Genomic DNA, 115,343 nt, shown 5'->3' on the forward strand with positions numbered 1-115,343 from the left:
GGACGTATTAACTTGCGATAAGCCTAGTCAAGCTAGTAAAAAGCGCTTGAGACTAGGATTTCCGAATGGGGAAACCCACCTGCTTGCAGGTATCTTGCACTGAATACATAGGTGTAAGAGGCGAACGCGGAGAACTGAAACATCTAAGTACCCGTAGGAACAGAAATCAACCGAGATTCCGGAAGTAGCGGCGAGCGAAACCGGACCAGCCCTTAAGCTTATTTTGTGTTAGTGAAACATTCTGGAAAGTTTGACGATACAGGGTGATAGTCCCGTACACGAAAATGCAATCTAAGTGAAATCGAGTAGGTCGGAGCACGTGAAACTTTGACTGAATATAGGTGGACCATCATCTAAGGCTAAATACTCCCAACTGACCGATAGTGAACCAGTACCGTGAGGGAAAGGCGAAAAGAACCCCTGTGAGGGGAGTGAAATAGAACCTGAAACCGTGTACGTACAAGCAGTAGGAGCATACTTGTTATGTGACTGCGTACCTTTTGTATAATGGGTCAGCGACTTATATTTTGTAGCGAGGTTAACCGATTAGGGTAGCCGTAGTGAAAGCGAGCGTTAACTGCGCGTTGAGTTGCAAGGTATAGACCCGAAACCCGGTGATCTAGCCATGGGCAGGTTGAAGGTTGAGTAACATCAACTGGAGGACCGAACCCACTAACGTTGAAAAGTTAGGGGATGACCTGTGGCTAGGAGTGAAAGGCTAATCAAACCGGGAGATAGCTGGTTCTCCCCGAAATCTATTTAGGTAGAGCCTCGGACGAATACTTACGGGGGTAGAGCACTGTTAAGGCTAGGGGGTCATCCCGACTTACCAACCCTTTGCAAACTCCGAATACCGTAAAGTACTATCCGGGAGACACACGGCGGGTGCTAACGTCCGTCGTGAAGAGGGAAACAACCCAGACCGCCAGCTAAGGTCCCAAAGTCATAGTTAAGTGGGAAACGATGTGGAAAGGCCCAGACAGCCAGGAGGTTGGCTTAGAAGCAGCCATCCTTTAAAGAAAGCGTAATAGCTCACTGGTCGAGTCGGTCTGCGCGGAAGATGTAACGGGGCTAAACTATGCACCGAAGCTGCGGATTCAAACTTTGTTTGAGTGGTAGGGGAGCGTTCTGTAAGCCGTTGAAGGTGTACCGGGAGGTATGCTGGAGGTATCAGAAGTGCGAATGCTGACATGAGTAACGATAATGCGGGTGAAAAACCCGCACGCCGGAAGACCAAGGGTTCCTATCCCATGTTAATCAGGGTAGGGTAAGTCGACCCCTAAGGCGAGGCCGAAAGGCGTAGTCGATGGGAAACGGGTTAATATTCCCGTACTTGGTATAATTGCGATGGGGGGACGGAGCAGGCTAAACAAGCATGGCGTTGGTTGTCCATGTGAAAGTGAGTAGGTTGAGAGTTTAGGAAAATCCGGACTCTTAAGACTGAGACACGAGACGAGCACCCAAGGGTGTGAAGTTGTTGATGCCATACTTCCAGGAAAAGCCTCTAAGCTTCAGATTATACCGAATCGTACCCCAAACCGACACAGGTGGTCAGGTAGAGAATACTAAGGCGCTTGAGAGAACTCGGGTGAAGGAACTAGGCAAAATCGTACCGTAACTTCGGGAGAAGGTACGCTCCTATCTGTGATGAGACTTGCTCTCTAAGCGGACGGGAGCCGCAGTGACCAGGTGGCTGGGACTGTTTATTAAAAACACAGCACTGTGCAAAATCGCAAGATGACGTATACGGTGTGACACCTGCCCGGTGCCGGAAGGTTAATTGATGGGGTTAGTTTTCGGACGAAGCTCTTGATCGAAGCCCCGGTAAACGGCGGCCGTAACTATAACGGTCCTAAGGTAGCGAAATTCCTTGTCGGGTAAGTTCCGACCTGCACGAATGGTGTAACCATGGCCACGCTGTCTCCACCCGAGACTCAGTGAAATTGAAATCGCAGTGAAGATGCTGTGTACCCGCGGCTAGACGGAAAGACCCCGTGAACCTTTACTACAGCTTGGCACTGAACATTGAACCTACATGTGTAGGATAGGTGGGAGGCTTTGAAGCAGAGACGCTAGTCTTTGTGGAGCCGTCCTTGAAATACCACCCTTGTAGTTTTGATGTTCTAACGTTGGTCCCTGATCGGGATTACGGACAGTGCCTGGTGGGTAGTTTGACTGGGGCGGTCTCCTCCCAAAGAGTAACGGAGGAGCACGAAGGTTGGCTAAGTACGGTCGGACATCGTACGGTTAGTGTAATGGTAGAAGCCAGCTTAACTGCGAGACAGACACGTCGAGCAGGTACGAAAGTAGGTCATAGTGATCCGGTGGTTCTGAATGGAAGGGCCATCGCTCAACGGATAAAAGGTACTCCGGGGATAACAGGCTGATACCGCCCAAGAGTTCATATCGACGGCGGTGTTTGGCACCTCGATGTCGGCTCATCACATCCTGGGGCTGAAGTCGGTCCCAAGGGTATGGCTGTTCGCCATTTAAAGTGGTACGCGAGCTGGGTTTAGAACGTCGTGAGACAGTTCGGTCCCTATCTGCCGTGGGCGTTTGAGAATTGAGAGGGGTTGCTCCTAGTACGAGAGGACCGGAGTGAACGAACCGCTGGTGTTCGGGTTGTCATGCCAATGGCACTGCCCGGTAGCTACGTTCGGAACTGATAAGCGCTGAAAGCATCTAAGCGCGAAGCAGGCCTCGAGATGAGTTCTCACTAGACTTTTAAAGTCTCTGAAGGGCCGTTGAAGACTACAACGTTGATAGGCAGGGTGTGGAAGTGGTGTGAGCCATTAAGCTAACCTGTACTAATTACCCGTGAGGCTTAACCATACAACGCCAAACGCGTTTTGTGGCAGCGTAACAGACAGAAGTTAGTATACTAAAGTAGATTTACGATTATCAGATTTCCGAATTTTAGTTAATTGCTAAGGCGATTAACAAACAGAATACGCTTGGTGACAATAGCGTTTTGGACCCACCTGACCCCATGCCGAACTCAGTAGTGAAACGAAACAGCGCCGATGATAGTGTGGCATTTGCCATGTGAAAGTAGGACATCGCCAGGCTCCTAATTAGAGAAACCCGATTCGAAAGAGTCGGGTTTTTTGTTGCCTGTAGAAAATAAAACACCCAACCAAGACCCTACTACTTCTATCCTTGTAGGCATAGTGTGGCATTCGCCATGTGAAAGTAGGACATCCTACTGCGTAGCGCACCATGGCTCCTAATTAGAGAAACCCGATTCGAAAGAGTCGGGTTTTTTGTTGCCTGTAGAAAATAAAACACCCAACCAAGACCCTACTACTTCTATCCTTGTAGGCATAGTGTGGCATTCGCCATGTGAAAGTAGGACATCCTACTGCGTAGCGCACCATGGCTCCTAATTAGAGAAACCCGATTCGAAAGAGTCGGGTTTTTTGTTGCCTGTAGAAAAATAAAACACCCAACCAAGACCCTACTACTTCTATCCTTGTAGGCATAGTGTGGCACTCGCCATGTGAAAGTAGGACATCCTACTGCGTAGCGCACCATGGCTCCAATTAGAGAAACCCGTTACAGCAATGCAACGGGTTTTTTCGTATGTGGCGAGATTTTATATCGCGTGATAGACTTTTGGCCGCAGGCTATCAGCCGAAACACAGAGACATTAAGTGTCAGCTGACCTGTGTGGGTGTTAGGTGCTGAGTCTCTCAGCACTTGCCCTGCTCATTCTTCACACCTCCACTTGCTTCAGTTACGTTGTTATGCGATAAAGCGTTTATATTTGTAATACAATTTAGGTTTGCTGTGTCTCGTAAGAAAACTACTAAGTCAAAAGGCTCCTCAGGTTTAAACCGTAAAAATAGTGAAGCATTCATCGTTAAGTTCTCATCTCATCCAGATACGCATCAGTGCCCATCGGGTTTAATGTATAAAGTGATTGATGATGTTGAGGGGGATCGCATAACGGAGTTTGATACTGTGGTGATTAATCAGCGCATTATGCTTGCTGATGGCAGTGTGATTGCCGATAGTTACAAAGCGGGTATGCCAGAGGTGTTCGCTTTATCTGAAGCAATTGAAGGATTAAAAGAAGGCTTGTTGCTAATGAATATTGGTTCTCGCTATGAATTTGTGGTCCCCCCAGAGCTTGCTTGGGGTAAAAAAGGTAACGGTGGCAAGATTGGCGCAAACGCAGTGCTGCATTTTGATGTTCGATTAATGCGTTTAGCTTAACTCTCTTCGCATGAGTTCCTTAGCATAAGTCGACAGTGTATTTAAAACGCGTTAACGTTGACTATTGGTTACTGAGGAATATTATGGACGCATTTACTTCACGAGTTTACTTTCTTCGCCATGGCGAGATAGCTACGCTAGGCATTCTTGCTGGGCAAATCGATATTGTTTTATCTGAGCAAGGCCTTGAACAAATGCGCCAAGCCTCTGCTGAGCTTATAAATTTAAATGCCATATATAGCTCACCGCTAAAACGTTGCTCAGTCCATGCAGATTATTTAGCCAACCAACATAACTTGAATGTACAGTACAATAACGCGCTGAAAGAGTTTAATTTCGGTGATTGGGACGGCCAAGACTATCAGCAACTTTGGCAGCAAACTAGTAAACCTCATATCGGTGATTTTTGGCAGCATCCTTGGCAAGTAAAAGTACCTAATGGTGAGTCTATGGCAGACTTTTATGCACGAGTAGAGGCATGGTGGCAAACGTTTTTACAATCATTGTGCGAATCTAAGCATGAACAGTCATTGGTAATTAGTCACGCAGGTGTGATTAAACAAATCCTTGCTATTGTTTGCCTGATGCCAAAACAATCAGCTACGCATTTAAATGTTTTCCATCTCCCTTATGCAGGGCTAATTACACTCGATGTATATATAGATGAACAAGGGCAAGCTTGGCCAAAAATTGTTTTTTAGCCATCTAGAGCGATATTCATTGAATTATTTACTTAGCCCGCCATAATACTCATATGCTATGGAATGGAGTGAAATTCTCCAGCTGTTCCCGCAACTGTAATCCATATAAATATATGGTCAGCCAGATACTTAGTACTAACAATTAATCATCGAGCGGGTCAACTCACGTCATTTTCTGGTACTTAGCAGTACTTTCTTGTGCGTTGTGCTTACTCGCCAAGAGAGAAAAAGCTTGCAACAAAATAGCCTTAGCGCTGCGCCATTGATATCAGTGTCTGATTTAAGTTGGGGTACTGCGAATAAAACCATACTTGAATCAATTAACCTTGAGTTAAAGGCAGGGCAGTTTATAGGTTTACTCGGCCCTAATGGGGCTGGTAAATCAAGCCTGCTGCGTTGTCTTTATCGTTACTTGAAACCTCAGCAAGGAGCTGTGCTGCTAAGCGGTCAAGATATCTGGCAAATCAGTGCTGATGAGTATGCAAAGCAGGTTGCTGTGGTTTTACAAGAATCACCATCGCAGTTTAATTTGTCTTTATTCGATGTGGTGAGTTTAGGCTTAACACCTCATAAGCGACTTTTTAGCGGTACGTCTGCCAATGATAAGCAACGAATATATCAAGCGATAGAGCAGGTTGGTTTATCTCATCATAGTGAACAAGCATTTGATTCGCTTTCAGGCGGCGAAAAGCAAAGAGCGCTCATTGCACGCTCTATTGTACAGCAGCCTAAGTTGCTCATCATGGATGAGCCAACCAGCCATCTTGATGTTAAATACCAAATTCAAATAATGGAATTAGCGAAGTCACTCGATGTAACTGTGCTTGCCTCTTTCCATGATCTAAATCTCGCAGCGAGTTTATGTGATGAGCTACTGGTGATTGATGAAGGTCGCTTGGTTTGTCAGGGGCAACCAAAAGCGGTGCTAACAGAGCAGCTGTTGAGCGATGTATTTGGCGTCTGTGCAGCGGTATCTGCTCATCCGCAATCAAGCACTGATAAGTTTATTCCGCATATAACTTATTTCTATGGTTATCAGACACAGGAGCATCAACATGACTGATGCAATGCGTTTAAGTATATGTGTTGTCGTTGGACTTATTAGTTGTTTTTTAGCACTGAGCTTTGGTGCTGCAAATACACCGCTGAGTGAGGTTTTCAATGGCTTGTTTAGCCAAGGTAGTGATGAATTTGTGCAGCGCATTATTTGGCAGTTGCGTATGCCAAGAACAGTGCTGGCATTTTTAGCGGGATCTGGACTTGCTCTCGCGGGATTAATTTTGCAGACCGTAACCCGAAACCCACTTGCTGATCCTTACTTGTTTGGTATTTCTTCCGGGGCTTCATTTGGTGTGGTGTGCTTTATAGCCCTAACAGGTGTGAGTTTTGGCTTTAGTATGTCAGTTGCAGCATTTGCCGGAAGCTTACTTTCTATGCTGTTGCTTATTGTTATTGCAGGGCGTCGCCATGTTGGCCAAGTTGAAGCCATGTTACTTGCTGGTGTTGCTCTATCTTTTTTATTTAGTGCTCTGACTAGTCTGCTGCTTTATTTTAGCGATCCTCAAGCCATAACCGCTATTTTGTTTTGGACGATGGGCAGTTTTTCTCGTGCCCAGTGGGACACTCTTTGGTTGCCATTTGCCGTTATTATTGCCTGCATGACGCTGATGATTGCATTTCGTCGTCAGCTCAATGCAATGCTGCTTGGTGATGAAAGTGCTGCGACCTTGGGGATTCATGTACAGCGCTTTCGAATCATGATGCTGCTGCTAAGCTCATTAATTACAGCAGTGCTTGTTGCCATGTGTGGGGGCGTTGGTTTTGTCGGCCTGATGATCCCACATATTGTGCGCTACTTTTCACCGCAAGGCAGCAGCCATAACTTAGTTATGACATCCTTGGTCGGTGGTATTTTTATGGTGTGGGTAGATGTGTTATGCCGAACCCTATTGAATAACCAAGAACTACCCGTTGGTGTGATCACAGCCGCTATCGGTAGCGTGTTCTTTTTATTTTTACTTTACTTTCGTAAACAGAGCAGGTAGCTGATGTTTAATATCATGCCAATTAACCAGCAATTTTCAGCTGTTATTCAACAAAAAATAGACCTTAAAACAAAGCCGCTTGGTGCCTTAGGTCAGCTTGAGAATTGTGCTAAACAATTAACGCTTATTTTTTCAAAGCAGCTTGATAGTGAGCAGGCACTAGTTGCCTTTAAACCGGTTATTTCAAACCCCTCTTTGGTTGTATTTGCAGGCGACCATGGTGTGGCAAGCCAAGGGGTGTCAATTGCTCCTAGCAGTGTTACATCACAAATGGTGGCAAACTTTGCAGCAGGAGGTGCAGCGATCAATGTTTTTTGTCGCCAGCTTGGCTGGCAGCTAGAAGTTGTTGATGCTGGAACACTCACTACGGCACACGATAAAAGTGTGCATAACCAGCGTTTAGGTGAAATCACTGCACCACTGCATACTGAAATGGCTATGTCACTTAATCAGGTTGAAAAAGGGTTTGAATTAGCCAAGCAGCGAGTTCATTCACTCTATGAGCAAGGCTGCAATACCATCGCCTTTGGTGAGATGGGCATTGGCAATACCACAAGTGCTGCAGCACTAATGGCTGCTTTGTTGTCTTTACCTGCCAGCCAATGTGTTGGTAAAGGCACTGGTGTGAGTGACGAGGTTATTGCTAAAAAAATCAAGGTTGTTGAGCAAGCCCTTCAATTACATCAAGCCCATTTTGACGACCCTTTAATGACGCTAGCGGCATTAGGTGGGTTTGAAATTGTACAGATCACCGGTGCCATTTTAGCTGCTGCTGAGCTTGGTATGGCTGTGATCGTTGATGGCTTTATTTGTACCGCAGCGGCGCTTGTTGCAACTCGTATTAATGCAAACGCTCGTGATTACATGTTATTTGCCCATGTCTCTGATGAGCAAGGACACAAAATAATGCTCAATGCCTTGCATGCATCACCTTTATTACAGCTCGATTTACGTTTAGGAGAGGGCACTGGGGCTGCGCTTGCCTTACCTTTACTGCAAGCATCTTTGGCGTTTTACAATGACATGGCAAGTTTTGCCGATGCTAATGTTGAGCAAGTAGTTTGATATGAGCGTTGAACATCACACTTCAAACACGACCCCAAGCCAGCTTCAGTTATTTTTGCTGGCGCTTAGTTTTCTAACGCGTATCCCCGTTAAATTAAACTTTGAGGTATCGAGCACGGCACTCAATCAGGCCAGCCGTTATTTTGCATTAGTTGGAGTGTTATTAGGTGTACTTTTAGCGCTGAGCTTTTTACTGCTAAGTTGGTTATTCCCTGTAGCCATTGCAGTCGCGTTAGTTATGGCGTTTAGCTTGGTAATCACAGGGGCCTTTCATGAAGATGGTCTAGCTGATGTGTGGGATGGCTTTGGTGGCGGTTGGCACGTTGTAGATAAGCTGAGCATTATGAAAGATAGTCGCTTAGGTACCTATGGTGCTGCGGCGTTAATGATGGCCTTATTAATTAAGTACCAAACACTCGTCGCACTTAGTGAAGTAACCAGTACTCTGATTATTGCACTTGTTTTAGGGCAAAGCTTAAGCCGTGTTGTCGCAACAAGTTTAATTGCAGACATGGACTATGTAAGTCAGGACGCCACATCTAAAGTAAAACCAATAGCGATACATTTAAGCACGCAAAGTTATCAAATACTGCTAGCAACGGGCGGTGCGGTGTTAGCAATTGCATGGTTGTTTTTTGGCTACACTCTAGGGCAAATATTAATACTCGTCAGTGTGCTTTTTGTTACTCGTTTACTATTAAAGCGCTGGTTTGAAAAACAGTTATCTGGCTATACCGGTGATTGCTTAGGAGCAGCTCAGCAAGTGTCAGAGCTTGCTACCTACCTTTGCTTGGTGAGTTTATTATGAGCCAACAACATACTTTAATTTTAGGTGGTGCGCGCAGCGGTAAAAGCCGTTTTGCTGAGCAGCAGGCAATAAATTCAAACAAGCCGCTTATCTACATTGCCACAGCAAATGCAGGTGATGAAGAAATGACAGCCCGAATTAATAGGCATCAAGCAGAGCGTGCTAAGCATTGGCAACTTGTTGAAGAGCCTTTGTATTTAGCCAAAGCATTACAACAGTATAGCCAAGCTGAAAACTGTATTTTAGTGGACTGTTTAACCCTGTGGTTGAGTAATTGCTTATGCCAGCATGGTGAAACATTTTGGCTTGAGCAAAAAGCGGCCTTACTTGATGTGCAAGCAAAATTGCTTGGTGAAGTGATTTTTGTTAGTAACGAAGTAGGTCATGGTATTGTGCCGCTCGGTGAATTAAGTCGTCAGTTTGTTGATCATTCTGGCTGGTTGCATCAAGCCTTAGCACAGCAAGTTACACGTGTTGAGTTTGTGATTGCAGGCCTTGCACAAACCTTAAAAAGTGAAAAATCATGAAAACAATAATGGTGCAAGGCACGACCTCAGATGCAGGTAAAAGTACTCTTGTCGCAGCACTTTGCCGAATCTTTGCTGAGCGAGGCGTTAAGGTTGCGCCCCTTAAGCCACAAAATATGGCATTAAATAGCGCTGTAACCGCCGATGGTGGCGAGATAGGTCGAGCACAAGCTCTACAAGCTATAGCAGCAAAAGTGCCCGCAGAAGTCGATTTTAACCCTATCTTATTAAAACCTAACAGCGATACCGGGGCGCAGGTCATTGTTCATGGTAAAGCGCTGTCGAATATGGAAGCGGGCAGTTATCATGACTACAAAAAAGTGGCGATGGATGCGGTTCTTACTTCGCAGCAGCGCTTAAGTGAGCGTTTTGAATTACTTATTGTTGAAGGAGCAGGGAGCCCTGCAGAAATTAATCTGCGTGAAAATGATATTGCCAATATGGGCTACGCCGAGGCGGTAGATTGCCCAGTGATCATTATTGCCGATATCGACAAAGGTGGTGTGTTTGCCCATTTAGTCGGTACATTAGCGTTATTATCAGAATCAGAGCAAGCGCGAGTAAAAGGCTTTGTGATTAATCGTTTTCGGGGTGATATTGCGTTATTGCAAGGTGGCCTTGATTGGTTAGAGCAATACACCAATAAGCCAGTGCTTGGGGTGTTACCTTATTTACATGACTTAGCACTAGATGCTGAAGATGCCGTTGCTATAACTAATCAGGTCGATAAACCGCAATTACGCATAGCAGTGCCGTTACTCCCTCATATTAGTAATCACACAGATTTTGATGCTTTGCGATTACAACCCGAAATCGATTTACAGTATGTACGTCATACTCAGGCTATTCCAAGTGTTGATCTGATTATTATTCCGGGTAGTAAAAATGTACTTAGCGACTTAGCGTTTTTAAAAAATGAAGGTTGGCATAAACAAATAACACGTCATCTACGCTATGGTGGCAAAGTGCTCGGAGTATGTGGTGGGCTGCAGATGTTAGGTAACTACCTTGCTGATCCACATGCTGTTGAATCTAATTTAGGTAGCGCAGAAGGACTAAGGCTTGCTGACTTTGAAACCCAATTAGGGCAACAAAAAGTACTAAGCCAAGTCTCTGGCACTCTTCATTTAAACAATAGCAATAAAGCAATTTCAGGTTATGAAATTCACGCAGGGATAAGCCAAGGGCCGGCATTTGAAAAGCCATTTTTGAGTTTTAATAATCACCCAAGTGGATTCAAAGTAGATGGCTTTATTAGTAATGATAACCAAATAGCAGGTACTTACTTACATGGCTTGTTCGATACCCCTGAGGGCGTATCTGAGCTAATAACTTGGCTTGCACCAAATAGCCAAATAAATCCCATTGATATTAATTTAAACCGTGAACAGCAGTTAAGCCGTTTAGCAAACGTGGTAGCAGAGAATCTCGATATTGAACAAATCATCAATATTTATGAGAATTTCAATTTAGAGGCATAAGGAACAATAATGAGCGAACAGAATCAAGATAAGCACCAACAACGCCAGCAAAAAGTTAAAGAAAAAGTCGACGAACGGATTGCTGCTGCACAAAAAGAACAGGGTATTTTTCAGGTTATAACTGGCAATGGCAAGGGTAAATCGACTTCTGGGTTTGGTACTGTTGCACGTGCGGTTGGTCACGGAATGAAAGCGGCTGTGTGTCAGTTTATTAAAGGGACTTGGGAGTGCGGTGAGCGTAACCTATTGGAAAAAGCAGGGGTTGAATTTGTTATTATGAACACCGGTTTTACTTGGGAAACACAAAACAAAGAGTCAGATACCGCTGCTGCGCAGGTGACATGGCAAGAAGCAAAAAGAATGCTGAAGGATGACTCGATTAACCTCGTTATGCTAGACGAAATAACCTACATGATCACCTACGGCTATATTGATTTAGATGAAGTGCTAGAGGCAATTGGCTCTCGCCCTGCTATGCAATCGGTGATTATTACTGGGCGTGGAGCGCACCGAAAATTGACCGACTTAGCTGATACAGTCAGTGAAGTCAAAAATGTAAAACACGCTTTTGATGCAGGAATAAAAGCGCAAAAAGGGTTCGATTATTAACATGAAGGCCATCAAGTTTGCACTCTTAGGTGTTTTATTTTATTTACCAGCATTGGCTCAGGCTCATGAAATAAAACAGCCTCAGCGTATTGTTGCTTTAGCACCGCATATCGTTGAAAACCTATTTGCGATTGGTGCAGGAGAGCGCATTGTTGGTACCGTTGATTATGCAGACTTCCCTCAGCAAGCGAATGATATCGAACGGGTAGGCGGTTATTACGGCATCAACATGGAAAAACTGTTGTCGTTAAAACCAGACCTTGTTTTGGCTTGGAAAACGGGCAACAAAGCCGACGATCTTGCTTACATTGAAAAATTAGGCATTCCGGTAGCGTACAGCAACCCAAATCAGGTTGATAATGTTGCTGATGAACTACGTAAACTAGGCACGCTTACGCATTTGCAAACAAAGGCAAATAAAGTGGCTAAAGAGTTTGAAGCTAAGCTGAGTGCTATTCGTGCAGCCCAAGAGGGTAAAACGACCGTTTCGGTGTTTTATCAATTATGGCCAGAGCCGATGATGACAGTTGGCGGAAATACTTGGATCAATCAGCTATTAACCATTTGTCATGCGGATAATGTGTTTGCTAATAGCGATACAGACTACCCGCGCATTAGTATTGAAAATGTATTGGTAGCAGAGCCAGAAGTCATCATTATCCCAGATGAAAAATCGAAAAAGCCTCAGCCTAAAATTGATTGGCGACAATGGCCAGAAATGCCAGCGGTGCAGCATAACCAGTTTATTAGTGTGAATGCAGATTTATTGCACCGCTTTACAACCCGCATGCTTGATGGTTTGACTGATATGTGTGGTAAAATAGACGTTTCTCGTCAGCAAATACAGGCTTCAAAATGAACGATTGGCAAACACTTCTAGATACCGAGCTTGCTAAACCCTACATGCAAGAAACCTTGCAATATGTGGCAGATAGACGTGCAGCAGGCGTTAGCGTTTATCCAAAAGATGAACAGGTATTTTCAGCTTTTGATGCCACACCATTAAGTGAAATCAAAGTGGTTATTTTAGGGCAAGATCCTTACCACGGAGAAGGCCAAGCCCATGGTTTGTGCTTTTCTGTATTGCCTGAAGTTAAAAAGTTACCTCCCTCTTTGAAAAATATGTATAAAGAGTTGGCAACCGATATTGATGGTTTTGAAGTACCTCACCATGGCTATTTGCAAAGTTGGGCCGAGCAAGGTGTGTTTTTACTTAACACCGTACTGACGGTCGAGCAAGGGCAGGCTCATTCTCATAAGCACCTTGGCTGGGAGCAATTTACCGATGCAGTGATTGCGTTTATCAATCAGCATTGTGAGGGGGTGGTGTTTATATTATGGGGCGCACATGCTCAGAAAAAAGGTAAACATATTGATACCTCGCGTCATCATGTGATTCAAGGTCCGCATCCATCACCGCTTTCTGCTCACCGTGGCTTTTTTGGTTGTCAGCACTTTTCAAAAGCAAACCAGCTACTTAGCGATCAAAATAAAACGCCAGTAAATTGGTCTTTACCACAAATTCTATAACAGAAATGCAAAAGGCCCAATTGGGCCTTTGAATTTACAAAAAGTCTAGCTCATCAATAGCAATACTGTCTGTAAAGTAGTCTAACTCCTGTAGTTCTTTGCGTAATCTATGCTTATCTTTTAACGCTTCGATTTCACGCCATTTTCTCTTTTTATTTTTTGTAGAGGTCTTTCTTGTTTTATTAGGACCTTCTAATATTTCTAAAATATCGTCTAGGCTATCCATGAACTTCTCCTATTGATTTTTTGAACCTCGGAAATACCTATACCACAGGCTGCTTAAAAATAGAATAAAAAAGTGACAATACTGTTACAGAACTGTGATTGATAGATGAATAGATCAATGATTTAGTTATTTTAGAAACAAAAACGCCACCGAGCGGTGGCGTTTCAAAAAAATGCTGTTGTGCAAATTACATCGCTTTAAAGCGAGCTTCTAATTCAATTTGAGCTTGAGCGAACGAGCGGATACCTTCAGCTAGTTTCTCTGTTGCCATAGCATCTTGGTTGTATAACCAACGGAACTGGCTTTCAGTTAGCGGTGCTGGTTTTTCTTCAACAGTAAAGTCGCTCTCTAGTAAGTACTCTTGTGCATCAGTTAATTGGCCTAACTCTTCTAAAAGAGCAGGGCTAATCGTTAACTTATCACAGCCTGTAAGCGCGATGATCTCGCCTGTGTTACGGAAGCTTGCGCCCATAACAACCGTTTTGTAACCGTGGCGTTTGTAGAATTCGTAAATACTACGTACTGATTGCACACCAGGATCGTTTAGCGGATCAGTTGGTTTTTCCATGCCATTAGCAACGTGCCAATCTAGAATACGGCCAACGAATGGTGAAATTAAAAATACATTTGCATCGGCACATGCGCGGGCTTGTGCTTCAGAGAATAACAGCGTTAAGTTACACTTAGTGCCTTCTTTTTCAAGCTGTTCTGCGGCTTTGATACCTTCCCACGTTGATGCAACTTTGATTAGAATTTTATCTTTGCTCACGCCTTCTTTTTCGTAAAGGCTCAGTAAAGTGTGAGCTTTGTCGATAGTCGCTTGGGTATCAAATGATAAACGAGCGTCTACTTCTGTTGAGATATAGCCCGGTACGATTTCGCTAATTTCTTTACCGATTAATACAGCGAAGTAATCACATGCTAACTCAAGTTGTTTAGCTGCATCTTGCTCGGTCTCTTTAGCGTATTGCCACGCTTTATCTAAATAAGGCTTATACGCTTCAATTTCACTGGCTTTTAAAAGTAAAGATGGGTTTGTTGTTGCATCTTCTGGTTGGTGCTTTTTGATAGCTTCGATATCACCTGTATCTGCAACAATAGATGAATGCTGTTTAAGCCTTTGTAGTGCTGAAGTCATTTGCTTTCCTCATTCCAAGCAAGTTAAAAGAAAATCCATTATAGCGGCCTTAATACTGCAACACTATGACAGTGTTTAATAGGTTATATGTCCTTAATTTAGAAAACCAAGGCATTAGGTGTAAAAATGCAGTGTATCAAGGCAGGATGAAACAAAACGTGCATTTTGATTCAATTAATGTTGAAATTGACATCAAACAAATTACAAGTCAATAGCTAACTATGATCACTGTTATTTCACCAGCAAAAAATTTAGATTACGAAACACCAGCCACGACCGATAAATTCACTCAACCTGAATTACTCGAGCACAGCGAAGAGTTAATGTCAGTTTGCCGTGATTTAACACCTGCGCAAATTGGTAGCTTGATGAAAATCAGCGATAAACTAGCTGGTTTAAACGCAGCACGATTCGCAGAGTGGTCACAGCCCTTTACTACCGATAACGCAAAACAAGCGGTGCTGGCTTTTAATGGTGATGTGTATGGTGGTTTAGATGCAGCAACATTGACGAGTTCAGAGCTAGATTATGCACAATCTCACTTACGTATTTTGTCTGGTCTTTACGGTGTGCTGAAGCCACTTGATTTAATGCAAGCTTATCGCCTTGAGATGGGCACCAAGCTTGAAAATCCACGTGGTAAAAACCTCTATGAATTTTGGGGCAGCGTGATTGCCGAAAAGCTTAATACTGTGCTTGCTGAGCAAGATAGCAAGTATTTAGTTAATCTTGCTTCTAATGAGTATTTTAAAGCGGTTGATAAAAAAGCCTTAAATGCACAAATTATCACGCCACACTTTAAGGACTGTAAAAACGGCCAATATAAAGTGATCAGCTTTTATGCGAAAAAGGCCCGCGGCATGATGGCGCGTTACATCATTGAAAATAAAGTTACCCAATTGAGTGATTTAAAAGATTTCACCGTTGCAGGTTATTACTTCAGCAGCGATGCAACAGCAAAAGAATTAGAGCCCGTTTTCTTACGCGAAGAGCAGAACTAATTTTTAGTAAAATGAATTAGAAGAGCCGTGCTAAGCACGGCTTTTTTATGGTTTTAATATACTAAATTAGAAATGGCGTTCATTTTGCTAAATACTTTGTTGAGCAATTAATTCAACAAGGTATAAAAATGTTAAAAATTCCGTCAGTAAGTGAAGCTGAAAAGCTGATAGAAGAAAAACTCGGTGGCTGGGTTGATATCATCATAAGCCATATTCCAAACTTTATTGTCGCAGTAATAATCACTATCGTGTTTTCATTGCTGGCGCGTATTGTTGGTTCAATGCTCAGAAAGCTATTACGCCGCTCGCTAGAGTCTTCGCAAATAGCCGATTTAATGTCGTCGATAGTAAAAGTCATCGTGTTATGTGTAGGCTTATTTGTAGCCCTTGATTTCTTGGGGCTTAGAGGTACTGTCACCTCATTACTCGCGGGTGCGGGTATAGTTGGCCTTGCCATTGGTTTTGCCTTTCAGGATATGACAGAGAACCTTATAGCAGGTATTGCTATGGGTATTCGCAAACCATTTAAAACAGGTGATGTAATTCGCACCGAAAGTGTGTTTGGTACCGTCAAGGCGATTAACCTTAGAAACACTCTTATCGAAAACTTTTATGGGCAACTTATCTTGGTGCCTAATAAGATTCTGTTTAGAAATATACTCAGCAATTACAGTACATTAGGTGTGCGTCGTATTGAAGTGCCTGTGGGTATTTCGTATGCTGACGACCCAGAGCAAGCCGCTGAGGTAATTGTTAAAAAAATCAATGAGTTTGATTTTGTCATTAAACAAGAAGAAACCGCTGTGTACGCCGAAAGCTTTGGTGATAGCAGCGTTAACTTATTGGTTTGGTTTTGGATTAAATACCCAGGCGAAGCAGATTTCATGACCGTTCGTCACAAGGCAGTTGTGGCAGTCAGAAGCGCGCTGAGCGAAGCTGACATGACCATCCCATTCCCAATCCGCACGTTAGATTTTGGTATCAAAGGCGGCGAGAAGTTAAACGCCATGATAAGCGAAAAACACCAAGATAAAGATGCAGAATCTCAAGCGACTGATGAGTAAAATTTACTGACTCATCGGCGTGATTTACACAGGGAAGTGTGGTTGTGGGGGAGTTTATTCGCAAAGAAAGTGATTAGTAATAAAGTAAAATTATTTGTTAATTCTCATATAATACTCAAACTCCTCTCTACTTATATTAGTTATTGAAAAGTTTGGTATAACTTGCTTTGTTGCAGGAATAGCTCTCGTTTCCAGAGGGAAGTGCCAAATATTAAAGTCATTGTTCGGCATTGTATCGTATGCTAGAGAATCCCAACCTAGAAGACTTGCCATTTTACTTATAGCTATTTTCTTAGCTAGCTGCATTTGTGCCGAAGGATTAAAAAACAATTGATAACTGCTGTTAACTGCACCAGTTAATATATCTACTGTTTGTAAGCCCCAGTGATATTTAGAATCTTCCATTGCAACATGATGTACTTTTGAACATGTTGGCAGCTTCGCTAACATATGATTTGTTACTATCTGCATTACTTCATTTTGTTTTGAATAAGAGCTAGATTTTTGATCTGCAAAGACAGTTATTTTTGCATTTTTCGAACGGCTACTCTCACGTATGAGGAAATCATAAGTTGTGTAAAAAGCTGTCTCCTCATTGCTATGCCACTTTCTATAAGGTTGTTTATGTACTGCTATAGCATGAAATGAAACAGGACTAGTTAATATGAATCTCAATATATCTATACATAAATTTATCTGACCAGCACTTTTCCTAACTTTTTCCCATTTTATTTCACCTTGTAGACCACTATTATCGTAAATGTCAGAAATCTTTTGATTGAATGCAGCGAAGTAGTGCTTGGGAATAGCAATTATACCTATCGTGTAGCAGGGACATCCTTTTGAGGTGCCACTTTCATCGGCAAATGCAAATATTTCATCCATGACTCAAATTCCTTTTGACTCTCAATAATTTGGTTGTTTATAAATTGCACAAATAAATAATAAAAACATTTTTAACAAATTAACTAAGGAAATACTACCGGAAAGTTATCTTCAGTAGCTGATGTTCACGCGAAATAAATTTCACGCCTACGGTGAGGTATTTTTGACTTAGCGATCAAGCTTGATGCTGGTGGCTTTCGCTTTGCTTAGAGCAACCTACAAAGTTACAACAAAAAAGCGCAAGCAGTTTAACTGGTTGCGCTTTTTAATCTCGATATGCGAATGATTAGTGGAGGATACGTGCTCTGATTGTACCTTCAACGGCACTTAGTTCTTTAAGGGCTACTTCAGAGTGATCGGTATCTACATCGATGACCACGTAACCAATCGCTTCGTCAGTTTGTAAGTACTGGGCAGCGATATTAATACCGTGCTGTGCAAACGCTTGGTTAATTTGCGTTAGAACACCTGGGCGGTTGTGGTGTACGTGTAATAGGCGGCTACGGTTTGCAAGCTCAGGCAGTGATACTTCAGGGAAGTTAACCGCAGTAATGGTTGAACCATTATCAGAGTATTTAGCGAGTTTACCTGCTACTTCAATACCGATATTTTCTTGCGCTTCTTGTGTTGAACCACCAATATGTGGAGTCAAAATTACGTTATCGAACTCGCGCAGTGGTGATACAAATTCTTCATCATTTGATTTTGGTTCGACAGGGAACACGTCGATTGCTGCGCCGCTTAGCTTTTTATCACGTAGTGATTCTGCTAGTGCATCGATATCAACAACCGTACCGCGAGACGCATTGATCAAGATGGCGCCTTGCTTCATTACTTCAAGCTCAGCCATACCAATTAGGTTCTTCGTTTGCGGTGTTTCTGGTACGTGTAAGCTAATAACGTCAGCACGTTGTAGTAACTGAGTAAGGTTATGAACTTGTGTTGCATTACCCAGTGTTAGCTTGTCTTCAATATCGTAAAACTCAACGTTCATACCGATATTTTCAGCCATGATCCCTAGCTGTGTACCGATGTGGCCGTAACCAATAATACCTAACGTTTTACCACGCGCTTCAAATGAACCGTTGGCAGATTTTAACCAACCGCCACGGTGCGCGAGAGCATTACGCGCTGGAATACCACGAAGTAATAATAAGATTTCACCAAGTACTAATTCTGCTACAGAGCGGGTGTTCGAGAATGGTGCGTTAAATACCGCAATACCACGTTCACGAGCACCTTGCAGGTCGACTTGGTTAGTACCGATACAGAAGCAGCCGATTGCGACTAGCTTTTCAGCTGCTTCTAATACCGCTTCATTAATATGAGTGCGAGAACGAAGGCCTACAAAGTGCACATCTTTAATGCGCTCAATGAGCTCGTCTTCAGGTAAGGATGTTTTTACGTAATCAATATTACTGTAGCCATTACGCTTAAGCGTTTCTACAGCACTTTGGTGCACGCCTTCCAGCAAGAGAATTTTAATTTTGTCTTTTGCTAACGATACCTTACTCATATCCTCATTCCTATTTACTTGATTTGCGGCCCATTTTTGGTGCCGATAATGACTTTATCTGCACCGCGATGGGCAAATAAGCCGTTTGTTACTACACCCACAATCTGGTTGATTGTTAGTTCTAATTCTTTGGCATTGCTGATATCTAAATTGTGTACGTCTAAAATAACGTTACCGTTATCTGTTACAACACCTTCACGGTAAACGGGGTCACCACCTAGTTTTACGAGTTCACGAGCTACATAGCTGCGTGCCATCGGGATCACTTCAACCGGCAGTGGAAAAGCCCCTAATGTTGCAACTTCTTTAGATTCGTCAACAATACAAACAAATTGTTTTGCGACTGCTGAAACGATTTTTTCACGTGTCAGCGCTGCACCACCGCCTTTGATCATTTCGTTGTGTGGGTTGATTTCGTCTGCACCATCAACATACACATCAAGACTTGATACCTCGTTAAGCTCGAATACTTCAATACCCAGTGCTTTTAGCTTTTCAGTTGAAGCCTCAGAGCTTGAAACCGCACCAACAAGGGTGTCTTTTACGGTACCCAGTGCATCAATAAAATGATTGACTGTTGAGCCTGTACCTACACCCACTATGGTGTTTTCATTTACAAACTCGAGTGCTGCCCAGGCAGCGGCTTTTTTTAATTCATCTTGCGTCATAATTATGTGCTCAGTTAGCTGTCAGAGAGGGCCCATAGTATACAAATAGTTTGCTTACCATTGGTAGATTTTCTCTGGGGTTATAATATGTTTTAACGGTACATCCCACGATTCAATCGGCAATGCTGAAACATGCTGACATTGATGGGCAAGGCCTATCAAAATCGGTTTTTGCCAGTTTTCTTGGTAATACCGTGCCAACGTTTTGTCATAAAACCCACCGCCCATTCCTAAACGGTTACCTTGATCATCAAATGCCACTAATGGCATAAGTAAAATATCAAGCTTGTCTAAAGGACATATTTGACTGCAATTCAACTTGGGCTCCAAGATACCATAGCGGTTTGCTGTCATGGGTGAATTTTCTTCATACCTCTGAAAGTACAAAGTTGTACCATTGAAGGGGTGAATTATAGGCAGGTATAAATGCTGTTCTTGCATCCATAATTCTTTAATTAACAATGAGGTGTCTAATTCGCCATCATTACTGAAATAAATACCGATGTGGGCGTTTTTAGTGGTTTTTAGTGATTTTAAGTGTTGAGTAAAATTCACTTTCAGCGCAATTGCTGCATTTTTTTGTTGCTCAACAGTCAGTGAATTGCGCTTTTTTCGAATGGATTGTCTAATTTCTGCTCGCGTGTTGCTCATGTCAATATAGGTGTTAACTTTCTAAAAAAGAGAAAAACTCAGGAAAAAGCTCTACAACGCCAAGAATAGCTAGTAACAAAATCACCATGGCGATGAGTGAATAAAGTAATGTATTAGAGCGTTTTTTAACGGGCTCTGTTAACTCTTCTTCCAGCAGTAAGTCATCTTCTTGCCAGCTATCTTCGTTATCTTGTGGATTGGTACTCTCACTTTCAGGCAAACGCTGTTCTAGATCATCAAGCTTTTCTTCAAGGCGAATGAGGCTACTTGTAATGTAATCTAAGGCATCAAAAATGCGTTCATCACGTTGTTTAGCCTCAAGACTTGCATTCGTTTGTTGATTAACTTGGTTTTGATTTACTGGCTGGAGCTTAGCTTTAATCCCCACGCTTGCCAACAGCTTTGCTTGCTTTAATGCTTTTTCTTGTTCGCTAGGTGCAAAGAGTGGTTTATGTTCAAAAAGAGTGGCTACTTTATCTGTATTTGTTTTTAATTTTGCTGCAAGTTGCTCAGTAGCGTGTGCTTGATCAACACCGGCTTCTAGCCCTGCAAACATCACACGAAATTTTTCAGCCATGTTGTGATTATCCAATTCCTTAAATCAATGACTTGAGTATATACCCAAATAGATTAGTGGATAAACAAAAGCCCGTATAAAACGGGCTTTTTCTTTATAAATGAGTCATCGTCTAGTTAGTACTTAGCTGCTTTGCCTTCAGCTGGTAGTGATTTAAGGATAAACTCACGTAAATCATTATTTGATGATTCAAGATCAGCATGACGTAAATACATCATGTGGCCACTGCGGTAGCCTTTAAAGCTTAGGCGGTCTTTCATTTTGCCGCTTGGGTCTAATTGCCACATTGTGTATTTAGCATCAAAGTAATTGGTTGCACCATCGTAGTAACCTGATTGGATCATCACGTTTAAGTATGGGTTTTGCGCCATCGCTAAACGTAAATTTTCACCTGTGTTATTACCAGTACGATCCCAAGGGTGAACATTACCAAATAGGTTGTATTTGATATCTGTTTTGTAGTTAAGCTCTTCACGTAGGTAATAGTTAATTGCTGGCGTGAATGAATGTAACCATGAGGTAAGCTCTGCCCAGTAATCAGGTGACTCACCTGCATCACGTTTATCAATACCTAAATAACGAGAATCCAAGCGACCCACTGTTTGACCGCGCTCGCGTAATAGTTCTTTCCAGAAGAAATTAGTAGGAATATCAAGGTTGTTTTGTTCAACAAACTTTTCAGATAAGCCTGCGTATTTTGCTGCTTGCTTGATGATTGCGCGTTTTTCATCGGCAGCTAAGAAGCCACCTTTAGCTATCGCTGGTAAGAACTTATTAACGGTAAACTCTTCAACTTCAGGCAGTAACTCATCTAAGTCTTTTGCTTGTAAGTCTGCACTGAGGGCTTTGTGGTACCAAGCCGTTGCGGCAAAGTAAGGTAGGCGATTTGCTGCTTCTACCGGGCCTTCGCGTTTAATACCAATTTCAGTTGGTGATACTAAAATAACACCGTTGATATACATCCACTGGCGGTTTTGTAATTCGTGAGCAAGGCCTGAAACGCGAGTTGTACCATAGCTTTCACCAATTAAGAACTTAGGTGAGCGCCAACGCTCGTTGCGCGACACAAAGGTATTTAACCACTCAGCCAAATATTTGATGTCGGCGTTTACACCAAAAAACATTTTTTGTTGGTCAGCTTTACTTGGTAACTCTCCTTTATCGTTTTCAAGAACGCGAGAGTAACCCGTGTTTACTGGATTGATGTAAACAATATCAGCCACGTCTAAAATTGAATATGGATTATCTTTTACGCCATAGGGCTGAATTGGGTAGCCTTCGTCATCAATTTTTAATACACGTGGTCCAGTATAAGCAAGGTGCATCCACACTGACGCAGAGCCAGGGCCGCCATTAAACGAAAAAACCAGTGGACGTTTTGTTCTATCGTCTACTTTATCGCGGGTATAATAAGTATATTGCAGCGTTGCAACCGCATTACCTTGCTCATCCCAAACTGGTTGGGTACCTGTTGTTGCAGTATAAGAGAAGCGCTCACCGTTAATACGTGCTTTATGTTCTGTAACAACACTGCTGTCAACGTCTATGCGTCGTTCATTATCAGCAAAGCTGGGGGTGCTGAAGGTCAGTGTTAGGGCTGTTACTGACAAGCCAATAAAACTAACTAGTTTCATGTTGATTCCTTATTATTCGAGTTGCTGCTATTAAAGAGAAAAGCTCGCTTGAAGACAAACTATTGAGACTAGTGACCAATAATAGCTGTTAAATAGGAAGATTCTCTAAACTGCGTGGTTAATTACTAAAAAGTACTTTTTAATAAAGATATTTTGCTTAATCATTTAGCTAGATTAAAAAATAACGTATATTTGGCATGTTGGTAATTTGTGTACATCTGCATAGAAAAGAGAAGTTGCAATGCAAAGAGTGTTAGTTGTTGAAGACAGTAAAGTAGTACAGCAAGTGTTACGCCACTTATCTGCCCACTATTTAGATGTGGATGTCGACTTTGCTTGGTCTTTGCAAGAGGGCATAGATTTAATCGCTGAGCATGACTACACCCTCGCTTTAGTCGACTTAACACTGCCCGATGCGATGAACGGTGAAGTGGCTAAATACACCTTATCAAAGAATATTCCTACCGTTGTGTTAACGTCTAAAATTGATGAATACATTCGTCAACAAATGCTAGAACTTGGTGTGGTTGATTATGTTGTTAAAGATAATCGTGACTCATACCACTATGCTATTAAGCTTGTTGCACAACTACTTAGAAACCATGGTTCAAAGGCACTTGTTGCCGATGATTCGGTATTAAGTCGCACCTTGATGAAGCAAATGTTAGAAAAGCAGCTTTTTAATGTAAGTGATGCCCACGATGGTGAGCAAGCATTGCAAATGCTCAAAGATGACCCTGAAATTAAGCTTCTACTCACTGACTATGCAATGCCAACGATGGATGGCTTTGAGCTTGTTAAAGCGGTGCGTAATTTTCGAGGCCGTGATGACTTAGCTATTATAGGTTTATCAGGTGCAGGTAAGCACGGTTTGTCGGCACGTTTTATCAAGTACGGCGCAAATGACTTTTTGACTAAGCCATTTATGAATGAAGAGTTTCATTGCCGTGTAATGCAGACGATGGAACAGCTTGCCCTAATCGCAGACATTAAAGAAAGCGCATACCGGGATCACTTAACTGGGCTTCATAATCGCCGTTATTTTTATCAATACGCTGAGAAAATCCTAAAGAAAACTGAACAAAAGAATGTACTGGCATTACTCGATATTGATTTTTTCAAAACGATTAATGATCAGTTTGGTCACGAAGCGGGTGATCATGCATTAAAGCAAGTAACCACCTTTTTAAAAACCAAGTTCGACGACTTCACAATTGCTCGCATTGGTGGGGAAGAATTTGCAGTTGTGTTAGACAACATGGACCTTGAAAAAGCAGAAGCAAGGTTAAATAGTTTCAGGGAACAACTTGCGGAGCACCAGTTTTCAATTAATGGCGAACCTTATTCACTCACCATGAGTATTGGCATGACCGCATTTCAACATGTCTCACTCACAGCCGCAATGCGCTTAGCTGATAAAGCTTTATATCAAGCTAAACAGCAACAACGTAACTGCGTGGTCCGTTTATAGTATCAATACGCAATAATACTTAATTATTTAAGGGATTAAAGCTGTTGCTAGCCGATTGAAAAATAATTGCTTTACTACTTCATGGATGCAAAGCAATTACCAAGTATAACTAAGTAACGAGATTTTTGCTTTGCTATAATCAAGGTTTAATTGCTTGAATTGCACCAGTGCTGGTTAATTGTTAAAAAAATGCACCCTTGTGGTGCATTTTTTTTGTTTGTAAGTGACTAATTGTATTTAACCAGTTGAAAATAAATAATAAAAAATAGTGGCACAAAGGTTGGATTGTTAAAGCCAACAGGATAACAATAAGCGTCCGAAGGGGGCCACTATGAAAATGATTAGTGCAATAATAAAGCCATTCAAACTTGATGATGTGCGTGAAGCACTGGCTGATTTAGGCATTGAGGGGATGACAGTTGTCGACGTTAAAGGCTTTGGCCGCCAACGTGGTCATACTGAGCTATACCGTGGAGCTGAATACCAAGTCGATTTTATTCCAAAAATCAAACTTGAAATTGCAACTCGTAGCGAAAATTGTCAACGCGTTGTTGAAACCATCACGAAAATTGCTTCAACAGGCAAAATTGGTGACGGCAAAATTTTTGTTTACGACCTAGACCAAATCGTCCGTATTCGTACCGGCGAACTTGATGAAGAAGCAATTTAAGGGGGATTTATGGAAAACACGATTGTAGAGTTGAAGTTCTCACTCGACACTTTTTACTTTTTGATGTCGGGTGTTTTAGTCATGTGGATGGCTGCCGGTTTTGCGATGCTTGAGGCGGGTTTAGTTCGTGCAAAAAATACAACAGAAATACTCACTAAAAACGTAGCACTTTTCTCGATCGCCTGCACCATGTTCTTACTTGTGGGTTATAACATCATGTATGTTGATAACACAGAAGGCGGTTTTGTTCCTTCTTTTGGTGCGTTAATTGGTACGCAAGCAGCTGATGCAAATCACTCATTAGAGTCTGATTTCTTCTTCCAAGTTGTATTTGTAGCTACGGCTATGTCTATTGTATCTGGTGCTGTTGCTGAGCGTATGAAGTTATGGGCATTTTTGATCTTTACTGTTGTTATGACAGGTTTTATTTACCCGATTGAAGGCTATTGGACTTGGGGCGCAGGCTTTTTATCTGAAATGGGCTTTGTTGACTTTGCAGGTTCTGCAATTGTTCACGGGGCAGGTGCTGCGGCAGCGCTAGCAGGTGTACTTTTCCTTGGTGCTCGTAAAGGTAAATACGGTAAAAACGGTGAAATTTATCCAATTCCTGGTTCTAACTTACCACTTGCCACACTAGGCACATTAATCCTTTGGATGGGGTGGTTTGGCTTTAACGGTGGTTCACAGCTGCTTGTTTCTGACGCTGAAAATGCAACAGCAGTGGGTAAAATCTTCTTAAACACTAACGCAGCAGCGGCATGTGGTGCTATTGCAGCACTGTTCGTATGTAAAGTGCTTTGGGGGAAAGCTGATTTAACTATGGTACTAAACGGTGCGTTAGCAGGCCTTGTCACTATTACGGCTGAGCCAGCATCACCCACACCATTACTTGCTTGTCTTTTAGGTCTACTCGGCGGTTCACTGGTTGTATTTAGTATTGTTGCACTTGATAAAGCAAAAATCGATGACCCTGTCGGTGCGATTTCTGTACACGGTGTATGTGGTGCATTAGGCATTATGCTAGTACCACTTTCAAACTCAGATGCAACCTTCGTTAATCAATTAATTGGCTTAGTGTGTATCTTAGGATTTGTGTTTATCGCGTCATCAATTGTATGGGCAATTCTGAAAAATACCATGGGTATCCGTGTTACCGAAGAAGAAGAATTAAACGGTATGGATCAACATGACTGTGGTATTGATGCTTACCCTGAGTTTGTATCAGTTCGCAGTAACTAATTTTAGTGCGTGCTTCAGCACGCACATACAATAATCATTGTGTGTTCAAATCAAAGCTCTACTCAGGTAGGGCTTTTTTGCATTCAAAATAAGTGTTTTCTTATAGGCGATTTCAACAATATTGACTATGCTCAAATAACTTAATCAACAAGAGAATACTATGGATAACAAACTGTTATTAATTATTTTGTCATTGTTTTTACCACCTGTGGCTGTGTTTTTAAAAGCCGGTGTTGGTAAAGATTTAGTTATTAATATTATTTTATGCTTTATATTTTTTATACCTGCGATTATTCACTCGCTTTGGTTATGTACCCGCTAATCGAGTTTAAGTGACTGTTAATTTTACAGGTGATAGAATTGCGACTGATTACACCTGTAAAATTAACTGACCAATAGCGAACTCAATGGCTGATAAAAAAACTCCTGCTAAAAAAACGCCAGCAAAGAAAACGGCGTCCACGAAACGAACCACTAAAAAACGCAAAACCTCTTCGAATACGACAGTAAAGTCGCGTATTTTTCGTAAAACGTGGTCAATTTTTTGGAAGTTATCCTTAGCTGTTGTGATTGCAATGGTGCTGTATCTTATTTATTTAGATGCAAAAATAACGCGTCAATTTGAAGGCAATAAGTGGCAGTTACCTGCGCAGGTATACGCGCGAGCAATGAGCTTTTACCCTGGGCAGTTTTTATCACAGCAAGAAGTTCTTTGGGAGCTTAACAGATTAAACTACTCTTCAGTGAATAAGCTTAGTCGTACAGGGCAGTATGTTAAGTCATCTAACAGTATTAAAGTGTATCGCCGCGAATTTGAATTTTACGATGGGCTCGAAGATGCTCGTGTTATTGAGCTTCGTTTTTCAGGGAAAAAATTAGCAACTATTAAGGATAAATTCGGTCGACGCTTAAATTCTGCGCGTTTGGAGCCTGTGCAAATTGCGCGAATTGGTAATGATTCGAATCAAGATCGTGAGTTTGTGCCGCTTGATAAGTTTCCTGCAATGCTGAAAGACACCTTGCTGGTGGTTGAAGACAGAGATTTTTATCAGCACCACGGTGTGTCGGTATGGTCTATTATGCGTGCCCTATACAGCAATATTAAAGCGGGAAGAACAGTGCAGGGTGGAAGTACCTTAACACAACAGCTCGCTAAAAATATTTATTTAACACGTGAACGCTCTCTTGTACGTAAGTTTAATGAAGCACTTATCGCATTGATATTAGACTACCGCTATAGCAAAGATGAAATTTTAGAAGCCTACTTAAATGAAGTATACCTAGGGCAATCATACAATCAGGGTGTTCACGGTATGGGACTTGCCGCTGAATTCTACTTTTCTAAACCTGTGGACGAGCTAGAGTATGACCAAATTGCGTTACTGGTTGCTATGGTTAAAGGCCCATCGTACTACAACCCACGCCGTTACAGTGAACGTGCGATGGAGCGTCGCGATTTAGTACTGCGCTTAATGGTCGAAAATAACTTAATAAATACACGTGAGTATCGCGCATCGTTAAAGCGTCCAATTGATATTTCACCTATGAAAGATAGCCTACAGAAGTCGTATCCTGGTTATTTAGAGTTAGTTAATCGCGAATTAAAGCGTTTGTTACCTGACCAGCAAGTATTGGATGCTGGTGTGCGTGTCTTTACTTATTTCGACTTACAAAAACAAACTGCAATGGAAAAATCGGTTGAGGCAAGCTTACCTTACCTTGAAAGACGTCCTAAAACCGAAGAATTAGAAGCCGCTATGATCTCGGTTAACGTTGAAAAAGGTGGCGTCTCAGCCTTAGTTGCCGGTCGTGATGTTCGCTATTTTGGTTTTAATCGAGTATTAGATACCAAGCGTAATATAGGCTCATTAGTAAAACCTGCTGTTTATTTGAGTGCCTTTGAAAGCGGCAAGTTTAACCTTGCATCTTTGGTTGATGACTCTCCTCTAAGAGTAACGAATGAGCAAGGAAAAATATGGCAGCCAGAGAATTTTGATAGGCAATTTAGAGGCATGATGCCGCTTTATAAAGCATTTAGTAATAGTATCAATATACCTGCGGTAAATACTGGGTTAGATGTAGGGGTCGACACTGTCGCAACGACCTTGAAGCGATTAGGAGTTGAAGGAAGCATCGATGAATACCCATCACTGCTACTTGGTGCATTGGAGTTGTCTAGCTTTGAGGTCGCTCAACTTTATACAACACTTGCTGCTGACGGACAGTATCGTGAACTAACATCAATTTCTGCACTGACTGATTCAGTAGGTAAAGTACTTTATAAGCATAATGTTGAGTCACAAAAGCGATTCGATGAAGCATCAGTTTATATGACTAAATATGCGATGAAGCGAGTAACTAAAGATGGCACAGCAAAACGTTTAAATGCCCACTTTCCATCGATTCAGTTAGCGGGTAAAACGGGCACAAGTAATGACTTACGAGATAGCTGGTTTGCAGGTTTTGACCAAAATACAGTTACCGTTGCTTGGATTGGTCGAGACGATAATAAAAATACCGGCCTAACGGGGAGTGTTGGTGCGTTAGAAACCTATATTCGTTATCTAAAACCACTTAACCCTGAAGCCATTGCAGATACTCGCCCAGCTTCTATTCGCTGGGCGTTCATAAATGAAGAAACAGGTCTGCAAGCACCACCTGGCTGCGGCAAAGTGGTGCAACTGCCTATTCGAGCTAGTGAGTTTGAGCCTCGTCCGAGTTGTCGACGCTAAATGCTTTCATTGCATCGTTAAGTTGCTCAGCAAGCGCGGTTAAATCGTGTGCGCTTGCTGAGGCATTTTTTGATGATTTAAGCGTCTCTTCGGCTAAACAGCTTACCCGCTTGGCATCATTTAAAGCATCTTGTGTTGCACTCGTTTGCTCAGCAACTAACTGCGCGATTTGTTCACCATGTTGACTGATTTCATCCATCGTATTTACGGCTTCAACTAAACTTGCTTTTGTTTGGTTAGCGGATGCTGCCCCTTGCTCCATTTTTTCGACACTTTGCTGCATTTTCTGCTGTGTTAACTGCAATGCATTTTGTAATGAAGCGATAATATCGTGTATTTCCTTTGTTTGTAGCTGAGTTCGCCCTGCCAATGTTCTAACCTCATCAGCGACAACAGCAAACCCTCGTCCTTGCTCGCCGGCTCTTGCAGCTTCGATTGCAGCATTTAAGGCTAAAAGATTTGTTTGTTCAGCTATGTCGCTAATTCCTTTGCTTACTTGGCTAATATTTGAGGTGTCTTGCGCTAATGAATCCAGCGCTTTTAACCCTTGGTTAAACTCTTGTTGTAGCTGTGCGATATGTTGCGCTAACTCCTCACTATTTTTTGCGCTGTTTTGGACCTGTTTGGCGGCACTATTAGCGAGAAAAACAGCATGCGAGGCTGTTTTTTCAACATGCTCTGCCGATTGGCTCATGTTATCTAGCGAGTCATTAATAGCGCTAATGCTTTGTTGCTGCTCAGTAACATCATTGGTTGTTTTATTGCGGCTTTCAAATACGTGCTGAGTGGTACTTCTTACTGAGTGAGTGGTTTTTTGAGCATTTTTGATAAGCGCCGTAAACGATTTTAGTAAATCATTGAATAGTAAGCTTATTGAGTTGAGCTCGTCTTTGCCTTTTAAATCTAATCGCACGCCTAAATTACCTGTTGCAGCCTCTGTTGCTGCGTTAGAAAACTGCTTTAAAGTATCAACTAATGAGCGGTAAAACCCCATCATCAAATAACTTGCTATAAATAGGCTGATTAAAGCGGCAATGATAACCACAACACGGGTCATACGTTGCTGTTTTAATTGCGTTAAGATCATCAATGATAAAGCTGGCTCACTGTTGCTAATAAAGTGATTAATCTTACTGTTAATATTTACTTTTAAATTTGCAAGCTGCTGCTGTGTAAGCGCAATTTCATCTGGCTCGAGTAGATCTTGGTTTAATGCTAGAAAAAGCGCATTAATACTGCTTGAAAGTTGCGTTGCGGGTTCTGTTAGGGTGTTTTTAAGTTTCTCGTTTGCAGTTAAAGATGTATTCAAACTCATTAAAAACTGTGACTCTAACTGCGGCAGAGCTTTAACTTGGTTTGATAAAGTAATAAATGTACTCGGTGAAAACTGCCCGCTAGATAAAACGGTTTCTGCACTTTGTATGGTTTTATTTAAATGTGTGATAAGAGGCGGTAGAGCGGTCACTAATGTACGATTTAAGTAACTACTACTGAGCTCGTTTACAATAGCAAGCTGTGACTCAATCGAGACTATCTCTAAAATGTTGTCGTCATCAGTGGCTGTATTCGCAAAACCCGCTTGTTGGGCAATACTGATATTATCAGCTTGATTTGCAGTGAGTAAATTAGCGAGTAATTGAGGATATATTTGGACCCCTTGATTTTGTTTTTGTGATATTTCAATTCCTTTACTTAGAACGCTTAGTAAAAAAAATAAACTTAAACAAAGAGGAAAAATTAAAATGCCAAACATTAGCGACATTTTTGCTTTGTAACTTAATTGTCTCATTAAGAAAACAGCAGGTTTAATTAGATTATTCACAGATACACCCAGTTAGAAATTATATTAGGAGTAGACCTGTGGTTACGTTGTTTTTATTCATAAAAAAAGCCCTTACGGGCTTTTTTTTCTAATTATATTTTATAGCTTCGCAAAGGCGCGTTCTGCCGCTGCTATGGTGTCGCTAATTTCTTGCTCTGAATGCTCTGCACATACAAAGCCTGCTTCGAATGCTGAAGGAGCAAGGTAAACACCTTCTTCAAGCATTAAGTGGAAGAACTTTTTGAAGCGCTCTAAATCACACTCAGTGGCTTGTTGGTAGCTAGTTACTTTTTCTTTGTCAGTAAAGAAGAAGCCGTACATACCACCTGCGTAGTTTGTTGTAAGTGCAATGCCAGCTTTTTTCGCAGCGGCTTCAAAGCCTTCACAAATTGCTTTGCTCTTTGCTTCTAATTGATCGTGTAAGCCTTCAGCACTTAAAAGCTCTAAAGATTTTAAGCCTGCAGCCATGGCAATAGGGTTACCTGATAATGTGCCCGCTTGGTAAACCGGCCCGACTGGTGCGATGTAATCCATGATTTCTTTTTTACCACCAAACGCACCCACAGGCATACCGCCACCGATTACTTTACCCAAACACGTTAGGTCTGGTTTGATGTTGTAGTACGCTTGCGCGCCGCCTAAAGCAACACGGAAACCTGTCATTACTTCATCAAAAATAAGCACTGATTTGTATTCATCACACACCTCACGCAAACCTTCTAAGAAGCCAGGTACAGGAGGAATACAGTTCATGTTGCCAGCAACTGGCTCAACGATGATACAAGCGATTTCGTCAGCGTATTTGGCAAAAATGGCTTTTACTTCATCAAGGTTGTTAAATGACACAGTTAATGTGTGTTTAGCAAAATCTTCAGGAATACCTGGTGAGTTCGGTACGCCCATAGTCAGCGCACCTGAGCCTGCTTTAACTAGGAGTGAATCTGCATGGCCGTGGTAACAGCCTTCAAATTTTAAGATTTTGTCACGGCCAGTGAAGCCACGCGCTAAGCGAATTGCACTCATTGTCGCTTCAGTACCTGAGCTTACCATACGTACTTTTTCGATTGATGGTACCAGTTCTTTTACTTTTTCGGCCATGAGGATTTCAGTTTCAGTTGGCGCACCATAGCTTAGGCCATTTTCAACGGCTTCTAAGACTGCTTGTTTAATAGCAGGGTGGTTATGCCCCATGATCATGGGTCCCCATGAACCAACGTAATCAATGTAGCGGTTGCCATCAGCATCAAAGGTAAAAGGACCTTCTGCTTTAGTGATGAATAAAGGAGTACCGCCAACGCCATTGAAGGCACGAACTGGTGAGTTAACACCGCCTGGGATTGATTCTTGCGCGCGATTAAAAAGGTCTTGGCTAATTGTCATGAATAGTCCTATTGGGTTGTCACGTTAAATGAGTTGGTTTGCAAGGGCTCAAAGAGCCCAAAATGAAGCGTATTAGCTATTACGCTTACGGCTAAACCAAGGCACGTCGACTTCATATTGCTCAACTTTGTCGGCAACATCTAAGGTTAGAGCAAACAACGCCATGCGAATTAACACACCGTTTTGTACTTGGCGGAAAATGGCTAGGTTGTCGTTGCTATTTAAATCGTTATCTAGCTCGTTTGCTTCTAAACGGCTGTCACGAGGCAGTGGGTGCATCAGTACTGAGTTTGGCTTACAGTGTGCATTGTAAATTGCTTGGCTGATACGAAAACCACCGCGATATTTGTTAGCTTCTTCTTGTGAAGGGAAGCGCTCTTCCTGGATACGGGTTTGATAAACAATATCTGCCGCTAAGTTGCCTTCCATTTTATTCACTACTTGAATTTTATGACCTGCGTTATCAACAGCATCTAAAATGTAGTCCGGCATCTGTAAACCATCTGGTGCCACCATAGAGAACTTAACGTCTTTATAATGACACAGTAATTTAGATAAAGAGTGCACAGTACGGCCATATTTTAAATCGCCCACTAGGGCAATATGCATACCGTCGATACCTTGGTTGAAGCGAGAAAGTTCACGTTCAATGGTTAGTAAGTCAAGTAAGGCTTGGGTTGGGTGTTCATTTGCGCCGTCACCACCATTGATGACAGGTACATCACAACCGGTTGCAAACTCTGCAACTGATCCTGAATCAGGATGACGCATTGCAACGGCATCAGCATACGCTGAGATAACGCGTGCGGTGTCATAAAGAGATTCGCCTTTGGCTAAAGCTGAGCTTTGCATGCCTGTTGTTTCGCGAACTAAACCACCCAGTAAGTTAAATGCTGTACCAAAGCTTACGCGAGTACGTGTACTTGGTTCAAAGAATAAGTTTGCTAAAATTGCGCCTTCTAATACATTGGTGCGCTTTTGCTTTTTAGCATAAGGCTCCATTTTTTTAGCAACTGCAAAAATACGTTCAATACAATCGCGGTCAAGTTGATTAACCGACAGAATATTTTCACCTTGGAAACTTAACATGGGGTTGTTCCTAATTACATTTATTAAGGCGCCGGCTCTCTGTATAGGAGGCCGCATAAATTTGCGCCGTACTATAGCAAATTTTTAGCGTACACCGCAGCAAATTATAAGCTAGGTTTGATAATAGCGAGTGCAACTATTGCTAATAGAATAAGTACTGGGACTTCATTAAAAATACGATAAAAACGATCACTGCGAGTATTACGATCATGTTTAAAGTCAGCCAGTAATTTGAAACAGTAGCCATGATAGATATAAAGAATAATCACTAACACGAGTTTGTAGTGCAGCCACATGCTGTATCTAAACCAATCTCGACCATATTCAAAAATGGTCAGTACGCCAAACACGAGTGTTAAAACGGCAAACGGTGTCACAAAAAACAGTAAACGGCGTTCCATTACTTTTAGCATCGAGTTGCAGGCTTTTTCTTCACTCATTGCGTGGTATACAAACAAGCGAGGAAGATAAAAAATCCCCGCAAACCAAGCAATCATAAAAAATACATGAAAGGTTTTGTAAACTAATAGCGCGCTCATTGTTGTGTCCATTTTTAGTTGTTATAGCAAGCTGTTACGTATGGTAAGAATATGCCTGATTTGATCCCAACGCAAAAGCCCCATAATTTGCTGGTTATCCAGTAGGTTATAAATATATACAGCACCACTTCGTTTATCTTTTAATAGATCAAATGCATCGGCAAGTGTTGCTTGGCTACTTAAACCATTCAAACTGACATACTTTATATTACTACTTTGGTCAGACATTAGGCTTAAGTCATACTCTGCAAGGCGATAGCCATTTTCATCATCATGAACAATCAATGGCGTTTGACTATCTAAAGCGTCTAATGACTCTTTTATTTGTTCTTTATCGTCGCTGTATAGCAGTTTAAATTGTTCATCCATTTCTTCCATCACTCCAACCTTCTGTAATGCTTCGGTTGCAGGGGATATTTGATATTCAAGCCCTTGAAAGTCTAGTTGCTGCATAAAGATAGAACGATTGCCAAAAAATTGCAGAGCAGTAACATACGCAGAAGAAATAACTAACATGGCAGGAACAATAATTTCAGGACTGGATGTTAGCTCCATTACCGTTGTTAGTGCTGCAAGAGGGGCGTGCAGGGTGGCCGCTAATAAGCCTGCCATGCCAAGCATGCTATAGGTGCCCGCAATATCTGTTCCTGGGCTAATAAATTGAGCAAAAAATGCCATTAAGGTACCCATTAATACGCCCAAACCAATCACGGGGCCAATAATACCGCCGGGGATCCCTAGACCAATAGCAAAGAGTGTGGCAAGTAATTTAGCGATTAAAATCGTTGTTAAAAATTGCACATCATCAGGGGATTCAATGGCAATGGTGATGGCACTCATACCAGAGCCCATTGCATGAGGCACCATATAGGCAATTAGCCCTGCAATTAAGCCTGCGAGTAATAAGCGAGGAAACATACTTAGCGGTTTAAAGGTACGAATAATCAACATTAAATTTTGATTAAATGCATAAGCGACTGCGCCTAGCGCCATGCCAAAAATAATTAAAAAAGGATAGTGCCAGCCACTTAGAGGGTTCATAGTGATAAGTGCAAGTTCAGATGCGTCACCAAAGACAAATTGAGTGGCTAAGGCGCCTGTAACCGCTGCGAGCATAATAGGCACAAAAATATGTACTTTGTATTCTCTCAGTACTACTTCCATTACAAAAATAACGGCAGCAAGCGGGGTATTAAACGAGGCGGCAATGCCTGCAGCCACACCACAACCGCTGAGTGTGCGCATGGCATTATGGGGTAAATGTAGTTTATCTGCTAACAAGCTTGCACCGGTTGCGCCCATATGCACAGAAGGACCTTCTCGGCCAACAGAAAAACCACTGATTAAAGCGAGCGCACCACCAACAAATTGATTGACCGTGTTATACAGTGGCATATGACCATAATGCTTTTTTATCCGATGGATAACGAAAGGAATACCTAAACGGTAATGCTTAAAACCTGTTAGTGCTGCAAATAAAGCGATGACTAAGGCAGCACCAATCGGGAGAAGTACACGCTCTAGCGTGTCTAAGGTAGAGAAGTCATCGGGCTTTTCCAAAAAAAGACTTTGAAAAAACATAATTGTGAGGCGGAATAATATAATCAGTACTGCCGCAATTAATCCTGCGCAAACTCCTAGTAAGCACAATTGCACAGATGTTTTAGGCTTTGCTAGACGACGCCTCAGCGTTTCAAGCCACATGCATTTTTCCTCACAGCACTTTAGAGACGCAAGTTTAGCAAATCAAATTCACTAAGTCCTTGTGATTTTGCAAAATTATCTGCTTTAAACAAGTGCACAGAGTCACTGGGTTTTTATTCTTGTTGTTTTAAGCGAGCAATCTCGTTTTTGCTTATACATTTGCTCGTCGGCTTTTTTAAGAAGTTCGTCGAGAGACTTAGCATTATCAGGATAGACTGCATAACCCACACTTGCACTTATGTTTAACATACCCACTTCACTGATTATCGGCGCTTCTATCGCATTAATTAACCGCGTTAGAGCACGCTTTATATGTTCTTTATTTTCAACATCCGTTATCACAACAACAAATTCATCACCACCGATACGCGCCGTACAATCTGTTTTTCGTGCGGTTTCTTGCAATCGTTTTGCGATTTCTACAAGCACAAAGTCACCCATCAAATGGCCATAGGTATCGTTAATGGGTTTAAATTTATCAAGGTCAAAGTATAAGCAAGCTACTTTTGTTCCTGTTCGCTTTACACGAGCAAACTCATGCTTAAGGAATTTACTTAGTGCACTGCGGTTAGCTAAACCTGTGAGGTGATCTGTTTGGGCAAGCTGTCTGATCTTTTGCTCTGCTAAAACCCGTTTGGTGATATCAAAATTAACACCAATCATCCTATTTCCGTAGATTCTACCATCGGCATTTATGAAGCGTACTTGCCCGCTGGGGAGAACAATTTGAAATTCGGCATGAAAATCCTCGTTATTGAGAACTGCTAGTTTGAGTTTGTTTGTCACGGCTTCGTATTCATCAGGATGAAGCGTATTAGCCCATGCGGCATAATTACCATTAAACTGAGATTTGGGGATCTCAAATAAGGTATGCATCCAATCATCCCAAATAAGTTCGTTGCTTTCAAAGTTCCACTCCCAAATTCCTATTTGGGCTGCATCGGCGGCCATTGACATTCTTTGATGTAAATTATCAAGCTCTGTTTTGGCTTGCTTAAGCTCTGTTATATCCTCTGAAACATCGAGCAGGTACTGTGCTTTACCATGGCTATCTTTAATAGGGAGTTTACGGGTACGAAGGTAGTGAGTTCGGCCGTCAATTGTAATAGGCTTTTCATCCAGTGTCAGAATATCGTTACTTGCAAGCACATCACGGTCTGTTTGCGCATAACCAAGCGCATCTTCATCATTAAAAATGTCAAAGTCGTTAAGGCCGATCAGTTGTTCTTTAGTTTTCCCTAATAGTTGCTCGCCGGCCTTATTTACGTGGCTAAATGTTAAGTGCTCAGCTTCTTTTACAAACAACATAATAGGTAGGTTATCGAATATGGTTTGAGTAAATGCTTCTTGATTGTGGATATCACTCAAATCTTTAATCGTGGCAACGTAGGGGCCTATCTCCTTGTTACCTATAGAGCTGATTGTCATGGTAATTGGAAATGAGTTTTGGTTCGCTCTATGAGCATTTAATAACCTGCTCTTACAAAAGCAACTTGATTGCTGGGATGTCGTTGATGAGGTATTTAAGATTAGCTCAAGTTCGGTTGATTTATCAGGGATGAGCGTATAAATATGCTTACCGATTAATTCATTAGGCTTATAGCCAAAAACAGGCAAAACAGCAGGGTTAGCAAACTCGATGATACCCGTGTTATCAAAGCTAATAACGACATCTTGCACAGTATTCAGTACGGCTTTTAGTTTAGCGGAAAGTAAGCTTCTTGCTCTAAGCTCTACTACACTCAGTACTAAAAGACTTAACGCCAGTAGTACAGAAATGACAAGCTGAGCCAGCGTTGAGCTATCGTGACTCGTAGTATAAACGGTTTGCTCGGTTGCATAGACCGACATAGCAATCATACCGATGTAATGCATACCTGAAATAGCACTACCCATCACAATAGCCACTAACATATTCATGCGTACTTGATGTATTTTTTGGGCTTGTCGGAGGTCATTTATTTTTAGGGCAATGCCAGAAAGAATGATTGCCACAAAAATTGATAATGAAAACAGCTTTGGCTCATAAGCCATATGAGTGGGCATCATCATTGCCATCATACCGACAAAGTGCATACTGCCAATTCCTGCTCCCATTAGAACGCTTCGAAAAATAAGCCCTTTTATATGGCTGAGTGAAGTTGAAAGTACAATATAACTGGCAAACACACTTGGCAGTACAGATACTAAGGTTATTGTGGTGTTGTACTCTACATTTATCGGTAATGTATAAGCAAGCATACCGATAAAGTGCATACCCCAAATACCGATACCCAAAAAGCAGGCTGCCATTACAGTCCATACCAAGCTTTCATTTTTAAGGTGAGAACTTTTGATTCGTGCCGATAGTAAAAAAGAAATATAAGAGGCGAATACGGCGGTAAGTACTGAGGCTATGACAAGCAAAGTATCATATTGTGCGGGGATTATTTGCGCACTATTTAAGTCAGAGCTAATAAAATGAAGCCTCAAATGGTCAAACACTGTGATACTCTCTCACCGCTTACTTTAATTAATTAAAAAGTTGTATAAATTAAACTTAGTTCAATGCAAATGACTTGGCTAATACGTACTTGCAAATACTTATGAGTCTATGTCGATACTTGATTAAAATACTCGGGTATTAGATAATTACAGCATTATAGATTTTGAGGGGTTTGGTATGTCTGAAGAGTTGCCAATTAAGTTCAGTGATGCAGCTGCTGTTCGCGTTAAACAGTTAATTGAAGAAGAAGAGAATCCAGATCTAAAACTACGTGTTTATGTGACAGGTGGTGGATGTTCGGGTTTTCAATATGGTTTTACCTTTGATGAAAAGGCCAACCCTGGCGATTTAGAAATTGTAAAAAATGGCGTTACCTTAGTGATTGACCCTATGAGTATTCAATACCTCGTTGATGGAACGGTCGATTACACCGAAGGACTCGAAGGGGCACGCTTTTTTGTAAACAACCCCAACGCTACCACAACCTGTGGTTGCGGAGCTAGCTTCAGCGTTTAACGGATTTTATGAAAAGCCATGTGATATGGCTTTTTTATTGCTTTAATTTCTACATCATCCTGCCTTTATTCTTAGTGCTGATCTTAGCAATGGCTTTTCGTTTAGAAAAAATTTTGAAAATGAAAACAGCGTTAATAGAAACGCTTGCCTTTCGTATATGATTATACCGCGAAGCTGAGCTTCGTTAATAAGTACCATTCACCAAGTAGTTATTATAAATGTTAGCGCTACTAGCTTTGGGTAACCTGAATCATTAACAGGAAAAACCCTAATACCAGTGCTGAGGCGATTAAAATATAGATAAATCCTCGTTTGCCTTGCTTAATAGGTATACGATTTTGCTTTAGAAATAGGTACCAGATGACACACAGTACAATTGGCAACAAAAATAATATTCGAAACATTTTCTAGCCTTTTTCAGTATTTACGTACACTTTAAGCATAAGTATGCAATTTTAAAAGCTATATTTATAGTTAACACGGTTCCAATTGATCGATTTTTTGGTACAGTTAAGCAACTAATAATAGAGCATCTGCTTTAATTTTAGCTTTAAAACTAGACTTGCTAAGCAAAGCAGTCTATACCTGAAACGTGGACATTTGTATAATTATTAATTCACAGAAAAAATTATTAGTATATAATGTATCCAAGAGTGAGACGGGCAAAATTTCACTCTTAATTAATTAACTTAAATCATCTAGTAGGAGATGTATTTTTATGATGGGTAAAACAGTTTCTTCTGAAGAAAACTCAAAACTAACGAAATGGCTTAAAACAAAACGCCATGAGAAAGGCCATACAATGCGCAGCCTTGCTCAAGTTTTAGGAACGCCACATTCATTCATTGGTAAAATTGAAAACCAAGAACGTCGTTTAGACGTTATTGAATTTATGCGTTACTGTGATGCTTTGGAAGTAGACCCATACGAAGGTCTTAATCTATTAAAAGACGCTTAATTTGCTGTTACTAATACATTTTTAGTAATACAATTAGTGCATGGATGCACTAAACAGTCATCCTCACTTTTCTGTCTATTTCAATTACACCTTTATATTTTTTGTTAATTATCTCGGTGATAATTGTTCTCTAACGCATAAAGTTTGTGGCGGATTAAGAATAAAAATACCAGCGAAGGGATAACCATGAGTGCTGTTAGTACAAAAAACAGTGCCCAGTTACCTAAAAGCCAATCATCTATCACAACACCACTGTAACTGGACAAGAGTGTTCTGCCTAAGTTTCCAAGTGACGCTAAAAGTGCATAATGAGTTGCGCTAAAGGCGCGATCACATAGCATAGAAATAAAGGCGACCATTGCCACCAGTGACCAAGCCTGTGTAAAGCCGTCAATGATAATTGCAAAAGCATAGAGGCTTAATTTAGGGCCTGCAATCGCAATCCAAGCAAATGCAAGGTTAGATGCTGCCATAGCAATGCCGCTAATGAATAAGCCTTTTACGATACCGTAGCGTTGATTGAATAGGCTCCCGACGAAAGTAAAAGCGATGGTAAGAATCGCAGTGCCTACTTTTGAGAAGGTGGCAATATCACTGTTGCTAAAGCCCACTTCTTTATAAAACACAATCGACATTCGCCCAAGAAAGGCTTCGCCAATTTTAAATAGGAAGATAAACGCTAAAAGTGCGAGCGCTGTTTTTACACCATTGCGTGCAAAAAAGGTTCTAAATGGATCAAACACGGTGACCGCTAACCAAGCAATTACTTTTGCAAATCGCGTTTGTTCTACACCGACAAGTTTTTGCTGATAGGTAGACTCAAGTTCAGCCTGAATAACTTCACGATTAGATTCGGGCTCTTTTGCCCAAAGTACACTACCCATTAATAGTAACATGATAACGGATAAGAAAAAGTAAACTTGAGGCCAATCAATAGAGGGGATATCAGCCATGTAGAAGGGGAGTGCCCCTAGCAAAGCATAACCACTCCACCAACCTGATGTTGCCATGGCTGCAGCCGCCGTGGCTTTATGGCTTTCATTTTCACTTAAAGTATCGATACGAAACGCATCAATGGCGATGTCTTGAGTCGCAGAGGCAACCGCAATGACTAAGCACAGCGCGGCGGCAAACCAAAGGTTCGCTTTGATATCGAGCCCTGCAAGTGAAAAGGTGCCTATAAAAATTACTGATTGGCATAGTAAAATCCAGCTGCGGCGCTGACCAAGCCAGTTAAATAAAATTGGCAGTTTTACGCGGTCAACCAAAGGTGACCATAAAAAGTTAATACTGTACGCCCCAAATACAATGCCAAATAGGCCGATCATACTTCGGCTGAGGCCTTCATCTTTTAGCCACGCAGACATGACAGAGCCAATGAGTACCCACGGAAAGCCACTGCTGATCCCAAACAGAAAAATATTGATTAAGCGTTTGTCTTTAAAGTACGAAAAATACTCTGAAACAGAAAGCGTCTTTGTCATAGTACTGCCATATGAGTGGGGCGATGAGCTCGCTTGTTATTTTTATAGTGCAGTGGGTTCAATCATTTTTACATTTAAGATAACCACAGGCGTTTTGGGTACGAAGCTGTAACCTATTTTTTCGTTATAAGCCGTTTCCACACGCATAATTTTATCCAGTGTTTCATAGCCATCCATAACCATGCCAAATACAGCAAATCCCCAGTCACGACCGGGGTTTAAATGATCATTGTCATCCATATTAAAAAAGAATTGGCGTGTCCCTGAGTGTGGTTGTCTGTCTTGATAAGCCATGGCGATACTATACATATCATTTTTTAAACCATTCCCGCTCTCATTAAAAATAGGATCGTACTCGTGTAGGCCATCGTAATCTTTATCGTAGCCACCGCCTTGAATAACGAAATCTCGTTCGTTGTCTTCATCACGTTCTACACGATGAAATACACTCCCTTTGTAGCTACCATCAGCGACATAAGTTAAGAAGTTGTTGACTGTGATAGGGGCGCGAGAGCGGTCCATTTCTACTATGATGCTACCGAGTGTGGTGACAATTTCGACACGAGGAAACATGTTGTCTTTTTGGATGAACTTACCCTCAGTTGCACTGAAGGTGTTCTGGCTGAACAGTAAGATAAAACTAAGTATAAAAATGCGCTTCATAGTTAACCTTCCAAATAAGCGATTAATTCTGGGTCAGATACAATGCGGGTAATTAGTTGTTCAGTCAACTTATTAAGCTGACTCTCAATTTTTGCTCTATCGTGTCTTAATGGCCCTTCAAGGTTTGCACTACCACGGTAAACTTTACTAAAGTTACTGTTACTTCTTATTACGCGAATACCCAGCTCAATATTGGCATGACTCGTGTGTGTCATCATTTTTTCGGTGACGATCGCTTGTAATGCATGAATATCTAATTCAAATCGTGTTGTCGCAAGGTTAGAGATACTGGCACCATTTCGGCTAAGGGCGCTATCAAGTGTGCTTTTTACCGATTCAGTCAGGCCTGGACTTGCCAATGTTTTTACTTTATCTGATTCAATAATTTTTAGGGTTACATTATCACCACGCAAATCAATGACGCTAGTACTGATATTTGCATTGATGGATGCAACCTTACCGCCTTTATAAACAGGGTTTAAGATCAGTTGGTTAGGTTGGTTACTACACGCTGTTAGCGCAACTAACATGCTTAAAAGAAGTATTTTTTTCATTTATATTGCTCCATTAAGTTGTCTTTTTTGCACTTAAAACAACAAACTTTTTATTTGAACCCAATAGTTTACAGTTGCCGAACATGCGTTTTAGTTTTTCATGATAATCGAGGTGACGATTACCTATTATTCTTAATTCACCACCTTGTTTAAGTGCCTGCTTAGCTTGTTTAAACATCTGCCAAGCAATGTGATCGGTCACAGCTTGCGCTTGGTGAAAAGGGGGGTTGCACAAAACAAGATCTGCACTTTGCGGCTCAAAATCTGTTAAACAATCATTTTGAATAAATTCACAGTTAGCTAATTGCTCAGGTAAATTACTTTGTATATTTAGGCGTGCAGATTCAACTGCCATGTATGATTCATCAACAAAGGTGACATGTGCTTTGGGGCAGCGTTTGAGTGTCATCAGTCCAATCACGCCATTGCCACAGCCCAAATCAATGATGTGGCGTGCTTTACTGGTTTGTGGCAAGTAGTTAAAGAAAAAGCGAGCGCCAATATCTAAAGAATCACGAGAGAAAACATTGGCGTGATTTTGAATCTCAAACTCACTGCCTTCAAGTGGCCAGCTTACAGGAAATGCAGCTTGTTTATTGAGTTGGCTCGTTTTACTGATGATTAAGCGAGATTTCTTAACGGCTAAACTTGTTGATGTTTCGCCAATGAATTGGCTAAACGCTTTAATTGTCGAGTTATGAATGTCTTTGGTTTTGCCTGCTGCAATTATGTCAACATCTTTAGGTAGCGCGGCACTGATTGCAGCAAGTTGATGTTGTAAATAGCCTAAATTTCGTGGCACTTTTAAGATCACTAAATCAACCTTGTTTGGTAATGCCTCTAAAGAGTTTAATTGCGTCAATGAGCTTGTTTCTAAGCCATTTGCTTGTAAATTGTAATATGTTGCTTGATGACTAATATACGAATCATTAACTGAATAAGTGGTTAATTGATTAAACGCACAAGCCAATGCACCAAAGCTGTCATTTAAAATCAGGATTGAATTTGCCTGCGCATGATGCTCCCGTACATAAGTGACAAGGTACTCATCGGCAGAGTCCCAAGCTTGTAGGCTGCGATTTTTTTGATCTAATGGAAAACGTTCTAGGGTATAGGTATTATCGCCGAGTTGTACTTGGGTGGTCATCATGGTTTTAGGGTAAGTATTTAAGTATGGGTAAATTCTAACATGCAACAGCCAAACGCCAAGCCTAATCATTTACCTGAAGGGTTTTATTATCAACAGAAAGCGTTGAGTGCTCAAAAAAGTCTCGATTTGTTTTATTTTTTACAGCAACATTTAAATTGGCAACAGCCCAATATCACTGTTTTTGGTAAAACCCATCCTATTCCTCGTTTGCAGTGCTTTATCGCTGATGAGCAGATTAACTATGCTTATTCAGGCACACAGCTTGTGGTTGAACCTTGGCCTGAGGTGCTTGATGCAATGCGAAAGCGCTTATCCCAACAATTACGCATTCCATTTAATGCGTTGTTGGTAAATTTATATCGTGACGGTCAAGATTGTATGGGATGGCATAGTGATGATGAAAAAGAGCTTGGTGAGCAGCCGACTATTGCGTCTATTTCACTGGGGGCTGAGCGGGTATTTAAAATTAAGCACAAACACAGTAATGAAAAACAGAGTATCGTGCTGCAAAGTGGTAGCTGCTTAATAATGAATGGCTTTAGTCAACGTGACTATCAACACAGCTTGCCAAAGCAGCAAAAGCTAATGCATCCCCGTATTAATTTAACCTTTCGCTCGATAATATAAAATTATTGGTAAAATGAGTCATCCCCTTGATATAGTGACGACCAATTATTTTGCTATTAAAGGTCTATGACACATGTCAATGCAACAACAAATTGAGGAAAAGCTCGCAGCGGGTATTGAATGTAAGCACCTAAATGTTGTTAATGAAAGCCATATGCATAGTCGTGGCACAGAATCACACTTTAAGGTAATTGTGGTGAGCGAAGAGTTCGCTGGTAAGCGTTTACTTGCACGCCACCGTCAAATTAATGAATTATTACAAGATGAATTAGCTAATCATATACATGCATTGGCGATTCATACTTTTACGCCCGATGAGTTTTCTGCACAGCAAGGGCAGGCTCCTGAATCACCAACATGTTTGGGTGGTTCAAAGTTCGATTAATCGTATGGTTTGATTAGTAATTTATACTTATATTACTGATCAGACCTGTATTTTAACTATTAGCCTTTAAACTAGCGCTAATTTTTATTGTGATAGATATAGGATGATCAATGGTCATTAAGCCTAAAATTCGTGGATTTATCTGCACTAACGCGCATCCAGTAGGGTGTGCTGAGCATGTACAAGAACAAATTAATTATGTGAAAGCACAGGGGCCACTGAGCAATGCGCCTAAAAATGTATTAGTGATTGGTGCCTCTACTGGTTATGGTTTGGCATCGCGTATTACAGCTGCATTCGGTGGTGGCGCTAAGACTTTAGGCATCTTCTTTGAAAAAGAAGGTAGCGAGCGTAAAACAGGCTCAGCAGGTTGGTATAATACTGCGGCATTCCAAGCAGCTGCTGAAGAAGCGGGTTTATGGTCTAAAAATATCAATGGCGATGCGTTTTCTAATGAAATCAAGCAAAAAGCAATTGATACGATTAAAGCTGACTTAGGTAAAATTGATTTAGTTATCTACAGCTTAGCGTCTCCTCGTCGTACTGACCCAAATACAGGTGAGACATACTCATCAACGCTTAAGCCAATTGGCTCAGATATCACAACGAAAAACTTAAATACGTCTAAGCGTGTGATTGATGAAGTAACCGTTGAAGCGGCAAGCCAAGAAGACATCGACAATACAATTAAAGTAATGGGCGGTGAAGATTGGGAAATGTGGATTGATGCATTAAAAGCAGCCGATGTCCTTGCTGATAACTTCAAAACGACGGCTTATACCTACATTGGTAAAGAGTTAACATGGCCAATTTACGGTCACGCAACGATTGGTAAAGCAAAAGAAGACCTTGATCGCGCAACACAAGCAATCAAAGAATCTACAAAAGGCTTAAATGGTGAAGCGTATGTTTCTTCATTAAATGCAGTTGTGACACAGGCAAGTTCAGCAATTCCTATCATGCCTTTATATATCTCTGCGTTATTCAAAGTAATGAAAGCAGACGGTACATATGAAGGTACGATTGAACAAATCCATGCGCTATTCACTGAAAACCTTTACGGCGAAACGCCACGTTTCGATGACGGCGGTCATTTATTCCAAAACTACAAAGAGTTAGAAGACGATGTCCAAGCTCGTGTTCAAAAAGTGTGGGATACGGTAGACACAGACACCATTGACGAATTAACGGATTATGTGGGTTACCACAATGAGTTTTTACGTTTATTCGGTTTTGGTATTGATAGCGTAGATTACGAGCAAGATGTGAATCCTGATGTGGCGATTTCACAGCTGATTGACTAGTGATTAAATAACGCTGGTTTTGGAAAAGTCGCTTTTTTAAGCGGCTTTTTTGTTTTTAAGAGAAAATAAAACGGCATCAATAGCACTTTGGTCTATATTGAAATTAATTCAAATGGTTTTTTGTAGTCTAAATAACCACATCAGTCGTATAAATTTCATATTTGCTCTCGCATAGTCACCCTGATTGATGTTAAAATTCGGGCAATATATGTGAGGAGTTTACTGCGTTGCTTGTTTGGGTGTGAAACAAGCTGTTTTTAGACACTAAGAACTTAACTTGAGCATATCAAGAAGCGACGTGGTTGGTACGATTTTTCAGTTTCTTTCCGTTAATGTAATGCAAGTGCGTATGATCAACATAAAAAAAGGTCTGGATTTACCCATAGAGGGCGCACCTCAGCAAGTTATTCATGATGGTTCTGCCGTCAAACGTGTAGCTGTGCTAGGTGAAGAATTTATTGGTATGCGTCCAACCATGCATGTTCGTGTGGATGACCAAGTCAAAAAAGGCCAGGTACTTTTTGAAGACAAAAAGAACCCAGGCGTCTTATTTACTGCACCAGCTTCTGGGGTAGTTAAAGAAATTAATCGTGGTGCTAAACGTGTGCTGCAATCTGTTGTTATTGAAGTTAATGGCAGTGAGCAAATCACCTTTGACTCTTTCAAGGCCGACGAGCTTTCAAGCTTAGACCGTGAAAAAGTGAAAGAAGTACTAGTTCAGTCAGGTCAATGGACAGCACTACGTGCTCGCCCATTCAGCAGAGTAGCTGCTTTGGATGCAAATCCTAGCTCTATCTTTGTAACGGCTATCGACACTAACCCGCTAGCTGCAGATCCTGCAGTCATCATTGCTGAAAACACTCCAGCATTTGAAGCCGGTTTAGCTGTGGTATCTCGTTTAACTGACGGCAAAGTATTTGTTTGTAAACAAGCTGGTAGTCAAGTGCCTAGTTCATCAATCCCTCAAGTAGAAGTACATGAGTTTGGTGGCAAACACCCGGCTGGCCTTGTTGGTACACACATTCATCATTTAGACCCCGTTTCTGCTAGCAAACAGGTTTGGCACTTAGGCTACCAAGACGTTATTGCGTTTGGTAACTTATTCCTGACAGGTGAAATCTTCACAGACCGTGTTATTTCGCTTGCTGGTCCGCGTGTTAAAAACCCACGCTTAGTGAAAACTCAATTAGGTGCATCATTAGATGATTTAGTTGCTGGCGAATTAGAAGACGGTGATAACCGTGTAATTTCTGGTTCTGTGCTGTCAGGCGCTACTTCACAAGGTCCACATGCTTTCTTAGGTCGTTACCATGTTCAAGTATCTGTATTACTTGAAGGTCGCGAAAAAGAATTCTTTGGTTGGATTGCGCCTGGTGCTAATAAGTTCTCTGTAACACGTACCTTCTTATCTCACCTGACTCCGAGCCGTCTATTTAACATGACGACTTCTACAGGTGGTTCGAACCGTGCCATGGTACCAATTGGTAGCTATGAGCGTGTTATGCCTTTAGACATCTTACCTACACTATTATTACGTGATTTAATCGCACGTGATCTTGATGGTGCAATTTCGTTAGGTGCGCTAGAGCTTGATGAAGAAGATTTAGCGTTATGTACTTTCGTTTGTCCAGGTAAATACGAGTACGGTTCAATCCTGCGCGATTGCTTGACTACGATCGAGAAGGAAGGCTAGAGAGATGGGTTTAAAAAAATTTCTAGAAGATATTGAGCCGCATTTTGAACCGGGTGGTAAACATGAAAAGTGGTATGCGCTTTACGAAGCTGCTGCGACTATTTTCTACACGCCTGGTTATGTAAATAAAGGCAAAACACACGTTCGCGATAACATCGACCTAAAACGTATGATGATTTTAGTGTGGATGGCGACGTTCCCTGCAATGTTCTTTGGTATGTTCAACATCGGTCATCAGGCCGCGGGTGCATTAGCACAAGGTTTTGAATTAGCAAACACATGGCAAGTTGGTCTGTTCCAATTATTTGGCGGTGAATTAACTGCTGACTCTGGTTGGGGCGCGAAAATGTTTTACGGGGCCTGCTTCTTCCTACCAATATACGCAGTAACGTTTGCTGTGGGTGGTTTCTGGGAAGTACTATTCGCTTCTGTGCGTAAGCACGAAGTAAATGAAGGTTTCTTCGTAACATCTGTACTATTCGCACTCATTCTGCCGGCAACAATTCCTTTATGGCAAGTTGCATTAGGTATTACGTTTGGTGTTGTAATCGCTAAAGAAATCTTTGGTGGTACAGGTCGTAACTTCCTTAACCCTGCGCTTGCTGGTCGTGCGTTCTTATTCTTCGCATACCCTGCGCAAATTTCAGGTGACACAGTATGGACTGCGGTAGATTCATTCTCTGGCGCAACTATGCTAGGCCAAGCATTCGTTGGTTCACTTGATTACAGCAACATGGAACTATGGTGGAATGCGTTCTACGGTTTCATTCAAGGTTCTGTAGGTGAAACGTCAACATTAGCATTATTAATCGGTGGTTTATTCCTGATTTATGTGCGTATTGCTTCATGGCGTATCGTGCTAGGTGTATTCCTAGGTATGGTTGCAACGGCATTCTTACTAAATACAGTTGGTTCTGAAACTAACGCAGTATTTGCGATGCCTTGGCACTGGCACTTAGTGCTTGGTGGTTTTGCATTTGGTATGTTCTTTATGGCAACAGACCCAGTATCTGCATCATTCACTGACAAAGGTAAGTTCGCTTACGGTGCGTTAATCGGCTTTATGGTTGTAATGATCCGTGTTGTTAACCCGGCATTCCCAGAAGGTATGATGCTAGCAATCTTATTTGCTAACTTATTTGCACCATTATTCGATCACTTTGTAGTGCAAGCTAATATCAAGCGGAGGTTGGCACGTAATGTCTAGTAATAACGAATCAATCGGCAAAACGCTAACCGTTGTTGTTGCACTATGTTTAGTGTGTGCAGTCATCGTATCGTTTGCTTCAGTTCAGCTTCGTCCTTTACAGCAAGCTAACAAAACTCAAGATATTCAACGTAATATCCTAGCGGCAGCTGACATTGACGTTGAAGGCTCTGTATCAGAGACTTTCAATGGCAAAATTGAAGCGCGCGTTGTAGATATGGATACTGGTGAATTTGTTGAAGGCGCAGATCCTAACTCATTTGATTTCGAGAAAACTAAATTCGACCAAGCGCGTAGCTTTGCGTTGAAAGAAGAGGGAATTAAAGACATCGCGGGTATTCAACGCATGACTAAGAATTCACCTGTTTATATCTCGAAAAAAGCAGATGGTTCTACTGATGCAATCATTCTACCTATCCAAGGTTATGGCCTTTGGGGTGTAATGTATGGCTTCTTAGCGCTTGAGAGTGATGGTGAAACTGTTAAGAACATCAATTTCTTCAAGCACAACGAAACGCCAGGTCTAGGTGGTGAAATTCAAAATCCACAGTGGACTGCTAAATGGCAAGGTAAAGAGTTACCAATCAACATCGTGAAAAGTGGTGCAAGCAATGAACATCAAATCGATGGTCTTTCTGGCGCAACATTAACTTCAAATGGTGTTGATCATACAGTTGACTTCTGGACTGGCGAAAACGGCTTTGGTCCTTTCCTTGCGAAAGTACGTGAAGGAGCGTTGAAATAATGGCTGATACTAAAGAAATGAAGTCGGTCCTATTTGGTCCGGTATTCGCAAATAACCCAATCGCACTACAAGTACTTGGTATTTGTTCTGCGCTAGCGGTAACATCAAGCTTAAAAAATGCACTTATCATGTCAATCGCATTGACACTTGTAACAGCATTCTCAAGCTTGTTTATTTCGTCAATTCGTAACCACATCCCATCATCTGTGCGTATTATCGTGCAAATGACGATTATTGCATCATTAGTAATCGTGGTTGACCAAGTATTGCAAGCATTCTCTTATGCAACGGCAAAAGAGCTTTCAGTATTCGTTGGTCTAATCATTACTAACTGTATCGTAATGGGTCGTGCTGAAGCATACGCAATGAAGTCACCACCGTTAATGTCTTTCTTAGACGGTATCGGTAACGGTTTAGGCTACTCAGTAGTACTACTAACTGTTGGTTTCATCCGTGAGTTATTCGGTAAAGGTTCACTATTCGGTGTTGATATTATCCCACTTGTACAAAACGGTGGCTGGTATCAACCAATGGGTCTATTGATTTTACCACCGAGTGCATTCTTCATTATTGGTTTGTTCATCTGGGTACTTCGTACCTTCAAGAAAGACCAAGTAGAAGCAAAAGCGTAAGGGGCGAGCAGTGGAACATTATATTAGTTTATTTGTAAAAGCAGTTTTCATTGAAAACTTAGCTTTAGCCTTCTTCCTAGGTATGTGTACTTTCCTTGCGGTATCAAAGAAAGTAACAACATCAATCGGCCTAGGTGTGGCAGTTATCGTGGTACTAGGTATCTCTGTACCTGTAAATAACTTGGTTTATCACGCTGTTCTTGCACCAGGTGCATTAGAGTGGCTTGGCTACCCAGAAGCAGACCTTAGCTTCTTACGCTTCTTGACATTCATCGGTGTTATTGCAGCACTGGTACAAATTCTTGAAATGGCATTAGATAAGTTCTTCCCTGCACTATACAACGCGTTAGGTATCTTCTTACCACTGATCACAGTTAACTGTGCAATCTTCGGTGCGGTATCTTTCATGGTTGAGCGTAACTATAACTTCGGCGAGTCTGTTGTTTATGGTATCGGTTCAGGTGTGGGCTGGGCGCTAGCAATTACTTTACTTGCTGGTATCCGTGAGAAAATGAAGTATTCAGACGTTCCTGATGGCTTACGTGGTTTAGGTATTACTTTCATCACTGTTGGTCTTATGGGTCTTGGCTTTATGTCATTCTCTGGTATTTCACTTTAATAGGTAGCGAGGATAAATCATGAATGAGATTTTCTTAGGCGTTGGTGTTTTCATCGCTATCGTTGTTATTTTAGTTTTAGTTATCATTGGTGCTAAATCTAAATTAGTAGCAAGCGGCGATATCATCATCGGAATTAATGGCGACCCAGATAAAGCTATTAAAACATCAGCAGGTAGCAAGCTATTAGGTGCCCTAGCTGATTCAGGTATCTTCGTTTCATCTGCATGTGGTGGCGGTGGCTCTTGTGGTCAGTGTCGTGTACACATCAAAGAAGGTGGCGGCGATATCTTACCAACAGAACTTGATCACATCTCTAAAGGTGAAGCGCGTGAAGGCTGCCGTTTAGCGTGTCAGGTAAATGTTAAAAACGACATGGAAATTGAACTTGAAGAGTCAATTTTCGGTGTTAAGAAGTGGGACTGTACAGTTATCTCTAACGATAACAAGGCAACTTTCATCAAGGAACTTAAATTACAAATTCCTGATGGCGAGTCAGTACCGTTCCGTGCCGGTGGTTATATTCAAATTGAAGCACCAGCTCACCACGTTAAATACGCTGATTTCGATATTCCAGAAGAGTATCGTGGCGACTGGAACCACTTCGGTTTCTTCGATCTGGAGTCTAAAGTGGATGACGAAACAATTCGTGCATACTCAATGGCTAACTACCCAGAAGAAGAAGGCATTATCATGCTTAACGTGCGTATCGCTACGCCGCCGCCAAGAGACCTAAGCCTTCCATGTGGTAAAATGTCTTCGTACATTTGGTCACTAAAAGAAGGTGATAAAGTGACTATTTCTGGCCCATTCGGTGAGTTCTTCGCGAAAGACACTGATGCAGAAATGGTATTCGTAGGTGGTGGTGCAGGTATGGCACCAATGCGTTCACATATCTTTGACCAACTTAAGCGTTTAAATTCTAAGCGTAAGATGAGCTTCTGGTATGGTGCGCGTTCTAAGCGTGAAATGTTCTACGTAGAAGATTTCGACGGCTTAGCAGCAGAAAACGATAACTTCGTATGGCATACAGCACTGTCTGATCCACAACCAGAAGATAACTGGGAAGGTTACACAGGCTTCATCCACAACGTACTTTATGAAAACTACTTGAAAGATCATGAAGCGCCTGAAGATTGTGAGTTCTACATGTGTGGTCCTCCAATGATGAACGCGGCTGTTATCAATATGCTTAAAGACTTAGGTGTAGAAGACGAAAACATCTTATTAGATGACTTCGGTGGCTAACACCATACACAAAACAATAAGTTTTGGTTAGAATACAAGCCTCGTAGCACAATGTGTTACGAGGCTTTTTTTATTTTTATACCAACGTCACGGTATCCTAAAGGTGAGTGCTATGAATAGAGTGTTTTATCGCCAAGGCTTGATGGCCTTTTTTTTACTAACTATTACTTTACTCATGGCAGGTTGTAGCCAAGCAGATAAAGCTGAGGAGCATTATTTCGAAGGCAAAACCATGGGAACGACTTATCACATCAAGGTATTTGCTGAACCTTCTAAACTAGAAGGGGCTGATTTACATTCTGAAATTAAGCAAGCACTCAAAGATGTAAACCAATCTATGTCAACTTACATTGCTGATTCAGAAATTAACCAGTTCAACCAGTTACCAGCAGGGCAGGTTATGCCGATTAGTGATGATTTCCGTAAGGTTGTGGCTGAGTCAATTCGCCTTGGTGAATCAACAAAAACCCTTGATGTGACAATGGGGCCACTTATTGACTTATGGGGCTTTGGTCCAGATAAAAAGCCGACTAAACGCCCGACTGATGAAGCCTTAGCGGCGATGATTGAAAAGATTGGTGTTGATAAGCTTGAATTAACAGATTCAGGCCTTATGAAAACGATAGACGGTTTAGAACTGTCGTTTTCGGCTACGGCAAAAGGCTACGGCATAGATAAAGTTGCAGAGGTTATTGAAAGCCACGGCTTAACAAATTATATGGTTGAGATAGGTGGTGAGCTACGTGTATCGGGTATTAAGCCAGACAACATCACGTGGAAAATTGCAATTGAGCAGCCAGATGCAGAGCCTGGCGTGCGCAAAGTACATAAAGTGATTGAACCAGGTACCAATGGTATTGCCACATCAGGTGACTACAGAATTTTTTATGAAATGGATGGTGTGACATATAGTCACTTAATTGATCCTGTAACAGGCATGCCAAGTCGTCATGACTTAGTGTCGGTCACAGTATTGCATCCTTCAGCAATGACGGCTGATGGCTTAGCAACAGCGTTGACAGTTATGGGAATGAAGCGTGCGCAAAAATATGCTGAAGAACATAATCTGCCGGTATATTTAATTGGTAAGTCAGACAATGGCTTAGTCACTTATTCAAGCCCTGCTTTTAAACCTTATTTGTAGCAGGGCAAGAAGCAGTTTATAATGCATACAGCCCAACAGGTTGGGCTCAATTTTATTGCTGAACAATAGGGGCAAAGCAATGTCACTTTTTCTTCTTACATTTGGTCTACTTATTTTAATTGTGGCAGCGATGGCTGTTGGTATGATTGTGCAAAAGAAATCTATGGCCAGTAGTTGTGGCGGCCTAGGTGCTGTTGGTATCGACAAAGCCTGCGACTGCGACGACCCGTGTGACAAGCGCAAAAAGCGCATGGCAAAAGAACAAGTCTGGAAAGAGAATCAAATTCTTTAACCACAAAAAAAGCGCCTTTAGGCGCTTTTTTAATGTTTATTAATTGAGTTTTATGAGTTCTGAACCTAGTACTGCGTATTTTACGGTTTGTTCTTGGTAAAGTAAGAATGCCGCTGAGGCGTGCAATTTAGGTTGCGAATCAAATGCGCCTTGGCACCGGTAAACTGGCCAGTGTGAACGGTTATCGAGTTTCGCGAAATCCCCTGAAAAGCAGCTATAACCTTGCTTTAATAGCTCTTTATAATGCCTCTTATTAAGCTTAATTGGTTCTGTTAAAGAAAAACCTTTACCTGGGTTATAAACGAGCTTGTTGGCATCTATTTGAGTGTAGCCACGGCGAATGCTACTTATATCTCCCAGCTCTTTGATACGTGGTGCATTACCTTTGTTATTAATGGCTATATCTATTTTGTAATCACCGTAATGGCTCTGTACATTCACATCATCAATAAGTAGATCGACCCAGTTATTACTAGCATTAAAAGGAATTGCATTGTATTGGTTAATGCTGGCTGCTTTCCACGTGCCATTTTGTAGTGTATCGATTATCTCTTTATAAAGTACACGATTTACTTTTCGCGCAACTTGGCGATGAGGGTCGTTCGGGTAAGCACCTGATTCAATTAATATAGTGCGAATACCCATTTCGGAAAATGTATCACCAAAGCTTCGATACGAGTAACTGTCGTTATACTTTGCTAGGTGCCCTGGGATCATTGTCTCAATTGTTTTAGCTAAGTGAGCGATAAGCTGCATGGCTTCGCCACGGCTAGTATTAATCTCTCTTGCATCATTATAGGCAGGGGCGAGTACAGAAATAGTAGCTTGATTCCCTTTTTTTCCTGCACCGTAATACGCGTTCTGATCATGCAAGTTAAAGCCAAAATCAGGTTTAAACTCCTTAGCGGCACGCATGAGTGTTTGCCCCTCTGGGGTCCTCAATGCTTTTGCATCACGGTTTAGATCAATACCTTGTGCATTGTGACGCGTTTGAGCGTTGGCACCGTCAGGATTAATCATGGGAATAATCCTGAGCGTTAGTTTGTCTTGCCAGCTTTGTAGCCAGTGAGCGTTTTCGGGCAAAGTTATAAAATCAAGAAAATCCATAAGTGCAGCGGTTGCCGTGTTTTCATCACCATGCATTTGACTCCACATCATCACTTTTGTGGTGCCAGAGCCTATATCAAGAGCGTATATGGGTTGACTGTGGTACGACCTACCGAGTTGCTGTAGTGTAATTGCAGGATGCTTGGCTATGCGGTTTAAAACAGGTTTTATATCTGTGAGATTAATCGCTGCTTTATCAAAACCATCAACCTCGTTATTTTCAATTTCAGTGGCAATTATTGGTGTACTGATTAGCAAAGTCATGGCAAGTATACAGCCCCGCATAAGATATCCTTTATTCCTTTTTGTTTTAATGCTAAGAATATTATATTTGCATTCGTTTGGCTAACTTTTGTTCAACCTTATCTTCTTGTTTTTATTCTTTTTAACTTTGGGGTACTTAGCGGCGCGCGTCTTTAGTTGATTTTTTATAGAAGCACACAGAATAGAGGCGCTATTATTGAATCTTGCTCTTGGAATATTTCCCAAGAGCAAGTAAAGGTTGGAGTTGCTAAGTTTATACAGTGAAAGAAAACTTCGATTTACGCAGCAGTCCCACAATGGCAAGTAATGAAAGAATATAGAAGGGCATACTGCCCCCGCTTTTTTCTTTTGTTTCTTCGCCATTATCGTCTGTATCATCGGCTTTAGTGGTTATAGTAACTGTACTTGGCTCAGAGTAGCTCATACCATCAAAAACGCGGTACTGAAAGCTAGTTTCGTAGCTTGTATTAGTTTGCGGCGTATATGATACGATTCCACTGATGTTGTCTAATGTTACTGAACCTATGCTTGGCTCAGATACAAGCTCATAAGTAAGTGGATCTGAATCTGCATCTTGGGCTAATAGTTCGAATTGAGCTGCTTCAGATTGATTGATGATTAATTCCAGAGCCTGTGTCTGTGGGGATGTATTGGTATGATTTATTGTAATCATTTTATCAATATTTAAACCAATCTCGTTGCTTATATTAACGACAAAATTAGCTGGCTCTAACGTTGAGATTAATGGTGTATAGGTAAACTCACCCGTTGCATTATTACTAAACACAAACTCGCCTGATGCTGGCTGTACCTTTACGTTAAGTTGAAGATTACTGTTTTCACCTGCACCTGATAAGGAGAGAGTTTCGCTCAGTGGCGTGCGCCAATGAGCAGAAATTGGATTAGGCTCAATGACAAGAGGTGTTCCATCAATATTGACTGAAACCGACACACTTTCAGTGGCCCTTCCGCCTATAGACATAGAAAGCTCAAATTGGTCTAGGCCAACTTCGCCAGTTGTGGGAGTGTAACTAAAGTGGCCAAGAGCCCTATCGGTAAATGTAATATTGCCTTTGCTAGGTGCCTTTGAAATATAAAAGCGATAGTTGAAGGAATCTTTTTCACTCAATGCTTTAAACTCAACAGGCGTGAACTTATTGGTGTTAAATTCAGTTACACTAAGTTGATAAGGTTGCTCTGTTTTTTCGCCGATTTTAAATAGTTCTCTGCCATTTGAGTGTGTTATTAGCCAATAGGTCTTTTCGTTAACTATTTCAATATCTGAATGTGTAGCGGCCACATCAAGAGTAACCAGCTTATTATATTGTGCATTTGCCAAATTAAAGACACCTAGTTCATTTTCGCAGGCGATATGAAGTTGGCCACTAAGGTGTTGCTCAACAGCAATTAATTTTGATGATGCACAGAAGTTAGCCACTTCTTGTTTGTTTCCTTGGGCGGAAATAGATACTAAAGCCCCGTCCTGAGTTGTTGTATACAATTGCTCGTTATTATTATACGTAAAAGTATCAAGTGATTGGATATCACCTAAATCAAGTAATGAGTGGGTGTCTTTAACAAAGTTATAGACGGCTGTCTGCTTGTTAGTTCCTAGATGCTCGAACACAAGTTCTTTAATACCATCACCGTCAAAGTCAATTGTCGTTAGTAATTCTGATATATCAAGTTGAGGCTCACCGATAAGTGAAATCGTATATTTTATGTTGTCACTGTATAACTCTCTGACTTCAAATGGTTTTGACTGATCAGCATAATACCAGTCTGAATATTGGTAGAGGTATTCTTGGTTTCCGTCACCGTCAATATCACCCAATAGCTTGAAATAGCCAATAAAAGGTTGTTCGATATGATTAGACCCATCCATGTTCAATATATAGTGTTTACTAATACCGGGATTCCACTGCTCACCTAGAGTCGAGTACACAATTTTATTATCGGTGTTTCTACCAAAAGGTATTATGGAAACTTTATCTACTTCAGAAGCATAAAGCTCTTTAGTTACACTTTTTGACCATGATTCAGTTTGTGTGACAGGAGAAATACTATTTAATATTGTATAACTTGTTAAATAGGCAGGATCCCACTTCGAACCTGTGGTAATAATAAGCTGTCTATACTCTTCAATAATCTTTATCTCTTCATTTTGCATGGCTAAATAAGCATTGCCGTTAAAGCCGAGTTCAGTTACCTCTCCGAATCTCACTTCTTTAACATTGAGTCTCTGTATTTGCTCAATTGTTTCTTTTTGCTCATCGCCATACAAGTCTAAATATTCATAGATATAATGAAGAATATTAGGTTGATAATCGCCTCCATCCTGTGTTGTGACGCTCCTGCCAATGACTTCTTCTTCTCTTGTTAAATAGTTATAGAAATAGTTAAAGTGAGTCCTACGATTCGAATCACTGTACATCTCGGCATTGTTATCAATGGCTGTATAATCTTGATAAAGGTCGTTGTTGTAGTAAGGCGATCTACTAGTGTATTTTAAAAAATCATTATCTTGATTACAATCTTCTAGCGTACTCTCCAAAGGCCAAATAACGCTGTTTTCATTTACATCGATAGTACACTTTTCACCTACAGCTTCATCCATGCCATCATTATTTAAATCTTTGGCAAATAAGTATCTGCTTGTTACGGGTAGCTCGCCAACTTTTTTTACATCACTGCCTTGAATTTGGTAGATTTCGCCGTCCCATGTCAGCATTTCATTGAGCAGATGATTGGTAAACTTTCCGACAGTAAACTCATAATGTGGCAGGGTGTAGTGCGCTTTTGTTTCGAGGCTATGCATATCTAGCGTATACATAGTGCTTTCATTTATTAGCATAACCTCAATATTGCCATCGTTATCTATGTCTTTAAATTTAACGTTATCAGCAGTTATATTTGGGATCTTTTTTACATATTTTCTAGCAGTTAAATTTACAAGGTGTGCGTTGCGTTGATCGCTAATAATAATAGCAAAGTGATTATCTGAACTTTTATCGTAATAAATTTCAAACGAAGCAATTGATTCTCCTTCGCTCTCAAACTCTATTGCATTGGTTACTGGCGTGTTGACAGTTTCATCATTGCCGATGATACTAATAATATGCAACCTTTGGCTGTCATCATTAATCATTGCAATGATATCTTTATTCAAATCATTATCAATATCGATCACTCTAACATTACTTAAATCATCAAAGCTTGAAAAATGCTTCATTTTTTCTACGTCGGCGTATGATGATTGAGTGGTTAACATCAAGCTGAGAAGTGTCGATGTAATAGCAAACTTCATATTATTCCCTTAAAAATAGTTTCGCGTTTTTGTTTTGGACCCTTGTATATCAACAACAAGAGGTAATAGTAAATTAACATACTTTATTATGCTGCGTAACTGAATTAGGGAATGAAAAATAAAAAAGTGATATTATTTAGAATGCTTCTGGGTTTGAGTACTGATACACAGTTGTCTCAAGCTGCATTACCTTGCAGTATTAAGAAGTTTTTATACAATTTCTTTCCTATCTATTTCACTTTGTAATATAAAATCCTCTAATTTTTTAGGTGGTTATCTAAGTTAGTATTGGTTATTTACATTTTTTTATAGCTTAATTAAATGCTGGTTAACTGACCGCTGTTAATTTTTTCTTGTATGATAAGTTGACTTTGTTATACTCCACATCGAAATTTCAGTAATTACTGAAACTTTATTGATGAAGATCATGTTACCGCATTAAAAAATAGGGTAGAGCAACTACCTTAAATGTGGTGAAAGTTTTAAAAGGCGTGAGTTTTGCGAGCAATTAATCAGTCACAAGGTGTCAAACAGTCTAGTTTAGCTAGATTGCAATTGGCTGCGCGTGCGTTTTTTGCTGGTAAAGAACTAATGTCTGTTTTAGCTTTGCTGCTGATTAATTCAGCCATGCTAATCAACGGTACATTAGAAGATGCTCACGGGCTAAGAAGTTTATTAAGTGAAGGGGCTCTGTACGAAGCACCATTACTTAATGTGTTGAGCTTTTTAGCTTACCCAGTGGTGTCTTGCCAGTTACTTATTGGTTTATGCTGGTTGGTCTTCCATTTCTTCCCTGCGCGTCGTGCAGGTGTCATTTTACGTAAAGCGGCCTTCGCAGCGCGTGAAACGATAAAGTCTTTAGTAGTACACAGCGCTCATGGCTGTCGTGCTCCTCCTCGTGTAAATGGTTGTCTGTAAATAAGCTTTGTTGCTTAAGTTCAGCCATTTTAGTCGTTTACTAAGTTGTCTTTACTAAGCACCTAGTGGGCCTTCTGCGTCCAAATTTCAGTCAGCTAACCTAATTATTCCCACATTTTAGCGTGCCGATTTTCTGTGCTCGTTACTTGGCTGGGGATGTCTGTGGCCGTTTTTTGCTACAGAGAAGCGTCGTGTACTTATCGACAAGTGTTAACTTTTAGGTTGTAGGATATTCCTTTGTCAATTCGTAACCTTTGTAATATTGCTCTAGCGTCTTTAGTGCTGGCTTTGTCTGGCTGTAAAGGCGGGGTACTTGATCCAAAAGGTCAAATTGGGGCTGACGAAAAGTATTTAATTATCGTAGCGACGGTATTAATGCTGATTGTTGTAATCCCAGTTATTGCCATGACAATTTATTTTGCATGGAAATACCGTGATGGACGAGACCAAGAAATTTATGCCCCTAAGTGGGCTCACTCAAACAAGATTGAAGCGGTTGTATGGACCATTCCGATTATTATCGTGGTTATTTTAGGTGTGATCACTTGGCAATCAACGCAAGAGCTTGACCCTTATAAACCACTTGAAGGGAAGGGGGAGCACCTTACTGTAGAAGTGGTGTCTTTAAATTGGAAATGGTTATTTATTTACCCAGAGCAAGGCATTGCAACAGTGAATGAGTTGGTTTTTCCGGCTAACGTGCCTGTTCAATACAAGATCACCTCAGAAAGCACCATGAATTCGTTTTTCATACCTCAGCTTGGTAGCCAAATTTACTCAATGGCAGGCATGGAAACCAAACTTCACTTGATAGCTGATGAACCAGGAACTTTTAAAGGTTTCTCTGCAAATTACAGTGGTGCTGGTTTCACGGGTATGAAGTTTAATGCCATTGCTACCCCAACCCAAGCTGATTTCGATGCATGGGTAAATAAGGTTAAAAATACAGGCTCTGCGCTTACTAAACAGACCTATGTTGAACTTGCTAAGCCAAGTGAGTACGACCCAGTTAAATACTACGCCAGTGTTGATAAAGATATGTTCCATTCAATCGTAATGAAATATATGCAAGCGCATGGCTCACACGGTGCAATGCAACACGCAATGCCAGAGCACTCAGCTCATAAAGGGCATAGCGAGGACGAGGAATAATCATGTCGTTGTTAGGTAAATTAACATTAGACGCAATCCCGTTTCATGAACCAATTATCATGGTTACCATGACGGTGGTCGCTGTCTTAGGCTTGCTAGTGGCAGGCTTAGTAACAAAATATAAAAAATGGGGCGTGCTTTGGCACGACTGGATCACGTCAATTGATCATAAGCGCCTAGGTGTGATGTACATCATTCTTGCGCTTATCATGCTTTTCCGTGGTTTCGCGGATGCCATTATGATGCGTCTACAATTAGCAATGGCTACCGGCGGTGCAAGTGGTTACTTACCACCTGAACATTACGACCAAATTTTTACGGCGCACGGGGTGATTATGATCATCTTTATGGCGATGCCGTTCATGATTGGTTTAATGAACATCATTTTACCGCTGCAAATTGGTGCCCGTGATGTTGCATTCCCATTCTTGAATAATCTAAGTTTTTGGTTAACTGCTGGTGGTGCGATACTCATTAATATTTCACTGTTTTTCGGTGAATTTGCTAAAACGGGTTGGGTTGCTTATCCGCCATTATCTGAGCTGTCGTTTAGTCCGGGTGTGGGGGTCGATTATTATATCTGGGCCTTGCAAATATCCGGTTTGGGTACTTTGTTAACGTCAGTTAACTTCTTAGCGACTGTATTCAAAATGCGTGCACCAGGCATGACATTAATGAAAATGCCTATTTTTACGTGGGCTTGTACGTGGGCAAATATCTTAATTGCAGCATCGTTCCCAATTTTAACGGCTGTACTGGCAATGCTAACGCTTGATCGTTATCTCGATTTCCACTTCTTCACGAATGAATTAGGTGGTAATGCGATGATGTACATCAACTTATTCTGGGCATGGGGTCACCCTGAAGTTTACATTCTGATCTTACCTGCGTTTGGTATTTTCTCAGAAGTTATCTCAACGTTTGCTTGTAAACGCCTGTTTGGTTATAAGTCGATGGTTTACGCAAGCGGTGCGATTTCTATTTTAGGGTTCATCGTTTGGCTTCACCACTTCTTTACTATGGGCTCAAGCGCTAATGTGAATGCCTTCTTTGGTGTGATGACCATGGTCATTGCAGTACCGACGGGTGTGAAACTCTTCAACTGGTTATTCACTATGTATCGTGGTCGTTTACGTATTACGGTGCCTGTCCTTTGGACTTTAGGTTTCATGGTGACTTTCACTATCGGCGGTATGACCGGTGTGTTACTTGCCATTCCAGGTGCTGACTACGTATTACACAATAGCTTATTCTTAATCGCTCACTTCCATAACACCATTATTGGTGGCGCAGTGTTTGGTTATTTAGCTGGTTTTGCATTTTGGTTCCCTAAAGCAATGGGCTTTAAACTTGATGAAAGCTGGGGCAGAAGATCTTTCTGGTGTTGGTTAATTGGTTTCTTCGTGGCATTCATGCCGTTATACGTACTTGGTTTCTTAGGTATGACACGTCGCTTAAACCACACTAACAACCCTGATTGGAACATCTGGTTATACATTGCAGCTGGCGGTGCGGTGATCATTATGTTCGGTATCTTGTTCCAAGTAGTACAACTTGTGGTGAGCTTCAAAAACCGCGAGCAACTTGATGATACAACGGGCGATCCGTGGAATGGTCATACGCTTGAGTGGGCATCTGCATCACCTCCGCAGTACTACAACTTTGCAAAAATCCCTCATGTTGATGACATTGATGCATGGACTGACATGAAAGAAAAAGGCCTAGCTTACAAGCAAGAAGCCTCTTATAGCCCAATTCACATGCCAAAAAATACATCGGCAGGTGTATTAATGAGCGCAGCTTTAACAACTTTCTGTTTTGCCATGATTTGGCATATTTGGTGGCTTGCAGCCTTTGGTTTACTGGGCGCTATCGCGGTATTTATCAAACGTTGTTATACGGCGGATGTTGATTATTACGTGCAACCAGATGAAATTGTTGAACTTGAAACGGCGCACAATACCGCCGCGACTAAAGGGGTGAATGCATGAGTTCTATCACTGCTGATTTAAACACCTTAGATAATACTCAAGGTCATGTTGATGCACATGACCATGAGCATCACGATACGGGTGGCAACACGGTTTTCGGTTTTTGGTTGTACTTAATGACCGACTGCTTATTGTTTGCTTCTTTCTTTGCAACCTATGCCGTGCTGTTTATGAACACAGCCGGTGGCGTGTCTGGCAAAGATATTTTTGAACTTGATTTTGTTGCGGTTGAAACCGCGGCACTCTTACTTAGTAGTATTACCTTTGGTTTTGCGATGATCTCTGCGCATTCGCAGAAGAAGACCGCTACGTTAACTTGGTTGCTGGTTACCTTTGCCTTTGGTGCCGTATTTATTGGTATGGAAGTATATGAATTTCATCACCTAATTGCGCACGGTAATGGCCCACAACAAAGCGCCTTTTTAACCTCGTTTTTCTCTTTAGTAGGCTTACACGGTCTGCATGTGACGGCAGGTTTAATTTGGATGACAATCATGATGATCGAAGTTTTACGTCGTGGTTTAAACCCGCAAACAGTGACGCGCCTAAGTTGTTTAAGCCTGTTTTGGCATTTCTTAGATGTGGTGTGGATCTGTGTATTTACCGTTGTTTATTTAATGGGAGCAATGTAATGAGTCACAGTGAATCACATGTCATTAATAATCTAGAAGTACACGCACATAACGCGCAATCACATGGCAGTATCAAAGACTATTTAGTTGGCTTTCTACTGTCAGTGGTTTTAACGGCTATTCCATTTTGGGCTGTAATTAGTGGGTCGTTTTCAAAACCAGCCACCGTATGGTGCATTGTAACGATGGCTGTTGTGCAAATTTGGGTGCATTTAAAGTACTTCTTGCATTTAAGTTTTAAAACTGAAGACGGCAAGGCCAGCTCATTGTCATTTATCTTCAGCGCTATCATTATCGTAATGGTGGTTGGTTTGTCGGTGTGGATCATCTACGAATCGAACGCCATGATGATGTACTAATAACAATTACTTTGTAATTGATTAAAGAGTTTACGAAAGGAGCTGGTTAGTTTGAGGTTGTGTCTCCAGTTCTTACAGTCTGTTACTAGCTAGTTTCTTTCGTAATTTTGCGTTTGTGCGAAATATTAGAGGAGTCGAGGAAGTGTTTCGACGTTATTTAAATGTCACTAAACCTGGCATTATCATGGGCAACTTAATCTCCGTCGCGGGAGGATTCTTGCTAGCCTCTCGTGGTGATGTTGACCCATGGTTAATGATCGCGACCTTGCTAGGGTTATCTTTAGTCGTAGCATCTGGATGCGCAATCAATAATGTCATTGATCGTGATATTGATGTTGCTATGGCGCGCACTCGCAAACGCGTCACAGTCACTGGCGAAATGTCAGCAAAGGCGGCTATGACACATGGCATCGTGCTTGGTGTTTTTGGTTTCACATTATTAGCAGTGTATACCAACGTAGTGGCACTCTTATTTGCTACATTTGGTTACGTCATTTATGTTGGTGTATACAGCTTATATATGAAACGTCGTTCTGTGTACGGCACCTTTGTAGGGAGTTTATCGGGCGCAGTTCCACCTGTGGTGGGCTATTGTGCGGTAACTGGGCAGTTTGATGCTGGTGCTGTGATTTTATTGGTAATGTTCAGTTTATGGCAAATGCCTCATTCATATGCAATTGCAATCTTTCGTTATAACGACTACCAAGCGGCCAGAATTCCTGTGCTACCTGTAGCGCAAGGGATTGAGAAGGCAAAGCATCACATTGTTTTATATATCGCCGTGTATGCGTTGGTTGTGATGTTATTAACCATTAGTGGTTATACAGGTTTAGCTTTTATGGCTGTGGCTTGTACAACGAGTTTTTGGTGGTTGCTAATGGCGCTCCGTGGCTATCGTCGCAATATTGATGTAAGCGGCTGGGCGCGCCAAGTGTTTGCTTTTTCAATTGTAAACATCACGGTTTTGAGTATAGCGATGGCTTTAGATTACCATTCGGTAGCTCCACAGCTACTTGTTTTAACTTAGAAAAAAGTTGCTAACATATCCCAATGTTACAGTAGCAAAGGCCCGGTTCTTTTCTCCACCGGGCCTTTTTTCGTTATTGTTTAAAAGCGTGCAGCTTGCTCTACCACTATGCCATGGCGAGCGGCAAGACGACGGTGATCTTTATCGTAACCACCACCAATTACCGTTGCGACAGGTACATTGCGCTCTAGGCAACGCTTAAGGACTAAATGATCGCGTTGCTCTATCCCTTGCCAGCTTATATCAAGTTTTCCTAAGCCATCCTCTTGCCATACATCAACACCTGCATCATAAAGCACTAAATCTGGGTTAAGGGTGTTTAATAAATAACTCAGAGTATCGTCAACAACGCCTAAGTATTCACTATCCGCCGCATTGGGTGCTAATCCTATGTCTAAATCGCTGGCTGACTTGCGAAACGGAAAATTCTTTTCGCAGTGGATAGAGCAGGTATAGGCATAGGGCTGATGCGCGAGCATTGCTGCGGTACCATCACCTTGGTGAACGTCTAAATCAAAAATAAGTATATTGGTGACTTCACCACTTTTTATTAGGGTTTCGCTGGTAAACGCTAAGTCGTTTACCATGCAGTAGCCGGATCCAAAGTCAGTATGAGCATGGTGGGTGCCTCCTGCTAGATGGCAAGTTATACCATGCTTCAAGGCAAGACGCGCCGTTTGCAAGGTGCCAAGTGGGGCGGTAAAAGTACGCGCCATGAGTTGCTCAGACCACGGCAGGCCGATACGGCGCATTGCTTTTTCGTCAAGGCGGTTATGCCAAAGGTCATAAATATAATTATCGCAATGTACTAGTTCGAGAGGTTCTGGCGTGCCTAACTTTGGTTGGACTAAATTACTATTAATAAGACCAAGGCTTTTTACATGTTCATATAAGTATGCAAATTTGCTCATTACAAAGCGATGCTTCGGATCGAAGTTAAATGAGTAATTAGGATGATAGACGATAGGTAAATGTGGATTTAAATTCATTGAATACAGCACAGCCAGTTTTTAACTATGGTAATAAAGTTACCTTTAATAGTCTATTCGGGTGTATGTATTAGCATAGTTAGCTCTCGGTGTAATAGGTCATCGTCTCCTAGGTTTAGCTCTACTAACCGCTTTAAGTGAGTGATGCTATCAATATCGATATGGACACAGTGTAAGCCTAAATGAAACGGCTCAATATGCCTGATTTCAACAGACATATTAATAGTGATTTGGCTTTCTGGCAGCGAGAAAGTAAGTTCTGCCAGCGCATTTTTATCAGCCAAGAGCTTATCAGGAAGGCTTATCAGTGCCCCATTTAAAGATATATCGAGTAATTCACAATTGTATGTGTGTTCATTCATAACCAATGTTGCTGGTGTAGAAAACAAGATACGCGAATACTTACGACGATTTTTCATAATAACCCTTAGCGATGCTTAAGCTTAGAGTATAGTCAATCACTCACGAGTTTGGCGGCATTGTCATGAAGTTTTTTATCGTCAGGGTCTGATGTGGTGGTTAGCCAAATAACTTGGCCTTGTTTATTGATAAAAAGCGTTGTGGGTGTTCCTTTTACGCCAAGTTGTTGCGCAATCAGATCTGCCTTTATTGCTGTTTTAAAATGATGCCCTCTGTTTATTAAAGATTGTTGAGGTGTTGCATCATCGTCTTCACGAAAGCTAACACCTATCACGCGAAGGCCGTGACGTTTATATTGTTGATGAATTTTCTCAAGTCCAGGTTGAAGCTTTTTACAGTATGGGCACCACGTTGCCCAAAAGTGAAGAATATAAGGCGTGCCAAGTAATTCAGCCGTTTTAAGCTGGCTCCCATCAGCCATTTCAAGCGTGAGAGGAGGAAGTTGTATGGGGTTTTCAAGTTCAGATGCAAAGGTGCTATTTATAAAGCATGAGAAGAGTAGAATAAGTGCTAGCAGGTGTTTCATGAGATTAGTTCTTTTTTAAAGTTGGTACTTTAATAAGAACTAAATGCAAACATTTTTCTTTCAAAATAAAAAAGCCCTGCGTGTGCAGGGCTCTGATAATGATAGCTTAAGTATCAATTAACCTATTTTTTTGTATTTAATACGCTTAGGTTGCGCCGCTTCTGCGCCTAAGGTTTTCTTCAACCACTCTTCATATTCTGTGTAGTTACCATCGAAGAAGTTAATTTGGCCTTCGTCACGGTAATCAAGAATATGTGTAGCAATACGGTCAAGGAACCAACGGTCATGCGAGATACACATCACACAGCCAGGGAACTCTAAAATAGCGTTCTCAAGTGCACGTAGTGTTTCAACGTCTAGGTCATTGGTTGGCTCATCCAGTAGTAATACGTTACCACCTGCTTTTAATAGCTTAGCTAGGTGTAAGCGGTTGCGCTCACCACCTGATAAGTCTTTAACGAATTTTTGTTGGTCGTTACCTTTAAAGTTAAAGCGGCCAACATAGGCACGGCTTGGGAATTCAAAGTTACCAATTTTTAATACGTCTTGACCGTTAGAGATTTCTTGGAAAACCGTGTTGCTTTCGTCCATGTCACCACGGAACTGATCAACGGTTGCAAGCTCAACAGTATCACCCACAAGGATCTCACCGCTATCTGGCGTTTCTTCACCACTTAGCATTTTGAATAGGGTTGATTTACCCGCACCATTGGCACCGATAATACCTACGATAGCGCCTTTTGGCATTGCAAAGTTTAAGTCATCGATTAATACGCGATCGCCAAAGCTCTTCTTCAGACCTTTCACTTCGATAACTTGGTCACCTAAGCGCGGACCAGGTGGAATGAATAGCTCATTCGTTTCGTTACGCTTTTGGTAATCGTTTTGCTGTAGCTCAGAGAACTGTGCCATACGTGCTTTAGACTTAGCTTGACGGCCTTTCGGGTTTGAACGCACCCATTCAAGTTCTTGCGCGATTGATTTTTGACGTGCTTTTTCAGATTTCTGCTCTTGTTGTAAACGTAAATCTTTTTGTTCAAGCCACGATGAGTAATTACCTTCCCAAGGAATACCTTCACCACGGTCAAGCTCTAAAATCCAACCTGCTACGTTATCTAAGAAGTAACGGTCGTGGGTTACAGCTACCACGGTACCTTCGTAGTCGTGTAAGAAGCGCTCTAACCAAGCAACTGACTCAGCATCTAAGTGGTTGGTTGGTTCATCAAGAATTAGCATATCTGGTTTTTCAAGTAGTAAACGACAGATCGCAACACGGCGTCGCTCACCACCCGAAAGGTGTTCAATTTTTGCATCCCAAGGTGGTAAACGTAATGCATCAGCTGCACGTTCTAACACGTTGTCGATATTGTGACCATCGTGTGCTTGGATGATAGCTTCAAGTTCACCTTGCTCTTTCGCAAGTGCATCGAAGTCAGCACCATCCATTGCATACTCGTTGTATACTTCATCTAAGCGATTCAGTGCATTTTTAACTTCGCTTACTGCTTCTTCTACTGTTTCGCGAACTGTTTTGTTCTCGTCTAGCTGCGGTTCTTGCGGTAAGTAACCGATTTTAGTGCCTGGTTGAGGGCGAGCTTCACCTTCAAAGTCTTGGTCAACACCGGCCATAATGCGAAGTAACGTTGATTTACCTGCACCGTTTAGACCTAGCACACCAATTTTTGCGCCTGGGAAAAAGTGTAAAGAAATATCTTTTAAGATAGTGCGCTTAGGTGGCACAACCTTAGATACTCGACTCATCGAGAATATAAACTTGTCTGGTAACACCATGAAAGAAGCCTTCAATTTATAATAAAAATTAACAGCAAGTATTGTATACCCAAACTACCTCAAAATACAGAATTCAGCGTTTATGATAGGCTTAATATCAAGGTGTTATTTACTCAAAGAGTCATACATTTTAATTAATGGCCACTCAGAAATATCACTTCATTTGGACATCTAAACATCTAGAGGTTGAAATTTCTAACTATCCGTTCATAATTAGCAGTCAGATAAGTATGCTCGGAGCCAGCTATGCCCATTACAGTAAAAGATGAATTGCCTGCTATTGCAAAGTTACGTCAAGAAAACGTGTTTGTAATGCCAAAAAGTCGCGCGAAAACGCAAGAAATACGCCCAATGCGTTTGGCCATCTTAAACTTAATGCCAAACAAAGTTGAAACCGAAGTGCAGTTTATTCGTTTGCTCGCTAACTCACCGCTGCAAGTTAATGTTGAGCTGTTGCGCTTAGATACTCACCGCACCAGTAGTAACTCTGAGCAGCACATGGATACGTTTTATCGTTATTTTTCAGAAGTGAAAGATAATAACTACGATGCCATGATCATAACAGGCGCGCCGCTTGCTCATTTAGAGTATGACGAAGTTGCTTACTGGGATGAACTAAAAGTTATTTTAGATTGGGCAGAGCAGCATGTTACGTCGACGTTGTTTTCGTGTTGGGCGGCCCATGCGGGGCTTTATCATCACTATGGCCTTAAGCGTGAACTTAAACCAAATAAACTGAGCGGGGTATTTACCCATAAAAGTTACTTTGACCATGCAGCACTTACCCGTGGTTTTGATGATACCTTTTTAGTGCCACACTCTCGCTATGGTCATATTGATATCGACAAGATCACTGCCTGCGACGAGCTCGTAGTGTTAGCTGGTTCTGAGCGAGTAGGTGCCTACTTAATTAAAAATAAATCAGGCAGCCAAGTGTATATTACTGGTCATCCAGAGTACGATGCGCATACCTTAAAAGGGGAGTATTTGCGTGACCAAGAAAAATCAGCGGATGCGCCTAAGCCAGAAAACTACTTCCCTGACGATAACCCAGACAACGAACCGTCGAAAACGTGGCAAAGTCATGCCTTTTTATTGTTTTCGAATTGGTTAAACTATTATGTGTACCAAACTACACCGTATGATATTAACTTAGTTAGCCAAGACGTAAGGACTAACAACTATGCCGAGTAATGCAGTGAATAAACGCGAACAATTAACCGAGGCGCTAAAACAGCGAATCTTAATCCTCGATGGCGCGATGGGCACCATGATCCAAGAACATAAATTAGAAGAACAGGATTATCGCGGTGAGCGCTTTAAAGATTGGCATGTACTTATTAAAGGCAATAACGATTTATTAAGTCTAACTCAGCCAAAAATCATTGCTGATATTCACCGTGCTTACTTAGAAGCCGGTGCCGATATCATCGAAACGAATACCTTTAATGCCACGACTATTTCGATGGAAGATTACGATATGGCGAGTCTTAGCCGCGAAATCAACCTCGAGTCAGCGAAACTTGCACGCGGTGTGTGTGATGAGTTTGAAGCAAAAAATCCAAGCAAACCGCGTTATGTAGCCGGTGTACTTGGGCCAACGTCAAAAACCTGTTCGATTTCACCAGATGTAAACGACCCAGGTTATCGTAATATCAACTTTGATAAGCTGGTGGCTGCGTATGTTGAGTCAACACTTGCACTTATGGAAGGCGGTGCAGACCTTATTTTGATTGAAACTATCTTTGATACGCTAAATGCAAAAGCGGCTTCGTTTGCCGTAGAGGAAGCATTCGAGCAAGCAGGTCGTAGTTTACCTGTGATGATCTCAGGCACCATTACCGATGCCTCTGGTCGTACTTTATCAGGACAAACCACCGAAGCATTTTATAACTCAATTCGCCATATTAAACCGCTCTCAATCGGCCTTAACTGCGCCCTTGGCCCTGACTTACTGCGTCAATATGTTGAAGAGCTATCGCGCGTTTGTGAAACCTTTACCTCGGTGCATCCAAATGCGGGTTTACCGAATGAGTTTGGTGAATATGATTTAGAAGCCCCTGAGATGGCCAAAGAAATTATCGATTGGGGCAAGTCTGGCTTTATCAACATTGTAGGTGGTTGTTGTGGCACCACACCGGCTCATATTAAGGCGTTTGCGAAAGGCCTTGAAGGTGTTAAACCGCGCCAATTACCTGAGCTTGAAGTGCGTATGCGCTTATCGGGCCTTGAAGCGTGTAACTTAAACTAGGAAACCGACATGACTGACCAAATTGCTGTATTTACTAACGTCGGTGAGCGTACCAATGTAACAGGCTCGGCTAAGTTTAAGCGCTTGATCATGGAAGAAGATTACGAGACCGCTCTCGATGTTGCCCGTGAACAAGTTGAAAATGGCGCGCAAGTGATTGATATCAACATGGATGAAGCCATGTTGGACTCAAAAGCTGCGATGGTAAAGTTTTTAAACTTAATTGCCTCAGAGCCTGATATCTCAAAAGTACCTATCATGGTTGACTCATCTAAATGGGACGTGATTGAAGCGGGCTTAAAATGTATTCAAGGCAAAGCCATTGTTAACTCAATTTCACTTAAAGAAGGTGAAGAGCCATTTATTCGCCAAGCTAAGCTAATTAAGCGCTTTGGTGCTGCTGCGGTGGTTATGGCGTTTGATGAAACCGGGCAAGCTGAAACCGCTGATCGTAAGTTCGAGATTTGTCAGCGTAGCTACAAAATTCTTGTTGAAGATATTGGCTTTCCGCCAGAAGACATTATTTTTGACCCGAACATTTTTGCTGTTGCAACGGGCATTGAAGAGCACGATAACTACGCGGTTGAGTTTATCGAAGGTACGCGTCGAATTAAGCAAGGCTTACCGCACTGTAAAGTGTCGGGCGGTGTATCGAATGTGTCGTTCTCGTTCCGTGGTAATAACCCAGTACGTGAAGCGATTCACTCAGTGTTTTTATATCACGCGATTAAAGCGGGTATGGATATGGGCATTGTAAATGCTGGCCAATTAGCGGTTTACGACGATATCCCCGAAGAGCTGCGCAAAGCAGTGGAAGATGTGATCCTCAATACCGACCCAGGTGCTGGTGAGCGACTTGTTGAACTTGCACCAAAATACTCAGGTATGGCGCAAGCAGAAAAAGTTGAAGATTTAGAGTGGCGTACTTGGCCTGTTGAAAAGCGCCTTGAACATGCGTTAGTAAAAGGCATTACCGAGTATATTGACGAAGATACTGAAGAGTGCCGTAAGAGCAAAGCTAAGCCTATCGAAGTGATCGAAGGCCCGCTTATGGACGGCATGAACGTAGTAGGCGACTTATTCGGCGCGGGTAAAATGTTCTTACCGCAGGTTGTTAAATCTGCTCGTGTAATGAAGCGCGCCGTTGCCTATCTTGACCCTTTCATTGAAGCCGAAAAAGAAGAGGGCGCAACCAACGGTAAAGTGGTTATGGCAACCGTTAAGGGCGACGTACACGACATTGGTAAGAATATCGTAGGCGTTGTACTGCAGTGTAATAACTACGAGGTTATCGACCTTGGTGTTATGGTGCCGGCAGAGAAAATCTTGCAAACCGCCATTGACGAAAAAGCCGACATTATTGGTTTATCAGGGCTGATTACCCCATCGCTTGATGAAATGGTGCATGTGGCGAAAGAAATGACCCGTCGTGGTTTTGAATTACCGCTACTGATTGGCGGTGCAACAACCTCGAAAGCGCATACCGCGGTTAAAATTGAGCCTCAGTATGATAAAGGTGTGGTTTACGTCAATAACGCCAGCCGCGCAGTGGGTGTGGTTTCTAATTTATTGTCGAAAGAGTTAAAACCGGCATTTTTAGAGAAAACCAAGGCTGAGTATGAAAAAGTACGTGAACAACAAGCACGTAAAAAGCCTCGCTCAAAACCCGTTACTTTACAGCGTGCTCGCGACAACGCAGTCAAACTTGATTGGGACAACTACACGCCACCTGTGCCGAAAAAGCTGGGTGTGACTGAGTTTAAAGATGTTTCGATTGCGACGTTAAGACAGTACATCGACTGGACACCTTATTTCATGACTTGGTCAATCGCTGGTAAGTACCCACGTATTCTTGAAGATGAAATTGTTGGTGAACAGGCTAAAAGCTTATTCGCTGATGCTAATGCAATGCTTGATGAGCTTGAGCAATCAGGTGCGTTACAACCACTTGGTGTCATTGGTTTATTCCCAGCAAATAGAGTAGGGGATGACATTGAGATTTACACCGATGAGTCGCGTACAACGCTTTTAACTACATCGTGTCATTTACGTCAGCAAACTGAAAAAACCGACTTTGCTAACTACTGTTTAGCTGATTATATAGCGCCTAAAGGCACCCCTGATTACTTTGGTGCGTTTGCGGTTACCGGTGGTCTTGAAGAAGATGACCTTGCTGATGCCTTCGATGCTAAGCAAGATGATTACAATAAGATTATGGTTAAAGCCGTTGCTGACCGTTTAGCAGAAGCGTTTGCTGAATATTTGCATGAGCAAGTGCGTAAAGAGTATTGGGGCTATGCGGTAGATGAAAACCTATCGAACGATGAACTTATTCGTGAAAACTACCAAGGTATTCGCCCAGCGCCAGGTTATCCTGCTTGCCCTGAACATACTGAGAAAAAGAAAATCTGGCAGTTACTTGATACCGAGCAGCGTATCGGCATGAAGCTAACCAGTTCATACGCAATGTGGCCTGGGGCGGCGGTATCAGGTTGGTATTTCTCTCATCCTGAAGCTAAGTACTATGCGGTGGCGCAAATTCAACAAGATCAGGTTGAAGATTACGCAAAGCGCACCAACATGACACTTGCCGAAGCTGAGCGTTGGTTATCACCGAACTTAGGCTACGAGCCAGAATAGTAAACAGCCGAGTATGTAAATACTCGGCTTTTTTATTGTGCTTAGATTTGCATGATAAAGTCTTAATTTGAGGGAGTGGTGCTAGAAGCCACTTACTATATAAAAACTGCACTACACCATAGCGCGATTACAATAGGTCGCTTTCTCAAAATCACTGATGTTCATTGCAATGTTGGGAACATCTGGAAACAAATTAACAAGCTTACTAACAATTAACTTTGATAAGTTTGCCTTTTGCTCTGTTGTTCTTCCTTGCATTATATGCGCAAATACGTGAATAAAATCCTCTCGCTTATTTCCGACCGAATGAACGTTAAATGGATTCACTCTCACTTTTATATCACTTTCATCGAATAAGCCTGTAGAGTTAGCTTGATGATGGATCTGTTCGATAAGATATTCTTCGTTGTTGGTTTTTAGAACCATCGCTGAACAATCTATTATAAAGTGTGGTATATGCATCTCCTTATGATGATCTGTATTACTGACGTTTGTTGAATTCCAGCTTAGCCATAATATGCAAATTTTTTATATTTATCGTAATAACGGCCAAAAGTAATTAGATCTCACTCTACCACGAAAACCTTTAGGAGCTTTTAATTAACTTTTCTGGCTCTTTAGCAAACCACATTATAAAACTGCACTTTTTACATGATAACAAGGAAGCTGTGCTGTTAGCCCAATCTAAATTTAGAAAAGTCATGCCAGCTGTGTTTAATTGAGCGTCACCTAACTCAAACCGATTATGGCTGCAATGAATACATGTCACTTTTACACCGTTCACTTGATACTCATCAGAATTGACTGCGTTAATTGCTCCCTTGAGGCCTTTACCTAATTTAGAAATGAATGACATTTTAAATCTCCATATAAGTATAGTGAGTCTTAAAGCTACTCGTTTAGTTGTGTATTTAATAATACTAGCAAGATAAATTAATCACTGATTTAATTCAATTTATACTAAATAACAATATAAATAAGAGTGGTATTGTTGCTAAAACAAGTAGAAGCCAACCCTTTCTTACTATCAAATCCCGTAGGGAGACAATTGATAGTTATATTCTAGTGCGTTGCTTCTAATCGCTTGATTATCCCAACTTAACTATACGTAAAATAGAAAGCACCACACCAATGAACTGATGTGATGCTAGGGGAGGCATAAAAATTAAAAAGGTGATTCAGGGTAAGCGGTTTTGCTTTGTGTGCCTGTTAGTCTGTGCAGTAACTGTTTTTGTCGGGCTAATAATAAACCTGAACGTTCGTTAAGTGCCTGACAATGCTTTGATTTAATGACTAACTGCTGCATTAATGTTTGTGTTGTTTGTTTAATTTCTTTTGGCAACTTTTCAACTAACGTCATTAAGCCTTCTTTACCTTGTGCAAGCCCTAAACTTTGTAAATAGCTATCACGGCTTAGATGGTTTTTATCTAAAGACTGTAAAACAGCAGACATCTTGGCGTTGTGCTGTTGTAATGTTGTATCTCGTTCGCTTAGAAGCACATACTGTTGTTCAAGTGCACTAATGAGTGAATCAAGTTTGCGTACATCGTGTTGTAGGCTTTCAATAAACTGCTTAATGCTGTTTATGGTCATTTTTTATGAAACTCTAGTAGGGCATTAATTAATGTATCTTGGTCAAGCGACAGCTCACCATTAGCAATAGCGGCTTTTACTTTTGCTACTTTTTCAAGGTCAACATCAGGCTTTGACGCTAAGTCTTCAAAGGTATTATCGATTGTTTTACTAAGCGAACTAATTTGTTCTGCGCTTGCTTGCTTGTTCGCCGCTGTGTGAGATTTTTTACTGATATCTTGACTGCCCGCATCAATAAAGTTGTTCACTTTTGCAGCTTGCTCAACATGACTACTGCTACCTTTGTTGTTTATGTTCATTATCAATCCCCAATTAATTTTCTACTAATTTTGTAAAGCGACCCAATTTATCGATTTCTTAAATTTATTTTTAAATTTATAAAAGTGTTGCTTTCACAACCCCTTTATCAATCACTTGGCCTTCAACAATTTTACCAGAACTGAGGTTTTTTACTTTGATCATTTGGCCTTTAATCCCTTCCTCAAGTGCAATTGCTTTTACGCTTGCAGTAAAGGAGCTTGTGCTGATGAGAAGTTTTATATGCTGCTCTTTATTGACTAGGTAGTTATTTTCGAGCTGTCTGCGAGTGACTAAATCGCCTTGCTTGATGTTTCTTTTAACTGTCATTCCAATCAATTCATTTGTGCTCGTTTCCATACCGTAAACGTGTTTTGCAATATTAATCGAATCATAGTTTAGTAACTCATTGCTTAACACTTCGCCGCGTTGTAAGTCACGTTTAGCAACGACTAAATTGAGCCACAGATCAACTTTTGCGGTGGCTCTAAATTGCCAAATAGGATCTGCACAGCTGAGGGTCAGACGAATTCTACCTGCGGGAATGGAATTGGGTTTTACCCTGTTTATTGATAACTGATCACAGCTAAGCTCTTTTGCTGCAGCTGGTATGTATAACGCAATTTTTTTTTGCTGACTTTGCTTGTTTATGCTGCCCAAGTAATGAGTTATTTCGCTATTTATATACCGTTTAATCTCTTTTTGAAAATTGCTTGCTAAGACATTAGCTGAAAATAATAAGGAAATAATTCCAAAAAAGAGGAAAAAAGCACCATTCCGTATCGGAAGTATTGCTTCCGCTTTAGCGCGCCTTAGATTAAATTTATTACAGTAACTCATTGAAAAATATGTCTTATAAAATTTGGCATAAAGGTTGTTAATAGCCTTATACCGAATTCAAAATGTGCAAACGAGCATACAAGACGTAGTCAGTTGAGGCAACAATGGCATTATTTGATAAAGCGTTAGGCGTACACCCATTTGCTATGCAGTTGAGAATAGACAGAGCTGAGGTGATCGCAAGTAACCTAGCAAATGTTGATACCCCAAATTTTAAAGCCAGAGATGTGGATTACCAGCAAATTTTGGGCGATGTCGCAGCGAGTATGGAGCATAACAATGATGTAGGCTTTGCGGGAATCACTGCCAATGAGCTGATGTATCGTGTGCCGTATCAAGCATCCAGTGATGGTAATACCGTAGAGCTCAATGTCGAGCAGGCAAAATTCTCTAACAACAGTATGGATTTTCAGACCAGTATGACCTTTCTAAACATGAAAATCAGTGGCCTGCATAAAGTAATCAAAGGAAATTAATAATGTCTTTTAATTCTATTTATGACATTAGCGGCAGTGCAATGCGTGCTCAAGTGATGCGCTTAGATACCATTGCTTCTAACCTTGCTAATGCTGACACAGCGGCGTCTACCGAAGAGGGCGCATATAAGGCGCTTAAACCGGTTTTTTCTGCCATGTATAAAGACTCTTTTGATCAGCAAAATGTTGCGGCTGCTGTTAATACCATGGGTGTGACAGAGTCTAATCGTACTGTTGAGCAACGTTATGAGCCTAACAACCCACTTGCCAATGATGATGGCTATGTCTTCTATTCAAACGTCAATGTACTTGAAGAAATGGCAGACATGATGTCAGCAAGTCGTAGTTATCAAACATCCGTTGATGTTATGTCGCGTGTTAACAGCATGCAGCAAAGCATTCTTAAATTAGGACAGTAGCACCATGGATATCGCAAATACCACACAAAGCAATAATAATGCTGCCAATGTAAGCTCAAGTATTTCAGGGAATGTTAACTCGGCAGAAGAAATGTCGACCATGTTTTTAGAGTTACTAGTGGCACAGATCAGTAATCAGAACCCGTTACAACCTATGGACGGAACCGAATATGTTAGCCAACTAGCTGAATTCTCAAATGTTGAATCATTACAAAGTATAAAAAATAACACCAGTGCGAGTTTAGATAACAGTAGCAGCATGTTAGTCCTTGAAGCGACTAACTTAGTTGGTGAAACAGTGACAGTGCCAGCGGATGTGGTGGCTTTAGAAAAAGAGGGCAAAGTGTCGGGTCTTGTTAACTTATCAACACCTGCTGATTCAGTCACTGTGCAACTTTATGACAGTAATGGCCAGTTAGTTGAAGAAAAACAGTTGGCATACAGTGGTGTGGGTTCTTTGAATTTCGAATTTGATGAACAAGATGCGGGTGGCTATTCGATTAATGCTTTTTCGACTACCAATGGTGTTTCACAACGCCTAACACCTTGGCTAAATGGTGAAGTAGAACGCGTCTCTGTGGGTAGCAGCAGCGACGATATTTTATTGCAAGTTGATGGCTTAGGTAATTTTGCCTTAACCGATATTAATCAAGTTGCTTAGACTGAAGAGGAATAATTATGTCTATGTTTAATATAGGTTTAAGCGGCCTTAAAAGCACTCAAACAGGGTTAGAAGTAACAAGTAATAATATCGCTAACTCATCAACTTCTGGTTATAAAACAGGTAATACAGAATTTGCCGCGGTTTACAATGGTGGTAGCCGTAGCGGTGTACGTGTTTCAGATATCAAAGAAGACTTTGTAACCGGTGGTGATATTGTTAGAACAGGTAACGCACTTGATATTGCAATTGATGGTCAAGGTTTCTTTGCTATCTCTGAAGGTAACCGTATTGCTTATACGCAAGCAGGGCAATTTACCCTAGATAACGAGCTTAATATTGTTAATGCAAATGGGGCAAAGCTGCAAGGTTATGGTGTGAGTGATGCTGATGCGGCTGGCGAAGCTGAGATCATCCCAGGTGTGTTAACGGATCTTAAAGTACAAGGCGCGAACATCCCAGCTGTCGCAACTGATGCAATCGATTTTCATGGCAACTTAAGCTCTGCCAGCGACATTATTTCTTATCCTGTAGCACCGAATAACTTTGATCCTACCGATGGCACACAGTATAACTTTTCGCAGCTAACAGAAGTATTCGATTCGCAAGGTAACAGCCATGTATTGACTCAATACTTCAATCACACAGCTGATAACCAATGGCAAGTAATGTACTTTATGGATGGTTCACCACTACCAGCAAGTGCACTTGGTACCCCCGCAGGGGCTGTGACTGATACTCAGGATGTTGTTGTTGATGGCAATGTTGTCACAGCAGGTGTTGTTAATATTACCTTTGATGCCGACGGTCAAATGCAACCGCTTGATCCTGGCTTTACGCCTCCTGCGCCGCCAGCACAAGAAGATGACAACGTACTTGACCCTTACAATCAACGTGAAATTACCATGTCTTTCCCTGTTGGGGGCGGTGCTGCGCCAATGTCTTTAACGCTGGATATGGCAAAAACAACGCAGTTTGGTACTAATTTTAATATTCTTGAAAATGATGCTAGTGGCTATTCAGCAGGCACTTTCTCAGGTTTATCAGTCGAAGAAGATGGCAAAATTTTCGCCACATTCACTAACGGAGAATCTAAGCTTCAAGGGCAGGTTGTACTTGCTTCGTTTGCAAACACAAATGGTTTAGAAGCGGGTGATAATACGGTTTGGTATGAAACCCGTGACTCTGGTGGTGCCTCATACAGTGAGCCAGACAGCGGCACAGTTGGCGGATTAATCGCAGGTGCGTATGTCGGCTCTAATGTTGATATCAGTGAGCAGTTAGTCGGCTTAATGTCGTTCCAACAGAACTACCAAGCAAATGCGAAAACCATCAGCAGTGCTGATGAAATGATGCAAATTTTATTTAGTAATACTTAAGGTTTCATCTTATGGAAAAGTTAATTTATACCGCTGTCTCAGGGGCTGAACTAAACAATACAGCCTTAAAAGTAACAGCCAATAACTTAGCCAATGTAAGCACTGCAGGTTTTAAGGCTGATTTAGAGCAAGCGCAATCAATGCAAGTTACAGGCAGTGGGTTTCGCACTCGTTATCACGCACAAATGTTGCCTGTCACTACCGATTTATCAGCGGGTCCTATGATGGACACTGGCAGAAAACTGGATGTTGCTCTTAGCGATGGTGGTTTTTTAGAAGTGATTGATGACAATGGCGAACCTGCTTATACGCGCTCTGGTAACCTTGAAATTGATGCGGATGGTTTCTTAACCGTAAATAATCGCCGTGTGCAAAGCAATATCGGTGATATTCAGCTAGGGGATTTTGCAGAGTTAGAAATTGCCCCTGACGGTATCATTAATGTGGTTCCGCTCGGTGGTGGTGTTATCGCTGAAGAAGCACAAATTAAACTTGCTAGTACCGGTGATGAAGGTGCGGTGATGGTTAAAGGGCGTGATGGTTTATTTCGTGCTGAGAACCTTGAGCCGCTAGACATGGACGAAGCTATTCGTTTGCGTACAGGTGTACTGGAAGGGTCGAATGTGAATGCGGTTCAAGAAATGATTAAAACAATGAATATCAGCCGCCAATTTGAAATGAATATCAACATGATGAAAGCAGCTGATGAACTGGCAAACAGTGGCAATAAGCTGGTTAGCGGTCGCGGTTAGGATGTGGAGTGAATAATGAATTCAGCATTATGGGTAAGTAAAACAGGGTTAGCAGCGCAAGATTTGCGTATGACCACAATTTCAAACAACTTAGCGAATGTGAGCACGGCCGGTTTCAAAAAAGACCGTGCCGTATTTGAAGATCTATTCTACCAAGTACAGAAGCAACCAGGCGCACAAGCAGATGACTTGAATCAGTTACCGTCGGGTATTCAGGTGGGAACAGGGGTGCGTATTAATGGTACGCAAAAGCAATTTACTGAAGGAAGCTTTGAGACAAGTAGCAATCAATTAGATGTTGCGATTGCAGGGCAAGGCTTTTTTCAAATTGAAAGCCCTGATGGTGAGTTACTTTACACACGTAATGGTCAATTCCAATTAAATTCAGAATCTTTATTGGTGAATGGTAACGGCTTACCGCTTGCGCAAAATATCGCCCTACCAGAGGGGACAACTAAAGTCACCATCGGTCGCGATGGTACAGTGAGTGCGGTTGTTGATAATGGCGTTGAGCCAATTGAGTTGGGTCAGTTACTAACGGTTAATTTTGCGAACCCTGCTGGTTTAGAGAGCTTAGGCGGTAACCTTTACCGTGAAACAGCAGCCTCAGGTGAAGCTATTGAAGGTGTGCCAGGTGAAGAGGCATTTGGTGAATTACAGCAATTTACCATTGAAGGTTCGAATGTCAGTGTTGTTGATGAAATGGTAAGTATGATTGCGGTACAGCGCGCGTACGAAATGAACGCTAAGGTCGTATCTGCAGCTGACGAAATGTTGCGTTTCATTAATCAGAATGTGTGATTGCTATGATTAAGTTAAGTGCTACTGTTTTATTGGTTATGCTGCTAGCAGGATGCAGCACTACTGATCATGAACAATATGTGCAATGTAAAGTTGTTCATGGTGAACCCAAGTGCCCGATTCAGAAACAATCTAGAGCACGCGAAGACTATGAAGTCGCTAAAGATGCGTATCAAGTAGGCTTAAATTATGAAAACGGTAGCCTTTACAGTGACAGCTATATGTTTTCTCTGTATTCCGATAAACGTGCTTATCGAGTGGGTGACATTTTAACGGTTGTTTTAAATGAGCGTACACAGTCGAGCAAAAGTGCTGATAGTAACTTAGAAAAAAATACTGATGTTGATGTGTCGGTGCCTTTTGCGGGTAACTTGAATGTCGCTGATTTTAATTTAGGAATTGGTTCAAGCACTGAATTTGATGGTGGTAGTAGCGCAAGTCAGCAAAACTTTTTAAGCGGTGCAATCACAGTGCGCGTTATTCATGTGCTGTCAAATGGCACATTAGTGATTAAAGGGCGCAAACAAATTCAGCTAAATCAAGGTGATGAATACATTGAAATGGAAGGTCTCGTTCGCCCAGATGATATTGACGTAGCTAACCGCATTTCATCATTAAGAGTTGCCGAAGCACAAATTAGCTATACAGGTAGCGGCACACTGGCCGATGCATCAAGCCCAGGTTGGTTTACTTCTTTATTTAGCCGTTATTTAAACCCATTTTAGAGCGTAGATATGAAACAGATACTTTTACTATTGCTTGTTCTTAGTAGTTGCTTTACGCCAGTGCAAGCAGAGCCGTCTTCACGCCAGCTTCTTGAGCTGGTTGATGTCTTAGGAGTAAGAGACAATCAGCTTGTAGGTTACGGCTTAGTGGTTGGTCTAGCTGGTTCAGGCGATAAGGCACAAGTAAAGTTTTCTGCGCAATCTTTGAATAATATGCTTAAACAGTTCGGCGTAACAATGGATGAAAGCCGTCTGCCGAAATCAAAGAATATTGCTGCGGTTGCTGTGCATGCAACACTTCCTCCTATGGCCAACCCTGGCCAAGCAATTGATGTAACGGTCAACTCTTTAGGTGATGCCAAAAGCCTTCATGGGGGAAGTTTAATGCTTACTCCTTTAAAGGGCATTGATGGCAAAGTGTATGCGCTGGCACAAGGTAATCTTGTTGTAGGTGGTACTAATGCCAGTGGCCGTAATGGTTCATCTGTCACAGTAAACGTACCCACGTCGGGGATTATTCCTGACGGTGCGATTATTGAACGTAACACGGCTGATATGTTCAAGTTGCAACCTGATGTCATTTTGAATTTAAAAGAACCCAATTACCAAACCGCTCGAAACATTGTTAAAGCGATCAATAAAGTTTTTGGGCCATCGGTTGCAAGTGCTGAAAACTGGGGGCGTTTAAAAGTCAGTGCGCCAATCGACCCTGATAGCCGCAACACTTTTATGTCAATGCTTCAAGATATTCGTGTTGAACAGGGCTCTAAACAGCCTCGTGTTATTTTTAATAGTCGTACTGGTACGGTCGTGATGAACGAGTTGGTAAAAGTGAATCAAGCTGCGGTAAGTCATGGCAACTTGACCATTACGATTACTGAAATGGAAGGGGCTTCACAGCCTAACGCATTTTCGAATGGCAGAACGATGCCATTGCAATCGAGTAATATCGATGTGCAGGAGCAACACAATGGCATGTTACTGATGCCGGCAGGGACTTCGCTGGATGAAATTGTAAAAGCAATTAATGCGCTTGGTGCTACACCGAGTGAGTTAATGTCAATTCTAATTGCGCTCGATAAGGCTGGCGCCTTAGAAGCTGAACTACTCGTGATTTAATAAGGGGTCAATATAGTGACTATTGAGTTAACCAAGCCGGATTTTAATACCTTACAATCGCTTGCTATCGATCCTGGTCAAGTTCAGCAGCTTATAGCTAATAATACGCAAGAGGAAGGAATTCAAAAGGCCGCGGAGCAATTTGAAGCTATTTTCTTGCAGTTAGTATTGAAAAACATGCATGCAGCAACCGAGGCCGTGTCATCACAAAATGGCTTTTTTGCAAGTAAAGAGCAACAGCAATTTCGTGATATGTATGATGCCCAAACAGCTCAGGAGCTAGCTGCAAATAACCAGTTAGGTTTAGCTGAGGCTATTGTCCGTCAATTTAGCGAAAAGTTTACACCGGTTGAAAATAAATTTAAGGAAATGGCACAGGTTGTCGCTGAACATAGTAAAGAGGTGAATGAAATTGAGGCAGCGCCTGCGCCTATTGAGCGTTTAAGTGGCCCTGCATTCGCTCAATCACTTAATATTATTCCGATTAGGTAATTGCTATGTCAATGATAAGTAACGCCATGAGTGGCTTAAATGCGGCTAATGTCGCTATGACGGTTGCAGGTCAAAATGTTGCAAATGCAGCAGTTGATGGCTACTCACGTCAAGCTGCAAGTTTTGCTACGAGCAACTCGCCGTTAGGCGGTGTTTATGTTAATTCAGTCGATCGTATTGTCGATGCATTTTTAAATGATGATATTTGGCGCACGCAGTCTGACTTGTCTTATTATCAAAGCAAGCAAACATATTTAGGTTATGTAGAAGAAATTGTTGGTACAGACTCGTTAAATTTTAATGATGCTGTTGGACAGATAACAAATGCCTTTAATGCTGCGGCAAGTAGCCCTGATTCAAACGCATATAGACAGCAAATTATTTCTTCATCGGAAGGATTGATACAAGATTTAGCACAAATGAATGGTGCGCTTTCGGCACAAATAGATAAGTTGAGCCTAGAGATGACGAACCTAGCAAGTAACACAAGTTCAACAGCTCAACAGATCGCGGACGTGAATCAGAGTATAGTGCAAGCTATAGCAAACAAGCAGCCTACCGCAGAACTCAAAGACAAGCGCGAACAATTAATAACAGAACTATCATCGCAGATAGGCATTGCCATCACTGAACGTGATGATGGCAGCCTTGATATTAGTACCCTAAGTGGCGCGCCTTTAGTTATTGGGACTTCTGCTGCAACAGTGTCAGTTGCGGGAACTGAGGTTAGCACGTCATTAAAGGGGCAATCATTTACACTTAATGACCAAGTCGGTGGTAAGTTTGGTGGCTTAATTAGTGCTGACTCACAGGTTATTCAACCAACACTTGAAAAGCTAAGTGATTTGGTCAAGGACTTTGCCGATGATGTGAATACTGCTTTATCTGAAGGATTTGACTTAAATGGTGATGCTGGTATTCCTTTATTTACTTACAACGTTGCAAATCCTCTATCGTCAATTGAAATTAATCCTGCAATTACCCCAGAAAAAATAGCGTTAATAGGGGGGAGTTTGACGCAGGAGGAAATTGGGTTGCAGCAGGCGGGCGTGGCGATAATGCCAATGTCGCCAATATTATTGCGGCAATTCAAAGTAATGATGATGATTTCTCTGTATTGGTTGGGGATTTGGGAATTGCAAGTAAACAAAATCAAAACAGTGCGACAACCTCTGAAGTGTTAAATAGCAATGCGGTACTTGCTCGAGATAGCCGAAGTGGCGTTAATTTAGATGAAGAAGCTGCTAATTTGCTGCATTTTCAACAAATGTACAGCGCTAATGCCAAAGTGATTACTACGGCTGATCAAGTATTCAATACTTTACTAACCATGTTTTAGGAGTGAGTCATGCGTATTAGTAGTCACCAATTTCATCTTAATTCAATTAAAAATATCCAACATAACACTGCAGAATTTAATAAAGCATCGGTTCAATTGTCGACCAATGAGCGTATTTCGAAACCATCGGATGACCCTTTAGGAGCCGTAATGCTGCTAAAGCTTGAGAGTGAAATCGAGTCTTTATCGCAATATCAAAGCAACATGGATGCAGTCAATTACGCTTTAGGTCAGCAAGAAGTACAGCTAACAGGCATTGTAAATCAGAGCTACTCATTACAAGAGCTCATTACGACTGCAGCAGATGGTTCAATGGGCACTGAGCAATTAAAAGCACTTGGACAAGAAATGCGGGTGATTTTTCAAGGAATGCTCGATTTAATGAATGCTCAGGATGGCGAAGGGCGTTATTTATTTTCTGGTAGCGAAACCAATAATAAGCCTTTTATTCAAGATGCAGCGGGAGATTACATTTATAACGGTGATGAACGTATTCGCGAAGTGGCAGTGTCACCAGACTCTAACGTATTAACAAATATTATCGGTAGTGATTTAGACCCTAATGCTGATTTTTTAAACGCTATGAAAGATTATTTGGATTTAATTGACAACCCACCTGCTGCGGGTGTTGGTAATGAATCGCGCACCATGATTAATAATTTATCTGATTATTTAGGGCATATTACCGGCGAAATAACAGTGATCGGTGGCACGATGGCATCAATGGATTCGTTGGCAACCAGCAACCAAGACATCAATACGTTTACGACTAACCTGCGTGATGATATTAGTGCAGTTGACTACCCTGAAGCCTATATTCGCATGAACGAATCAATGGCCGCTTATGAGTCTTCGATGCAAGTGTATGCAAATGTTACACAGCTATCATTGTTTTCATATATTAAGTAGTTATTGTTTAAGGAATAATTAATCATGCTTGTTCAAGGTAGCGAGAAGCCAACGCAGATTGAATCAGTTAAGTCGAGCAAAGCATCTGTTGTTGAGCAGCAGAGCCCGGTGTCGGCGAGTGATGTAAAGCAATCAGCTAAAAATACAGCTCCTGAACAAGGCCAAGTTGCCGTATTATCTCGATGGGCTAAAAAGGGCCAGTTGAGCCAAGCTATGGCGCAAGTTGAACATCGTGAAATGACCATAAAACAGTTATATTCAGGTCTTGAAAAACTCGCGCAACAGTTAAAATCAATGCCTAGTAGTGCACCGGTTTCTGCTTTACAAAGTCACAGTATGACGCAGCAAATTACTCAACTGCAGCAACAAGCAAGCGCACAAAGTTCAGGTCTAAATTCGCAACTTAAAGTGCAGCAGCCAAATGCTCAAGTTGTGCGTCAGTTAAATAGTAAAGTCGATTTGATATCACAACGTCCGCACGATGAAAGTATTCATTTGCTGCTAGGACGAAGCGGTAAAGCTGTACATTTACAGCTACCGGCTAATCAAAGTGAAGCTGAAAACTTAAATACGATTGCTGAAGCATTCGCCAAGCAGCAAATAAATGTTGAGGTTAACCGCGATAACCGTTTACTTTTCACTACATCCCCTGAGCACAGTGATGCACTTAAAGAAAATTGGGTCATTACCGGCCAGGGAGTACGGGTGGCAGCGGGTAACCCTATTTCACTTCAACTTTCAGAGCTCGCCAGTCCGCTTGATCAACTAGAAGAGTCGGTAAAAAAACAGCAAGATGTTAGCGCACATTTAGATTTTATAAATCGTGCTCAGCGTCAGCTAAAGGCCAATTTATTACAAATCCAAGCCCAGCACCGTGAGCTTACAGCCCAATTACAGCAAATAGAAAAAAGTGCAGATGTCTCTGGTGAGCAAATGACGCAACTTAGCCAATCATTAAAATCAAAAATGCTTACGCCAAATGTTGATAACATTGCTGTGATAACAGCACAAGCAAACATGACCCGTAGCATGGTGAAATACGCTTTAGCTTAAAAGATAAATTAGTTTTTAAATTCGTACAGCGTGCCTTGAAGCACGCTGTTGCGTTTTTAATAACAGGCGGTTTTGAACAGATTTAAAAATAAATGAAAAAAATAAAAAAAAATTTTAGTTTTTACAATAGGTGGTCGCTCTTAATAAATGAAAGTTAAATAAATAGAATTCACAGGAGAATTTAAAAATGGCTTTATCAATTCAATCAAACATGGCGTCACTTTCTATTCAAAACCAACTTAACCGCAGCAACAACGATCTTTCTGTTGCACTTGAGCGTTTAGGTTCTGGTTTTAAAATTAACTCAGCAAAAGATGATGCTGCGGGTCTGCAAATCGCAACACGTCTTAATGCACAGGTTCGTGGTCAAGAAGCTGGTCTTTATAACGGTAACAATGCAATGTCGATGATGCAAACAGCTGAAGGCGCGTTTGAAGAAATGACCAATATTGCATACCGCATGAAAGAACTTGCAACGCAAGGTGCAAGTGACACAAATGGTGCAGGTGAGTGGACAGCACAAAGTGCAGAGTACACAGCTCTTGCAGCAGAGCTAACTAACATCATGGATAACACGTCGTTTGGTGACGGTACAACACTACTTGATGCAGCGGGTAAATTTGGTGCTGGTCAAGTTGATTTCCAAGTAGGTGCAAGTGCAGCAGAAACACTCGGTGTGGATATCTCAACTGAGCTTGGCAACGTAACTACTGCAATTGGTAACGCAGCAGCGTTTACTGATGTTGCAACAGCTCAAGCTCAAATCGCATTTGTTGACACTATCATTGATGAGATTGGTACAGCGCGTTCTGGTTTAGGTGCAACAATGAACCGCCTTGAGCACACAATGAACAACGTTACAAACATGAAAGAGAACACGCAAGCTTCTGCGGGTCAATTAATGGATGCTGATTTTGCACAAGAAACGTCAAACATGACTAAGCAACAGCTACTTATGAATTCTGGTATTTCAGTACTAAGTACAGCAAACAGCACAACACAAATGATTGGTTCACTATTACGTTAATCTAATCATTATAATAAGCACCGCCAATTAAGCGGTGCTTTGCAATAACGAAAGCGCTTTTTTGTAAAGTGCTTTCGTTATCGTTAATTGGAGAGCCAATATGACATCAGCGCTAAGCATTGATCCCGCTAATTTAGCGAGTCAATACACGCAAATTGAGCGACAAGCAAAAGATCAGATTTTATCTACGCAATATGCAAAATATAATAATCAAATTAAAGCATTTACTCAGCTTAAGAATGATTTATCAGATTTTTTTGATGCATTAGAAGATTACCAAGACCCTGATACAGGTTTGCTTACTAATACAGCGTCTGTTAGTAGCGAAACAAATATGAATGTGACAGCCTCAGCTGATGCAGTCAGCGGTGACTACGATATTTTTGTTGAGCAGTTAGCACAAGCACACCAGATAGCATTAAGTTTTGATCCAAGCCAACCCTTATCGACCGATGGCGAATTGGCTGTTAGCCTTGGCACGGACAGCTTTTCTGTTGACTTAGCGGGTTTGCCTGCGGGGGCAACGCTTACTGACTTGGCCAGTGCAATCAACAATCATGCTGACAATAGTGGCGTAAAAGCGACGTTGATGCGCTCAGGGAGTGAAACATTTTTAGTGCTGACCAGTGAAGAGTCTGGTGTTGCAAATACTGTATCAACAACATTTACACCCGGTGCAGACGCAAATGGTGCAAATATTAGTAATGCCATTGCATCACAGCAAGAACTAACCAGTGCGCAAGATGCTATTGTAAAGCTAGGTGCAAATTCAAATATTACGGTGACCTCAACCAGTAACCAACTAGATAATGTTATTGATGGTGTGAGTATTAACCTTACTCAAGCCCAGCAGGCTGGAGAGACACCCATTAAAGTGTCTGTTGCACAAGATAATGAGAAAAGCGTTGAGAATATTCAGCAATTTGTTGATAAATTCAATACATTATTAAGCTCAATAAACGATAACGATGCATTAAAAAGAGATGTTATGGCATCGGGAATAGGGCGTTCATTACGCAATGACTTTCAAGGTGAATTTGCAGGGAAAACCTTATTTTCCATTGGTATTGAATTTGACCGTTATGGCAAGCTATCTATTGATAAAGGTAAGTTAGAAGATGCAATTGCCACTCAACCTGAGCAACTAACACACATGTTAACAGGTGCTGATGGTTTGATGGCGAAACTCGAGCAGCGTGTTGAGCCATACACAAAAAGCTATGGCTTAATTAATGATAAGAAAAATACTCTGCAAGCGAGTTTAAACCTAGTGACAGATAAACAACAGCGCCATGAATATTCTATGGAGCAGGTTTACAACCGCTACTTATCACAATTTACGCAAATGCAAATAACGATTTCTAAATTAGAGTCATCAATGGGACAATTTTAAGGGGATTAATTATGTATGATTTAAATGATGGCTTTTCAGCTTATAAAAATACTTCAGTAGAAAGCCGTGCGGCTGGCGCTGATATTCATAAGTTAGTTTTAATGTTATTCGATGGGTTTTTAGATGAACTTGAGCGGGTAGCTGGTCATATACAGCAAAAGCGTTTTGATAAAAAAGCTCAGGGCATCGAAAAAATGATGCGTATTCTTGGTGGTTTAGATGCCTCTTTAGATACAGAAAAAGGCGGCGAAGTCGTTGTTAATATGCAGCAGCTTTATGAGTACTGTGGTGGTGCTTTAATGACTGCAAGTCTTCAAAATGATTTATCTGCATTGTCATCTGTACGTGAAGTTATGCAAAACCTACAGCAGGGCTGGGCAGGATTAGGCTCTCAAGCTGCTTAATCACACCTTATTTATAAGTAATGTTATTTGTTCTGAATCCAAAGCCAGCACTTTTAGCTGGCTTTTTTTGTAACTCAACAAACGCTTAAGTTCCTCTTTACTTCCTACCTTTCCGATAAGCGGAAATTAAACTTCCGTTCAGCATTTTGTAAATTAATTTTTCCTTTGTATATCAATACCTTGTGTTTTGGAATGCTTTTTGCTCGTTAAGCTGGTGTTAATGCAGCTCTGAATTGTTTACGGCTGCTCGCTTTAATTGAAATGATCATGATGAATAAACAGCAAACAGACCAGAAAATTCAAACCCTATTGCAAGCTATGGCGAAAGCGATAGAAGAGCAGCAGTGGCAACATATTCGTCATTTTGATCAGCAATTAATGCAGATCCTTAATGAGGCGAAGTTAGCACCTTGGTATCCAAGTTGGCAGTCTAGAGTGAGTGAGTTGAAAGGTGAATATTCACACTTTCTAGCATTAATTAATGCGCAAAAAAACGAATTACAAACACGTATGCAGCAACATCAAAAAGATCGCGACGGCATTATTGCATACAAACAATTTACTGATGGTGCGCGTTAATGAAAGAATTAATCATACACCCACATGTTTCAGGGAATAGAGCCGGTGCTGAAAAGGTGCAAGCAAACTTTACTGACCCTGAAACAAGCCAATTCGATTTAACCGAACATGAAGAACACGCGCAATCTACTAGTGAGCTTCGCTCTGAGCTTGAGCAAGTAGAGACAGAAAAGCAATTTGAGCTACCGTCTCAATGGCGCTCAGGTGTATATACACAGTTTAAAGCTGAAAATGAGTCAAGCATGTTAGCGCCAGGTATAACTGCATTATCTGAAACATCGCTGCAACAAGGTGCTGAAGCGACAGTTCAAGAACAAATCAATATGGAGCAAGTTGATTCAGCCCTGCCTATTCAACCCGCTTCTCAGGGAGTTACAGAACCACAAGCTTTGGGCTCGCTTCCTGTGCAGGATAGCCTTACTTTAGCTATGCAGACTGCTGCTGAAAATGAAGCTATATCAGAAAAAATACGCGTGAATGAGCAAAGCCCTACTACACAGGGTGAATCAGCCTCGAAAACCTTGCTTGGTGGTTTATCTACTCAGTCGATAGCAAATGCTACAGAGCAGGAACAGTTACAAGTAACGAGTGCTTCGAACGCTAAAGAGTTATTACAGCCTAGCCCTAATAGCGCTCAAGCTATACCGGCAGCTAATCAATTATTAAACAATGAAACTGTTGAGTTAACTAAAAAGCAAGTACCTTTATTTAATGCATCAAGTTTGAATACGGCTATTGCATCGCCGAGTAAAGAATACCCACTTAGCAGCCAACAACCGCACATGCCCCCGGTGGCTGAGTTGGAAACGTTGCGCTCAAGTGAAACTAGAGTAGGACCGGCTTTAATGGTGGAAACAAGCCCTACACAGCCCACTAAGGTTAAGACAGCGCTTGAGCAGCCCAATTTTGCGACGACAGAATTAAGTCGTTCATTTTCTTTTTCTTCTGCTGCTAGTTCAGAGCAAGCCACACAGGTGCAGCAGTGGCGAACTGAGTCGTTATCGACAAATAGTAGTGAATGGGGCCAACGCTTACTGAATGTGCTGCATGACAAGGTGCAGTTGCAAATAGGCCAACAGGTTCAACGCGCGCAAATCCGCCTTGATCCTCCCCAGTTAGGCAGTATTGACATAAGTATTAGTGTTGAGGGAGAAAAAACCACAGTACACATTGTTGCGAGTAATCCACAAATACGTGAAGCCATGCAACAAACGCTTGAGCAACTTCGCCAATCACTCACTCATGCCGAGCAAAGTACTGTTGATGTTGATATTAGCGATAAACATCAACAGCACAAACAAACACACGAATTTACACAAGAGCAAGATATTGCAGCTAATCAGTTAAATGATTTGCCTACCTCCGTTGAGCCTAGGCAAGCGCAGCAACAAGATTGGTTGAATAGACTGATATAGAAATGGGAGTGGAACTTTGAAAAAAATACAATTAGCAGTACTTGCTGTCGGATTATTAGCACTTGGTTTTTTTGGTGCAAGCTATTTTCAAGAATCAAAAACAGAGCAAGCCCCAGTGGCCTCTGTTGATAAACCAGACGTTAAATATATGGCAATGGATCGCTTTATTATCAGTGTTGCTGACGATGAATATGCTCGCTATTTAGTGCTCGATTTGAGCCTTGGTTTTGCACCAACCTTACAAAACGAAACAGATGCTGAAACCTTTATGCCAGTACTACGCAATGTGCTTGTAAAAAACTTTGCGAATATGGAGCACGCTACTGTGCGGAGCACATTTACCGATGTAGAGAAAGTTCAAACAGACCTACTTAGTCAGTTTAATAAGGTGTTGGCTAATAAGTCATCGCTTGAATTGGCTGATGTATTAATAACCAATGTTTTCATTCAGTAGAGAACGCGTATGTTAGTTGAACAACAATGGCCATCTTCGGATGAGCAGCAAGCAGGTTTAATGAGTACACATACCGAGGGGGAACTACTCGAACGGTATGCATACTTAGTGAAGCGTGCAGCTTCCCACATGCGAACGCAATTGGGTGTTGTTGTCGACATGGACGATATTCAGCAAATAGGTTTAGTGGCACTGCTTTCGTCAATTCGTCGTTATGGTCGAAATGTCGACGAACAATTTTCGGCATTTGCTTTTAAGCGTATTCGGGGCGCGATGCTAGATGAGTTTCGTCGAATAGATTGGCGAGGACGACAACTAAGACAACAGTCGCATCAATTGCGTGATGCTTCGCGCAAGTTATTGAAGCAACTAGGCAGAGAGCCAAATGATAGTGAGCTATGTCAAGCATTGGATATTGATTTAGACCAGCTGTTGAAACTGCATTATGCAAGTCAAGCTGAAGCAATTGATAGCCTCGAAGCATTGCTCGGTCACGATGATTCGTTTACTGATGCAGGCAGCCAGTTATCACATACAGAAACGGCTTTAATGCTACAAAAAGCACTCGCCAGCCTACCAGAAAGAAACAAGTTGTTACTGCATCTTTACTACAGCCATGAAATGAACATGAAAGAAATAGCCCTTGCCCTTGATTTAACCGAAGCACGGGTCTGCCAACTACATAAATTGGCAATAGAATCTTTAACAAGAAAACTTCAACAAAGTGAATAACCAACCGGGAAAACAATTATGCAAAGAATATTAGGTTTAGTCGTTGTGCTGGCCGCCGTACTAGGTGGCTTTGCTATTGCTGGTGGTAACTTAGCGAGTATGTGGCAGCCTGCAGAGTTTGTAATCATTTTTGGTGCGGGCTTAGGAGCACTTATTGTTGGTAATTCACGTCATGTTTTAACTGAAATGTTAAGTCAGTTAAAATATCAATTCTTTGGCAATAAAAATCAAAATAACAAAGACTTGTATCATGACTTGCTCATGGTGGTATACACCTTACTTGAACTGGCTCGCCTAAAAGGGATTAAAGAGTTAGATGATCATGTAGAAAACCCTGATACTAGCTCAATTTTTTTAGCCTACCCACAGGTCACAGCCTTTCCTGAGTTAGTAACATTTATTTGTGACAACCTACGCTTATACAGCATGGGAAAAATTAGCCCACATGATTTCGATGCTATGTTAGAGCAAGAGATCTTTTCCATTGAAGAGCAAAAAATGAAGCCGTCAAATGCGTTAGGCGACATTGCCGAAGCAATGCCCGGTTTCGGTATTTTAGCTGCGGTAGGTGGCATTATTATCACGATGCAGCACTTAGATGGACCATTGAGCGAAATTGGCTATCACGTTGCGGCAGCACTGGTGGGAACCTTTGTTGGTATTTTTGGTTGTTACTGCCTATTAGCACCTCTGTCATCGGCTATGCAGCAGTATGTAAAGAAACAAATGACTATGCTTGAGTGTGTTCGAGCTATGTTGGTTGCCCACGCAAAAGGCCATGTAGCTATTGTGGCGACTGACTCTGGTCGAAAACTGATAACACAAGAAAGTAAACCTTCTTTTACCACGATGGAACAGTGGATCAATAACCGAGCAGCTTAAATGAATAATTCTAACCCAGTAATTATTAAACGTGGTCGCCGCTCAGCAAAGAGTGGCAAGCATGGTGGTGCTTGGAAAGTCGCCTTTGCTGATTTCACATTAGCGATGATGGCGTTCTTCATGGTGCTATGGATCATGGCTATTACCAATGAGCAAGAGCGAAAAGATATTGCTCATTATATGCGTACACATTCAATCTTTGATGGTAGCCCCGCATTATTTGAACCAGGCAATAGCCCTTTTCCTGTCGATTTAGGGGGGTCACCTTCCGTTGTTGATCATAAAGCATCAAATCGCTTGCCACCTGATAATCCTCGCCCAGGCATGAGTGAATATTTAAAAGTACCTAAAGGCGATCATGCGCCTTTAGCGGGGAAAGGCGATAAGCTTAATTCAGTGATTGACAGTGAATTTGCAGCATCAAGTGAGCTGAGTTTATTACTAAGTAGCTTTCAAGATTTAGCCAAAGAAGAGCTATTACAGAACAATCTGCAGGTTGAGAAAGTTAGTTCTGGGCTCAGAGTAATTATTCAAGATGACAAAAATCATCAAATGTTTGCGCGTTCAGAGCAAACCATGTCGCCATTTTTTGAAGACTTATTTTTACACTTAGGTGGCCTGTTCAGAAGTATTGAAAACAAAATCATTATTTCGGGTCACAGTGATGCCAGTGCATTCAAAGGAACTCAGTCGAATAACTGGGACTTATCAGGTGCACGTGCATTTCAAGCAAGAAAAATCATGGCAGCAGGTGGGATGCCAACAAACCAAGTTATGCAAGTTAATGCTTTTTCTTCTAATAGACCGATTAATCAAAAAGATAGATTTGCGAGTGAAAATAGACGTGTCGAGATCCTGATTCTGACCAAAAAGGCAGAATCAGAGTTAGAGGCGTTATTCGCTGAGGATAACATCAATAATCCTGTTAAAAAGGCCGCTAGTGCTGCAACAGCAAATCAGCCAGTATTACGCTCGCAGGAGTTATATGAATAAGTCAGAAGAGTCGAAACGAACTCACCCTCGCTGGCCGCTTTGTGAGCAAGATACTCAATCTTCCTGCGGCAATGCAACAAGGTGGCATTGCCGTTAAGCTGCATCATTCATGGTTGTTTAACTACTTTATATGCCGTGCTGTGGTTAAAGATATTAGCGTAGGTGGGGCTGGAATGTTGGTGCCAAATGAGCATAAGTTACCGGGCAAGGTCCGTGTAGCATTTAATGATAGTAATGCTTTTATTGGCACAATTCGTTATACGTATCCCGTTACAGAAAAACTGAACTTTGTTGGTATTGAATGGCAAAAGAAAGATGAATTAAGGCGTATAGAGTTAGTTGCTGAGTTACAAAAGCAGGCTAATTACACAACGACTTTATAGCCACACTTTTGGATATTGGAAAATTTTATGAAGCAATTTGTTAAGCCAAAAATAAAGCTCTTCAAGGCTGAACAAGGTAAAGAGTTTAGGCCGTATGCGATCACACAGCAACAACGTCAATACGAAATTGCCCATCAGCGAGCGGGTGAGTTTAGTTTGCATAAAGCCATCGAGTTTGAGTTAGGACAGCTATTTAATGATAGTCAGTTTGCTGTTGATATTAACTTATGTTCACACAGCACCTTGCAAAGCTGGCTAGCTGAAGCGAAACGCGTTTTCTTTAAAAGTTCTGTTTTTGAGCCAATAGACGCTGATGCTTATATCGCATTGGATTACACAAGTGCTCACAGAATGGCTGATTTATGCCTAGGTGGTGATTTAAGCCAAGCTAATAAGGCTGTAGCAGAAGAGCCGCCAGCAGAGTTAACACGCACAGAAAGCCGCATTTGTGCACGGTTATTACAAAAACAAGTTCAGGGTATTCAAGAGCTTATTTTTAAAGAGCGGGCATGCTTACTCGCTGAGCCATGTAGCACTAACAACTTACCGAGCGCGGTCAATTACCTTGCATTTAAAGTACGGTTAATTCTTGATAACGATGTGATCAGCTGGTTCATTTGGTTGCCAGTGGCTTTCTTTAGTCAACCGCAAAGCGAGCATGACGAACAACAAACACACTTATTAAATATGGAAAAAAGCAGCCAATTTTTAGTGAGAGGACATGTTGAAATGGCGCGCAAAAAAGTCACGTTAAGGCAGTTAAAAGCGGCATTAAATGGTGAGGTATTGCCTATTCAACTTAGTGAGCCTGCTTCTTTCAAGTTAGGTAATAAAACCTTCTTTACAGGTCAAATTGTACAACAAGATGCCAGTTTGACTTTCCAAATTACAGATAACACAAATAAAGAGTAAATGAATTATGACTGACAACCTTGATGATGCATTAGCAGGTTTAGAGCTTGATGGCTTAGACAACTTAAGCGCTGAGCCAAGCAATGAGAATGATATGTCTGTATTTGCTGATGTGCCGTTAACTATTACGCTAGAAGTCGCGAGCACAGAATTAACGTTAGGTGAGTTATCACAAGCCAAACACGGCGATGTTTTACGCTTAGACAAAGCCGCAGGTGAGCCGATGGATGTGAAAGTGAACGGTGTATACTTTGCGAAAGCTGAAGTTGTACTGGTTGATGGCCAATATGGTATTAAGTTTATCAGCCAAGATGAGCAAGAAAAGGCGGATAGTTAAGTAATGAATTTACGCAGTGCATTCAACGTCGGGTTTGGTTTACTTATCCTTCTTTTACCAACTTGGTTAAACGCGCAAGAATTAACATTGTTCTCGTTGCAAGACACAGAGCAAGGGCAAGACTATAACGTCAAGCTACAAATTTTGTTAATGATGACAGTGTTGAGTTTAATACCAGCGTTGTTAATGGTACTGACCTCATTTACTCGGATCATTGTTGTGCTCGCGATTTTGCGCCAAGCAATGGGGCTACAGCAAAGTCCCCCAAATCGTGTCTTAATTGGTATTGCATTGATGCTTACCATGCTTATTATGCGCCCGGTTTGGCAAGATATATATCAAAATGCGTATAAGCCTTTTCAAGCAGAAGAGATGGGATTAGAGCAAGCACTAGCTCGAGCTGAACAGCCTCTACGTGCATTTATGCTTAAGCAAACACGTGAAAGCGAGCTACATCAAGTGCTTTTAATTGCTAATGAGCCCACCAACTTAAAAGCGGATGAAATTCCATTTGAAGTACTTATGCCTGCTTTTGTGCTTAGTGAGCTGACAACCGCTTTTCAAATCGGTTTTATGCTCTTTATTCCCTTCTTGATTATTGATTTAGTGGTTGCCAGCGTATTGATGTCGATGGGTATGATGATGTTATCCCCATTGATTATCAGCTTACCATTTAAGCTGATGGTGTTCGTACTCGCTGATGGTTGGTCAATGGTGGCAGGAACGCTGGCTGCAACATTCGGAGGGCCAATATGAGTCCTGAGATGGCCACGCAACTGATTGCCGATGCAGTCTATACCATTATAGAGATGATTTTGGTACTGATAGTACCAGGGCTTATCTTGGGTATTGTGGTGGCAGTTATACAAGGCGCCACCTCTATTCAAGAGCAAACGTTAACCTTTCTACCTCGTATGTTGCTAACACTGTTAATGGTGGTGTTTGCAGGGCATTGGTTAGTGCGCACCTTATTGACGTGGTTTGAAGACCTTAAGTTTATGATCCCAGGGGTTTTTGGTTGAACTCCTTAATTGCTTTAACCAGTAACGACATTGTTAGCTGGATGGGCACCATGTGGTGGCCATTTGTTCGGTTTTCGGCTTTGCTGTGGGCAATGCCAGTATTTGAAAACCCCGCAGTGACTCCACGCGCCCGAATCGCTGTGGCTATGATGCTGGCCTTTTTAGTGGCAGGGCAATTGCCACTCGCTCCAGCGGTTGATATTTTTTCGTTAGATGCTGTCGTGCTGACTGTTGAGCAGATCATTTTTGGTGTCTTAATGGGGCTTGCCTTGCGGTTGTTGTTTGAAGTGATGTCTCTGGTTGGTCTTGTGTTGTCGATGCAAATGGGTTTATCGATGGCTTTGGTAATGGACCCTGGCAGTGGTAATCAGGTTGCATTATTAGGGCAGTTATTCTGGATAATGGCTGCGCTTTTGTTTTTTGCCGCTGACGGTCATTTAATTACGTTGCACGTTATGGTCGAGAGTTTTACTGTTTGGCCTATAGGCAGCAGTATTTATAACTTGGACATTATGGCTGTCGTTAATTTATTTGCTTGGTTATTAGCCTCTACTCTACTACTTGCACTACCTGGCGTGATTGCCATGATGTTAGTCAATCTAACGTTTGGCGTAGCAAGTCGCGCAGCTCCTTCTTTGAATATTTTTGTTTTAGGCTTTCCGATGGCCTTAATAATGGGTTTCTTTTGTGTATTTATGACACTTAGTTACACAGGCAATGCATTTGCTAAATTGACCTACCATGTTTTAACCGTATTTAAAACGGCGATGGGAGGGTGAATGTCAGATAACAGTGCACAAGAAAAAACAGAACAGCCCAGTGAAAAGCGCCTCAAAAAAGCACGTGAAGATGGGCAGGTAGCCCGTTCTAAAGAACTTAATACGGCTATTTTATTGATGGTGAGTGTGGCAGGGCTATTGTTTTTCGCTAATTTATTTTATGACCTATTTATTGGCTTGATGCGCACAAGTATGCAACTGGATCATCGTATTATCGATAATACGAAACTCATGCCAAATGCCATTGCTCAAGCAATACTCGATATGCTGGCAACTTTAGTGCCGTTTTTATTGCTCGCGTTTTGCGCTATGTGGATCACGGGAGTGTTACCTGGTGGGTTTATTTTCTCAAAAAAATTACTCGCACCTAAGTTAAGTAAGCTAAATCCTCTTTCGGGTTTAGGAAGAATGTTTGGTAAACAGGTTTTGACTGAGCTGTTAAAGTCGATGATTAAAATTGCCTTGTTAGCTATTTGCTTATTTAGCTTTTTGACTCAGTTATGGCAGCAGTTAGTAGCCTTACAAAATCAAGACTTGCTGGTGGCTCTAAATCAAGGTATTAGCCTGCTATTTTTAGCTATGATGATCACTGTAACTTTGCTGTTATTTGTAGCTGTGATTGATGTGCCTATTCAGCAAAAACAAATTCTAGATAAAATTAAAATGACCCATCAAGAAGTCAAGGAAGAGCGCAAATCATCCGATGGTAACCCCGAGATCAAAAGCAAAATTAAGCAAATTCAATATCAGCAAGCAAATAGGCGTATCGAAGAGCGGGTCCCCACAGCAGACGTGATTGTTACAAATCCAACACACTATGCGGTTGCGATTCGCTATAACGAAGAAAAAGCCAAAGCACCTTATGTTGTCGCTAAAGGCATGGATGAAATGGCACTTAGGATCAGAACATTAGGGCGTCAGCACAATAAAGAAGTTATTGAGTTACCTGCTTTAGCGCGGGCTATCTATTTTTCGACACGCATCGACCAAGAAGTACCTAATGGACTTTATAAAGCGGTTGCTTATGTACTTACTTATGTAATGCAGCTAAAGGCTTACAAGCAAGGGCGAGGTCAAGCGCCAGCGCCATTGCCTGAACTTGAAATTCCAAAAAATTTACAAAAACCATAATGGTGGAGAATGACTTTGAATTGGCGTAGTTTAACCCGACCTTATACTGCTATACCGGTATTGCTGTTAGCTGTTTTATCTATGGTTATTTTGCCATTACCCGCATGGCTACTGGATACCTTATTCACCTTTAATATTGTACTTTCTGTGATCGTGTTATTGGTTGCTGTTTCAAGTTCGAAACCACTCGATTTTTCTGTTTTCCCAACCATTCTGTTGGTTGCAACCTTAATGCGCCTTACCCTAAATATTGCATCGACTAGGGTTGTTTTACTACATGGTCATGAAGGCTCTGATGTGGCAGGGCGAGTCATTCAAGCATTTGGTGAGGTGGTGATTGGTGGCAACTATGTTGTTGGTATCGTCGTATTCATTATTCTGATGGTGATTAACTTTGTCGTAATCACCAAAGGTGGCGAGCGTATCTCTGAAGTTGCAGCACGTTTTACTCTTGATGCAATGCCAGGCAAGCAAATGGCAATTGATGCCGACTTAAATGCGGGACTAATTGGCCCAGAACAAGCTAAAGAACGACGTACTACCGTGGCACAAGAAGCTGATTTCTATGGTTCAATGGATGGTGCTTCTAAATTTGTACGCGGTGATGCAATAGCCGGTCTGATCATCTTAGTGATCAACTTACTGGGTGGTGTCAGCATTGGGGTATTTCAGCATGACTTGAGCATGGCTGAAGCATTTCAACGTTTCGCTCTTTTAACAATTGGTGACGGCTTAGTTGCACAAGTCCCTTCATTATTACTGGCTGTTGCTGCGGCAATTATTGTTACCAGAATGAACGATGAAGGTGACATGAGTGAAGCGGTGGGAAGCCAGTTACTTGCCTCACCAAGAGTGATTCTAACAGCCGCATTAGTCATGCTGGTGTTAGGTATTGTGCCAGGCATGCCAAGCCTTGCGTTTATTGGCTTTGCACTGCCTCTTTTGTATGTTGCTTGGCGACTTTACAAAAAGACACCACAAGGGCAGTTAGAAGAAGCGCAAAGTATTACAGATACAATTGCCCAAGAACAAGCAGCTCTGAGCTGGCAAGATATTCCGCATGTCGATACTTTAAGCGTTGAGCTTGGTTTTCGTTTAGTTTATCTGGCCGATAAGGAAAAAGGTGAGGAGCTAGCAAAAACAATACGTGGTATGCGTAAAAGCTTATCTGAACAACTTGGTTTCTTGTTACCTGAAATCAGAGTTAAAGATAATCTCAATCTTAATCCTCAAGAATATAAAATCAAACTAGCAGGAGTGGCCGTTGCGTCTGCTCAACTGAATGCCAAGCAGCTACTAGCTTTAAACACCGGCGATACTTACGGCCAGTTAGATGGTGAACTAACGACGGACCCAGCTTATGGTTTGGAAGCTGTGTGGGTTGATGAGCAAAATAAAGCCAAGGCACTGAATATGGGTTATTCAGTTGTCGACTTAGCCACGGTAATCGCAACGCATATGGGCAAAGTGATAAAAGAGCATTTAGATGAGCTGTTTAGTTATGAAGATATTCAAAACTTACACGAGAGATTAAAGACTGTATCACCTAGTTTGGCTGATGCGCTTGAAAAGTCTTTACCAATTAACCTGCAACTAAAAGTGATGAGAATGCTACTTAAGGAGCATGTCGCGATTGGTGATATCGTGACTATTGCAGGCACTTTAGTTGACAGTATCGAAGTCACAAAAGACCCGATTCTACTTGCTGCCGATGTACGCTGTGCACTAAAACGTGTGTTAGTAAAACAAGTGATGGGCAATCGTGACGAATTAGCTGCTTATAGCTTAGATGAAAAACTAGAGCAAACGATGCAAAGTTCGTTAGAACAAGCCATGCAAGCAGGGAAGGTAGCATTAGATAGTTTTGCTGTAGATCCTAATTTACTTGGCCAGTTCCAACGAGCCATGCCTGTGATTACTGATGAAATGAAATCTCAAGGTGTTAACCCTGTGTTGATTGTTATTCCGCAGCTAAGACCTTTACTGGCGCGCTATGCACGTTCATTTACGAAGGGAGGTTTATCAGTGCTTTCTTATAATGAAGTGCCTGATAATATTAAAGTTAGTATCGTTGGCTCTTTAGGATAGTGTAAGCGGTATGAATTTAATATGAATAAATACCCGTAATGTTGCTTTTTGGTTTTTTTTATCTATAATCATTAAGAATTAGGTACTTGTTAACTGTTTTATAATAACAGTTACTTAGTTGGAAACACTAAGACAATTAAATGGCAAACTACACCGAAAGGGTAGGACGCAAAGCTTCCAGTCTAAAACCGCAAGGTCATGATAGTGGGGTTACATTAACTTAGCGGCACGTCTATTCGCCTCTTCAGGCAATTTGTTCCGCTTATTATATACGTTAAAGCCCTTAATTGGGCTGTTTATGATAATTGGAATACGAATGAACAACTCATATCAGCTTGTTAAGGCAACTTTTTTAATTGTTGTAGGCATTATAACTGCTTATGCATTGCCTGTGAAAGCTGAACGCGTAATTACCCAAAATTATGAGCAGGCAACATGGTATGTCAGTGGCGATGCTTTTTATTGCCAACTTAGCCAAAAATTAGATAGTTATGCGCAATTATCGATTATTAGCGAGCCTGCAGAGCCACAGCACCTAGATTTTAAGTGGTTGTTAACCGAACGTGATATCACGGATGTACAAGTATTTGCCCGTACAGCGGATTGGCAAAACAAGCAAGCAATCGCCCCTTCTATACAATTCTTTTCAGCCAATATTGAGCAGCAACAGGTTACGTTTAAACAAGGTGTTGCACCTCTTTTAAGCGCCATTAAGCAAGGCTACTGGTTAGATACAATCGTCGGGTTTGGCGATGAGCAACTGAGACTGACCTTTCCTACAACTCATAGTGATAACGCGATTGATAAATACCAGCAATGCCGTGAAAAATTAGCACCTTTATCTTGGCGACAAGCGAGAGATTATGAAATTAATTTTGACTCAGGAGAGCGTGTTGTTAAACGTGCCGCAGACCTGAGTTATTTAGAGAAACTAGTTCGTTATATTCAACTCGATCCTAAAGTTAAGAAAGTCATGATTGATGGACATACAGATAATGTCGGTTCTCCACTTGCCAATCGTTTGTTATCGAAAGAAAGAGCCGATGATGTGGCATCCCGACTTATTGAGTACGGGATCGATGCAAAGTTAATTGAGATCAGGGCTCACGGAGGACGCTATCCCGTGGCAAGCAATTCAGATTCGAACGGTCAGTCTTCAAATAGGCGCGTCTTAATTCGTCTATTTCGTCAAAAAAGCTAAGGTGTGAGAAGGAATATGGATCAGAAACATCTACTATGGCTTGCGCCAGAACAACCATCACGTGAAATTGAATTGGCGATCAATGATGAGCAGTATCAACTTCTGTACACAGATTCGATCCCCGACGCTATTGGTTATTGTTTGAGTTATCAGCCTGAACTGGTATTAATTGATGCTCAACAAGCACAAATGAACTTGGTTGACTTGGTAAAACTAGTTAAAAGAACTCATCAAGGTGGACAAATTATCACGCTTGTGGAATCGAACCAAGGTGAGCTTGCTTCACAGTCACTCAATAATGGTGCTGTCGACTTTTTACTTAAACCGTTTTTTGCTGATCAACTCAAACTAACTATCCGTAACGCTGATTCTATGAAGCATGGTGTGAGTGACTTAATTGCTGTGTCACTGAAATCACAGCAAGTGCTGAGACTTGCCAATCGTGCAGCACAAACATCTGCAAGCGTACTCATTATGGGTGAGTCGGGTACAGGTAAAGAAAAGCTCGCTAACTTCATTCATCAATCTTCTCCACGTGCAGATAAGCCATTTATTGCGGTTAACTGCGCAGCTATTCCAGAAAATATGCTGGAGTCTATGTTATTTGGTTATAACAAAGGTGCATTTACGGGGGCGGTAGCACAGCAAGCGGGTAAGTTTGAGCTTGCAAATGGCGGCACTATTTTACTGGATGAGATAACTGAACTGCCTTTAGAGCTGCAAGCTAAATTACTTCGTGTCCTACAGGAGCGAGAGGTTGAGCGATTAGGCAGTCATCAACGCATTAAACTCGACATTCGTGTGATTGCAGCATGCAATAAGCCACTGCGTGAGCAAGTAGAGAAAGGCCTTTTTCGTGAAGACTTATTTTACCGCTTAGATGTATTGCCGTTAATGTGGCCAGCATTACGTGACCGAAGTGACGATATTTTACCATTAGCGAAGTATTTTATTGCTAAATACGGAGATGAGAAGTTTCACTTTAGTCAACAGGCAGAGCAGTTGATGCATAGCTATCACTGGCCAGGTAATGTTCGTGAGCTGGAAAATGTAGTGCAAAGGGCATTAGTGATGGCTCGCGGTGTCGAAATTCAAGCGGCAGATCTAAACCTACCCGAAAACGTTAAAGCACTCACGACAACCAGTGCGTCACAGTTAAAACATAGCAAGAAACAAGCTGAATTTGATTATATTTATGATTTACTTAGCCGTTTCAAAGGACACAGAACCCAAACCGCAGAGGCACTCGGTGTGAGTACCCGAGCTCTTCGATACAAAATAGCCGCCATGCGTGAGTATGGCATGGATATAGACGCAATCGCTTAATTTAAGGAACAGAGTAATGTCACCTATTGAAAGTCAACGCCTTCTGCTTGGAAAAATGACTGATATGCAGCAACTAGCTGCGGCAGAGAGCATTGCGCCTGCAGCAAGTAAATATCAAGACGCAGCAATTAGTACTGAATTCAAAACAGTTGTTCGCGCTGTTAATGAGCAACAAAATATCTCATCGCAAATGATGCATGCGGTAGATACGGGGCAAACGGATGATGTTGTGGGGGCAATGGTCGCAAGTCAAAAAGCCAGCCTAAGCTTCTCAATGTTAATGGAAGTACGCAATAAACTACTTAATGGCATTGATGATGTCATGCGTATGTCACTGTAGAGGTTGTTATGAAAGGCGAATTAACTAAAGCTGTACCGCCGATGTCTGGGGAGACAAACCTACGTGAAAAAGTCGTAAACTTCTCAAATAAAATAAACTTTTCAAATAAAAGCCATGATAGAAATGTCGCGACAATCGCTTTATTGGCGACGTTAGTAGCTGCAACTATCGTTGTTATTTTGTGGACATCAGCAAAGAACTACGTGCCACTCTACGGCAACCAAGAAAGTTATGATAAAGCTAATATTTTAGAAATATTGGATAAAGAACAAATTGTGTTTCGTATCGATAACGACACAGGCAATATTTTAGTTCCTCAAGAAAAATTAGCAGACGCACGAATCACTCTAGCGGCACGTGGTATTAAAGCTTCAATGCCTGAGGGCGTTGATAACCTAAGTGCTAAAGTGTCGATGGGCACAAGCCAGTTTATGGAATCGATGCAATATCAACATGCTTTGGAGGGAGAACTTGCTCGCACCATTATTAATATGCAAGGTGTTCGCAATGCGCGAGTACATTTAGCAATACCAAAGCGTAGCTTATTTATAGGTAGGGAAGAGCAAAAATCAGCTGCATCTGTAATGGTTGATTTAGCGCCAGGGCATGAGCTAAAAGCTGAACAAGTAGAAGCTATTATTTCACTCATCATTGGCTCGGTACCAGGTTTAAACCCGCGAGATGTATCAGTAGTCGATCAACGCGGTAAGTTACTGTCGGGTGATTTATTTGATACCACTCCCGTTGGTAAAGAAAGTGATAAGAAGCTCGCATTTATCGAAAAGGTTGAACGTAACATAGAACAACGCGCTGAAATTATGTTACTGCCTATTTTAGGCGAAGGAAATTTTCGAATTCAGGTCTCAACAGATGTTGATTTTAGCGTTGTTGAAGAAACACGTGAAGCGGTAGACCCACAAGGGGTGTTAAAGCAAGAATTGGTTAAATCAGATTCTCGACAAGACCAATTTGCCGGTGGTATTCCGGGTTCACTGGCTAATCAACCTCCATTGCCAGATCAAGAAGGTGAAGAGGCTGAAAATGAACGAGTGTCTGAACGCAGTGAAAGTAGCCGTGAATATGAAAATGGCCGCTCTGTTACCCATACTCGTTTTGAAGTTGGACGCTTAAGCTCAATGAGCGTATCGGTACTTGTTAATGAACAAGCCGCAGCCACAGCTGAAGGTTGGAGCCAAGAAGGCCTAAACTCTTTAGGCGAAATGGTTAAAACAGCCACCGGTTTTAATGAGCAGCGTGGCGATCAGTTCAATATCACCAGTTTTGCATTTGTTGAAGCAAAACCTTTTGTACCGTCTGACGGATTACAATGGTGGCAAATGCCTGAAATTCGAGAGTATGCTCGTTACATTTTCGGTACTTTTATTAGTTTAATGCTTATTTTCTTTGCGGTAAGACCGCTGGTAAATCATTTGATTAAAGGCAAAACAACAGCTTCAACACCAAGTGAAAATGAGCAAGAAAAATTAGCCGCCGCTAAAAGCGATGCCTATGAAAGACAAAGTACACCTCTGGATGGCGCACTTGAGCGAGATAGCAAAAATGAGCAGCCTGAGCAGGAAGGTGAAAATATTGCGTTGCCTAAGATAGGCAGTGATTTTGAAGAGCAAATTGCACATATGCAGTTATTAGCAAGCCGAGAAACCGAGCGTGTAACCTCTGTTATTAAATATTGGGTAGAGCAAGGAGTTGAAGTTGAGTCAAGTAAATCAAGATAATGTGACAATGTCAGCACCTGCTCGTGCGTCACTCGATAGAGCTGCTATTTTACTGCTCAGTATGGGTGAAGAAAATGCAGCAAGTGTGATCCGTAAACTCGGTCGCCGTGAGGTACAAGCAATCTCAGAGCGAATGGCCAGTATTTCTAACATTACAAAAAATGATGTAGCTGACACGCTCACCAGTTTTTTCGATTGTTACCGTAACGAAAGTGGGGTTAATGGTGCATCAAGGCTGTATCTTGAAAGAGCACTTGATAAAGCCGTTGGACGTAAGCTTGCCCGTGGCATGTTAGATGATATTTATGGTGGCGCGATGAGTGACGATCTGCGTCGTTTAGAGTGGATCCCACCTGAGCTAATTGTCCGTTTCTTAGAGCATGAACATGTGCAAATGCAAGCGCTGTTTTTAGCGTTTTTACCAGCGGATCAAGCCGCTGCTGTCATTGCATTGTTTCCTCAAGCAAAGCATGAAGACCTATTATACCGTATTGCCAGCTTACGAGAAGTCAGTGAGCATGTTATGGATGATATTCGATTAACCATTGAAGCCTGTATTGAGTTTGTCGGCAAGCAAGTCGGCTCTCAGGTAAATGGTGTTGATAAAGTCGCTGATATTATGAGCCGTTATAACGGCAATAAAAGCCAAATTATTGAAGTTATTAAAAAGCATGATTTACAAGTGGCAGATGCAGTACAAGAGCGTATGTATGACTTTGCCAGTTTATTACTGCAAAGTGATGAGACCCTTTCTCAATTAATGAACGACGTACCTGACGAGCTTTGGTTGATGGCATTAAAAGGCGCAGATGAAAAAATTGTGGCGCGCCTTTTGGGGGCATTACCAAAACGCTTAGCGCAAGTGTATCAACAGCAGTTAGAAGCAACAACATCACAGCCGGTGAGTAAAGTGGATGCTGCACGTCGTGAAATCATGAGCATTGTACGTGATATGAGCAAGCGAGAAGAAATTACTTATCAGCTATACGAAGAAGAGACCGCGGGTTAAGTGCTATGCAAGCTTATCAATTTCCAACGTTAACAAAAGAACAACAGCACCAGAGTGTTCAACAGCGTATCGAGGCAGCTGAGCAGGCTGCTTGGCAAAAGGGTTATGATGAGGGATTAAAGCAAGGTCAAGCGGCGCTACAAGCTGATATAGAAAAGCGCGTCTCGCAGCAAGCTGAACTATTACTACAAGAGCGTGAACTAGAATTAAAGCAGCAAATGCTGGCACAATTCGATGTGCTAACACAGCAAACAAAGCAACAACTTAATCTGCTGTCTAATGAGGTACTAAAAGATCTTAGTGTGTTAGTTGCAAAGGTCGCGGAGCAGGTAATTGCCTGTGAGTTAACTTTGCAGCCTAATTGCTTAATTGATTTAGTCGAACAGGCCCTCAATTTATTAGCAGGGCGAGATGATGTTAACGAAATTGTTTTTTCTAGCGCTGATGCGGCCCTTTTTGACGATTCAAGCTTTGATAAAATACCCCTAACAGTGAGTTTTGAGCCTCAACTTGCAAGCGGCAGTGTAAAGCTTATTTCTAGTGAGCAAAGCCATAGCTTGTCTCTTTCAGAGCGTTTAGATGCTGTACTTGCTGATATAACGCCAGCCCTTCTAAACGGTCAAGTTATTCATGAGTAATACCGTGTTATCTCATGTTCTTAATACTGCTACAAAACAGCTGACAGCCCCGCCTTTAATCCAAAGTTACGGTCGTCTTGTAAGAGTCAATGGTATGACATTAACAGCTGTCGGCGGGCAGTTTTTAATGGCAAAAAAATACCAAGTCGAGAGCATTGATGGCACGTGGAATGACGCTCAAGTGATTGGTTTTGATGATACCAAAGCGTTCTTGATGCTACTAAATAAAGCAGATGGTTTATACGCAGGTGCGAGAGTCAGAGCTGTTGCTGATACACAAGCGATAAAGGTTGATATGTCTTTACTCGGAAGAGTAATTGATGCACAAATGCAACCGATAGATGATTTAGGTAACTTAAGTCGTGTTGATTTAGGAGCTGATTGCGTTCTAAAAAAACAACCCTCTTTAAATCCATTGCAGCGTAAAGGGGTGAGCGAACCCTTGGATGTAGGAGTCCGTTCAATAAACGGTCTTTTTACCGTTGGAAAAGGGCAGCGTTTAGGGCTTTTTGCAGGCTCAGGTGTCGGTAAAAGTAAGCTACTGGCCATGATGACTCGCTTTACCAGTGCAGACGTTGTAATCGTGTCTCTAGTTGGTGAGCGTGGCTGGGAAGTGAAAGAATTTATAGAACAAAGTCTTGGTCCAGAAGGGCTCAAAAAGGCCATCGTAATTGCTTCCCCTGCTGATGATTCACCGCTTCTGCGAGCAAAAGCGGCGGAGTTAAGTCATCAACTGGCTGCTTTTTATCGTGACCAAGATTTAAATGTTCTGTTATTGATGGACTCTTTGACTCGCTATGCGCAAGCACAGCGAGAAATAGGCCTTGCGGTTGGCGAGTTGCCTGTCGCTAAGGGGTATCCGCCATCGGTATTTAGTAAGCTAACCCAGTTAGTTGAAAGCTCTGGAAACAGTGAAAAAAGTAAAGGTTCAATGACTGCGATCTACACGGTATTAGCAGAAGGGGACGACCAGCAAGACCCAATTGCGGACAATGCGCGGGCTATTTTAGATGGCCACATTGTATTGGACCGAACGCTTGCAGAAAAAGGTCATTATCCAGCTATTAATATTGGCGCATCTATAAGCCGTGTTATGCCTAACATTGTCTCCTCTGAGCAGCTTGCCTTTTGTTATAAGCTTAAAAAGCTCTACAGTCGATACCTACAAGTACATGAATTAATACCGCTTGGTGCCTACCAAGCAGGGAAAGATGCTGAATTGGATTTAGCTGTACACTTGTATCCACAAATAGAAGCATTCTTATGCCAATCATTAAATGAAAAAGCAGACTTTGCGACTACAAATCAACAGCTTTCGCAGTTAATAGGAAAACATGATGCTAGATAAGTTTAAAGACATGCAACAAGAGAAGCTTGATAACATGCTCTCTGAGCAGGCAGTTCTAAAACAACAAACCGAAGTAGAGCAACAGCGACTAGCCCAACTAAAGCAATTTATCGACGAAATGCAAACAAACAACCAGATGGGTAATGCAATTGGTTTGCAAAATTTAGCAGGCATGAAACACATTCTGCATGGGCTATCGCAGCAGCAGGCCGAACGAGTAACGCAGCTACAAGGCGATCAATCACGGCAACAACATGCTTGTATCCAACAACTTTCATTCACGAAGGGGTTAGAGGGCGTAATTGCTAAAAAAGCATATCAGACAAAGCAAAAACAGGCTCGTCAGCATCAGAATCAACTTGATGAGCTAGTCGCGCATGCAGCCGTTCGTCGTAGTTAAAATAATCTGCCATATAAACATGGCTAACCTCTTACTCGCCTAGCTCTCAGTTTTGATAGTGCTATAAGTAGTTAATTTATAGAAACTTTGCTCCTGTTTAAGGTAAAAATAACCTAGCCTTAATGAACAAAAAGGTCGGTATTTTTAATACTTTATTCTTTTTGTTAAGCATTTAGCATGTGAAAAGCTGTATTACGCCTTCATTATTAGATATTTGTGTTAAAGTTATTTAGGAATAAGCAATAATAAACGCAAGGCAAAAGTGTGATCGATACAGTCAATGCAAGTCAGCAAGATAAAGCACGGTTTTTACGTGTATTTGCATTCATTGGGGCTGTTACCTCTTTTTTTATGTCTATTACTAGTTACTTAGATGGCTACACCCTTCTTAGTAGTATGCTAGTGGTTGCTGTGGGTGTATTTGCCAGTCCGTTTATAATCAAAAATCGTGACCATACAATTGCTATTCTGATGCTTTACACCTTATATGCGATTATGTGCTTTTTGATAGTGTCTGGCGGTAATCATGGTACAGGTCCTTTATGGTTATTTATTGCCTCGCCTGTGACCTTTTTTATTCGTGGCTTAAAGCGCGGAGCGATAGACTTAATCGTGCTTGCTTGTGTGATTTCAACTCTCTTTTATTACACGGACAAATTGGGTTATTACAGTTATCCAAGTCATTACTTTCCTACACGAGTTATGCTGTGCTTTTCAATTTTATGTATACTTGGCGCGTTCTATGAGTATTACCGAAATAAGTACAGTCGTGAGCTCATAGCACAGCTTAAAATAAACAAAAAGCTGGCCCGCACCGACGCCATGACCGGTTTATCAAACCGACGTTATGCGACAGAGTGTATGCAAAGTCGTTGCTTTGCAGAGGGCGCCGTGTTTCTTTTAATTGATGTTGATAACTTTAAACAAGTGAATGACACCTATGGTCACCAAGTGGGTGACGAAGTGCTTATCTTTATTGCCAATATCTTTAAGAAAGTGTGTACCGATGAAGACATTAATTCGCGTTGGGGTGGTGAAGAGTTTTTAATTGTAATCCCAAAAGGGCATGAACTTCGCGCACGAAACGTTGCTGATGAAATACACACACAACTCGCAAATAATACATTTAAAAGTGGTAAGCATTCCTTCAATGTGAGTTTAAGTATTGGTTTGTATCAGCGAACTCTAGTGGACAGTATTGATCAATGCTTAAATATTGCTGATAAGCGACTATACAAAGCAAAATCTCAAGGTAAAAACCAAACAGTTGCTGAGCCTGATTTGGCCAAACACGAGCCAGCCTAATAAGCCTCGCCGGCTCAATTATTTTTACTGATGCTACTTTTTATCACTAAGTTGTGTATTATGTGCTCATTATTTACAAGGGCATGTGAATAGTGAGTCAAGGTAAGGAATATCATCAACATCTTCTTCCCGTTAAGTTCACAGCCTGTTTTGAGGCTCATTTTTAATGTCACTCTTAGAATCATTTAAGAAGTTGGGTAACTATTTTGGTGCATACAAGGTACACCTATGCCCCGAAGTTAAAGGTCAAGTTAGTGAAAATGGTAAACCTTTAATTAACGCAAAAATAGAAAGGCTACTTTGTTTCTCTGACGGAAAATATGTAGAAGGTTTTGCCTATACCGATGATAAAGGCGGCTTTTCTTTTCCTGAAGCCAATATTCGCTCTAACCAACCCGCAGTGCCATTTGCAGAGCTTTTCACATCTCAAATTATAACGCTTATTTATGAGGGCACTAAATATATTTTATGGACATCCAAGCTTTCAAATATTAAATATCGTCATGAATACGCTAAAAAATTAAGCTGTTTAAGAGCAGACTTATCAGATGAGGAGGTCTTTTTTCATTTTAAAAATAATCAAGTTCCGGGTTATAAATTTCGAGCTGCGAGTATAGCGCGTTGGGATGAAGACTTTGAAGTTATAGATGTAGATTCTTATCTTGGTATATCGGATATTGAAACGGATGACGAAGACCATTAATTAAATTATAAGGACATAAGTATGGGAACACTAACCCCAGCTTTTGCTGCAAACTTTGCAGCACTTGCCTATGAAACTTTGGAAAAAGCACCCTTAGTGTATACAGACTATTATCGGCTATTAGAGAATAGCTTTTCATTTGAATTAGAGCCTATAAAAGATGTCAGTGGCTCTATTCTTGAACGCGTTTTTACTCATTCGACCAGCTTTGGTTGCATTGCAAAAGGCAAAAGGGACTGTTTGAAGTTGATTATGTCTTAGCACTACGCGGCACGGCAAAAATGCGAGATGTGATTACTGACCTTAATTGTGGTTTGAGTACCTGTAGCAATAGTCAGCCTGTGCATGCGGGGTTTAATCACACCTTTAACTCATTTAGAAAGCAGTTAGAACAATTTTTTAGTAAAAAAGCGAGCAAAAAGCTAAATATACATGTTGTGGGTCATAGCTTAGGCGGTGCTTTGGCTAATTTGGCTGCGAATTGGTTAAAAAATCACTTTGGTGCAAATGTGAAGCTTTATACTTTTGGTGCTTCACGAGTTGGTTATCATAGCTTTGCTATACAGACAGAAGCAGCAACAAATAACCATGTTTATCGCTGTGTGCATGCCGCCGACCCCGTACCTTTAGTGCCAGTCTGGCCATTTATGCATACGGAGCAAGAATATATTTTAAATGGTGCTGCAACAATTACTCCAAAAGCCCATAGTATGACAGACCAGACGCCAGGCTACTTACATACTGCGAGTAATTTTAAAAGTTATGCTGCAATCAATAAGGGCATGGAAAAACGGATTCAAGAAGAAGTCAGGCTTGATTATGATAAGCGATTAGAGTGCAGCCGTACTTCAAGATGGGCAAGAAAAATAGGCGCTGCATTAATCACATATTTACGTGATACAGGTAAGTTATATGCGATACAAAACCACTACACGAATACGCTTACCGTCTATGATCAAATTGCTAAAGCATTAACCGACAGCATCGATCTCTCTAAAAATTATACAAGTGATGTGAAGGGAATTTTAGGTTACATGCTGGCTTTTTGTGGCTATCCATTCAAAGCAATCTCATTTACGTATGCATCTATCAGGCATATTTTAAAGTTAATGCTTAAAAATGTGTTTTCTCTTGCAGGCCAAGCAATAGCACTAACAAAATAAGTACAAAAGCCGCCGATGGCGGCTTTTGTTAGGCTGCAAAATTAATGGCTTTTCTCAAAGTCATTAACTTCACGCTCTGCTTCTTCTTTCGATTTGCCGTATTTTTGCTGGATTTTACCAACAAGCTCTGTACGGCTACCTTCGATTCTATCTAAATCATCATTGGTAAGGTCGCCCCATTTACGTTGCACTTTACCTTTTAACTCTTTCCAATTGCCTTCTAAACGATCGCTGTTCATCATTATCTCCTTACTTTGTTAAACATTCATTTTAATAAAAGCAATTGATATGCCATACCGTTAAATTTTTTAACCTGTTGAAATTGTTGTAAATAATTGTTTTTATCTATAAGGCGTTTATTTTTTACTGCAATTTGTTCTTAGTTATTTATAGAACCCTGTAATTTTTTCTTGCAAGGGAGAGTCATTGTCGTCGGCTGTTTTTTGTTACAATAGCTAAAAATAAAGTAAGAGAAAGAAACGTGCTGCCCATACAAGATATTTACCAATCATTGTTAACGACGATACAAAATAACCCTATGGCTTTGCTGCAAGCGCCACCAGGGGCAGGTAAATCAACATGGCTGCCATTAACGCTGATGCAAGCAGGCCACTTCAAGCGGATTGTTATGCTTGAACCCAGGCGTTTGGCTGCACGTAACATTGCTCAATACTTGGCGTCTTTACAAAATGAGGCCGTTGGCGAAAGTGTTGGTTTGCGCATTAGGGGTGAATCAAAAATTAGTAATGCAACCAAGCTGGAAATTGTGACAGAAGGGATGCTGACACGGATGCTACAAAATGACCCTGAGTTAAGCGGTGTCGATTTACTTATTTTTGATGAATTTCATGAGCGCTCGATTGCCGCAGACACAGCCCTCGCTTTTGCGCTTGAAACGCAAGCGGCCCTTAGAGACGATTTAAAAATCTTACTCATGTCGGCCACCTTAGACGGTGAGCGGTACAGTGAGTTTTTTGATTGCCCAATAATATCATCTGAAGGGCGAAGTTACCCAATTGATGAAATTTATGTTCCACTTAAAGATGAAAGCCGATGGTTAGAGGATATTCCTGCGGTTATTAAGCAAGCACTCAATGAGCAAACTGGTAGTGCTTTGGTGTTTTTACCCGGTCAGCGAGAAATTCTACGTGTAAAACAGGCATTGAACGATCTTGCTGATGATTGCGAAGTGTTTACTTTATTTGGTGAACAAAGCAAAGGAGAGCAACAAGCAGCCATAGCTCCTGCACAACAAGGTAAGCGAAAAGTCGTGCTGACAACAAATGTAGCCGAAACCAGCTTAACGATTGAAGGGATCCGTATTGTTGTCGATAGCGGTAAGCGCCGTGCAGCCAGCTTCAACTTAAAAACTGGCGTAACTGAACTTGTAACCCAAAGCATCTCTCGTTCCTCTGCGGTACAACGCGCGGGCCGTGCAGGGCGTTTAGAAGCTGGTGTGGTATATCGCCTAGGTAGTAAACAAACGTTTGAACGTCGTAACAGCCATGACGCCCCAGAAATTCTAACAAGTGATATTAGCCAACTACTGCTTGAAACTAAGCAGTGGGGCGCAGCTATTACTGAACTAAATCTTCTTGATGCACCAAGCCCACAGCAAATTAAACACGCTACAGCACTTTTAAAAATGCTTGAAGCGCTTGATGAAAATGAAAAACTAACAAAACTTGGTAGCCAAATGCTTAGTTTTGGGGCGGATATTCGTTTATCACATATGCTTATTAAGGCTAAGCAACTTCAAGCAAGTATGCCGAGAATTTATGAACTCGCTGCATACTTAGTGGCGCTACTTGAGAGTCGTGTGAGTATACCGGCTGATCTTAAGCTTGCACTTCACAGCATGCATACAAAGCCTCATCCACTGTTTAAGCAACAATTAAACTATTGGCTATCACGTTTAAATTTGAAGGCAGTGCGCGAGTTAAATATGCAGCACCTTGCTTTGCTGGTGGCTTTTGCATTCCCAGATCGCTTAGCGAAAAAGCGTGGCAACGGCTATTTGCTCGCCAATGGCGCGGGGGCCGACTTAAGTGATGAGTTTTGGCATAACGATGACTATCTTGCTATTGCCAGTATGGGCGGCCACAAAGGAAGTCGAATATTTGCGGCAGTCGCATTTTTACCAGATGAACTTGAAGATCAGTTAGGGCATTTATTTTCAGAGCAAACTCGCTGTGAATACGATGAAAAATCTGGACGTTTTATTCATCAAGAAGAACTAAAGCTAGGGGCGATTACAGTAGCAAGCCAGCCAAGTAAACAGCCTCTTGATAAAGCCGAGCGCACTAAAGCATGGCTAAATTTGTTCAATAAAAAAGGTTTTTCACTATTTAATGAGCAAAGTGAAAGTGAGCAATTACTAATTAGAATGAGCTTAGCGAGCAAATTATTGCCGCAGTCATTTCCAGTTATTAGTCGTGACGAATTGACGACTAATAATCAGTGGCTTGCACCTTTCCTTGATGAGATAAAAAACGTAGAGCAATTAAAAAAGCTTAATTACAGTGAAGCTTTAAAAAATTGTTTTGATTGGCACCAGCAGAGTTTACTTAATGAGTTGTTGCCGCTGCGTTTAACCGTCCCCAGTGGCTCAAATGTGAGAATTACTTACCAGCTGGATGGACCTGCAAAGCTGAGTGTACGCATGCAAGAAGTTTATGGCATGACTAGCACACCCCTGCTTGCACAGGGCAAGTTACCCCTACTAATGGAGCTATTGTCGCCAGCAAGGCGGCCACTACAACTCACTCAAGATTTAGAAAATTTCTGGCAAACTAGTTATAAAGAAGTACAGAAAGAGATGAAAGGTCGTTACCCCAAACATTTCTGGCCAGATAACCCTGCTTTAAGTCAGGCTACTAACAAAGTAAAAAGCAAGATGTAATCTAACTCGCGCTATGTGTTAGTTCAGAGAAACAGTGTGGTTATAAAGCAAAACCCCAGTAATTAAGTTACTGGGGTTTTCAATTATTCAACTTTAGCGATTACTTATTAAGTGCCAGTTGTAGCTCGCGATTGCGTTCAAGCTGCGCTAAGAAGTTGTCGGCAATTGGTTTAAACTTAGCTAACTCATCGCGTGGTAGTGGCTCTGACTTAGGCAGTTTAACTGTTTTAGGATTGCGGTGAACGCCATTTACTAAAAATTCATAATGTAAATGAGGGCCTGTAACACGACCTGTTGCACCAACGGTACCAATCTTTTGACCTTGTTTTACTTTTTGACCTGTTTTAACAAGCTTTTTGTTCAAGTGTAAGTATTTAGTCACGTATTGAGTGCCATGGCTAATAAATACATAGTTACCGTTATACTTACTGTAGCCAGCTTTAACTACTTTACCATTACCAGCAGAAACCACCGGTGTCCCCGTACGAGCAGCGTAGTCAATACCATTATGCGGCTTAACAGTCTTCGTTACTGGATGTAAGCGACGCGGATTAAAGCTTGAGCTGATATATTTAAAGTTAACAGGGGCACGTAAGAATGCTTTTTTCATACTGCGGCCTTCCGGTGTGTAGAAGTTTCCATCAGTATGACGAATTGCAGAATAGCGTTCGCCTTGGTTGATAAATTCAGCGGCAATTATTTTGCCGTCGCCTATGTACTCGCCATCAACATAATGCGCTTCGTAAATAAGACCAAACTGGTCGCCTTTACGAATGTCGTTAGCAAAGTCAACATCCCAACCAAAGATGTCAGCAAAATTCATTATTTGGCGTTCACTTAACCCAGCGGCGATACCTGAGGTCCAAAAGCTATTGCTGATTTCGCCACCGGCCGACTTACTTAAGGTTTCGATTTCTTTACTATCGATTGCCGTGTCGTAGTTACCTTCATCATTTAAAGTAACGTACAGAGTATCGGTTTTTGAAATTACATAACGAAGCTGTGCAAGAGAACCGTCTTCAGCTGTAGCAAAACTCAAAATTTCACCAGGGTGAATTTTGGTTAATTTACGCGTTTCGGCATTTGTGTTGATTAGTTTATGTAATGTTTGCGCTGAAAAGCCCGCGCGTTTGAAAATAAGTGCTAGATTATCGCCGTTACGTACTTGATGATCGACAAGGTCGTATTCTGGTAATTTAGCAGCTGCTTGCTCTGAATTTAGTTCAGTTAGTTTTTCGTTATCATCAACTTTAACTTGTAATTCGTAGCGTTTGCCAATTTCAAGTGCGTCGGCACTGTTATCCTTTGAAGCGGTGGCTTTTTCTGACGGTAATAATGCTAAGCCGATAATAGCAGAAACCAAACCGAGAATAAGCAGTTTGTGTTTTTTGGGGAGTTTATGCACTACGTGAACCATAACGTGCCTTTTTCTGCTGTCAAGAAAATTAATTACTAATATTGCAGGATATACCTAAAATAGAGCAAATACCAGTGTTTTGTAGATTTAAACTAGCGCTATTTTACGCTAGAATTGCTCAGCGTGTTAATCTTTTTTGGTTAAATTTGCAGCATATGTCTGATGTTAAGCTAAATATGCATTAGTTAACTAAAGTACCTTCATAAAAATGCAATAACGCGGTATAAAGAACAATCACGCGCGCTGCTCCACTAGGCTGATGCTTAAAATACTTAAGTTGGCTTGCTCTTGGTGCAGCTTTTCTGGAGCTAACTTGCTAAATTTAATCATTTTTAGCTCTATTTTTAACCCTGATAGGCCACCACGCCCGGTAAGCTGAATTTTTGGAGTAATACACAGT

115 protein-coding genes, 2 rRNA genes and 2 riboswitches (2 of these 119 running past the window's edge) are annotated in these 115,343 nt (G+C 41.5%); of the genes, 86 read left to right on the forward strand and 31 right to left on the reverse strand.

All coding sequences use genetic code 11. From position 1 onward, the window contains the following. From L0Z67_RS03965 to ung, 13 genes are all read left to right on the forward strand, one after another. Nucleotides 1–2,832: ribosomal RNA gene (locus tag L0Z67_RS03965) — 23S ribosomal RNA — on the forward strand; it begins 53 nt to the left of the window's first position. 121 nt (nucleotides 2,833–2,953) lie between these two features. Continuing rightward, nucleotides 2,954–3,068, forward strand: a 5S ribosomal RNA gene (rrf, locus tag L0Z67_RS03970). Nucleotides 3,069–3,789: 721 nt separating this feature from the next. Continuing rightward, the gene (locus tag L0Z67_RS03975; RefSeq protein ID WP_237114869.1) at nucleotides 3,790–4,218 is read left to right on the forward strand and encodes an FKBP-type peptidyl-prolyl cis-trans isomerase; all 429 of its coding nucleotides are present in this window, start codon (nucleotides 3,790–3,792) and stop codon (nucleotides 4,216–4,218) included. A gap of 83 nt (nucleotides 4,219–4,301) precedes the next feature. Further along, nucleotides 4,302–4,919 (forward strand): histidine phosphatase family protein, encoded by a 618-nt coding sequence (locus tag L0Z67_RS03980; RefSeq protein ID WP_062570224.1) that lies wholly within the window; start codon nucleotides 4,302–4,304, stop codon nucleotides 4,917–4,919. Nucleotides 4,920–4,931: 12 nt separating this feature from the next. Continuing rightward, a riboswitch (cobalamin riboswitch) is annotated at nucleotides 4,932–5,071 on the forward strand. 80 nt (nucleotides 5,072–5,151) lie between these two features. Further along, a complete protein-coding gene (locus L0Z67_RS03985; protein ID WP_237114870.1) occupies nucleotides 5,152–5,982 on the forward strand; it encodes an ABC transporter ATP-binding protein in 831 nt (276 codons plus the stop codon). Continuing rightward, nucleotides 5,975–6,964 (forward strand): iron ABC transporter permease, encoded by a 990-nt coding sequence (locus tag L0Z67_RS03990; protein ID WP_237114871.1) that lies wholly within the window; start codon nucleotides 5,975–5,977, stop codon nucleotides 6,962–6,964. Before L0Z67_RS03985 ends, L0Z67_RS03990 begins: the two co-directional genes overlap by 8 nt. Before the next feature lie 3 nt (nucleotides 6,965–6,967). Continuing rightward, nucleotides 6,968–8,029 carry a nicotinate-nucleotide--dimethylbenzimidazole phosphoribosyltransferase gene (gene cobT, locus L0Z67_RS03995; RefSeq protein ID WP_193988399.1) on the forward strand — a complete coding sequence of 354 codons (1,062 nt, stop codon included), beginning with the start codon at nucleotides 6,968–6,970 and terminating at the stop codon, nucleotides 8,027–8,029. A gap of 1 nt (nucleotide 8,030) precedes the next feature. Continuing rightward, a complete protein-coding gene (locus tag L0Z67_RS04000; protein WP_237114873.1) occupies nucleotides 8,031–8,837 on the forward strand; it encodes an adenosylcobinamide-GDP ribazoletransferase in 807 nt (268 codons plus the stop codon). After that, nucleotides 8,834–9,364 carry a bifunctional adenosylcobinamide kinase/adenosylcobinamide-phosphate guanylyltransferase gene (gene cobU / locus L0Z67_RS04005; protein ID WP_062570228.1) on the forward strand — a complete coding sequence of 177 codons (531 nt, stop codon included), beginning with the start codon at nucleotides 8,834–8,836 and terminating at the stop codon, nucleotides 9,362–9,364. The genes L0Z67_RS04000 and cobU overlap by 4 nt, the downstream gene beginning before the upstream one ends. After that, nucleotides 9,361–10,845 carry a cobyric acid synthase gene (locus tag L0Z67_RS04010; RefSeq protein WP_062570229.1) on the forward strand — a complete coding sequence of 495 codons (1,485 nt, stop codon included), beginning with the start codon at nucleotides 9,361–9,363 and terminating at the stop codon, nucleotides 10,843–10,845. Before cobU ends, L0Z67_RS04010 begins: the two co-directional genes overlap by 4 nt. 9 nt (nucleotides 10,846–10,854) lie before the next feature. After that, complete coding sequence (gene cobO, locus L0Z67_RS04015; protein ID WP_062570230.1) at nucleotides 10,855–11,454, forward strand: cob(I)yrinic acid a,c-diamide adenosyltransferase; 600 nt, start codon at nucleotides 10,855–10,857, stop codon at nucleotides 11,452–11,454. A gap of 1 nt (nucleotide 11,455) precedes the next feature. Beyond that, complete coding sequence (locus L0Z67_RS04020; protein WP_193988404.1) at nucleotides 11,456–12,313, forward strand: cobalamin-binding protein; 858 nt, start codon at nucleotides 11,456–11,458, stop codon at nucleotides 12,311–12,313. After that, entirely contained in the window at nucleotides 12,310–12,984 is a 675-nt protein-coding gene (gene ung / locus L0Z67_RS04025) for a uracil-DNA glycosylase (protein ID WP_062570232.1), read from the forward strand. Before L0Z67_RS04020 ends, ung begins: the two co-directional genes overlap by 4 nt. 34 nt (nucleotides 12,985–13,018) lie before the next feature. Here the strand turns inward: ung and L0Z67_RS04030 are convergent, their stop codons facing one another. Together L0Z67_RS04030 and tal are read right to left on the reverse strand one after the other, a co-directional pair. Further along, nucleotides 13,019–13,210: a DUF3545 family protein gene (locus tag L0Z67_RS04030; protein ID WP_062570233.1), complete on the reverse strand. Its 192-nt coding sequence runs from the start codon at nucleotides 13,208–13,210 to the stop codon at nucleotides 13,019–13,021. Between the two features lie 187 nt (nucleotides 13,211–13,397). Further along, nucleotides 13,398–14,348 carry a transaldolase gene (gene tal, locus L0Z67_RS04035; protein WP_405128467.1) on the reverse strand — a complete coding sequence of 317 codons (951 nt, stop codon included), beginning with the start codon at nucleotides 14,346–14,348 and terminating at the stop codon, nucleotides 13,398–13,400. Nucleotides 14,349–14,569: 221 nt separating this feature from the next. Here tal and yaaA point away from each other — a divergent pair, with 221 nt between their 5' ends. Together yaaA and L0Z67_RS04045 are read left to right on the forward strand one after the other, a co-directional pair. Further along, nucleotides 14,570–15,349, forward strand: coding sequence for a peroxide stress protein YaaA (yaaA, locus tag L0Z67_RS04040; protein ID WP_062570235.1), 780 nt, complete (start codon nucleotides 14,570–14,572; stop codon nucleotides 15,347–15,349). Nucleotides 15,350–15,477: 128 nt separating this feature from the next. Further along, nucleotides 15,478–16,413, forward strand: coding sequence for a mechanosensitive ion channel family protein (locus tag L0Z67_RS04045; protein ID WP_193988406.1), 936 nt, complete (start codon nucleotides 15,478–15,480; stop codon nucleotides 16,411–16,413). Between the two features lie 90 nt (nucleotides 16,414–16,503). Here the strand turns inward: L0Z67_RS04045 and L0Z67_RS04050 are convergent, their stop codons facing one another. The 6 genes from L0Z67_RS04050 to L0Z67_RS04075 form a co-directional block, all read right to left on the reverse strand. Continuing rightward, entirely contained in the window at nucleotides 16,504–17,298 is a 795-nt protein-coding gene (locus L0Z67_RS04050; RefSeq protein ID WP_237114875.1) for a DUF3800 domain-containing protein, read from the reverse strand. Nucleotides 17,299–17,584: 286 nt separating this feature from the next. Next, a complete protein-coding gene (gene serA, locus L0Z67_RS04055) occupies nucleotides 17,585–18,814 on the reverse strand; it encodes a phosphoglycerate dehydrogenase (protein WP_062570242.1) in 1,230 nt (409 codons plus the stop codon). Between the two features lie 14 nt (nucleotides 18,815–18,828). Beyond that, a complete protein-coding gene (gene rpiA / locus L0Z67_RS04060) occupies nucleotides 18,829–19,482 on the reverse strand; it encodes a ribose-5-phosphate isomerase RpiA (RefSeq protein ID WP_062570243.1) in 654 nt (217 codons plus the stop codon). 54 nt (nucleotides 19,483–19,536) lie between these two features. Next, nucleotides 19,537–20,133 (reverse strand): 5-formyltetrahydrofolate cyclo-ligase, encoded by a 597-nt coding sequence (locus tag L0Z67_RS04065; RefSeq protein ID WP_062570244.1) that lies wholly within the window; start codon nucleotides 20,131–20,133, stop codon nucleotides 19,537–19,539. Between the two features lie 13 nt (nucleotides 20,134–20,146). Continuing rightward, nucleotides 20,147–20,710 carry a hypothetical protein gene (locus L0Z67_RS04070; protein WP_062570245.1) on the reverse strand — a complete coding sequence of 188 codons (564 nt, stop codon included), beginning with the start codon at nucleotides 20,708–20,710 and terminating at the stop codon, nucleotides 20,147–20,149. Between the two features lie 116 nt (nucleotides 20,711–20,826). Further along, entirely contained in the window at nucleotides 20,827–22,344 is a 1,518-nt protein-coding gene (locus L0Z67_RS04075) for a S10 family peptidase (RefSeq protein WP_062570246.1), read from the reverse strand. Nucleotides 22,345–22,585: 241 nt separating this feature from the next. On the opposite strand from L0Z67_RS04075, the gene L0Z67_RS04080 reads away from it, so the two are divergent. The 5 genes from L0Z67_RS04080 (at nucleotide 22,586) to mrcB (ending at nucleotide 28,456) form a co-directional block, all read left to right on the forward strand. After that, nucleotides 22,586–23,815: a response regulator gene (locus L0Z67_RS04080; RefSeq protein WP_062570247.1), complete on the forward strand. Its 1,230-nt coding sequence runs from the start codon at nucleotides 22,586–22,588 to the stop codon at nucleotides 23,813–23,815. Nucleotides 23,816–24,146: 331 nt separating this feature from the next. Next, nucleotides 24,147–24,485, forward strand: a complete 339-nt coding sequence (locus L0Z67_RS04085; protein ID WP_054554260.1) for a P-II family nitrogen regulator — start codon at nucleotides 24,147–24,149, stop codon at nucleotides 24,483–24,485. A 9-nt stretch (nucleotides 24,486–24,494) separates the two neighbouring features. After that, nucleotides 24,495–25,724 (forward strand): ammonium transporter, encoded by a 1,230-nt coding sequence (locus L0Z67_RS04090; RefSeq protein WP_193988411.1) that lies wholly within the window; start codon nucleotides 24,495–24,497, stop codon nucleotides 25,722–25,724. 160 nt (nucleotides 25,725–25,884) lie between these two features. Further along, nucleotides 25,885–26,046, forward strand: a complete 162-nt coding sequence (locus L0Z67_RS04095; RefSeq protein WP_193988412.1) for a YqaE/Pmp3 family membrane protein — start codon at nucleotides 25,885–25,887, stop codon at nucleotides 26,044–26,046. An 85-nt stretch (nucleotides 26,047–26,131) separates the two neighbouring features. Beyond that, a complete protein-coding gene (mrcB, locus tag L0Z67_RS04100) occupies nucleotides 26,132–28,456 on the forward strand; it encodes a penicillin-binding protein 1B (protein ID WP_130151011.1) in 2,325 nt (774 codons plus the stop codon). Here the strand turns inward: mrcB and L0Z67_RS04105 are convergent. The 6 genes from L0Z67_RS04105 to L0Z67_RS04130 all read right to left on the reverse strand — a co-directional run bounded on the left by L0Z67_RS04105 (nucleotide 28,419) and on the right by L0Z67_RS04130 (nucleotide 37,474). Next, nucleotides 28,419–30,278, reverse strand: coding sequence for a methyl-accepting chemotaxis protein (locus L0Z67_RS04105; RefSeq protein WP_193988413.1), 1,860 nt, complete (start codon nucleotides 30,276–30,278; stop codon nucleotides 28,419–28,421). The two genes, mrcB and L0Z67_RS04105, sit on opposite strands and share 38 nt — an antisense overlap. 99 nt (nucleotides 30,279–30,377) lie before the next feature. Beyond that, nucleotides 30,378–31,658 carry a glutamate-1-semialdehyde 2,1-aminomutase gene (gene hemL / locus L0Z67_RS04110; protein ID WP_237114877.1) on the reverse strand — a complete coding sequence of 427 codons (1,281 nt, stop codon included), beginning with the start codon at nucleotides 31,656–31,658 and terminating at the stop codon, nucleotides 30,378–30,380. A 72-nt stretch (nucleotides 31,659–31,730) separates the two neighbouring features. After that, nucleotides 31,731–32,747: an aspartate carbamoyltransferase gene (locus tag L0Z67_RS04115; RefSeq protein ID WP_062570252.1), complete on the reverse strand. Its 1,017-nt coding sequence runs from the start codon at nucleotides 32,745–32,747 to the stop codon at nucleotides 31,731–31,733. A 104-nt stretch (nucleotides 32,748–32,851) separates the two neighbouring features. Next, nucleotides 32,852–33,286 carry a CopD family protein gene (locus tag L0Z67_RS04120; protein WP_062570253.1) on the reverse strand — a complete coding sequence of 145 codons (435 nt, stop codon included), beginning with the start codon at nucleotides 33,284–33,286 and terminating at the stop codon, nucleotides 32,852–32,854. A gap of 21 nt (nucleotides 33,287–33,307) precedes the next feature. After that, nucleotides 33,308–34,990 (reverse strand): chloride channel protein, encoded by a 1,683-nt coding sequence (locus L0Z67_RS04125; protein ID WP_062570254.1) that lies wholly within the window; start codon nucleotides 34,988–34,990, stop codon nucleotides 33,308–33,310. Between the two features lie 102 nt (nucleotides 34,991–35,092). Further along, the gene (locus L0Z67_RS04130) at nucleotides 35,093–37,474 is read right to left on the reverse strand and encodes a diguanylate cyclase domain-containing protein (protein ID WP_405128468.1); all 2,382 of its coding nucleotides are present in this window, start codon (nucleotides 37,472–37,474) and stop codon (nucleotides 35,093–35,095) included. A gap of 178 nt (nucleotides 37,475–37,652) precedes the next feature. Here L0Z67_RS04130 and erpA point away from each other — a divergent pair, with 178 nt between their 5' ends. Both erpA and L0Z67_RS04140 read left to right on the forward strand, forming a co-directional pair. Beyond that, nucleotides 37,653–37,991 (forward strand): iron-sulfur cluster insertion protein ErpA, encoded by a 339-nt coding sequence (gene erpA, locus L0Z67_RS04135; protein ID WP_062570256.1) that lies wholly within the window; start codon nucleotides 37,653–37,655, stop codon nucleotides 37,989–37,991. 718 nt (nucleotides 37,992–38,709) lie between these two features. Continuing rightward, entirely contained in the window at nucleotides 38,710–38,949 is a 240-nt protein-coding gene (locus L0Z67_RS04140; protein ID WP_054562310.1) for a helix-turn-helix transcriptional regulator, read from the forward strand. Nucleotides 38,950–39,053: 104 nt separating this feature from the next. On the opposite strand, the gene L0Z67_RS04145 is transcribed toward L0Z67_RS04140, so the two are convergent. From L0Z67_RS04145 to L0Z67_RS04160, 4 genes are read right to left on the reverse strand one after another with little or no spacing between them, the layout of a single operon-like run. Beyond that, the gene (locus L0Z67_RS04145) at nucleotides 39,054–40,433 is read right to left on the reverse strand and encodes an AmpG family muropeptide MFS transporter (protein WP_193988416.1); all 1,380 of its coding nucleotides are present in this window, start codon (nucleotides 40,431–40,433) and stop codon (nucleotides 39,054–39,056) included. 42 nt (nucleotides 40,434–40,475) lie between these two features. Further along, complete coding sequence (locus L0Z67_RS04150) at nucleotides 40,476–41,096, reverse strand: peptidylprolyl isomerase (protein ID WP_062570258.1); 621 nt, start codon at nucleotides 41,094–41,096, stop codon at nucleotides 40,476–40,478. Nucleotides 41,097–41,098: 2 nt separating this feature from the next. Continuing rightward, nucleotides 41,099–41,650, reverse strand: coding sequence for a YajG family lipoprotein (locus L0Z67_RS04155; RefSeq protein ID WP_237114879.1), 552 nt, complete (start codon nucleotides 41,648–41,650; stop codon nucleotides 41,099–41,101). A 13-nt stretch (nucleotides 41,651–41,663) separates the two neighbouring features. Further along, nucleotides 41,664–42,797 (reverse strand): methyltransferase, encoded by a 1,134-nt coding sequence (locus L0Z67_RS04160; protein ID WP_062570781.1) that lies wholly within the window; start codon nucleotides 42,795–42,797, stop codon nucleotides 41,664–41,666. A 42-nt stretch (nucleotides 42,798–42,839) separates the two neighbouring features. Here L0Z67_RS04160 and L0Z67_RS04165 point away from each other — a divergent pair, with 42 nt between their 5' ends. The 11 genes from L0Z67_RS04165 (at nucleotide 42,840) to nqrM (ending at nucleotide 52,694) form a co-directional block, all read left to right on the forward strand. Further along, complete coding sequence (locus tag L0Z67_RS04165) at nucleotides 42,840–43,427, forward strand: alpha-ketoglutarate-dependent dioxygenase AlkB (RefSeq protein ID WP_193988417.1); 588 nt, start codon at nucleotides 42,840–42,842, stop codon at nucleotides 43,425–43,427. A 73-nt stretch (nucleotides 43,428–43,500) separates the two neighbouring features. Further along, a complete protein-coding gene (locus L0Z67_RS04170; RefSeq protein WP_062570261.1) occupies nucleotides 43,501–43,812 on the forward strand; it encodes a BolA family transcriptional regulator in 312 nt (103 codons plus the stop codon). A gap of 110 nt (nucleotides 43,813–43,922) precedes the next feature. Then, nucleotides 43,923–45,116, forward strand: a complete 1,194-nt coding sequence (gene fabV / locus L0Z67_RS04175) for an enoyl-ACP reductase FabV (RefSeq protein WP_130151022.1) — start codon at nucleotides 43,923–43,925, stop codon at nucleotides 45,114–45,116. A gap of 349 nt (nucleotides 45,117–45,465) precedes the next feature. Continuing rightward, nucleotides 45,466–46,809, forward strand: a complete 1,344-nt coding sequence (locus L0Z67_RS04180; RefSeq protein ID WP_237115237.1) for a Na(+)-translocating NADH-quinone reductase subunit A — start codon at nucleotides 45,466–45,468, stop codon at nucleotides 46,807–46,809. 4 nt (nucleotides 46,810–46,813) lie between these two features. Next, nucleotides 46,814–48,016, forward strand: coding sequence for an NADH:ubiquinone reductase (Na(+)-transporting) subunit B (locus L0Z67_RS04185; protein WP_062570263.1), 1,203 nt, complete (start codon nucleotides 46,814–46,816; stop codon nucleotides 48,014–48,016). After that, nucleotides 48,009–48,761, forward strand: a complete 753-nt coding sequence (locus L0Z67_RS04190; RefSeq protein WP_062570264.1) for a Na(+)-translocating NADH-quinone reductase subunit C — start codon at nucleotides 48,009–48,011, stop codon at nucleotides 48,759–48,761. Before L0Z67_RS04185 ends, L0Z67_RS04190 begins: the two co-directional genes overlap by 8 nt. Further along, the gene (locus L0Z67_RS04195) at nucleotides 48,761–49,393 is read left to right on the forward strand and encodes an NADH:ubiquinone reductase (Na(+)-transporting) subunit D (RefSeq protein WP_054554281.1); all 633 of its coding nucleotides are present in this window, start codon (nucleotides 48,761–48,763) and stop codon (nucleotides 49,391–49,393) included. The genes L0Z67_RS04190 and L0Z67_RS04195 overlap by 1 nt, the downstream gene beginning before the upstream one ends. A 10-nt stretch (nucleotides 49,394–49,403) precedes the next feature. Beyond that, a complete protein-coding gene (gene nqrE, locus L0Z67_RS04200) occupies nucleotides 49,404–50,012 on the forward strand; it encodes an NADH:ubiquinone reductase (Na(+)-transporting) subunit E (RefSeq protein ID WP_016708692.1) in 609 nt (202 codons plus the stop codon). A 19-nt stretch (nucleotides 50,013–50,031) separates the two neighbouring features. Continuing rightward, nucleotides 50,032–51,258: an NADH:ubiquinone reductase (Na(+)-transporting) subunit F gene (nqrF, locus tag L0Z67_RS04205; RefSeq protein WP_062570265.1), complete on the forward strand. Its 1,227-nt coding sequence runs from the start codon at nucleotides 50,032–50,034 to the stop codon at nucleotides 51,256–51,258. Between the two features lie 112 nt (nucleotides 51,259–51,370). Then, nucleotides 51,371–52,402: an FAD:protein FMN transferase gene (locus tag L0Z67_RS04210; protein ID WP_193988418.1), complete on the forward strand. Its 1,032-nt coding sequence runs from the start codon at nucleotides 51,371–51,373 to the stop codon at nucleotides 52,400–52,402. 79 nt (nucleotides 52,403–52,481) lie between these two features. Further along, entirely contained in the window at nucleotides 52,482–52,694 is a 213-nt protein-coding gene (nqrM, locus tag L0Z67_RS04215) for a (Na+)-NQR maturation NqrM (protein ID WP_055020649.1), read from the forward strand. 39 nt (nucleotides 52,695–52,733) lie between these two features. On the opposite strand, the gene L0Z67_RS04220 is transcribed toward nqrM, so the two are convergent. Both L0Z67_RS04220 and L0Z67_RS04225 read right to left on the reverse strand, forming a co-directional pair. After that, nucleotides 52,734–54,086: a M14 metallopeptidase family protein gene (locus L0Z67_RS04220; protein WP_193988419.1), complete on the reverse strand. Its 1,353-nt coding sequence runs from the start codon at nucleotides 54,084–54,086 to the stop codon at nucleotides 52,734–52,736. 232 nt (nucleotides 54,087–54,318) lie between these two features. Further along, nucleotides 54,319–57,372, reverse strand: a complete 3,054-nt coding sequence (locus L0Z67_RS04225; RefSeq protein ID WP_405128469.1) for an Ig-like domain-containing protein — start codon at nucleotides 57,370–57,372, stop codon at nucleotides 54,319–54,321. A 498-nt stretch (nucleotides 57,373–57,870) separates the two neighbouring features. On the opposite strand from L0Z67_RS04225, the gene L0Z67_RS04230 reads away from it, so the two are divergent. The 6 genes from L0Z67_RS04230 to cyoE all read left to right on the forward strand — a co-directional run bounded on the left by L0Z67_RS04230 (nucleotide 57,871) and on the right by cyoE (nucleotide 63,451). Then, nucleotides 57,871–58,290 carry a hypothetical protein gene (locus L0Z67_RS04230; protein WP_130151028.1) on the forward strand — a complete coding sequence of 140 codons (420 nt, stop codon included), beginning with the start codon at nucleotides 57,871–57,873 and terminating at the stop codon, nucleotides 58,288–58,290. A 237-nt stretch (nucleotides 58,291–58,527) separates the two neighbouring features. Continuing rightward, on the forward strand, nucleotides 58,528–59,442 hold the full coding sequence (gene cyoA / locus L0Z67_RS04235; protein WP_062570269.1) for a ubiquinol oxidase subunit II: 915 nt from the start codon (nucleotides 58,528–58,530) through the stop codon (nucleotides 59,440–59,442). 2 nt (nucleotides 59,443–59,444) lie between these two features. After that, the gene (gene cyoB / locus L0Z67_RS04240; RefSeq protein ID WP_405128470.1) at nucleotides 59,445–61,433 is read left to right on the forward strand and encodes a cytochrome o ubiquinol oxidase subunit I; all 1,989 of its coding nucleotides are present in this window, start codon (nucleotides 59,445–59,447) and stop codon (nucleotides 61,431–61,433) included. Beyond that, a complete protein-coding gene (cyoC, locus tag L0Z67_RS04245; protein WP_405128471.1) occupies nucleotides 61,430–62,065 on the forward strand; it encodes a cytochrome o ubiquinol oxidase subunit III in 636 nt (211 codons plus the stop codon). The genes cyoB and cyoC overlap by 4 nt, the downstream gene beginning before the upstream one ends. Further along, nucleotides 62,065–62,424 carry a cytochrome o ubiquinol oxidase subunit IV gene (gene cyoD, locus L0Z67_RS04250; protein WP_237114882.1) on the forward strand — a complete coding sequence of 120 codons (360 nt, stop codon included), beginning with the start codon at nucleotides 62,065–62,067 and terminating at the stop codon, nucleotides 62,422–62,424. The genes cyoC and cyoD overlap by 1 nt, the downstream gene beginning before the upstream one ends. 142 nt (nucleotides 62,425–62,566) lie before the next feature. Beyond that, the gene (gene cyoE / locus L0Z67_RS04255) at nucleotides 62,567–63,451 is read left to right on the forward strand and encodes a heme o synthase (RefSeq protein ID WP_062570273.1); all 885 of its coding nucleotides are present in this window, start codon (nucleotides 62,567–62,569) and stop codon (nucleotides 63,449–63,451) included. 80 nt (nucleotides 63,452–63,531) lie between these two features. On the opposite strand, the gene L0Z67_RS04260 is transcribed toward cyoE, so the two are convergent. The 4 genes from L0Z67_RS04260 to ettA form a co-directional block, all read right to left on the reverse strand. Continuing rightward, on the reverse strand, nucleotides 63,532–64,440 hold the full coding sequence (locus L0Z67_RS04260; RefSeq protein WP_237114883.1) for a histone deacetylase: 909 nt from the start codon (nucleotides 64,438–64,440) through the stop codon (nucleotides 63,532–63,534). Between the two features lie 53 nt (nucleotides 64,441–64,493). Further along, nucleotides 64,494–64,859 carry a PilZ domain-containing protein gene (locus L0Z67_RS04265; RefSeq protein WP_062570281.1) on the reverse strand — a complete coding sequence of 122 codons (366 nt, stop codon included), beginning with the start codon at nucleotides 64,857–64,859 and terminating at the stop codon, nucleotides 64,494–64,496. A gap of 35 nt (nucleotides 64,860–64,894) precedes the next feature. Further along, complete coding sequence (locus L0Z67_RS04270) at nucleotides 64,895–65,386, reverse strand: TlpA disulfide reductase family protein (RefSeq protein ID WP_062570282.1); 492 nt, start codon at nucleotides 65,384–65,386, stop codon at nucleotides 64,895–64,897. A gap of 117 nt (nucleotides 65,387–65,503) precedes the next feature. After that, on the reverse strand, nucleotides 65,504–67,177 hold the full coding sequence (gene ettA, locus L0Z67_RS04275) for an energy-dependent translational throttle protein EttA (RefSeq protein WP_237114884.1): 1,674 nt from the start codon (nucleotides 67,175–67,177) through the stop codon (nucleotides 65,504–65,506). Between the two features lie 246 nt (nucleotides 67,178–67,423). Here ettA and metA point away from each other — a divergent pair, with 246 nt between their 5' ends. Genes metA through metH form a run of 3 tightly spaced genes read left to right on the forward strand, consistent with a single transcriptional unit; the run spans nucleotide 67,424 to nucleotide 72,068 of the window. Beyond that, nucleotides 67,424–68,371, forward strand: a complete 948-nt coding sequence (gene metA / locus L0Z67_RS04280; protein WP_193988429.1) for a homoserine O-succinyltransferase — start codon at nucleotides 67,424–67,426, stop codon at nucleotides 68,369–68,371. Next, a complete protein-coding gene (locus L0Z67_RS04285) occupies nucleotides 68,361–69,428 on the forward strand; it encodes a homocysteine S-methyltransferase family protein (RefSeq protein ID WP_193988430.1) in 1,068 nt (355 codons plus the stop codon). Before metA ends, L0Z67_RS04285 begins: the two co-directional genes overlap by 11 nt. 9 nt (nucleotides 69,429–69,437) lie before the next feature. Continuing rightward, complete coding sequence (gene metH / locus L0Z67_RS04290) at nucleotides 69,438–72,068, forward strand: methionine synthase (RefSeq protein ID WP_237114885.1); 2,631 nt, start codon at nucleotides 69,438–69,440, stop codon at nucleotides 72,066–72,068. A 111-nt stretch (nucleotides 72,069–72,179) separates the two neighbouring features. Here the strand turns inward: metH and L0Z67_RS04295 are convergent, their stop codons facing one another. The 5 genes from L0Z67_RS04295 to flgA all read right to left on the reverse strand — a co-directional run bounded on the left by L0Z67_RS04295 (nucleotide 72,180) and on the right by flgA (nucleotide 74,619). Then, the gene (locus L0Z67_RS04295; protein ID WP_245219991.1) at nucleotides 72,180–72,530 is read right to left on the reverse strand and encodes a 5-carboxymethyl-2-hydroxymuconate Delta-isomerase; all 351 of its coding nucleotides are present in this window, start codon (nucleotides 72,528–72,530) and stop codon (nucleotides 72,180–72,182) included. Between the two features lie 124 nt (nucleotides 72,531–72,654). After that, nucleotides 72,655–72,924, reverse strand: a complete 270-nt coding sequence (locus tag L0Z67_RS04300; protein ID WP_062570287.1) for a hypothetical protein — start codon at nucleotides 72,922–72,924, stop codon at nucleotides 72,655–72,657. Nucleotides 72,925–73,233: 309 nt separating this feature from the next. Continuing rightward, nucleotides 73,234–73,662: a flagellar export chaperone FlgN gene (gene flgN / locus L0Z67_RS04305; protein WP_405128472.1), complete on the reverse strand. Its 429-nt coding sequence runs from the start codon at nucleotides 73,660–73,662 to the stop codon at nucleotides 73,234–73,236. After that, nucleotides 73,659–73,961 (reverse strand): flagellar biosynthesis anti-sigma factor FlgM, encoded by a 303-nt coding sequence (gene flgM / locus L0Z67_RS04310; protein WP_405128473.1) that lies wholly within the window; start codon nucleotides 73,959–73,961, stop codon nucleotides 73,659–73,661. Before flgM ends, flgN begins: the two co-directional genes overlap by 4 nt. A gap of 76 nt (nucleotides 73,962–74,037) precedes the next feature. After that, nucleotides 74,038–74,619: a flagellar basal body P-ring formation chaperone FlgA gene (gene flgA, locus L0Z67_RS04315; RefSeq protein WP_405128474.1), complete on the reverse strand. Its 582-nt coding sequence runs from the start codon at nucleotides 74,617–74,619 to the stop codon at nucleotides 74,038–74,040. A gap of 284 nt (nucleotides 74,620–74,903) precedes the next feature. Between flgA and flgB the strand changes: the two genes are divergently transcribed. The 42 genes from flgB to L0Z67_RS04525 all read left to right on the forward strand — a co-directional run bounded on the left by flgB (nucleotide 74,904) and on the right by L0Z67_RS04525 (nucleotide 110,624). Beyond that, on the forward strand, nucleotides 74,904–75,275 hold the full coding sequence (gene flgB / locus L0Z67_RS04320; protein ID WP_062570290.1) for a flagellar basal body rod protein FlgB: 372 nt from the start codon (nucleotides 74,904–74,906) through the stop codon (nucleotides 75,273–75,275). Between the two features lie 2 nt (nucleotides 75,276–75,277). Further along, the gene (flgC, locus tag L0Z67_RS04325; protein WP_062570291.1) at nucleotides 75,278–75,694 is read left to right on the forward strand and encodes a flagellar basal body rod protein FlgC; all 417 of its coding nucleotides are present in this window, start codon (nucleotides 75,278–75,280) and stop codon (nucleotides 75,692–75,694) included. A gap of 4 nt (nucleotides 75,695–75,698) precedes the next feature. Further along, the gene (locus L0Z67_RS04330) at nucleotides 75,699–76,355 is read left to right on the forward strand and encodes a flagellar hook assembly protein FlgD (protein WP_193988435.1); all 657 of its coding nucleotides are present in this window, start codon (nucleotides 75,699–75,701) and stop codon (nucleotides 76,353–76,355) included. A 17-nt stretch (nucleotides 76,356–76,372) separates the two neighbouring features. Then, a complete protein-coding gene (locus tag L0Z67_RS04335; protein WP_405128475.1) occupies nucleotides 76,373–77,734 on the forward strand; it encodes a flagellar hook protein FlgE in 1,362 nt (453 codons plus the stop codon). 11 nt (nucleotides 77,735–77,745) lie between these two features. Beyond that, a complete protein-coding gene (locus L0Z67_RS04340; protein ID WP_062570294.1) occupies nucleotides 77,746–78,486 on the forward strand; it encodes a flagellar basal body rod protein FlgF in 741 nt (246 codons plus the stop codon). A gap of 15 nt (nucleotides 78,487–78,501) precedes the next feature. Continuing rightward, nucleotides 78,502–79,287 carry a flagellar basal-body rod protein FlgG gene (flgG, locus tag L0Z67_RS04345; protein WP_062570295.1) on the forward strand — a complete coding sequence of 262 codons (786 nt, stop codon included), beginning with the start codon at nucleotides 78,502–78,504 and terminating at the stop codon, nucleotides 79,285–79,287. A gap of 5 nt (nucleotides 79,288–79,292) precedes the next feature. Continuing rightward, nucleotides 79,293–80,012, forward strand: a complete 720-nt coding sequence (locus L0Z67_RS04350; RefSeq protein WP_062570786.1) for a flagellar basal body L-ring protein FlgH — start codon at nucleotides 79,293–79,295, stop codon at nucleotides 80,010–80,012. 9 nt (nucleotides 80,013–80,021) lie between these two features. Then, nucleotides 80,022–81,131: a flagellar basal body P-ring protein FlgI gene (locus tag L0Z67_RS04355; RefSeq protein ID WP_062570296.1), complete on the forward strand. Its 1,110-nt coding sequence runs from the start codon at nucleotides 80,022–80,024 to the stop codon at nucleotides 81,129–81,131. Nucleotides 81,132–81,146: 15 nt separating this feature from the next. Beyond that, nucleotides 81,147–81,623 (forward strand): rod-binding protein, encoded by a 477-nt coding sequence (locus L0Z67_RS04360; protein ID WP_405128476.1) that lies wholly within the window; start codon nucleotides 81,147–81,149, stop codon nucleotides 81,621–81,623. Between the two features lie 5 nt (nucleotides 81,624–81,628). Further along, complete coding sequence (gene flgK / locus L0Z67_RS04365; protein WP_405128477.1) at nucleotides 81,629–82,807, forward strand: flagellar hook-associated protein FlgK; 1,179 nt, start codon at nucleotides 81,629–81,631, stop codon at nucleotides 82,805–82,807. Further along, nucleotides 82,801–82,962: a flagellar basal body rod C-terminal domain-containing protein gene (locus tag L0Z67_RS04370; protein ID WP_405128478.1), complete on the forward strand. Its 162-nt coding sequence runs from the start codon at nucleotides 82,801–82,803 to the stop codon at nucleotides 82,960–82,962. The genes flgK and L0Z67_RS04370 overlap by 7 nt, the downstream gene beginning before the upstream one ends. A 9-nt stretch (nucleotides 82,963–82,971) precedes the next feature. Continuing rightward, on the forward strand, nucleotides 82,972–83,871 hold the full coding sequence (gene flgL, locus L0Z67_RS04375) for a flagellar hook-associated protein FlgL (RefSeq protein ID WP_193988437.1): 900 nt from the start codon (nucleotides 82,972–82,974) through the stop codon (nucleotides 83,869–83,871). Between the two features lie 24 nt (nucleotides 83,872–83,895). Beyond that, complete coding sequence (locus tag L0Z67_RS04380) at nucleotides 83,896–84,924, forward strand: flagellin (RefSeq protein WP_405128479.1); 1,029 nt, start codon at nucleotides 83,896–83,898, stop codon at nucleotides 84,922–84,924. A gap of 187 nt (nucleotides 84,925–85,111) precedes the next feature. After that, nucleotides 85,112–85,951, forward strand: a complete 840-nt coding sequence (locus L0Z67_RS04385; RefSeq protein ID WP_062570301.1) for a flagellin — start codon at nucleotides 85,112–85,114, stop codon at nucleotides 85,949–85,951. Nucleotides 85,952–86,051: 100 nt separating this feature from the next. Beyond that, the gene (gene fliD, locus L0Z67_RS04390) at nucleotides 86,052–87,344 is read left to right on the forward strand and encodes a flagellar filament capping protein FliD (protein WP_062570302.1); all 1,293 of its coding nucleotides are present in this window, start codon (nucleotides 86,052–86,054) and stop codon (nucleotides 87,342–87,344) included. 11 nt (nucleotides 87,345–87,355) lie between these two features. Beyond that, nucleotides 87,356–87,748 carry a flagellar export chaperone FliS gene (fliS, locus tag L0Z67_RS04395; protein ID WP_062570303.1) on the forward strand — a complete coding sequence of 131 codons (393 nt, stop codon included), beginning with the start codon at nucleotides 87,356–87,358 and terminating at the stop codon, nucleotides 87,746–87,748. Nucleotides 87,749–88,015: 267 nt separating this feature from the next. Continuing rightward, nucleotides 88,016–88,327 carry a hypothetical protein gene (locus L0Z67_RS04400; protein WP_130151052.1) on the forward strand — a complete coding sequence of 104 codons (312 nt, stop codon included), beginning with the start codon at nucleotides 88,016–88,018 and terminating at the stop codon, nucleotides 88,325–88,327. Further along, nucleotides 88,327–89,742: a flagellar hook-length control protein FliK gene (locus L0Z67_RS04405; RefSeq protein ID WP_405128480.1), complete on the forward strand. Its 1,416-nt coding sequence runs from the start codon at nucleotides 88,327–88,329 to the stop codon at nucleotides 89,740–89,742. The genes L0Z67_RS04400 and L0Z67_RS04405 overlap by 1 nt, the downstream gene beginning before the upstream one ends. A 16-nt stretch (nucleotides 89,743–89,758) precedes the next feature. Further along, nucleotides 89,759–90,196, forward strand: coding sequence for a flagellar basal body-associated protein FliL (gene fliL / locus L0Z67_RS04410; RefSeq protein WP_062570306.1), 438 nt, complete (start codon nucleotides 89,759–89,761; stop codon nucleotides 90,194–90,196). A gap of 9 nt (nucleotides 90,197–90,205) precedes the next feature. Continuing rightward, nucleotides 90,206–90,928, forward strand: a complete 723-nt coding sequence (locus tag L0Z67_RS04415) for a FliA/WhiG family RNA polymerase sigma factor (RefSeq protein WP_237114892.1) — start codon at nucleotides 90,206–90,208, stop codon at nucleotides 90,926–90,928. Nucleotides 90,929–90,946: 18 nt separating this feature from the next. Continuing rightward, entirely contained in the window at nucleotides 90,947–91,810 is an 864-nt protein-coding gene (motA, locus tag L0Z67_RS04420; RefSeq protein WP_062570308.1) for a flagellar motor stator protein MotA, read from the forward strand. Beyond that, nucleotides 91,811–92,803 (forward strand): flagellar motor protein MotB, encoded by a 993-nt coding sequence (locus L0Z67_RS04425; RefSeq protein ID WP_062570309.1) that lies wholly within the window; start codon nucleotides 91,811–91,813, stop codon nucleotides 92,801–92,803. Nucleotides 92,804–92,844: 41 nt separating this feature from the next. Beyond that, a complete protein-coding gene (locus L0Z67_RS04430; RefSeq protein ID WP_405128481.1) occupies nucleotides 92,845–93,186 on the forward strand; it encodes a PilZ domain-containing protein in 342 nt (113 codons plus the stop codon). Between the two features lie 27 nt (nucleotides 93,187–93,213). Then, a complete protein-coding gene (locus L0Z67_RS04435) occupies nucleotides 93,214–94,098 on the forward strand; it encodes a FliM/FliN family flagellar motor C-terminal domain-containing protein (RefSeq protein WP_062570311.1) in 885 nt (294 codons plus the stop codon). Nucleotides 94,099–94,105: 7 nt separating this feature from the next. Next, nucleotides 94,106–94,435, forward strand: a complete 330-nt coding sequence (locus tag L0Z67_RS04440; protein WP_062570312.1) for a FliM/FliN family flagellar motor switch protein — start codon at nucleotides 94,106–94,108, stop codon at nucleotides 94,433–94,435. Nucleotides 94,436–94,438: 3 nt separating this feature from the next. Beyond that, entirely contained in the window at nucleotides 94,439–95,191 is a 753-nt protein-coding gene (gene fliP, locus L0Z67_RS04445; protein ID WP_062570313.1) for a flagellar type III secretion system pore protein FliP, read from the forward strand. Beyond that, nucleotides 95,188–95,457, forward strand: a complete 270-nt coding sequence (locus tag L0Z67_RS04450; RefSeq protein WP_130151061.1) for a flagellar biosynthetic protein FliQ — start codon at nucleotides 95,188–95,190, stop codon at nucleotides 95,455–95,457. The genes fliP and L0Z67_RS04450 overlap by 4 nt, the downstream gene beginning before the upstream one ends. Beyond that, nucleotides 95,454–96,236 (forward strand): flagellar biosynthetic protein FliR, encoded by a 783-nt coding sequence (fliR, locus tag L0Z67_RS04455; RefSeq protein WP_062570315.1) that lies wholly within the window; start codon nucleotides 95,454–95,456, stop codon nucleotides 96,234–96,236. The genes L0Z67_RS04450 and fliR overlap by 4 nt, the downstream gene beginning before the upstream one ends. Next, nucleotides 96,237–97,367 (forward strand): flagellar biosynthesis protein FlhB, encoded by a 1,131-nt coding sequence (flhB, locus tag L0Z67_RS04460; protein ID WP_193988441.1) that lies wholly within the window; start codon nucleotides 96,237–96,239, stop codon nucleotides 97,365–97,367. Between the two features lie 15 nt (nucleotides 97,368–97,382). Then, entirely contained in the window at nucleotides 97,383–99,455 is a 2,073-nt protein-coding gene (gene flhA, locus L0Z67_RS04465; protein WP_062570787.1) for a flagellar biosynthesis protein FlhA, read from the forward strand. A 132-nt stretch (nucleotides 99,456–99,587) separates the two neighbouring features. Beyond that, nucleotides 99,588–99,673, forward strand: a riboswitch (cyclic di-GMP riboswitch). Nucleotides 99,674–99,771: 98 nt separating this feature from the next. Next, nucleotides 99,772–100,656, forward strand: coding sequence for an OmpA family protein (locus L0Z67_RS04470; protein ID WP_193988442.1), 885 nt, complete (start codon nucleotides 99,772–99,774; stop codon nucleotides 100,654–100,656). Between the two features lie 15 nt (nucleotides 100,657–100,671). Then, a complete protein-coding gene (locus L0Z67_RS04475) occupies nucleotides 100,672–101,982 on the forward strand; it encodes a sigma-54 dependent transcriptional regulator (protein WP_130151065.1) in 1,311 nt (436 codons plus the stop codon). 16 nt (nucleotides 101,983–101,998) lie between these two features. Next, nucleotides 101,999–102,322, forward strand: a complete 324-nt coding sequence (locus L0Z67_RS04480) for a flagellar hook-basal body complex protein FliE (protein WP_062570318.1) — start codon at nucleotides 101,999–102,001, stop codon at nucleotides 102,320–102,322. 8 nt (nucleotides 102,323–102,330) lie between these two features. After that, entirely contained in the window at nucleotides 102,331–104,058 is a 1,728-nt protein-coding gene (gene fliF, locus L0Z67_RS04485) for a flagellar basal-body MS-ring/collar protein FliF (RefSeq protein WP_193988443.1), read from the forward strand. Next, complete coding sequence (locus L0Z67_RS04490; RefSeq protein ID WP_228074418.1) at nucleotides 104,036–105,067, forward strand: FliG C-terminal domain-containing protein; 1,032 nt, start codon at nucleotides 104,036–104,038, stop codon at nucleotides 105,065–105,067. Before fliF ends, L0Z67_RS04490 begins: the two co-directional genes overlap by 23 nt. Nucleotides 105,068–105,072: 5 nt before the next feature. Continuing rightward, on the forward strand, nucleotides 105,073–105,705 hold the full coding sequence (locus tag L0Z67_RS04495; protein WP_062570320.1) for a FliH/SctL family protein: 633 nt from the start codon (nucleotides 105,073–105,075) through the stop codon (nucleotides 105,703–105,705). Further along, nucleotides 105,698–107,053 (forward strand): FliI/YscN family ATPase, encoded by a 1,356-nt coding sequence (locus tag L0Z67_RS04500; protein WP_062570321.1) that lies wholly within the window; start codon nucleotides 105,698–105,700, stop codon nucleotides 107,051–107,053. The genes L0Z67_RS04495 and L0Z67_RS04500 overlap by 8 nt, the downstream gene beginning before the upstream one ends. Beyond that, entirely contained in the window at nucleotides 107,040–107,453 is a 414-nt protein-coding gene (locus L0Z67_RS04505; RefSeq protein WP_237114895.1) for a hypothetical protein, read from the forward strand. Before L0Z67_RS04500 ends, L0Z67_RS04505 begins: the two co-directional genes overlap by 14 nt. A 264-nt stretch (nucleotides 107,454–107,717) precedes the next feature. Continuing rightward, the gene (locus L0Z67_RS04510; protein ID WP_405128482.1) at nucleotides 107,718–108,758 is read left to right on the forward strand and encodes a GGDEF domain-containing protein; all 1,041 of its coding nucleotides are present in this window, start codon (nucleotides 107,718–107,720) and stop codon (nucleotides 108,756–108,758) included. Between the two features lie 166 nt (nucleotides 108,759–108,924). Continuing rightward, complete coding sequence (locus L0Z67_RS04515; protein WP_405128483.1) at nucleotides 108,925–109,461, forward strand: DUF6795 domain-containing protein; 537 nt, start codon at nucleotides 108,925–108,927, stop codon at nucleotides 109,459–109,461. Nucleotides 109,462–109,482: 21 nt separating this feature from the next. After that, entirely contained in the window at nucleotides 109,483–109,722 is a 240-nt protein-coding gene (locus L0Z67_RS04520; RefSeq protein ID WP_405128484.1) for a hypothetical protein, read from the forward strand. Between the two features lie 20 nt (nucleotides 109,723–109,742). Then, nucleotides 109,743–110,624: a lipase family protein gene (locus tag L0Z67_RS04525; protein WP_405128485.1), complete on the forward strand. Its 882-nt coding sequence runs from the start codon at nucleotides 109,743–109,745 to the stop codon at nucleotides 110,622–110,624. 41 nt (nucleotides 110,625–110,665) lie between these two features. On the opposite strand, the gene L0Z67_RS04530 is transcribed toward L0Z67_RS04525, so the two are convergent. Then, nucleotides 110,666–110,863, reverse strand: coding sequence for a CsbD family protein (locus tag L0Z67_RS04530; RefSeq protein WP_062570328.1), 198 nt, complete (start codon nucleotides 110,861–110,863; stop codon nucleotides 110,666–110,668). A 242-nt stretch (nucleotides 110,864–111,105) separates the two neighbouring features. Between L0Z67_RS04530 and hrpB the strand changes: the two genes are divergently transcribed. Then, entirely contained in the window at nucleotides 111,106–113,526 is a 2,421-nt protein-coding gene (gene hrpB / locus L0Z67_RS04535; protein WP_405128486.1) for an ATP-dependent helicase HrpB, read from the forward strand. Between the two features lie 100 nt (nucleotides 113,527–113,626). Here hrpB and L0Z67_RS04540 read toward each other — a convergent pair whose 3' ends face one another. Further along, entirely contained in the window at nucleotides 113,627–114,943 is a 1,317-nt protein-coding gene (locus L0Z67_RS04540; protein ID WP_062570330.1) for a peptidoglycan DD-metalloendopeptidase family protein, read from the reverse strand. Nucleotides 114,944–115,341: 398 nt separating this feature from the next. On the opposite strand from L0Z67_RS04540, the gene tyrS reads away from it, so the two are divergent. After that, nucleotides 115,342–115,343: a 2-nt sliver of a tyrosine--tRNA ligase gene (gene tyrS, locus L0Z67_RS04545; RefSeq protein WP_062570331.1), read on the forward strand. It continues 1,198 nt past the right edge of the window; just 2 of its 1,200 coding nucleotides fall inside the window; its start codon straddles the right edge of the window (only 2 of its three bases are visible, at nucleotides 115,342–115,343); its stop codon lies off the right edge, out of view.

Source organism: Pseudoalteromonas sp. PB2-1, from assembly GCF_045040605.1.
Classification (GTDB): domain Bacteria; phylum Pseudomonadota; class Gammaproteobacteria; order Enterobacterales; family Alteromonadaceae; genus Pseudoalteromonas; species Pseudoalteromonas arabiensis.

Coding starts and splice junctions, on each gene's coding strand:
- L0Z67_RS04000 (WP_237114873.1), top strand. CDS start 8,031: ATGAGCGTTGAACATCACACTTCAAACACGACCCCAAGCCAGCTTCAG.
- flgC (WP_062570291.1), top strand. CDS start 75,278: ATGTCTTTTAATTCTATTTATGACATTAGCGGCAGTGCAATGCGTGCT.
- L0Z67_RS04065 (WP_062570244.1), bottom strand. CDS start 20,133: ATGAGCAACACGCGAGCAGAAATTAGACAATCCATTCGAAAAAAGCGC.
- metA (WP_193988429.1), top strand. CDS start 67,424: ATGCCCATTACAGTAAAAGATGAATTGCCTGCTATTGCAAAGTTACGT.
- L0Z67_RS04145 (WP_193988416.1), bottom strand. CDS start 40,433: ATGACAAAGACGCTTTCTGTTTCAGAGTATTTTTCGTACTTTAAAGAC.
- L0Z67_RS04090 (WP_193988411.1), top strand. CDS start 24,495: ATGGAAAACACGATTGTAGAGTTGAAGTTCTCACTCGACACTTTTTAC.
- L0Z67_RS03990 (WP_237114871.1), top strand. CDS start 5,975: ATGACTGATGCAATGCGTTTAAGTATATGTGTTGTCGTTGGACTTATT.
- flgK (WP_405128477.1), top strand. CDS start 81,629: ATGTCAATGATAAGTAACGCCATGAGTGGCTTAAATGCGGCTAATGTC.
- nqrF (WP_062570265.1), top strand. CDS start 50,032: ATGAATGAGATTTTCTTAGGCGTTGGTGTTTTCATCGCTATCGTTGTT.
- fliS (WP_062570303.1), top strand. CDS start 87,356: ATGTATGATTTAAATGATGGCTTTTCAGCTTATAAAAATACTTCAGTA.
- L0Z67_RS04085 (WP_054554260.1), top strand. CDS start 24,147: ATGAAAATGATTAGTGCAATAATAAAGCCATTCAAACTTGATGATGTG.
- fabV (WP_130151022.1), top strand. CDS start 43,923: ATGGTCATTAAGCCTAAAATTCGTGGATTTATCTGCACTAACGCGCAT.
- flgN (WP_405128472.1), bottom strand. CDS start 73,662: ATGACCATAAACAGCATTAAGCAGTTTATTGAAAGCCTACAACACGAT.
- hemL (WP_237114877.1), bottom strand. CDS start 31,658: ATGACAATTAGCCAAGACCTTTTTAATCGCGCGCAAGAATCAATCCCA.
- flhB (WP_193988441.1), top strand. CDS start 96,237: ATGTCAGATAACAGTGCACAAGAAAAAACAGAACAGCCCAGTGAAAAG.
- L0Z67_RS04180 (WP_237115237.1), top strand. CDS start 45,466: ATGATCAACATAAAAAAAGGTCTGGATTTACCCATAGAGGGCGCACCT.
- L0Z67_RS04500 (WP_062570321.1), top strand. CDS start 105,698: ATGAGTAATACCGTGTTATCTCATGTTCTTAATACTGCTACAAAACAG.
- cyoD (WP_237114882.1), top strand. CDS start 62,065: ATGAGTCACAGTGAATCACATGTCATTAATAATCTAGAAGTACACGCA.
- cobU (WP_062570228.1), top strand. CDS start 8,834: ATGAGCCAACAACATACTTTAATTTTAGGTGGTGCGCGCAGCGGTAAA.
- L0Z67_RS04225 (WP_405128469.1), bottom strand. CDS start 57,372: ATGAAGTTTGCTATTACATCGACACTTCTCAGCTTGATGTTAACCACT.
- L0Z67_RS04285 (WP_193988430.1), top strand. CDS start 68,361: ATGCCGAGTAATGCAGTGAATAAACGCGAACAATTAACCGAGGCGCTA.
- L0Z67_RS04075 (WP_062570246.1), bottom strand. CDS start 22,344: ATGAAACTAGTTAGTTTTATTGGCTTGTCAGTAACAGCCCTAACACTG.
- L0Z67_RS04120 (WP_062570253.1), bottom strand. CDS start 33,286: ATGAGCGCGCTATTAGTTTACAAAACCTTTCATGTATTTTTTATGATT.
- L0Z67_RS04010 (WP_062570229.1), top strand. CDS start 9,361: ATGAAAACAATAATGGTGCAAGGCACGACCTCAGATGCAGGTAAAAGT.
- L0Z67_RS04355 (WP_062570296.1), top strand. CDS start 80,022: ATGAAACAGATACTTTTACTATTGCTTGTTCTTAGTAGTTGCTTTACG.
- L0Z67_RS04190 (WP_062570264.1), top strand. CDS start 48,009: ATGTCTAGTAATAACGAATCAATCGGCAAAACGCTAACCGTTGTTGTT.
- L0Z67_RS04260 (WP_237114883.1), bottom strand. CDS start 64,440: ATGAATTTAAATCCACATTTACCTATCGTCTATCATCCTAATTACTCA.
- fliD (WP_062570302.1), top strand. CDS start 86,052: ATGACATCAGCGCTAAGCATTGATCCCGCTAATTTAGCGAGTCAATAC.
- fliP (WP_062570313.1), top strand. CDS start 94,439: ATGAATTTACGCAGTGCATTCAACGTCGGGTTTGGTTTACTTATCCTT.
- L0Z67_RS04350 (WP_062570786.1), top strand. CDS start 79,293: ATGATTAAGTTAAGTGCTACTGTTTTATTGGTTATGCTGCTAGCAGGA.
- L0Z67_RS04440 (WP_062570312.1), top strand. CDS start 94,106: ATGACTGACAACCTTGATGATGCATTAGCAGGTTTAGAGCTTGATGGC.
- motA (WP_062570308.1), top strand. CDS start 90,947: ATGCAAAGAATATTAGGTTTAGTCGTTGTGCTGGCCGCCGTACTAGGT.
- L0Z67_RS04300 (WP_062570287.1), bottom strand. CDS start 72,924: ATGTCATTCATTTCTAAATTAGGTAAAGGCCTCAAGGGAGCAATTAAC.
- L0Z67_RS04080 (WP_062570247.1), top strand. CDS start 22,586: ATGCAAAGAGTGTTAGTTGTTGAAGACAGTAAAGTAGTACAGCAAGTG.
- L0Z67_RS04295 (WP_245219991.1), bottom strand. CDS start 72,530: ATGCATATACCACACTTTATAATAGATTGTTCAGCGATGGTTCTAAAA.
- L0Z67_RS04265 (WP_062570281.1), bottom strand. CDS start 64,859: ATGAAAAATCGTCGTAAGTATTCGCGTATCTTGTTTTCTACACCAGCA.
- L0Z67_RS04425 (WP_062570309.1), top strand. CDS start 91,811: ATGAATAATTCTAACCCAGTAATTATTAAACGTGGTCGCCGCTCAGCA.
- L0Z67_RS04400 (WP_130151052.1), top strand. CDS start 88,016: ATGATGAATAAACAGCAAACAGACCAGAAAATTCAAACCCTATTGCAA.
- L0Z67_RS04435 (WP_062570311.1), top strand. CDS start 93,214: ATGAAGCAATTTGTTAAGCCAAAAATAAAGCTCTTCAAGGCTGAACAA.
- L0Z67_RS04520 (WP_405128484.1), top strand. CDS start 109,483: ATGGGAACACTAACCCCAGCTTTTGCTGCAAACTTTGCAGCACTTGCC.
- cobT (WP_193988399.1), top strand. CDS start 6,968: ATGTTTAATATCATGCCAATTAACCAGCAATTTTCAGCTGTTATTCAA.
- L0Z67_RS04515 (WP_405128483.1), top strand. CDS start 108,925: ATGTCACTCTTAGAATCATTTAAGAAGTTGGGTAACTATTTTGGTGCA.
- L0Z67_RS04405 (WP_405128480.1), top strand. CDS start 88,327: ATGAAAGAATTAATCATACACCCACATGTTTCAGGGAATAGAGCCGGT.
- L0Z67_RS04115 (WP_062570252.1), bottom strand. CDS start 32,747: ATGTTAAGTTTCCAAGGTGAAAATATTCTGTCGGTTAATCAACTTGAC.
- L0Z67_RS04505 (WP_237114895.1), top strand. CDS start 107,040: ATGATGCTAGATAAGTTTAAAGACATGCAACAAGAGAAGCTTGATAAC.
- L0Z67_RS04195 (WP_054554281.1), top strand. CDS start 48,761: ATGGCTGATACTAAAGAAATGAAGTCGGTCCTATTTGGTCCGGTATTC.
- flgM (WP_405128473.1), bottom strand. CDS start 73,961: ATGAACATAAACAACAAAGGTAGCAGTAGTCATGTTGAGCAAGCTGCA.
- L0Z67_RS04160 (WP_062570781.1), bottom strand. CDS start 42,797: ATGACCACCCAAGTACAACTCGGCGATAATACCTATACCCTAGAACGT.
- L0Z67_RS04340 (WP_062570294.1), top strand. CDS start 77,746: ATGGAAAAGTTAATTTATACCGCTGTCTCAGGGGCTGAACTAAACAAT.
- cobO (WP_062570230.1), top strand. CDS start 10,855: ATGAGCGAACAGAATCAAGATAAGCACCAACAACGCCAGCAAAAAGTT.
- L0Z67_RS04140 (WP_054562310.1), top strand. CDS start 38,710: ATGATGGGTAAAACAGTTTCTTCTGAAGAAAACTCAAAACTAACGAAA.
- tal (WP_405128467.1), bottom strand. CDS start 14,348: ATGACTTCAGCACTACAAAGGCTTAAACAGCATTCATCTATTGTTGCA.
- L0Z67_RS04525 (WP_405128485.1), top strand. CDS start 109,743: ATGCGAGATGTGATTACTGACCTTAATTGTGGTTTGAGTACCTGTAGC.
- cyoC (WP_405128471.1), top strand. CDS start 61,430: ATGAGTTCTATCACTGCTGATTTAAACACCTTAGATAATACTCAAGGT.
- flgB (WP_062570290.1), top strand. CDS start 74,904: ATGGCATTATTTGATAAAGCGTTAGGCGTACACCCATTTGCTATGCAG.
- yaaA (WP_062570235.1), top strand. CDS start 14,570: ATGATCACTGTTATTTCACCAGCAAAAAATTTAGATTACGAAACACCA.
- ettA (WP_237114884.1), bottom strand. CDS start 67,177: ATGGTGTTACCAGACAAGTTTATATTCTCGATGAGTCGAGTATCTAAG.
- erpA (WP_062570256.1), top strand. CDS start 37,653: ATGTCTGAAGAGTTGCCAATTAAGTTCAGTGATGCAGCTGCTGTTCGC.
- metH (WP_237114885.1), top strand. CDS start 69,438: ATGACTGACCAAATTGCTGTATTTACTAACGTCGGTGAGCGTACCAAT.
- mrcB (WP_130151011.1), top strand. CDS start 26,132: ATGGCTGATAAAAAAACTCCTGCTAAAAAAACGCCAGCAAAGAAAACG.
- flgG (WP_062570295.1), top strand. CDS start 78,502: ATGAATTCAGCATTATGGGTAAGTAAAACAGGGTTAGCAGCGCAAGAT.
- L0Z67_RS04050 (WP_237114875.1), bottom strand. CDS start 17,298: ATGGATGAAATATTTGCATTTGCCGATGAAAGTGGCACCTCAAAAGGA.
- L0Z67_RS04495 (WP_062570320.1), top strand. CDS start 105,073: ATGCAAGCTTATCAATTTCCAACGTTAACAAAAGAACAACAGCACCAG.
- L0Z67_RS04475 (WP_130151065.1), top strand. CDS start 100,672: ATGGATCAGAAACATCTACTATGGCTTGCGCCAGAACAACCATCACGT.
- L0Z67_RS04165 (WP_193988417.1), top strand. CDS start 42,840: ATGCAACAGCCAAACGCCAAGCCTAATCATTTACCTGAAGGGTTTTAT.
- L0Z67_RS04480 (WP_062570318.1), top strand. CDS start 101,999: ATGTCACCTATTGAAAGTCAACGCCTTCTGCTTGGAAAAATGACTGAT.
- fliF (WP_193988443.1), top strand. CDS start 102,331: ATGAAAGGCGAATTAACTAAAGCTGTACCGCCGATGTCTGGGGAGACA.
- L0Z67_RS04540 (WP_062570330.1), bottom strand. CDS start 114,943: ATGGTTCACGTAGTGCATAAACTCCCCAAAAAACACAAACTGCTTATT.
- L0Z67_RS04185 (WP_062570263.1), top strand. CDS start 46,814: ATGGGTTTAAAAAAATTTCTAGAAGATATTGAGCCGCATTTTGAACCG.
- L0Z67_RS04150 (WP_062570258.1), bottom strand. CDS start 41,096: ATGAAGCGCATTTTTATACTTAGTTTTATCTTACTGTTCAGCCAGAAC.
- L0Z67_RS04095 (WP_193988412.1), top strand. CDS start 25,885: ATGGATAACAAACTGTTATTAATTATTTTGTCATTGTTTTTACCACCT.
- L0Z67_RS04210 (WP_193988418.1), top strand. CDS start 51,371: ATGAATAGAGTGTTTTATCGCCAAGGCTTGATGGCCTTTTTTTTACTA.
- L0Z67_RS04020 (WP_193988404.1), top strand. CDS start 11,456: ATGAAGGCCATCAAGTTTGCACTCTTAGGTGTTTTATTTTATTTACCA.
- cyoB (WP_405128470.1), top strand. CDS start 59,445: ATGTCGTTGTTAGGTAAATTAACATTAGACGCAATCCCGTTTCATGAA.
- L0Z67_RS03980 (WP_062570224.1), top strand. CDS start 4,302: ATGGACGCATTTACTTCACGAGTTTACTTTCTTCGCCATGGCGAGATA.
- L0Z67_RS04385 (WP_062570301.1), top strand. CDS start 85,112: ATGGCTTTATCAATTCAATCAAACATGGCGTCACTTTCTATTCAAAAC.
- ung (WP_062570232.1), top strand. CDS start 12,310: ATGAACGATTGGCAAACACTTCTAGATACCGAGCTTGCTAAACCCTAC.
- L0Z67_RS04450 (WP_130151061.1), top strand. CDS start 95,188: ATGAGTCCTGAGATGGCCACGCAACTGATTGCCGATGCAGTCTATACC.
- nqrM (WP_055020649.1), top strand. CDS start 52,482: ATGTCACTTTTTCTTCTTACATTTGGTCTACTTATTTTAATTGTGGCA.
- L0Z67_RS04170 (WP_062570261.1), top strand. CDS start 43,501: ATGTCAATGCAACAACAAATTGAGGAAAAGCTCGCAGCGGGTATTGAA.
- L0Z67_RS04335 (WP_405128475.1), top strand. CDS start 76,373: ATGTCTATGTTTAATATAGGTTTAAGCGGCCTTAAAAGCACTCAAACA.
- L0Z67_RS04415 (WP_237114892.1), top strand. CDS start 90,206: ATGTTAGTTGAACAACAATGGCCATCTTCGGATGAGCAGCAAGCAGGT.
- L0Z67_RS04070 (WP_062570245.1), bottom strand. CDS start 20,710: ATGGCTGAAAAATTTCGTGTGATGTTTGCAGGGCTAGAAGCCGGTGTT.
- L0Z67_RS04330 (WP_193988435.1), top strand. CDS start 75,699: ATGGATATCGCAAATACCACACAAAGCAATAATAATGCTGCCAATGTA.
- L0Z67_RS04270 (WP_062570282.1), bottom strand. CDS start 65,386: ATGAAACACCTGCTAGCACTTATTCTACTCTTCTCATGCTTTATAAAT.
- L0Z67_RS04045 (WP_193988406.1), top strand. CDS start 15,478: ATGTTAAAAATTCCGTCAGTAAGTGAAGCTGAAAAGCTGATAGAAGAA.
- L0Z67_RS04220 (WP_193988419.1), bottom strand. CDS start 54,086: ATGCGGGGCTGTATACTTGCCATGACTTTGCTAATCAGTACACCAATA.
- L0Z67_RS04125 (WP_062570254.1), bottom strand. CDS start 34,990: ATGTGGCTTGAAACGCTGAGGCGTCGTCTAGCAAAGCCTAAAACATCT.
- flgL (WP_193988437.1), top strand. CDS start 82,972: ATGCGTATTAGTAGTCACCAATTTCATCTTAATTCAATTAAAAATATC.
- L0Z67_RS04530 (WP_062570328.1), bottom strand. CDS start 110,863: ATGAACAGCGATCGTTTAGAAGGCAATTGGAAAGAGTTAAAAGGTAAA.
- serA (WP_062570242.1), bottom strand. CDS start 18,814: ATGAGTAAGGTATCGTTAGCAAAAGACAAAATTAAAATTCTCTTGCTG.
- L0Z67_RS04380 (WP_405128479.1), top strand. CDS start 83,896: ATGCTTGTTCAAGGTAGCGAGAAGCCAACGCAGATTGAATCAGTTAAG.
- L0Z67_RS04470 (WP_193988442.1), top strand. CDS start 99,772: ATGAACAACTCATATCAGCTTGTTAAGGCAACTTTTTTAATTGTTGTA.
- rpiA (WP_062570243.1), bottom strand. CDS start 19,482: ATGACGCAAGATGAATTAAAAAAAGCCGCTGCCTGGGCAGCACTCGAG.
- L0Z67_RS04030 (WP_062570233.1), bottom strand. CDS start 13,210: ATGGATAGCCTAGACGATATTTTAGAAATATTAGAAGGTCCTAATAAA.
- L0Z67_RS04155 (WP_237114879.1), bottom strand. CDS start 41,650: ATGAAAAAAATACTTCTTTTAAGCATGTTAGTTGCGCTAACAGCGTGT.